104 protein-coding genes and 1 tRNA gene (1 of these 105 running past the window's edge) are annotated in these 115343 nt (G+C 31.3%); 41 read left to right on the top strand and 64 right to left on the bottom strand.

Annotation, left to right across the window (positions count from 1 at the left end; all coding sequences use genetic code 11):
• Both J1D01_RS10515 and J1D01_RS10510 read right to left on the bottom strand, forming a co-directional pair.
• Positions 1-1746, bottom strand: partial view of a hypothetical protein gene (locus tag J1D01_RS10515; protein ID WP_421150770.1) — the 5' portion only. 243 nt of this gene lie to the left of the window's left edge; only the first 1746 of its 1989 coding nucleotides appear in the window; it begins with the start codon at positions 1744-1746; its stop codon lies beyond the left edge, outside the window.
• 1 nt (position 1747) lies between these two features.
• Entirely contained in the window at positions 1748-1873 is a 126-nt protein-coding gene (locus J1D01_RS10510) for a hypothetical protein (protein WP_421150769.1), read from the bottom strand.
• Between the two features lie 290 nt (positions 1874-2163).
• Between J1D01_RS10510 and J1D01_RS10505 the strand changes: the two genes are divergently transcribed.
• The 7 genes from J1D01_RS10505 (at position 2164) to J1D01_RS10475 (ending at position 11019) form a co-directional block, all read left to right on the top strand.
• On the top strand, positions 2164-2871 hold the full coding sequence (locus tag J1D01_RS10505; RefSeq protein ID WP_421150768.1) for a S24 family peptidase: 708 nt from the start codon (positions 2164-2166) through the stop codon (positions 2869-2871).
• Between the two features lie 577 nt (positions 2872-3448).
• Positions 3449-5047 carry a bacillithiol biosynthesis cysteine-adding enzyme BshC gene (bshC, locus tag J1D01_RS10500; protein ID WP_421150767.1) on the top strand — a complete coding sequence of 533 codons (1599 nt, stop codon included), beginning with the start codon at positions 3449-3451 and terminating at the stop codon, positions 5045-5047.
• A 3-nt stretch (positions 5048-5050) separates the two neighbouring features.
• Complete coding sequence (locus J1D01_RS10495) at positions 5051-6421, top strand: pyridoxal phosphate-dependent decarboxylase family protein (RefSeq protein WP_421150766.1); 1371 nt, start codon at positions 5051-5053, stop codon at positions 6419-6421.
• Positions 6422-6483: 62 nt separating this feature from the next.
• Positions 6484-8019 (top strand): glutamine-hydrolyzing GMP synthase, encoded by a 1536-nt coding sequence (gene guaA / locus J1D01_RS10490; RefSeq protein WP_421150765.1) that lies wholly within the window; start codon positions 6484-6486, stop codon positions 8017-8019.
• Positions 8020-8250: 231 nt separating this feature from the next.
• A complete protein-coding gene (locus J1D01_RS10485; protein ID WP_421150764.1) occupies positions 8251-10167 on the top strand; it encodes a PBP1 and LysM peptidoglycan-binding domain-containing protein in 1917 nt (638 codons plus the stop codon).
• A 26-nt stretch (positions 10168-10193) separates the two neighbouring features.
• On the top strand, positions 10194-10727 hold the full coding sequence (locus J1D01_RS10480) for a DUF922 domain-containing protein (RefSeq protein ID WP_421150763.1): 534 nt from the start codon (positions 10194-10196) through the stop codon (positions 10725-10727).
• 64 nt (positions 10728-10791) lie between these two features.
• Complete coding sequence (locus tag J1D01_RS10475; protein ID WP_372938075.1) at positions 10792-11019, top strand: DUF3820 family protein; 228 nt, start codon at positions 10792-10794, stop codon at positions 11017-11019.
• 93 nt (positions 11020-11112) lie between these two features.
• On the opposite strand, the gene J1D01_RS10470 is transcribed toward J1D01_RS10475, so the two are convergent.
• From J1D01_RS10470 to J1D01_RS10440, 7 genes are all read right to left on the bottom strand, one after another.
• Positions 11113-11697, bottom strand: a complete 585-nt coding sequence (locus tag J1D01_RS10470; RefSeq protein ID WP_372938076.1) for a DUF6515 family protein — start codon at positions 11695-11697, stop codon at positions 11113-11115.
• Positions 11698-11929: 232 nt separating this feature from the next.
• Positions 11930-12667, bottom strand: a complete 738-nt coding sequence (locus tag J1D01_RS10465; protein ID WP_372938077.1) for a hypothetical protein — start codon at positions 12665-12667, stop codon at positions 11930-11932.
• A 278-nt stretch (positions 12668-12945) separates the two neighbouring features.
• The gene (locus tag J1D01_RS10460; protein ID WP_421150762.1) at positions 12946-13680 is read right to left on the bottom strand and encodes a LytR/AlgR family response regulator transcription factor; all 735 of its coding nucleotides are present in this window, start codon (positions 13678-13680) and stop codon (positions 12946-12948) included.
• 206 nt (positions 13681-13886) lie between these two features.
• Entirely contained in the window at positions 13887-14366 is a 480-nt protein-coding gene (locus J1D01_RS10455; protein ID WP_421150761.1) for a DUF4625 domain-containing protein, read from the bottom strand.
• A 179-nt stretch (positions 14367-14545) separates the two neighbouring features.
• Entirely contained in the window at positions 14546-15265 is a 720-nt protein-coding gene (locus J1D01_RS10450) for a DUF4625 domain-containing protein (protein WP_421150760.1), read from the bottom strand.
• A gap of 46 nt (positions 15266-15311) precedes the next feature.
• Complete coding sequence (locus J1D01_RS10445; protein ID WP_421150759.1) at positions 15312-17681, bottom strand: TonB-dependent receptor; 2370 nt, start codon at positions 17679-17681, stop codon at positions 15312-15314.
• 219 nt (positions 17682-17900) lie between these two features.
• Positions 17901-18155 carry a hypothetical protein gene (locus J1D01_RS10440; protein ID WP_421150758.1) on the bottom strand — a complete coding sequence of 85 codons (255 nt, stop codon included), beginning with the start codon at positions 18153-18155 and terminating at the stop codon, positions 17901-17903.
• Between the two features lie 175 nt (positions 18156-18330).
• On the opposite strand from J1D01_RS10440, the gene J1D01_RS10435 reads away from it, so the two are divergent.
• Complete coding sequence (locus tag J1D01_RS10435; RefSeq protein WP_421150757.1) at positions 18331-18702, top strand: Fur family transcriptional regulator; 372 nt, start codon at positions 18331-18333, stop codon at positions 18700-18702.
• Between the two features lie 48 nt (positions 18703-18750).
• On the opposite strand, the gene J1D01_RS10430 is transcribed toward J1D01_RS10435, so the two are convergent.
• The 6 genes from J1D01_RS10430 to J1D01_RS10405 all read right to left on the bottom strand — a co-directional run bounded on the left by J1D01_RS10430 (position 18751) and on the right by J1D01_RS10405 (position 27640).
• Entirely contained in the window at positions 18751-19782 is a 1032-nt protein-coding gene (locus J1D01_RS10430) for a sensor histidine kinase (protein ID WP_421150756.1), read from the bottom strand.
• A gap of 15 nt (positions 19783-19797) precedes the next feature.
• Positions 19798-20196, bottom strand: a complete 399-nt coding sequence (locus J1D01_RS10425) for a DoxX family protein (RefSeq protein ID WP_421150755.1) — start codon at positions 20194-20196, stop codon at positions 19798-19800.
• A 138-nt stretch (positions 20197-20334) separates the two neighbouring features.
• Positions 20335-21747 carry an efflux transporter outer membrane subunit gene (locus J1D01_RS10420; RefSeq protein WP_421150754.1) on the bottom strand — a complete coding sequence of 471 codons (1413 nt, stop codon included), beginning with the start codon at positions 21745-21747 and terminating at the stop codon, positions 20335-20337.
• A gap of 5 nt (positions 21748-21752) precedes the next feature.
• Positions 21753-24908, bottom strand: coding sequence for an efflux RND transporter permease subunit (locus J1D01_RS10415; protein WP_421150753.1), 3156 nt, complete (start codon positions 24906-24908; stop codon positions 21753-21755).
• Between the two features lie 13 nt (positions 24909-24921).
• Entirely contained in the window at positions 24922-26097 is a 1176-nt protein-coding gene (locus J1D01_RS10410; protein WP_421150752.1) for an efflux RND transporter periplasmic adaptor subunit, read from the bottom strand.
• A gap of 130 nt (positions 26098-26227) precedes the next feature.
• Positions 26228-27640, bottom strand: a complete 1413-nt coding sequence (locus J1D01_RS10405) for an MATE family efflux transporter (RefSeq protein ID WP_421150751.1) — start codon at positions 27638-27640, stop codon at positions 26228-26230.
• Between the two features lie 136 nt (positions 27641-27776).
• Between J1D01_RS10405 and J1D01_RS10400 the strand changes: the two genes are divergently transcribed.
• Positions 27777-28667, top strand: coding sequence for a helix-turn-helix domain-containing protein (locus J1D01_RS10400; RefSeq protein WP_421150750.1), 891 nt, complete (start codon positions 27777-27779; stop codon positions 28665-28667).
• Positions 28668-28720: 53 nt separating this feature from the next.
• Here J1D01_RS10400 and J1D01_RS10395 read toward each other — a convergent pair whose 3' ends face one another.
• The 9 genes from J1D01_RS10395 to J1D01_RS10355 form a co-directional block, all read right to left on the bottom strand.
• Positions 28721-30013, bottom strand: a complete 1293-nt coding sequence (locus tag J1D01_RS10395; RefSeq protein ID WP_421150749.1) for a DUF1566 domain-containing protein — start codon at positions 30011-30013, stop codon at positions 28721-28723.
• A gap of 10 nt (positions 30014-30023) precedes the next feature.
• The gene (locus J1D01_RS10390) at positions 30024-31220 is read right to left on the bottom strand and encodes a DUF1566 domain-containing protein (RefSeq protein ID WP_421150748.1); all 1197 of its coding nucleotides are present in this window, start codon (positions 31218-31220) and stop codon (positions 30024-30026) included.
• Positions 31221-31245: 25 nt separating this feature from the next.
• Entirely contained in the window at positions 31246-32466 is a 1221-nt protein-coding gene (locus J1D01_RS10385; RefSeq protein ID WP_372936069.1) for an ABC transporter permease, read from the bottom strand.
• 2 nt (positions 32467-32468) lie between these two features.
• The gene (locus tag J1D01_RS10380; RefSeq protein WP_372936067.1) at positions 32469-33212 is read right to left on the bottom strand and encodes an ABC transporter ATP-binding protein; all 744 of its coding nucleotides are present in this window, start codon (positions 33210-33212) and stop codon (positions 32469-32471) included.
• A gap of 5 nt (positions 33213-33217) precedes the next feature.
• Positions 33218-34453: an efflux RND transporter periplasmic adaptor subunit gene (locus J1D01_RS10375; RefSeq protein ID WP_421150747.1), complete on the bottom strand. Its 1236-nt coding sequence runs from the start codon at positions 34451-34453 to the stop codon at positions 33218-33220.
• Between the two features lie 11 nt (positions 34454-34464).
• Entirely contained in the window at positions 34465-35787 is a 1323-nt protein-coding gene (locus J1D01_RS10370; protein WP_421150746.1) for a TolC family protein, read from the bottom strand.
• Positions 35788-35924: 137 nt separating this feature from the next.
• Entirely contained in the window at positions 35925-36176 is a 252-nt protein-coding gene (locus J1D01_RS10365) for a hypothetical protein (protein ID WP_372936062.1), read from the bottom strand.
• The gene (locus J1D01_RS10360) at positions 36169-36567 is read right to left on the bottom strand and encodes a hypothetical protein (RefSeq protein WP_421150745.1); all 399 of its coding nucleotides are present in this window, start codon (positions 36565-36567) and stop codon (positions 36169-36171) included. Before J1D01_RS10360 ends, J1D01_RS10365 begins: the two co-directional genes overlap by 8 nt.
• A gap of 11 nt (positions 36568-36578) precedes the next feature.
• On the bottom strand, positions 36579-37118 hold the full coding sequence (locus J1D01_RS10355; RefSeq protein ID WP_372936058.1) for an RNA polymerase sigma factor: 540 nt from the start codon (positions 37116-37118) through the stop codon (positions 36579-36581).
• 306 nt (positions 37119-37424) lie between these two features.
• Between J1D01_RS10355 and J1D01_RS10350 the strand changes: the two genes are divergently transcribed.
• The 3 genes from J1D01_RS10350 to J1D01_RS10340 all read left to right on the top strand — a co-directional run bounded on the left by J1D01_RS10350 (position 37425) and on the right by J1D01_RS10340 (position 41852).
• The gene (locus J1D01_RS10350) at positions 37425-39062 is read left to right on the top strand and encodes a CTP synthase (RefSeq protein ID WP_372936056.1); all 1638 of its coding nucleotides are present in this window, start codon (positions 37425-37427) and stop codon (positions 39060-39062) included.
• A gap of 72 nt (positions 39063-39134) precedes the next feature.
• Positions 39135-41030, top strand: coding sequence for a membrane protein insertase YidC (gene yidC, locus J1D01_RS10345; RefSeq protein WP_372936054.1), 1896 nt, complete (start codon positions 39135-39137; stop codon positions 41028-41030).
• 114 nt (positions 41031-41144) lie between these two features.
• Positions 41145-41852 carry a toxin-antitoxin system YwqK family antitoxin gene (locus J1D01_RS10340; RefSeq protein ID WP_421150744.1) on the top strand — a complete coding sequence of 236 codons (708 nt, stop codon included), beginning with the start codon at positions 41145-41147 and terminating at the stop codon, positions 41850-41852.
• A gap of 218 nt (positions 41853-42070) precedes the next feature.
• Here J1D01_RS10340 and J1D01_RS10335 read toward each other — a convergent pair whose 3' ends face one another.
• Positions 42071-43468 carry a fasciclin domain-containing protein gene (locus J1D01_RS10335; protein WP_421150743.1) on the bottom strand — a complete coding sequence of 466 codons (1398 nt, stop codon included), beginning with the start codon at positions 43466-43468 and terminating at the stop codon, positions 42071-42073.
• Positions 43469-43640: 172 nt separating this feature from the next.
• Here J1D01_RS10335 and mnmA point away from each other — a divergent pair, with 172 nt between their 5' ends.
• From mnmA to J1D01_RS10305, 6 genes are all read left to right on the top strand, one after another.
• Positions 43641-44828 carry a tRNA 2-thiouridine(34) synthase MnmA gene (gene mnmA, locus J1D01_RS10330; RefSeq protein ID WP_372936049.1) on the top strand — a complete coding sequence of 396 codons (1188 nt, stop codon included), beginning with the start codon at positions 43641-43643 and terminating at the stop codon, positions 44826-44828.
• 25 nt (positions 44829-44853) lie between these two features.
• On the top strand, positions 44854-46461 hold the full coding sequence (locus tag J1D01_RS10325) for a S8 family serine peptidase (RefSeq protein WP_421150742.1): 1608 nt from the start codon (positions 44854-44856) through the stop codon (positions 46459-46461).
• Positions 46461-47405 (top strand): NAD(P)H-dependent flavin oxidoreductase, encoded by a 945-nt coding sequence (locus tag J1D01_RS10320; protein ID WP_421150741.1) that lies wholly within the window; start codon positions 46461-46463, stop codon positions 47403-47405. Before J1D01_RS10325 ends, J1D01_RS10320 begins: the two co-directional genes overlap by 1 nt.
• Positions 47406-47681: 276 nt before the next feature.
• Positions 47682-49058, top strand: coding sequence for an MATE family efflux transporter (locus tag J1D01_RS10315; RefSeq protein WP_421150740.1), 1377 nt, complete (start codon positions 47682-47684; stop codon positions 49056-49058).
• A 5-nt stretch (positions 49059-49063) separates the two neighbouring features.
• Complete coding sequence (locus tag J1D01_RS10310; protein WP_076696994.1) at positions 49064-49291, top strand: hypothetical protein; 228 nt, start codon at positions 49064-49066, stop codon at positions 49289-49291.
• A gap of 18 nt (positions 49292-49309) precedes the next feature.
• Positions 49310-49882 (top strand): phosphatase PAP2 family protein, encoded by a 573-nt coding sequence (locus J1D01_RS10305; RefSeq protein ID WP_421150739.1) that lies wholly within the window; start codon positions 49310-49312, stop codon positions 49880-49882.
• Here J1D01_RS10305 and meaB read toward each other — a convergent pair.
• Positions 49879-50955, bottom strand: coding sequence for a methylmalonyl Co-A mutase-associated GTPase MeaB (gene meaB, locus J1D01_RS10300; protein WP_421150738.1), 1077 nt, complete (start codon positions 50953-50955; stop codon positions 49879-49881). The two genes, J1D01_RS10305 and meaB, sit on opposite strands and share 4 nt — an antisense overlap.
• A 50-nt stretch (positions 50956-51005) precedes the next feature.
• Entirely contained in the window at positions 51006-51584 is a 579-nt protein-coding gene (locus J1D01_RS10295; protein ID WP_372937610.1) for a DUF2911 domain-containing protein, read from the bottom strand.
• A gap of 151 nt (positions 51585-51735) precedes the next feature.
• On the opposite strand from J1D01_RS10295, the gene J1D01_RS10290 reads away from it, so the two are divergent.
• From J1D01_RS10290 to J1D01_RS10275, 4 genes are all read left to right on the top strand, one after another.
• Positions 51736-52287, top strand: coding sequence for an RNA polymerase sigma factor (locus J1D01_RS10290; RefSeq protein WP_421150737.1), 552 nt, complete (start codon positions 51736-51738; stop codon positions 52285-52287).
• The gene (locus J1D01_RS10285; protein WP_372937612.1) at positions 52271-52849 is read left to right on the top strand and encodes a hypothetical protein; all 579 of its coding nucleotides are present in this window, start codon (positions 52271-52273) and stop codon (positions 52847-52849) included. The genes J1D01_RS10290 and J1D01_RS10285 overlap by 17 nt, the downstream gene beginning before the upstream one ends.
• Positions 52850-52861: 12 nt before the next feature.
• Positions 52862-54379, top strand: a complete 1518-nt coding sequence (locus J1D01_RS10280; RefSeq protein WP_421150736.1) for a hypothetical protein — start codon at positions 52862-52864, stop codon at positions 54377-54379.
• A gap of 115 nt (positions 54380-54494) precedes the next feature.
• A complete protein-coding gene (locus J1D01_RS10275; RefSeq protein WP_421150735.1) occupies positions 54495-57011 on the top strand; it encodes a hypothetical protein in 2517 nt (838 codons plus the stop codon).
• A gap of 70 nt (positions 57012-57081) precedes the next feature.
• Here the strand turns inward: J1D01_RS10275 and J1D01_RS10270 are convergent, their stop codons facing one another.
• The 8 genes from J1D01_RS10270 to J1D01_RS10235 all read right to left on the bottom strand — a co-directional run bounded on the left by J1D01_RS10270 (position 57082) and on the right by J1D01_RS10235 (position 65487).
• Positions 57082-57759, bottom strand: coding sequence for a GNAT family N-acetyltransferase (locus tag J1D01_RS10270; RefSeq protein ID WP_421150734.1), 678 nt, complete (start codon positions 57757-57759; stop codon positions 57082-57084).
• The gene (gene miaA / locus J1D01_RS10265) at positions 57759-58664 is read right to left on the bottom strand and encodes a tRNA (adenosine(37)-N6)-dimethylallyltransferase MiaA (RefSeq protein WP_421150733.1); all 906 of its coding nucleotides are present in this window, start codon (positions 58662-58664) and stop codon (positions 57759-57761) included. Before miaA ends, J1D01_RS10270 begins: the two co-directional genes overlap by 1 nt.
• On the bottom strand, positions 58657-59529 hold the full coding sequence (locus J1D01_RS10260; RefSeq protein ID WP_372937616.1) for an ion transporter: 873 nt from the start codon (positions 59527-59529) through the stop codon (positions 58657-58659). Before J1D01_RS10260 ends, miaA begins: the two co-directional genes overlap by 8 nt.
• A gap of 21 nt (positions 59530-59550) precedes the next feature.
• Entirely contained in the window at positions 59551-61515 is a 1965-nt protein-coding gene (locus J1D01_RS10255; protein ID WP_421150732.1) for a DUF3857 domain-containing protein, read from the bottom strand.
• Between the two features lie 6 nt (positions 61516-61521).
• On the bottom strand, positions 61522-62883 hold the full coding sequence (locus tag J1D01_RS10250) for an exonuclease domain-containing protein (RefSeq protein ID WP_421150846.1): 1362 nt from the start codon (positions 62881-62883) through the stop codon (positions 61522-61524).
• Between the two features lie 81 nt (positions 62884-62964).
• Positions 62965-63636: a YggS family pyridoxal phosphate-dependent enzyme gene (locus J1D01_RS10245; RefSeq protein WP_421150731.1), complete on the bottom strand. Its 672-nt coding sequence runs from the start codon at positions 63634-63636 to the stop codon at positions 62965-62967.
• The gene (locus J1D01_RS10240; RefSeq protein ID WP_421150730.1) at positions 63636-64526 is read right to left on the bottom strand and encodes a 3-hydroxyacyl-CoA dehydrogenase family protein; all 891 of its coding nucleotides are present in this window, start codon (positions 64524-64526) and stop codon (positions 63636-63638) included. Before J1D01_RS10240 ends, J1D01_RS10245 begins: the two co-directional genes overlap by 1 nt.
• A gap of 1 nt (position 64527) precedes the next feature.
• Positions 64528-65487: a Gfo/Idh/MocA family protein gene (locus J1D01_RS10235; protein WP_421150729.1), complete on the bottom strand. Its 960-nt coding sequence runs from the start codon at positions 65485-65487 to the stop codon at positions 64528-64530.
• 146 nt (positions 65488-65633) lie between these two features.
• Here J1D01_RS10235 and J1D01_RS10230 point away from each other — a divergent pair, with 146 nt between their 5' ends.
• A complete protein-coding gene (locus J1D01_RS10230) occupies positions 65634-66275 on the top strand; it encodes a protein-L-isoaspartate(D-aspartate) O-methyltransferase (protein WP_372938877.1) in 642 nt (213 codons plus the stop codon).
• Positions 66276-66342: 67 nt separating this feature from the next.
• Here J1D01_RS10230 and J1D01_RS10225 read toward each other — a convergent pair whose 3' ends face one another.
• The 3 genes from J1D01_RS10225 to smpB all read right to left on the bottom strand — a co-directional run bounded on the left by J1D01_RS10225 (position 66343) and on the right by smpB (position 67982).
• Positions 66343-66891 (bottom strand): pyridoxamine 5'-phosphate oxidase family protein, encoded by a 549-nt coding sequence (locus J1D01_RS10225; protein WP_421150728.1) that lies wholly within the window; start codon positions 66889-66891, stop codon positions 66343-66345.
• Positions 66892-66894: 3 nt separating this feature from the next.
• The gene (locus J1D01_RS10220; protein WP_372938894.1) at positions 66895-67458 is read right to left on the bottom strand and encodes a hypothetical protein; all 564 of its coding nucleotides are present in this window, start codon (positions 67456-67458) and stop codon (positions 66895-66897) included.
• A gap of 65 nt (positions 67459-67523) precedes the next feature.
• On the bottom strand, positions 67524-67982 hold the full coding sequence (gene smpB / locus J1D01_RS10215) for an SsrA-binding protein SmpB (RefSeq protein WP_421150727.1): 459 nt from the start codon (positions 67980-67982) through the stop codon (positions 67524-67526).
• Positions 67983-68115: 133 nt separating this feature from the next.
• Here smpB and J1D01_RS10210 point away from each other — a divergent pair, with 133 nt between their 5' ends.
• Both J1D01_RS10210 and lpdA read left to right on the top strand, forming a co-directional pair.
• A complete protein-coding gene (locus J1D01_RS10210) occupies positions 68116-69699 on the top strand; it encodes a S41 family peptidase (RefSeq protein ID WP_421150726.1) in 1584 nt (527 codons plus the stop codon).
• A gap of 169 nt (positions 69700-69868) precedes the next feature.
• The gene (gene lpdA, locus J1D01_RS10205; RefSeq protein ID WP_421150725.1) at positions 69869-71269 is read left to right on the top strand and encodes a dihydrolipoyl dehydrogenase; all 1401 of its coding nucleotides are present in this window, start codon (positions 69869-69871) and stop codon (positions 71267-71269) included.
• Positions 71270-71408: 139 nt separating this feature from the next.
• Here lpdA and J1D01_RS10200 read toward each other — a convergent pair whose 3' ends face one another.
• Positions 71409-72125, bottom strand: a complete 717-nt coding sequence (locus J1D01_RS10200) for a LytR/AlgR family response regulator transcription factor (RefSeq protein WP_421150724.1) — start codon at positions 72123-72125, stop codon at positions 71409-71411.
• Positions 72122-73171, bottom strand: a complete 1050-nt coding sequence (locus J1D01_RS10195) for a sensor histidine kinase (RefSeq protein ID WP_421150723.1) — start codon at positions 73169-73171, stop codon at positions 72122-72124. Before J1D01_RS10195 ends, J1D01_RS10200 begins: the two co-directional genes overlap by 4 nt.
• A gap of 191 nt (positions 73172-73362) precedes the next feature.
• On the opposite strand from J1D01_RS10195, the gene J1D01_RS10190 reads away from it, so the two are divergent.
• Positions 73363-73794 carry a MotA/TolQ/ExbB proton channel family protein gene (locus J1D01_RS10190; RefSeq protein ID WP_372937331.1) on the top strand — a complete coding sequence of 144 codons (432 nt, stop codon included), beginning with the start codon at positions 73363-73365 and terminating at the stop codon, positions 73792-73794.
• Positions 73795-73913: 119 nt separating this feature from the next.
• On the opposite strand, the gene J1D01_RS10185 is transcribed toward J1D01_RS10190, so the two are convergent.
• On the bottom strand, positions 73914-74576 hold the full coding sequence (locus J1D01_RS10185) for an HAD family hydrolase (RefSeq protein WP_372937330.1): 663 nt from the start codon (positions 74574-74576) through the stop codon (positions 73914-73916).
• A 112-nt stretch (positions 74577-74688) separates the two neighbouring features.
• Between J1D01_RS10185 and rlmF the strand changes: the two genes are divergently transcribed.
• Complete coding sequence (rlmF, locus tag J1D01_RS10180) at positions 74689-75564, top strand: 23S rRNA (adenine(1618)-N(6))-methyltransferase RlmF (protein WP_421150722.1); 876 nt, start codon at positions 74689-74691, stop codon at positions 75562-75564.
• On the opposite strand, the gene J1D01_RS10175 is transcribed toward rlmF, so the two are convergent.
• The 3 genes from J1D01_RS10175 to J1D01_RS10165 all read right to left on the bottom strand — a co-directional run bounded on the left by J1D01_RS10175 (position 75565) and on the right by J1D01_RS10165 (position 79822).
• Positions 75565-76251 (bottom strand): DUF2490 domain-containing protein, encoded by a 687-nt coding sequence (locus J1D01_RS10175; protein WP_421150721.1) that lies wholly within the window; start codon positions 76249-76251, stop codon positions 75565-75567. It abuts the gene before it with no gap.
• A gap of 73 nt (positions 76252-76324) precedes the next feature.
• Entirely contained in the window at positions 76325-77956 is a 1632-nt protein-coding gene (gene pckA, locus J1D01_RS10170; protein ID WP_421150720.1) for a phosphoenolpyruvate carboxykinase (ATP), read from the bottom strand.
• 36 nt (positions 77957-77992) lie between these two features.
• A complete protein-coding gene (locus J1D01_RS10165) occupies positions 77993-79822 on the bottom strand; it encodes an SLC13 family permease (protein WP_372937326.1) in 1830 nt (609 codons plus the stop codon).
• A 331-nt stretch (positions 79823-80153) separates the two neighbouring features.
• On the opposite strand from J1D01_RS10165, the gene bshB1 reads away from it, so the two are divergent.
• Positions 80154-80876, top strand: coding sequence for a bacillithiol biosynthesis deacetylase BshB1 (bshB1, locus tag J1D01_RS10160; RefSeq protein WP_372937325.1), 723 nt, complete (start codon positions 80154-80156; stop codon positions 80874-80876).
• 94 nt (positions 80877-80970) lie between these two features.
• Positions 80971-81046 (top strand) — tRNA-His (locus tag J1D01_RS10155).
• 75 nt (positions 81047-81121) lie between these two features.
• Here the strand turns inward: J1D01_RS10155 and J1D01_RS10150 are convergent.
• From J1D01_RS10150 to J1D01_RS10135, 4 genes are all read right to left on the bottom strand, one after another.
• Positions 81122-82129 carry a M28 family metallopeptidase gene (locus J1D01_RS10150; protein WP_372938528.1) on the bottom strand — a complete coding sequence of 336 codons (1008 nt, stop codon included), beginning with the start codon at positions 82127-82129 and terminating at the stop codon, positions 81122-81124.
• A 38-nt stretch (positions 82130-82167) separates the two neighbouring features.
• Complete coding sequence (locus J1D01_RS10145) at positions 82168-83220, bottom strand: M28 family metallopeptidase (RefSeq protein WP_421150719.1); 1053 nt, start codon at positions 83218-83220, stop codon at positions 82168-82170.
• Positions 83221-83321: 101 nt separating this feature from the next.
• Positions 83322-83690 (bottom strand): FUSC family protein, encoded by a 369-nt coding sequence (locus tag J1D01_RS10140; protein ID WP_372938524.1) that lies wholly within the window; start codon positions 83688-83690, stop codon positions 83322-83324.
• 4 nt (positions 83691-83694) lie between these two features.
• Positions 83695-84459: a DUF3108 domain-containing protein gene (locus tag J1D01_RS10135; protein WP_421150718.1), complete on the bottom strand. Its 765-nt coding sequence runs from the start codon at positions 84457-84459 to the stop codon at positions 83695-83697.
• Between the two features lie 179 nt (positions 84460-84638).
• Between J1D01_RS10135 and J1D01_RS10130 the strand changes: the two genes are divergently transcribed.
• On the top strand, positions 84639-85490 hold the full coding sequence (locus J1D01_RS10130) for a universal stress protein (RefSeq protein ID WP_421150717.1): 852 nt from the start codon (positions 84639-84641) through the stop codon (positions 85488-85490).
• 133 nt (positions 85491-85623) lie between these two features.
• On the opposite strand, the gene J1D01_RS10125 is transcribed toward J1D01_RS10130, so the two are convergent.
• From J1D01_RS10125 to J1D01_RS10105, 5 genes are all read right to left on the bottom strand, one after another.
• Positions 85624-87306: a CotH kinase family protein gene (locus tag J1D01_RS10125; protein ID WP_421150716.1), complete on the bottom strand. Its 1683-nt coding sequence runs from the start codon at positions 87304-87306 to the stop codon at positions 85624-85626.
• Between the two features lie 270 nt (positions 87307-87576).
• Positions 87577-88695, bottom strand: coding sequence for a DNA polymerase III subunit beta (gene dnaN / locus J1D01_RS10120; protein WP_421150715.1), 1119 nt, complete (start codon positions 88693-88695; stop codon positions 87577-87579).
• An 89-nt stretch (positions 88696-88784) separates the two neighbouring features.
• Entirely contained in the window at positions 88785-91169 is a 2385-nt protein-coding gene (gene gldG / locus J1D01_RS10115; protein ID WP_421150714.1) for a gliding motility-associated ABC transporter substrate-binding protein GldG, read from the bottom strand.
• Positions 91170-91466: a putative quinol monooxygenase gene (locus J1D01_RS10110; RefSeq protein WP_372937687.1), complete on the bottom strand. Its 297-nt coding sequence runs from the start codon at positions 91464-91466 to the stop codon at positions 91170-91172. It abuts the gene before it with no gap.
• 3 nt (positions 91467-91469) lie between these two features.
• Positions 91470-92306 (bottom strand): SAM hydrolase/SAM-dependent halogenase family protein, encoded by an 837-nt coding sequence (locus J1D01_RS10105; RefSeq protein WP_372937686.1) that lies wholly within the window; start codon positions 92304-92306, stop codon positions 91470-91472.
• Between the two features lie 130 nt (positions 92307-92436).
• Here J1D01_RS10105 and J1D01_RS10100 point away from each other — a divergent pair, with 130 nt between their 5' ends.
• Together J1D01_RS10100 and J1D01_RS10095 are read left to right on the top strand one after the other, a co-directional pair.
• Entirely contained in the window at positions 92437-93390 is a 954-nt protein-coding gene (locus J1D01_RS10100) for a PhoH family protein (protein WP_076697338.1), read from the top strand.
• A gap of 188 nt (positions 93391-93578) precedes the next feature.
• Positions 93579-94532, top strand: a complete 954-nt coding sequence (locus J1D01_RS10095; protein WP_421150713.1) for a phosphoribosylaminoimidazolesuccinocarboxamide synthase — start codon at positions 93579-93581, stop codon at positions 94530-94532.
• Here J1D01_RS10095 and J1D01_RS10090 read toward each other — a convergent pair.
• The 3 genes from J1D01_RS10090 to J1D01_RS10080 form a co-directional block, all read right to left on the bottom strand.
• Positions 94527-95174 (bottom strand): HAD family hydrolase, encoded by a 648-nt coding sequence (locus J1D01_RS10090; RefSeq protein ID WP_421150712.1) that lies wholly within the window; start codon positions 95172-95174, stop codon positions 94527-94529. The two genes, J1D01_RS10095 and J1D01_RS10090, sit on opposite strands and share 6 nt — an antisense overlap.
• 13 nt (positions 95175-95187) lie before the next feature.
• Positions 95188-95970 carry a carbonic anhydrase gene (locus J1D01_RS10085; protein ID WP_421150711.1) on the bottom strand — a complete coding sequence of 261 codons (783 nt, stop codon included), beginning with the start codon at positions 95968-95970 and terminating at the stop codon, positions 95188-95190.
• A gap of 171 nt (positions 95971-96141) precedes the next feature.
• A complete protein-coding gene (locus J1D01_RS10080; protein WP_372937682.1) occupies positions 96142-97242 on the bottom strand; it encodes a heparan-alpha-glucosaminide N-acetyltransferase domain-containing protein in 1101 nt (366 codons plus the stop codon).
• Between the two features lie 99 nt (positions 97243-97341).
• On the opposite strand from J1D01_RS10080, the gene J1D01_RS10075 reads away from it, so the two are divergent.
• The 4 genes from J1D01_RS10075 to acs all read left to right on the top strand — a co-directional run bounded on the left by J1D01_RS10075 (position 97342) and on the right by acs (position 101549).
• Positions 97342-97539: a hypothetical protein gene (locus J1D01_RS10075; protein ID WP_372937681.1), complete on the top strand. Its 198-nt coding sequence runs from the start codon at positions 97342-97344 to the stop codon at positions 97537-97539.
• Between the two features lie 6 nt (positions 97540-97545).
• Positions 97546-97803, top strand: coding sequence for a DUF4212 domain-containing protein (locus J1D01_RS10070; protein ID WP_372937680.1), 258 nt, complete (start codon positions 97546-97548; stop codon positions 97801-97803).
• Between the two features lie 16 nt (positions 97804-97819).
• Positions 97820-99517: a sodium:solute symporter family protein gene (locus tag J1D01_RS10065; protein ID WP_421150845.1), complete on the top strand. Its 1698-nt coding sequence runs from the start codon at positions 97820-97822 to the stop codon at positions 99515-99517.
• 124 nt (positions 99518-99641) lie between these two features.
• The gene (gene acs, locus J1D01_RS10060) at positions 99642-101549 is read left to right on the top strand and encodes an acetate--CoA ligase (RefSeq protein WP_421150710.1); all 1908 of its coding nucleotides are present in this window, start codon (positions 99642-99644) and stop codon (positions 101547-101549) included.
• A 69-nt stretch (positions 101550-101618) separates the two neighbouring features.
• Here acs and J1D01_RS10055 read toward each other — a convergent pair whose 3' ends face one another.
• Positions 101619-102233 (bottom strand): fumarylacetoacetate hydrolase family protein, encoded by a 615-nt coding sequence (locus J1D01_RS10055; protein ID WP_372936750.1) that lies wholly within the window; start codon positions 102231-102233, stop codon positions 101619-101621.
• Between the two features lie 75 nt (positions 102234-102308).
• Complete coding sequence (locus J1D01_RS10050; protein ID WP_421150709.1) at positions 102309-103514, bottom strand: multidrug effflux MFS transporter; 1206 nt, start codon at positions 103512-103514, stop codon at positions 102309-102311.
• Between the two features lie 332 nt (positions 103515-103846).
• Here J1D01_RS10050 and J1D01_RS10045 point away from each other — a divergent pair, with 332 nt between their 5' ends.
• Positions 103847-105349 (top strand): helix-turn-helix transcriptional regulator, encoded by a 1503-nt coding sequence (locus tag J1D01_RS10045; protein ID WP_421150708.1) that lies wholly within the window; start codon positions 103847-103849, stop codon positions 105347-105349.
• A 299-nt stretch (positions 105350-105648) separates the two neighbouring features.
• On the opposite strand, the gene J1D01_RS10040 is transcribed toward J1D01_RS10045, so the two are convergent.
• The 4 genes from J1D01_RS10040 to J1D01_RS10025 all read right to left on the bottom strand — a co-directional run bounded on the left by J1D01_RS10040 (position 105649) and on the right by J1D01_RS10025 (position 109919).
• The gene (locus J1D01_RS10040) at positions 105649-107190 is read right to left on the bottom strand and encodes an acyl-CoA carboxylase subunit beta (protein ID WP_372936743.1); all 1542 of its coding nucleotides are present in this window, start codon (positions 107188-107190) and stop codon (positions 105649-105651) included.
• 6 nt (positions 107191-107196) lie between these two features.
• A complete protein-coding gene (gene accC, locus J1D01_RS10035) occupies positions 107197-108636 on the bottom strand; it encodes an acetyl-CoA carboxylase biotin carboxylase subunit (RefSeq protein ID WP_421150707.1) in 1440 nt (479 codons plus the stop codon).
• Between the two features lie 3 nt (positions 108637-108639).
• Positions 108640-109125, bottom strand: a complete 486-nt coding sequence (locus tag J1D01_RS10030) for an acetyl-CoA carboxylase biotin carboxyl carrier protein subunit (RefSeq protein WP_421150706.1) — start codon at positions 109123-109125, stop codon at positions 108640-108642.
• A gap of 122 nt (positions 109126-109247) precedes the next feature.
• Positions 109248-109919, bottom strand: a complete 672-nt coding sequence (locus J1D01_RS10025) for a PrsW family intramembrane metalloprotease (RefSeq protein ID WP_421150705.1) — start codon at positions 109917-109919, stop codon at positions 109248-109250.
• A gap of 397 nt (positions 109920-110316) precedes the next feature.
• On the opposite strand from J1D01_RS10025, the gene J1D01_RS10020 reads away from it, so the two are divergent.
• Positions 110317-110928, top strand: coding sequence for a YceI family protein (locus J1D01_RS10020; RefSeq protein WP_421150704.1), 612 nt, complete (start codon positions 110317-110319; stop codon positions 110926-110928).
• Between the two features lie 85 nt (positions 110929-111013).
• Here the strand turns inward: J1D01_RS10020 and J1D01_RS10015 are convergent, their stop codons facing one another.
• On the bottom strand, positions 111014-111565 hold the full coding sequence (locus J1D01_RS10015) for an NUDIX hydrolase (RefSeq protein ID WP_372936733.1): 552 nt from the start codon (positions 111563-111565) through the stop codon (positions 111014-111016).
• 65 nt (positions 111566-111630) lie between these two features.
• Positions 111631-112719, bottom strand: coding sequence for a M42 family metallopeptidase (locus tag J1D01_RS10010; RefSeq protein ID WP_372936731.1), 1089 nt, complete (start codon positions 112717-112719; stop codon positions 111631-111633).
• 135 nt (positions 112720-112854) lie between these two features.
• Here J1D01_RS10010 and J1D01_RS10005 point away from each other — a divergent pair, with 135 nt between their 5' ends.
• From J1D01_RS10005 to J1D01_RS09995, 3 genes are read left to right on the top strand one after another with little or no spacing between them, the layout of a single operon-like run.
• Entirely contained in the window at positions 112855-113538 is a 684-nt protein-coding gene (locus tag J1D01_RS10005) for a DUF4294 domain-containing protein (protein ID WP_372936729.1), read from the top strand.
• A 2-nt stretch (positions 113539-113540) separates the two neighbouring features.
• Positions 113541-114167, top strand: coding sequence for a PAQR family membrane homeostasis protein TrhA (gene trhA / locus J1D01_RS10000; protein WP_421150703.1), 627 nt, complete (start codon positions 113541-113543; stop codon positions 114165-114167).
• 4 nt (positions 114168-114171) lie between these two features.
• Positions 114172-114663 (top strand): GNAT family N-acetyltransferase, encoded by a 492-nt coding sequence (locus J1D01_RS09995; RefSeq protein ID WP_421150702.1) that lies wholly within the window; start codon positions 114172-114174, stop codon positions 114661-114663.
• Positions 114664-115343 lie beyond the last annotated feature (680 nt).

Raw genomic sequence — 115343 nt, 5'->3', positions numbered from 1 at the left:
TCTAACCGGTTGCGCATCGGCTACAAATTGCTTATCGCCATCAGGTAGCTTCAAGTACAGACTTACATAATTGTCTAAGTTATCGGGGTCATACTTCACGTAGAATTTCTTATTTACCCAGCGCTCTCTAAATCTTAAATCGATATCTCCATTAAGATTATACACCTCGAAGTGATACTTCTTATTGGCAATCTGAACTCTCAGTCCATCGGCCTTGTAAGTCACTGGTTCTGGAGTGTAAACCCAGAATAGATCTATCATGTCTAGATATGTGATTTCTTCCTTCATTAATTGATCCTCGGCATACACTTCATTTCTTGACTTATTGAATTTTGGGTGCTTAGATTCATTCCATTCAGCAACACAGAGCTCCCAGGCTTTAATCAAATCCTCTTTAGTTGGCAGCTTGTGCTTATTCGCCATTATAAATTCCATATTAGGCTTATTTCTCTCAGTTCTCACGGTGATAGATTGTTTATCACTGAACCACCAGTAGTTGAGAACTTGTTGCTGCAATCTGTTGAAGATGCCTTCTACAGGCGAACTGTGCTCATAAGCAGCATGCTTGTAATGTGCGCCTCCTCTCTTCGCCACCATCTTACCATACAGCTCCTGCATGCGGTTGGAAGTATGCCCTGACTGACCATCATAGGTGAATAGATAAGGCCTTGTTTGCGCGTTATTAAATGCCATTTTAACAGCATTAAAATGATCTACATGATTCTCTGTTGTGCTGAAGGACCAGCCTAGTATCTTCTCTGAATAAACATCAATTACAGGGTCTATCTTGAATTGCGCCGCAGCACCTAGTTGATTGTCGAAGTAGTGCATCCAGTCTATTTTAGAACCGTCGATGGCCCAGTAGGCATTCGGGAACCATTGCTCTTTATCTCTCACGAGTTTGTGACCATATTTATTCTTGTATTCGTTAGGATCGCGAGAAACTAACCAGATTTTCTCTTGTTCTGGCTCGTATAACCACTTGTATATGGCCGATTCTGAAAGCTCTGGCCAATCTCTCTTAGCGGCTTCTTTAATATAAAGCATATGAAGCACTGGAACCACTATCTTATTAGGCATTGAATATTGCGCCAACAACCACTTAGCTACATCGCCTTTAATTTTTTGAGCCGCCTTATTGCCTGCATTCTTATGTACTAAGAAATCGTACCCTTCTTTAGCATAGCCTTTAGCCTTACGATCTAAGGCTCTTACATTAGATGGTAATTTATGAGGATATTTCTTTGTGTCGGTGTTTGGATAAACTTCAGTCTTAAGATCGTTAATAATGGAGGATAACTTTTTCTTTAAATCACCTACTTTAGATTTGCGACGCTGTGCTTTTATTTTAGCCTCATACTTCTTAAGTATTGAATTATACAGATTCAGTATTTCGGCCTCGCATATATATTGCTCCTGACGCTTATTGGGAATACCACGACCATCATCATATACATATGTCTTAAAGAAATCTATAGCATCATAGTCAGTTTCTAACTGATTAGTAAAGGTTTCTCTATCATTCTGAAGATATGGGTTGCCGAACTTATGAATAATAATATTCTTAAGATCTTCTGGTATTGATGCAAATTCAATTAATCCTGTACGACCACGACCTTTAGTTCTCACTCTCTTCAACTTACCGCGTTGCACCCACTTTTGAAAATTGGCGTATGACAGTACTGCTATGTGTTCATAGAACACTTCTTGATTGATGCATAGTGTATTCTGATAGGTCTCGTACATATTATTTCTTTATTTCGTCTACAGGAATGTTGTAGGCTAAATTCTTAGGATTATAGAATGTATTGTGCCATCGAAGCTTGGTCTCGAACTCAGAAATAAATCTCTCTATTGTTGGCTTACTACTCATTGCTGACATATTTTATAGATTGCATTCATAAGATTCTACTATGCGTCTGGCCGCTGCGTGTATTTTCTGAGCCTTCTCATTCTTAGGTAATTCTTTAGATCTCATAACACGACCTACCCAGGCGCTTGTACATTCAAACTCTTTTGCTAGTGCACTAGCATTTACTCTTTTAATTTGTTCGTCTGTGAGAGGAATAAATTTTTTTGTGTACATTTGGTTTAAATATTTATACAAATATATACCAAAAATGTATAAATCAAAATTAAAATATACCTTTTTTGAATTTAATCATGAAATCATTTGAAAAAATAAAGGCTTCCAGAGAGCGATTAGGGCTTAACCAGTCACAATTCGCTAAAGCCGTAGGCGTTACACAAAAAGATGTGTCACTCCTGGAATCAGGCAGGAAGAAGTTTATACCTAATAAGTATATTGACTTTTTAATCGAAAATGATTTCGATCTTAATAGTGTGTTCAACGAAGATTTAGACCTCAAAATGAATTATAACGATAATATAGATCAACTAAAAGAAAACACGACTGTATATAAATTAAGAACGGATAAAGTCACAGATATTCAATCAATACCCTTGTACAATCTAGAAGCTACAGCTGGCTTAGTAGAACTATTCAGGGATCAATCTGTTATGATTCCTGTAGATACCATTAAGATCCCCAACCTACCTAAGTGCGATGGAGCCATATATGTTACCGGAGATAGTATGTATCCGCTACTTAAGAGTGGAGATATAGTAGCTTATAAGCAAATTCAAGACTTTAAGAATGATATATTTTGGGGAGAAATGTACTTAGTGTCAGTAGAAGTTGCAGGTGAAGAATATGTGAGCGTCAAGTATGTTCAGAGGTCAGAGAAAGGAGATGATTATATACGTTTAGTTTCTCAGAACTCACATCATCAACCTAAAGATATTTTGCTTTCAAAAGTCAGAGCTATGGCTCTGGTAAAAGCCAGTATACGCATTAATTCTATGCGATAAAATCATTTTATACACTTCTTTTTATTTCTTTTTTCGAGATACAAACATCTAACTTATTGATAAACAAGTGTTTTGCGGTTAAAAACATGTTGTTTTTATTGCATTATCCCTATGTCTTATTGTTATTATTATACATTTTAAGTATATTTTTTAATGTTATAGATATATTTGTTAGCTCTTTTTATACCTTTTTTGTCCACCCTATTGTCCATCCTATTGTCCATCCTATTTATTTTTTAGTTTTTTAACGAAAAAACATATGAGACTTTTTAAGTCTAATTTATAGCTAATTAAATACGTGTTAGATTAGCCGCAAATAGTAGTTTTTTAGCTGTTTACGGCTTAAAATGGTAGTTATGTATAATATACTTATATTAGCACCTTAATTAATGGTAGAAGAATGATGCGTTAATTGTACTTTTTGTACTTTTTGTTTTTTTCAGAAAAAATAATGAAAAGCGCTTTAACCGTTTGAAAATCAAACTTTTTGCACCTTTTTTATGTTGTATATCTAATGTACTATTTGTTTTATACCCCTTAATAACTGTATATTTACACCAAAATTTAATAGCACAGTATGTCTTTAGACACTATTTCATTTAAACAAACAGGCTATTTTTCATCATTAATATGCGATTATATAGATGGAAACCCATATTTAAAACCGTTTTATAATAGATTTCCAGAAGTAGGTAATTTTAAAGCACAAATAAAGGAAAAACAACAATCTGCTTTAGTTTCAAATTCTAATAGAAATATTTTAGTAAAAGTTTTAAAAGCGCAATATAAAAATCTTAATACTTCAGATTTAACATTACAGAATATAGAAACTTTAAAAAGTGATAAGACTTTTACAATTACCACAGGGCATCAGCTTAATTTATTTACGGGACCACTTTATTTTCTTTACAAAATAGTATCAGCAATTAATCTTACTAAAGAATTAAAAAAGCAATATCCAGAATTTAATTTTGTACCTGTTTATTGGATGGCTACAGAAGACCATGATTTTGATGAAATAAACTATTTTAATTTTAAAGGAAAAAAAATTCAATGGAATAAAGAATCTAATGGGGCTGTAGGCGAATTGTCAACTAACGGATTAGATGATGTTTTAGAAGTTTTAAAAGGCGAATTTGGTCACAGCAATAATGCAGAATATTTAACAGAGTTATTTAAAAACGCATACTTGCAGCATAATAATCTTGCAAGTGCCACTAGATATTTGGCTAATGAACTTTTTAAAGTTTATGGTTTAGTTATTATAGATGCTAATAACAAAGAATTAAAGCGTTTATTCATTCCTTATGTAGAAGACGAATTGCTTAATAATACGTCTTTTAAAGCGGTTTCAGAAACTAGTAAAGAGCTATCAAAAAGCTATAATATTCAAGTAAACCCAAGAGAAATCAATCTGTTTTATATTGCATATAATTTGCGAGAGCGTATTGTTTTTGAAGACAATGTTTATAAAGTTTTAAATACCAATATTTCTTGGAGTGAAAGTGAAATAAAAAAAGAACTTGTAGAGTTTCCAGAACGGTTTTCACCTAATGTTATTATGCGCCCTTTATACCAAGAGGTAATTTTACCTAACCTTTGTTATATTGGTGGTGGTGGCGAGTTGGCTTATTGGTTTCAGCTAAAACAAATGTTTGGCAAATTCAATGTAACTTTCCCTATATTGTTACTGCGTAATTCGGTGTTAATTCAAACTCAAACTCAATTTAAAAAACTTCAAAATTTAGGTGTTTCTAAAGAAGATATCTTTTTAAAAAGAGACAACTTTATTAATAAAAAAGTGAGAGAAATATCTAATATTGAAATAGATTTTTCCGAACAAAAAAATCAGTTAAAAAAACAGTTTGAAGCATTATTTTTTCTAGCAGACCAAACCGATAAATCTTTTTTAGGAGCCGTAAAAGCACAAGAAGTAAAACAACTTAAAGGCTTAGAGAAATTAGAAAAACGATTATTAAAAGCACAAAAGAAAGTTCTGTCAGACCAAGTTTTAAGAATGACAGAACTTCAAAATCAATTATTCCCAAACGGAAGTTTGCAAGAGCGTAACACCAATTTTTCTGAGTTTTATTTAGAATTTGGTGAAAATTTAATCCCTAAACTTATAGAGCATTTAAAACCACTTCAAAGTGAGTTTTTAATATTAAAAATGTAACTAATGCACAAGATAGATATTGATTTAGTTGAAATGACTATGGATGTAATGAAATATACCATAGATAGAGTTTCTGCAACTAAAATTAAAATAGGTAAACCCAAAAAAGAACAAGAGTTAAAAGAGCTAGTAGGAGAAACAATTACTCCAAATGGAGTTGGAGGTGAATATGCATTTAAAATGTGGAAAAAACATCTAGCAAAAGCAACAGTGCCTGTAGATCATCCTAGAAATTTAGCTTTTGTACCAGCAGCACCCACAAGAGCAGCCATTATGTTTGATTTAATTACATCGGCTTCCAGTATTCACGGTGCTTATTGGATGGAAGGTGCAGGCGGAATTTTTTGTGAAAATGAAGCCATGAGTTGGATGGTATCATTAACAGGATTACCAAAAGGCGCCTTTGGAGTTTTTACAAGTGGAGGTACCGCAGCAAACCTTTCAGCTATTGTTACAGCTAGAGAATATTGGAGAGAGAATGAGGCATTTAAAGGAGAAAAAGGACTAATAATTACTTCTATTGGAGCACACTCATCAATAAAAGCAATGGCTAAAGTTGCTGATGTTGAAATTTTATTGGTAGATACTGAAGATGTTATGCATAAAGAAGAATTACAAAACTATATAGATTCTTTAACACTCCACCAACGTAAACGCCTCTTTGCTGTAGTTGCAACAGGAGGAACAACCAATGCAGGAATTATTGATGATTTAGATGGAATAGCTACTGTTTGCGAAAAAGAAAATTTATGGTTTCATATAGATGCAGCCTATGGGGGAGGAGCTTTGGTAGCAGACTCAGTAAGACACTTATTTAAAGGTATTGAAAGAGCAGATAGTATTACTATAGACCCTCATAAATGGATGTTTTCTCCGTATGATTGTGGGGCCGTAATTTATAAAAAACCCGAATTAGCAAAAAAAGCACATGCACAAGAAGGGTCTTATTTAGAAATATTTAAAGACGAAGGCGCTCATGGCTTTAATCCCTCAGATTATCAAATACAATTAACACGCCGGGTAAGAGGTTTGCCATTGTGGTTTTCATTAGCTACTCACGGTACAGAAAGATATAAAGAAGCTGTAGAACGCGGTTTAGAACTAGCACAAAAAGCAGGTGAAATGATAGATAAAAAACCACATGTAGAGTTGGTAAGAGAACCAAGTTTGTCTTGTGTTTTGTATAGAAGAAAGGGCTGGAAGCCTGAAGATTATACACATTGGACTTATGAAAATCATGAAAAAGGATTTGCATTAGTAACACCAACAAAATGGAGAACACCAAATGGTTTTGAAACCGTATCGCGTTTCTGTTTTATTAACCCAGATACTACAGAAGAAGATATTGAAGCCATTTTAGATTCTATGGTTTAAAACTTGTTAAAAAAATACGTACTCGTAATTTCTCATTATAAAATCAATTATTACTTTTGCGCATGCAACATGACAAGGTATTAATTTTAGACTTCGGATCGCAATACACACAACTTATTGCTCGTAGAGTTAGGGAACTCAACATTTACTCCGAAATACATCCATTTAATAAAATTCCAAACAATCTAGAAGAGTATAAAGCGGTTATACTTTCTGGTAGCCCAAATTCTGTTAGAGGAGAAGATGCATTGCATCCAGATCTTTCAGAAATTCGTGGTAAAAAACCAGTATTAGCCGTTTGTTACGGAGCGCAATATTTAGCACATTTTTCTGGTGGAGAAGTGGCACCTTCAAACACCAGAGAGTATGGGCGGGCTAATTTATCGTTCATAAAAAGTAATGAACCATTTTTTGCACATATTCATACAGGTAGTCAAGTTTGGATGAGTCATTCAGATACTATTAAACAATTACCTACTAATGGCGTTTTAATAGCTAGTACGCATGACGTTGAAAATGCAGCTTATAGAATTGAAGGCGAAGAAACGTATGCTATTCAATTTCATCCTGAAGTATACCATTCTACCGATGGAAAACAACTATTAGAAAATTTCTTAGTAAGTATTGCTGGGTTACACCAAGATTGGACACCAGACTCTTTTATAGAAGAAACTGTAGAAGCCATTCAAGAAAAAGTAGGTAATGAAAAAGTAGTTTTAGGCCTTTCAGGTGGTGTAGATTCTACGGTGGCAGCAGTATTATTAAACAAAGCTATAGGCAAAAACTTGTACTGTATTTTTGTTAATAACGGTTTGTTACGTAAAAATGAATTTGAAAATGTACTAAACCAATACGAAGGCATGGGGCTTAATGTAAAAGGTGTTGATGCTTCAGCGCGTTTTTTAAAAGCTCTTAAAGGTATAGAAGACCCAGAGCAAAAACGTAAAGCTATTGGTAATGCGTTTATTGAAGTTTTTGATGACGAAGCCCATAAAATTGAAGATGTTACTTTTTTAGCTCAAGGTACCATTTACCCCGATGTTATTGAAAGTGTATCTGCTACAGGAGGACCTTCGGCAACTATAAAAAGTCATCATAATGTTGGTGGGTTACCAGATTTTATGAAACTTAAAATAGTAGAGCCATTACGTGCCATTTTTAAAGATGAGGTGCGTAGAGTAGGTAAGTCTTTAGGAATTAACCCCGAACTTTTAGGACGTCATCCATTTCCAGGTCCTGGGTTAGGAATTAGAATTTTAGGAGATATTACTGCTGAAAAGGTGCGCATTCTACAAGAGGTAGACCATATTTTTATTAAAGGTTTAAAAGAATGGGGGCTTTATGATAAAGTATGGCAAGCTGGTGCTATGTTGTTGCCTGTAAATAGCGTTGGTGTTATGGGAGACGAGCGAACTTATGAGAAGTGTGTGGCTTTAAGAGCAGTAGAAAGTACCGATGGAATGACCGCCGATTGGGTAAACTTACCTTATGAGTTCCTTCAAAAAACATCAAATGATATAATAAATAAAGTAAAAGGCGTTAATAGAGTAGTTTATGATATAAGCTCTAAACCACCCGCAACCATTGAATGGGAATAATGGCGTGACATAATAAAAAAATAGCGTGTCATATAAAGCAGTAAAGTAAAAGACTTAGGGTATTTAGAACTATTTATAATTTAGTAGTGTCAACTTAATTTCACAAAGTTTCGTATATATTAACATGAGTTTATAAAATTTTTCCTTTTTGGCATACTATATGATTTAGGTAACCTATATGTAATAAAATTTTATAGATTTAACCTTTAACAAAATAAATAACAACGTTAAATGACTAAATTCTTTTCCATTTTTTGTTTTCTATGTTTTTTTAGTTTTGGCATAGTACAGGCACAAAATTACAGCACACATAAAGTTAAAAAAGGCGAAACGGTTGAAGGTATTGCAAAACAATATTACGTTACACCTTTAGATATTTACAAGTTAAATCCAGAGGCTAAAACAGGGTTAAAACCCAATACCATTTTAATAATTCCAAAGTCTAAAGTTGAAATTAAAACAACGATAGTTAAGGAATTACAAGGATTTAAAACCCATAAAACAAAAAGAAAAGAAACTCTATATAGTTTATCTAAAAAGTACAACGTAGAAGAAGCAGATATAAAAAAGCATAATAAGTTTTTATATGCTAATCCGCTAAGAAAGGGAGATAAACTTCAAATACCAATTTTTAAAACTACAGAAGTTACAGAAGCTGTAGAACCTTATAGAACTTACATTGTTAAACCTAAAGAAGGAAAATGGCGAATAGCTTATAAGTTTGGAATTACTATAGCTGAATTAGAAAGTATAAACCCAGATATGGGAGAGGTTTTAAAAGAAGGTCAAGAAATTAAAGTACCTAATATTGAAGATGAAGCAGAAAAAGTAGTAGATGAGCAATTTAGTTATTATAAAGTTTTACCAAAAGAAGGTTTTTACAGGTTAAAATTAAAACTAGGCTTAGAACAAGCTGAAATAGAAGAACTCAATCCAGGTTTAGCCGAAAGTGGCCTAAAAGCAGGTATGATTCTTAAAATTCCTTTTAATGAAGCACTTTCGGGAGAAAAGGAATATAAGATTAATTTAATAGATAGTATTTCTGATTATACTACCAAGCATATAGCTGTAATGCTGCCTTTTAGGTTAAATAGAGTAGATTTTGATTCTGTTTCAGGTATTAAAAAAGGCATTAAAAAAGACCCTTATTTAGATGCATCGTTAGACTTTCATTCAGGTGTATTAATGGCTGTAGATTCATTAAAAGCTTTAGGTATTTCACTTAAAGTTGATGTTTTTGATACAAAAAATCAAATAAGTGAAGTAGCAGATATTATTGATAATAATAATTTAGAAGAAGTAGATGCCGTTATTGGTCCGTTAACATCAAAGAACTTTGAAAAAGCGGCTTCTAAATTAAAGGCAGCACATGTTCCTGTAGTATCACCTATTGGTACAAACTTAAAATTATATGATAATGTTTTTCAATCTAGAGCATCAGATGATTTGCTTAAAAGTAGAGTTGTAAATTTTGTTAAGGCAGATACGTTATCAAGTAATATTGTAATTATTTCAGATTCAAAACACACAGCCATATCAAACAGTTTAAAACAAGAATTTATTGCAGCAAAGCAAGTGTACTCTAAAAAAAATAAAGAAGGTGCAGATAAGTATTATGTGAACAGACAAGATATTGAAAATGCTTTAAAGCCAGGTAATAATATTGTGTTTTTAGAAACTAAAAACGCAGGGTTTGTCTCAAACGTAACAAGTATTTTGGCCTCTTTAATTCAAAAAGAAGATAAAGAAAAAAGAATTGAGCAAAGAGATATTGTTTTAATAACAACCAATTTTAACAAAGCTTTTGAAGGAGATGAGGTATCTAATGAGCATTTATCTAAACTTCAATTTCATTATGCAACCACCTCTAGAAGTTATGATGAAACCAATTCTTTTGTAAAGAACTACAAACGTAAATATAATATAACACCAAATAAAAGAGCCGTAAAAGGTTTTGATTTAACAATGGATGTTGCGTTGCGGTTAGTGTCTTCTGATGATTTATTTATGTCTGTAAAAAAAGCTCCAGTTACAGAATATGTAGAAAACAAATTTGCATATAAAAAGAAAATGTTTGGGGGTTATTACAATGATACTGTATATTTAGTTAAGTATCAGGATTTAACAATTGTAGAAGTGAAACAATAAGCTAATTAGCTTTACGTTTTAAATTTGTGATTAGAATTCTTATTGTTTTTTGTAGTTTTTTGTTAATTCAAGAAGAACCTGTACTATCATGGAGTGAATCTTATAAACTTTCATGGACAGATTTTAAAGGCTCACCTAATTTACAAGACAGTGCAGCAGCGGTCACAGCATCTGGTATTTCTTTTGGATATTCCATTAAGCAAACTAATAATGAAGTAACTAACTTTTCTACTCAAGTACACGCACATTTTTATCCAGAACAATCTTGGTATAAACCAGATAGGGCAGGTATTCATGTATTAAATCATGAGCAATTACATTTTGATATTACCGAGTTACATGCTAGAAAATTAAGGTATGAGATTAATAAACTTAAAATAACAAATCATGTTAAAAGTGAGTTGAAAACCCTTCAAAAAACCATTAATTTAGAATTAAAAAACACACAGAATAAATACGATTTAGAAACCAACTTTTCTAGAAATATAGAAGCCCAGGCACAATGGAAAGCCTACATTGCTCAAGAATTAAAAAAGTTTTCTAAGTATAAATCAAATTAATATTACTAACTTTTAGATAAGTTAGATGCTTTTACCTCAAGTAAAATAGATTTATTAAAAAACTATGATTCCAGATAAAGAATTCCTTTTAAAGCTAGCACATACTAAAATGCCCTATGGCAAGTATAAAGACCGTTATTTAATAGATCTTCCAGAATATTATGTGGTTTGGTATCATAGAAAAGGATTTCCTAAAAATAAATTAGGAGATATGCTTACCACGGTTTATGAATTAAAAGTAAATGGTTTAGAATATTTAGTTAGAAAGATTAAAGAAGAATATCTAAGGTAGACTTAACTACTAAAGAAAAGGTTAAATAAAAACGGATGTTCTATTTTTTAGAACATCCGTTTTTAATACCAAACAAACAATTTAAACCAATTTTTATTCCATTTCTATAAAACCAACTACTTCATAAGCTCTGGTTCCATCTACTTGAACTTTTTCGTAAAGTACATTAGCGTATTCATAATACGTTAAACCATCTATAGTAACTTTTTCAGAATCATCAGGGAGTTCATAAACAATAGTTCCAACTTCTGGTTCTACAACTTCATATACATTGTTAACTTGAATATAAAATATACCATTAGCAAGGAAATATAGGTGATTGTTGAATCTTATACGCTTAAAGTTTTGGGGTAAAACATTTACTCTAAAACCAATTTTTGGAGGAATAGCAATGTAACGTCCTCTAGCATTTGTATAAAACCTATTATTAGAATAATAATAATTTTGTCCCTTGTGTTTTATAATGGTTTTATTAGGTAAATTCCTAACTGCTACTACTTTTCTTGTAGGCTTTTTATAAGTTACCTTAGAGCTAGGTACTCTTCTAAGTATTTTGCTTTTTGTGGTAACAACTTTTGTGTTTGATGAAGTTCTTCTGCCTTGAGCTTCAGCACTCGTAGCTGTAAAAGCAAATATTAAAAAAGCAGGCAAAACGTAAGTTTTTATTAGTGTTTTCATAATATATAAGATTTAGAGTTATACTTTATTTACTAATTATTAGACTCTGTCTAGTAATAATAGTTTAAAGGTATTTTTATTTAATATATTAATGAAAGAAGATATACGTTTGCTTAAATTTTATCTATAGGTGACTTTATTTTAATGATTTGATAAGGTTTAACCTATTTAGTTTAGATGTTTTATTAGCTTAAAAATGATAATATTCTATTTTTATTGAAGGCTCTAATAACTATTTTAAATTTAAAGTTGCTATTAATGTTTTTGTTTTACTTAATAAGGTTTTAGTATTATTTAATTGTTTTTGGGTTTCTAAAAGTCTGTCTATTATACTGTTTTGATATTTTTTGTTGTTTAGTAAGCCAGAGAAATTAGATTTGCTTCCATATTTTTTTATGTGCGTATAATTTTCGTTATCTGGTAAAATTTCAGATAGTGATACATATTCTTCTAAAATTGGTTTTATTTTATTAGAAACAATAGCTTCAACAAGGGTTTCTTGATTTTTGAAATTTTCTATTTTATGATAGTACATAGATAGCATATCTTTTAACTTTATACTACTTATTTGCTCTAGTTTGCTAGTAGTTAAAACAGAGTTTATGGTACTTTCTAATAAATTCACCTCTACATGGGCTATATTAGTAATGGTATCTTTTGCACCTTGACTTAAATCGGTTTCATTAGCACCTACATACTTTAATGTATTTTGCAAATAGGCTACCGTTTCGGTATCTAGGTCTATTTTTCGTTTTAGTAGTCGTAAATTGGCATTTAGTTCTTCCTTTAAGTTTACTTCAATTTTATTTGCTAAAATTCTACTTTTTCTAATGTCGTTTAAATCGTTAATTTTCCAAGCTATGGTTACACCAATTACTATTAAAACAATTTCACCTAAGGCATATGCAGCGTAAGATTTAAACTTACCTAAAACAATTAGGTTTCTTCTAAATTTACGGAGTAGTTTCATAATTAACGCTTTATATTTTTTTAAAGTGAATTATTATTTAAATATTTTTAATTAAGGTTTTGAGTAATATTTTATATTCTAATTCTTAGATAAAAGTATTAGGGTTTCTTATAATTAAAAAAGGGAATAGATGAACATTAAGATTTGTATCTACAAAGGTGTTTTTTTTATAGATTTTAAGAATAGCTATTAACTTAGATATTTAGATTGAATAGAATAGCTAAAGAGAGAGTAAAGCTATAATAGTTTATTTTTTTTAAAGCAAGTATAAAAGAATGTTAAAGCGAATTACTATTTATAAACTTTAAAAACTTGGGTTTATACTGTTCAGAAACGGTAATGCGCTGTTTGTTAATAATGATTTGACTGCGTTCTATTACATCTATATTATTTAACGATACTATAAACGAACGATGTACACGCATAAATTGTGTTATAGGTAATTCTTCTTCCAACGATTTTAAACTCATTAAAGTTAAAATAGGCTTAGGATTATTCTTCAACCATATCTTTATGTAGTCTTTTAAACCTTCAAAATAAAGTACATCGGCCAGTTTAATGCGTAATTGCTTGTATTCAGATTTTACAAAAAGAAATTCTTTTTCTTTTGAGATAATTTCTGGTTGGTTGGTTTTTCCTTTAAGTAATTCAAACCATTTTTGTGCTTTGTTAGCTGCGGTTAAAAACTCGGCATAATCAAAAGGTTTTAATAGATAGTCTATAGCATCAACTTTAAAACCTTCTAAAGCATAATGATCAAAAGCTGTGGTAAAAATAACACGTGTTTGTTCTGGTAATATTTTTGAAAGCTCAATACCTGTAAGATCAGGCATCTGAATGTCTAAAAATAACAGATCTACAGGATGCTCTTTAATATATTGCATAGCTTCTATAGCGCTACTGCATTTGGTTTTAAGTTCTAGAAAAGGTGTTTTTTCAATATAGCTTTCAACTAAATTTAATGCCATAGGCTCATCATCTACAGCAACACAAGATATTTTTAAGCTACTCATAATCTATACTGGTTATAATTCTATAATTTATGTTTATAGACAATAACAAATATAAGCGCTTTTTATATTTCAAATAACACCTAACCGTTTTTATATTGTTATTGGCGTTTTATTTAGAGTTAGATATTTTTATATTAATAAAATGAGTAGTAAAGTAATTTTTATATTTTTTATTCTGTTTATTTTGTAAACATGTTTTTGTTGAATTATTCTACAATTTTTATATCTATTGAAGTAATACTTTGCCAACCTGTTACATCTGTTACCGAGTAAGAACAGTGGTAATCACCTGCTTCAATATCAGTTGGTATAGTAATACTTACATTAAATTCGTATGATGTTTGTCCAGATTCTATGCTAAAGCTTTCTATATAAATAAACGGATTTGTAGGATCTTTAACAGGGTCTAAATCGCAGGTTGCAACTTGGTCATCATGCGTATGGTGATCAAAATTGTTGTGAATATCTATACTATACGAAGCTAATTCTAAATTATCTGTTACTAATGCCTTAAAATTGTATGTTTCTCCTTTTAAAAGCTCTTGGCAGCCTTGTGGAAAACCGCCATCATAATTTACAGTAATAGTTGGTTTTTCTAAATCTTTTGCATTATTATCATCACTAGAACAAGACATAATTAATAAGATTATTAAACTTGGTATTACCCTTAATTTTAAATTTTTCATAATTTTAGAAATTTAGATATTGCTATAGATCTTCTCTATAAAAAGATCTATAGCAAATTATTTAATGTATTATAAATTTATAGTTATTGGATAGTGTGCTGAAACCATTCCATTTCCGTTAGCATCACTTGTTTTTACTAAAATGTAATAGCTTCCAGATTCCCATGCATTATCACCTTCTATGTTTTAGCTGGTGTCATATTATTATCCATAGCAGCACCAACTTCAATAGATGCTGTAAAGTCAAATTCATCTGGGTCTGTAAAATCGTGTGTGTGCATCATTACAATTACTGATGAATTTGAGCCTGTTACATCGGCATCTGCTATATTGTCATCTGTTCTTACTAGAGCCACTAACATGCCTGCTAATGCTACGTTATCTGTCAAAGTTCCTGAGATACTTATTGTTTCTCCATTATTAAACGTTGCATTTTCTGCGGGACTAGAAGTAACGGTTATAACAGGATTTTCATCATCAATTAGTTCTTGAATTTCTAACTCTTCTTCAATTGAAGTTTGATTTCCTTGCATGTCGGTTACCGTAAAGTGGAAATGGTAATCTCCTGTATCTATATCATCAGGAATATCTACATGCTTATGGAATGTGGTATTCAATAATCCTGAAAATTCATCATAAATAAATTCTCCTTCCCATCCATCTGGATCGTCTTCGTTATGAATTTCTACTTCAATAATATCTATGGTTCCTTCAGCAACAACTTCTATTTCTATATGCAAATCGGAACCAAGATATGCAATATGACTATTACCAATGCCTAGTTCTATATCTGATAGTACTGGTGCTGCATAAGACGTGCCATCGTCATCACTATCGCAAGAGTAAAAAATGCTTGCAAATATGGCTACGACTGTTAAAAGTTTAAATTTTGTTGTCATTTTCATTAGTTTTAATTTTAAAGTGTTTGTTTTCATTTGTTTTTTATTATAAAGTTTGTGTTAATGCAATAGATATATTTCTACCAGCTTCAGGTACATCTATTAAGCGGTAAAAACTGGTATGATTGTAATACTCGGTATTAAAGACATTATTAAATTTCAATCTGATTTGTAATGGCTTACTATTTTTAAAGGTTGAAATTGATGTTAAAAAGGACATGTTTAATACATGATAACCTTCTGTTGTTTGCTCTGGTGGAACAATTTCGTTTTGATCTGCTGTAATTCTGTAATCAACAGTAAATTGTGGTGATTTTAATATTCTAAAATCTTTAAATTGATAATTGGCGGATAGCAATGTGGAAAATGGAGGCGAAAAGGGTAATGTGAAATCTTTTTTAGGCCCACTAGTTTGTCTTGAATACACATATTCTGCAGCCGCATTTAATTTTAAGTTTTTTAAAAGTGTTGTACTTGCTCTAAATTCGCCACCAAATCTAAGTACCTTAGCTTGGGTGTATTCATAAATTTGCTGAGTTTCGTAATAGTTTGAAGTAGGATTTAAGTAAATATAGTTTTCAAAAAAGTTGACAAAAGGACTAATACCTACACTGCTATTTTTAAACCTATGACTTACATCTATATCTAATTGATAAGATTCTTCTGGGTCTAAGTCTAAGTTTCCTTTTTCATAACGATACATGTGATAATTAACACCATCTGAAGCTAATTCATTGGCTAATGGCATTCTAAAGCTTTTACCAAAATTGGCTTTATACGTAGTATTATTGTGTATGTAACTTAAGCCTAAAGAAGCACTCAAGCTCCCAAAATTTAGTGTTTTGTTTTGTGCTCTTTGTAAGTATATGTTTGACGTTGATCCGTCGGTGTTATCAACGGTAGATTGAAACCAATCGAAATAAGATTTAGTTTCTAGGATTCCAAAATCATAACGAGCACCAGCTAAAAGATGAAAATCTGAGTTAATTTTAAAGGTGTCAAAAACAAAAGTACCAATGGTAAAACGGTTATATTCCGGAATTAAAAATCCCCAACCACCAATGTTATTATTTTGGTATTCGGTATTAATTCCTGCTACCACAGTATGTTTTTTGTTGGGCTTAAATGTGTCTTTTATGTTTAAAGAATAGGTGTTTTTAATAAACTCGCGTTCTTTGGTATTATCTGGTTTGGGCATATAACCATGCGATGTTGGTTCGGTATGTTCCTCTCTATTATTATTTTGATAGCCTATATCAATTAGTATGGTATGTTTATCAAAATCTATAGACGTGTTATTGATAACTTTAAAATGATTCACTTTATGGTATGGTAAGTCAATATCTCTATTAGAAGCATCGTAATCTATCTCAGAAACTCTAACTTCTAAACCATGTGCATTAGCAAAAAATCCATTTTTAGCATAGACGTTACTAATAAAAGTTTCCGAGGTTATATTATTAGATGTGTAACCAATACTAAAATTAGCATTAGCTTCACGTCCTGCAGTATTTCTTAAGTTATTATCATGAAGTTCAAAAATGTAATTTTCATAATTAATTTTATCTGTAGGCACTTTATAATCACCATAATCTCTATAAGTTAAGCGCGTACGATAAAACCATTTTTTATTTCGTTTTTGTAAACCTACAGAAACACCTAATAAATCATTATTACTTTCTGCTAAAAGGTTTACTTCACCATTAAAAGAGTTTTCAAGAGGAATTTTATTGGGTTCAATATCCACAACACCAGCAATAGCATCTGAGCCATAAACCAAAGAAGCAGCACCTTTTATTATTTTAATATTCTCAATACCATATTGGTCTATTTCTAATCCATGGTCATTTCCCCATTGTTGGGCTTCATGTTTAACACCATTTTGAACCACAACAACTCTATTAAAGCCTAACCCCCTAATAACTGGTTTAGATTGCCCAGAGCCAATTTTAATAGTACTAACACCTGGTATTTTACTCAGGGTTTGCATAAGACTATTTTCTCTATTAGTTTCAAGAAACTCTTTAGAAACCAACTCAGTAACTATAGGTGTTTCTTTTACAATTCTTTTTTTTGTTTTTCCAGTAACTTCTATTTCATCAAGAGAGGAGGTAGATTCATCTAACAGCACTTTAACAAGATTCATATTTGCTGTTACAGTAATGGTTAGATTTTTAGTAGCAAAGCCTAAGTGAGAAATTTTGAATGTATATGTGCCTTCTAATACATTTTTTATTGTAAATGTACCAGTTGAAGATGTTATTGAATACATATTTTCCCCAATAATGTTAACACCTTCTAAAGGCTGTAGGGTTTTAGAATTTAACACCAAACCTTTTATTGAGTAGGTGTTTTGAGCAATTATTATAGTACTAAAGCTAAGGAATAGCCATATACTTACTGCTTTGAGCATCATATTAATTTTAAATAAGATTTAAGAAAATGTTTTAGTAAGAAACCACTAAAAATCCCTATACAGTAAGTGTATGTTTTTGCATATAAAACATTTGTTTATATCAACTAAACACTATTATTAAAATTATTTTAATTGGAAGATTTAAAATTAACAATATCCAATGTATACTTTTAATACTAAAAATCGTTTTAACATACAGGTTATTATGTATAGGGTAATCTACATTAAAGAAGGAGGTGGTCTAGAAAATAATTTACTAGAGGTAATAGTGTTAGAAATTATAAAACTGTAATTTACTAAAACATGGTGGTTATTAACTATCTCAGTATTTTCTATTGAAAATTCTTGAGACTGTATTGAAAGTACTGGTGTTAAATTGTGTGTTATTGCTAATTCACATATTTTACATGATGTATCAAGATCATCATCATCATCATTATCATGACAAAATGTGTGCAACCCTACCAATTTCATAGAAAGAAAAAGGACGAGAAAAAAATAGGAGATACTATGTTTTATAGCACTAACATTCATTTATTTGCTTCTCTAACAAGAAATAATTTAATTACAATTAATTTGACAAAGATATTATAAATTTTTATTATTGCAACAAAGTTGCATTAATTTAATGCAAATAAATCGCATTAAAATGAAAAGAAGAAATACACCAACCAAGAAAGCGGTTTTAAGCGTATTGACTGAAACTGGAAAAGCAATGAGTCAAGATGCGATAGAACAAAGAATTTCTATAGATATAAATAGAGCAACTATTTACCGTGTATTAAATCGATTTTGTGAAGACGGTATTCTACATAAAATTGTAGCAGAAAATGGAAAACAGTATTTTGCATTATATCATGATTGTAATGAACAACATAATCATGATCATTTTCACTTTAGATGTACTAAATGTGAGACTATGGAATGTCTTCCTGTAGAAGTTAATATTGCAATACCAAAAGAATATCAGGTAGAAAGTATGAATTGTGTTATAACAGGTGTATGTAAAGACTGTTCATAGCTTTGTATAAAAAAACCATGGCATTAATTATAGTATATTATTCATGAGCTAAACAGTTTCTATCTCTAAATTCACATTAAAATATTCGTCTTCTACCTTAGTGTTAAATTTATATTTACCTACGTATAAAAGTTGTAAACGTTTTTCTAGATTTTGTAACCCTATACCAGAACCACTTTTATCTTGAGTGTTTTTAGGAAAGTTATTGTTTCTTGTTTTAAACATTACCTTATTATCTTCAAGAGTCATTGTGATATCTATTGTACTATCCTGACTTGCAGATACACCATGTTTAAAAGCATTTTCTATTAATGAAATAAATAGTAAAGGTGCTATTTTAATATTACTTCCGTCTTTTGGAAAACTATAATTTACAATAGTTTTGTCAGAAACACGTAATTTCATTAACTCTATATACTTGGTCATAAATTCTATTTCCTTAGTCAAAGAAACTTCTTCTACATTAGTTTCATACAACATATAGCGCATTAGTTTGCTTAGGCTATGGATAGATGTTTTGGCTTTTTCTGGAGAAATATCTACCATCGCATAAATGTTGTTTAACGAATTAAAAAAGAAATGTGGTTGTAACTGATAATGTAAATGTTGTAACTCTGATTGTAATTTAAAATTAGCGGCTTCTTTACGTTCGGCTTCGGTTTTAACCCATCGCTTTGTTGTTTTTACTGCTATTGAAAATAGTAATGGTGCTAAATAAGAAAACATTTGTACATAAATCATCATTTTTAATGGCGGACCATCTCCATTACTGTTTCTTAGGCGACTTATATTTTCAAAAACATTACTTTCAACTTGCTCTTTTATAGTAATAGCAATAGCTATTATTAAAACATTTATAAGTATAAATAAAAGGTTTTCCTTTTTAAATAAATACTTATCAATTAATACAAAATAATTGGTGTAAAAAATAACAGCATAAAACAAAATAGGAATCCAAAAATGTGCAATTATTCTGTTAATATTTTGCTCTTGTCCATACGATAAAATATATGGAATACTAAACAATACTAACCATACTAGTATATGAGAAAATAGCGTTATTTTTTTGTTTTTATCCATAAATAAAAATGAATTTTAATCCCAAATATTTTTCAAAGATATCGCATATTTTCCACCTCCGGTAAAAAACAATGCTACAGAACCAAATGTATAGAAATAAATTAATTCGTTTTTAAGGGCGCCTTTATCAGAAATTGAAAAAATATCATTGGCATGAGCAAGAAATATAATAAATAACATGCCTAGAAAAAATGCTAAAGACGCTAATCTTGTTCTGTAACCAATAATAATAAAAATTGGTGCGATAATCTCTGTAATATATACACCATAAGCCATAAGTTCTGGTAAACCGTTAGAGGATAACATATTTTTAATACCATCTATATGACCTAATTTTGCAAATCCGTGAAATAGCATTAAACCTGCTACTGTTATTCTAAGGATTAGTAATCCTAAATCTGCGTTTTTTTTCATTTGAATTATTTTTATATTCTAATTTAAGATTTGTTTTAAGTTTATAATACTAAAATATAAGTTTGTATCTTTTTACTATATGAATTGTATTATTTTATAGATAGAAATTGGCCTTCAATTTTATTTTCTTTAAGCTAATTAATTTAACCAACCTCCACCTAAAGCTCGGTATAATTGAATAATTGCCTGTAATTCTTGTTGCTTGTCACTTACGCTATCTAATTGTGCAGATAACAAATCGTTTTTAGTTGTTAAAACATCTGTGTAATTAGTTGACGATGTGTATTCTAAAAGAGCTTCGGTAAACTCAACAGATTTTTCTAAGGCTTCTATTTGGTATTTTCTTGATGTTTGTTTCTCTTTAGCCTTTGTGTAAAGAAATAAGGCGTTAGATATTTCTTTGCCTGCGGTTAACCATGTAGATTTATATTCATAAAATGCCTGTTGTTGTACAGATTGGTTTATTTTTAAACGTGCTTTATTTTCACCATTAGAAAAAATTGGTTGTGTGAGACCACCTACTAAATTAAAGAATATGGAATTATCGAAAAAATCGGAAACATTTAAAGATGATAAACCTCCATTGGCAGTAATATTGAATGATGGATAAAAATAAGTTTTAGCCATATTAACATTTTCAAAAGCACTTCTAAATGCCATTTCTGCTTGTCTAATATCAGGTCTGTTATTTAAAAGTTCTGATGGAATGCCTGTTTTTAAATTGGTAAATGTAGTTTGTTCACCTAATGTAGAGCGTTCAATTTTTCCAGGGGCTCTTCCTAATAAAATAGAAAGCGTATTCTCTTCTTGTAAAATCTCTAATTCAATATCAGGAATTGAAGTTTCTATGGCATAGCGGCTTGCTTCACTTTGTACCACAGCAGCACCATCAACTATTGCAGATTCTTTTAGATATTTCATGGTTTCTTGATCTTCAATACGATTTTGTAAAGTTGCCTGTGTTATTTTTAATTGCTCATCTAAGGCTAATAAATTATAATAACTAACTGCAATATCTGAAATTAACTGTGTTTGTACCGCTTTTGTTGCTGCTTCAGTTTCTAAAAAAGATGCCAAAGCAGAACGTTTATTACTTCGTAATTTACCCCAAACATCAAGCTCCCAACTACTACTTAATTGCCCAACGTAACTTGTGGTATTTAAATTAATACCACTTACACTGCCTAAGTTTAATGAAGCTTCAGAAGTTTGAGATCTAGTTACATTCGCAGAACCTTCTAAACTAGGTAAAAACTGAAGTTTTGCTTCTACTAAATTGGCTTTAGCTTGATTAATATTTTCAATAGCTACTTTTAAATCCAGGTTGTTTTGTAACCCTTCTTCTATTAAATTTTGTAAAATACTATCAGAAATTATTTCTTGCCAAGGTAAGGTAGCCATAGAGGTACTATCTTGCATTAATGAATTTCTGTAATTTTCATCAAGTCCTGCTTCTGGTGTTACATATTTTTTATTCATGATACCACATGAGGTCATCATTAAAATAATTACGGTAACAGGAATTATATATTTTAGAGATTTAAATTTCATAATATTTAGTTTAATTTTAGGTTGTTGTCTTCATCATCTTCTCCCCAATCGTGATTAGGAACTCCCACTAATTTTTCTTGAAGTGTTTGGAAAATAATATAAAGCACTGGTATTACCAATACACCTAATATAGTACCGACTAACATACCTCCAATAGCTCCCGTACCAATGGCACGGTTACCTACAGCACCTGCGCCTGTTGCGATCATCAGGGGAAGTAATCCGAAGATAAAGGCAAATGAGGTCATTAAAATAGGTCGGAACCTGGCAATGGCACCGTCTATGGCCGATTGAACAATGGTTTCTCCCTCGCGCCTACGCTGTATGGCAAACTCCACAATTAAAATGGCATTTTTAGCAAGCAAACCAATAAGCATTACCAAGGTAATTTGTATGTAAATATTGTTACTAATACCAAATAAATTTGCAAATATAAGTACCCCTGATAGTCCTGCCGGAACAGACAGTAATACGGAAATAGGAAGTATAAAACTCTCGTACTGTGCAGACAATAGGAAATAAACGAATATAAAACACAGCATAAAGATATACACCGTTTGGCTTCCTGCAGAAATCTCTTCACGCGTTATCCCAGAGTATTCGTAACCATAGCCTGTGGGTAAGGTTTGTGCCGCAACTTCTTCAACGGTATTAATAGCATCACCAGAACTATAGCCGTCATTGGGAGCACCACTTATTTTTGCCGCTGTAAATAGGTTAAAACGGGTTAAACTTTGGGGTCCGTAAACCCTTTTTAAGGTTATAAACTCGGTAATGGGCGCCATGACGCCATTACTGTTTTTAACTTTTATGGCATTTAAACTTTCAAGGTTGGCCCTAAAGTTAGGTTCCCCTTGATAGATAACACGGTATTGCTTTCCAAATTTATTAAAGTTAGAAGCATACACGCCACTTAAATAGCCTTGCATGACACTTAAAACCCCTTCTACATCTAAACCTGCTAGTTTGGTTTTATCGACATCTACCACCACTTCGTATTGTGGAAACGTTGGATCGAAGGTTGTGTTGGCATACTGTATTTCTGGGCGTTCACTTAAGGCCTGGATGAAATCTTGACTTACCTTATAAAGTGCATCTACAGTACCACCACTTTGGTCTTGTAACTGTACTTCAAATCCGTTACTTAAACCAAATCCTGTAACCGTTGGTGGCGCAAAGAATATCATTCTAGCATCTTTAATGTTAGCTGTTCTTGCAAACAACTGACCAATGATGTCTTGTACACTTTGCCCTTCTCCTTTACGCTCATCCCAAGATTTTAGTTTTAATATAAACATTCCATAATTAGATCCCTCACCACTCATAAATCCACGACCGGTGGCTCGTAAAAAGGCATTTACTTCTGGTATATCTTCGACAATCTTCTGTAATTCATCCAAAACTTCATCTGTTCTTTCAAGAGAGGATGCTGCTGGCAAACTTACATCGGCAAAAACAGTACCTTGGTCTTCATCGGGCACGAAGCCTGTTGGCGTGGTATTCATTAGGTAAACGAACACCCCAATAAAAATAACGATAAGACCAACGGCAATAGCCTTTTTACGAATTAGAAATGATATTGCCTTTTTATATTTTGAAGTTGTTTTTTCAAAGCCTACGTTAAAGGCTATATAAAAACGTTGCAGATAACTTTTTGATTTATGTTCTTCGTGCGGTTTTAATAAAAGGGCGCATAAAGCAGGACTCAAGGTCAATGCGTTAACGGCCGATAAAATGATGGCAATGGCAAGGGTTATACCAAATTGTTGGTAGAACACCCCTGAAGATCCACTAATAAATGTTACCGGTATAAACACTGCCGACATAACCAGGGTAATGGAAATAATGGCCCCTGAAATCTCACCCATGGCGTCCAGACTCGCTTTTCGGGCCGATTGATACCCCGAGTCCAGTTTGGCGTGTACGGCCTCTACCACCACAATGGCATCATCGACCACAATACCAATGGCAAGCATTAAGGCAAATAGGGTCAATAAGTTGATCGTAAAACCGAACAGGCTTAGGAAAAAGAAGGTACCCACCACGGCCACCGGTACAGAGATGGCTGGAATTAAAGTGGAACGCCAATCTTGTAAAAAGATGAAAACAACAAGGAACACCAGTAAAAAAGCCTCAATCAAAGTACTAATCACTTTAGAAATAGACGCATCTAAAAAGTCATTGGCATTTACCATTTCTGTATATTTTAGACCTTCAGGAAAGTTTTTAGAAGCTTCCTCTAAGGTTGCAATAGATTGCGCAACTACCTCTTGCGCATTCGACCCTGCAGATTGCGCTATTGCCACACCTGTCCCAGGTTTACCATTAATAGTAGTACTAGAACTGTACGATTGAGACCCTAACTCTACTCTAGCAACGTCTTTTAAACGTAGGATTCGTCCATCGTCAGTAGTTTTGATAATGATGTCTTCAAAATCGGTAGCATTTTGTAATTTACCTTTATACTTTAGGGTATATTGATAGGCTTGATTTCCTTGTAAACCTAGTTCTCCTGGTGCGGCTTCAAGGTTTTGGTCAGCAAGTGCAACACTAATATCCGATGGTTCTAAACCATAATTTGCCATCACATTGGCTTTTAACCAAATACGCATACTATAATCTCTAGAACTAAATGCCGAGGCACTACCAACACCGTCTATCCTCTTTAATACAGGTATTAAATTAATTTCGGCATAATTCAGAATAAATTCCTCATCATAATTATCATTTTCACTGTACAGCCCAAAAATAAATACATTACTACTTTGTTGTTTTTTTGTAGTAACACCCGCTTGTATAACCTCAGAGGGCAATAAGTTGGAAGCCGTTGATACACTGTTTTGCACGTTGACCGCAGCAATATCTGGGTCGGTACCTAATTCAAAATACACCGTGATACTAGCAGAACCACTAGTAGCTGTAGAGGTCATATACGTCATCCCTTCTACACCATTAATTGCCTCTTCTAAAGGAACAATCACACTATTTAATACAGCTTCTGCATTGGCACCGTCATAAGAAGCAGTCACTTGTACCGTTGGTGGTGCAATATCTGGATATTGAGATATGGGTAATGTGGTGATTCCAATAATCCCTAAAATCAATATGATGATAGAAATTACCGCCGAAAGCACCGGACGCTTTATAAATTTATTAAACATAATGTCTATGATTTTATAGGTTGGTAGATGTTACTTTTTCGGTGATTTGCTGTAATGCGGTTATATCACTCTCTTTTACTTGAACCGGTTTTATTTCTTTACCACTTGATAAGCCTGAAATACCTTCAAGAACTACTTGGTCGCCATCTTTGAGTCCGTCGGTAACTATATAAGCTTGTCCCGAATTTGTACTAGTTACCGTAATTTTAGTTGATTGTACTTGGGATTGTTCGTTTACCAAATACACATAAACACCACCTTGAATTTCATAGGTTGCCGATTGAGGAATTAAATAAGCCCCTTCAATAGTTCTAGGCAATTGTATGGTAGCACTATTCCCTGTTCTCAATAAATTATCGGGGTTGTCAAAAATAGCGCGTACATTAAACGAGCCAGTTTCTTCATCCACCTGACCACTAACCGTTTGAATTTTTCCTTTTTGGTCAAAGGAGGTATAATCGGGAAGTAGCAGGGAGACCTCGTTCATGTTGCTCAACACGCCTTCTTTTGTGAACTCCAAATATGTTTTTTCGTTGATGGAAAAATAGGCGTACACCTGTTTGATATTCGACACCGTGGTCAAAGGTTCGCTAATATTGCTATTTACCAGACTCCCCAATTTATAGGGCAAAGAACCTATATAACCAGAAACCGGGGCCGTAATTTTGGTATAGCCAAAGTTGGTCTGTGCATTGGAGTAATTGGCCTGTGCCTGCTCCAAGGCCGCCTTGGCGGCGGTAAGTGCATTTTCGGCGGAAGTTAACTCGAACTTGCTGATAATTTCCCGCTCAATCAAAGGCTTTGCTTTTTCAACATTGACCTCTGCAGAGCTTACATCGGCCTTTGCACTGCTGATCGCGGCCTTGCTGCTCAAAAGCTCCTGTTCATATTCAGGGGCGTTCAGTAAAAAAAGTGCTTGTCCTTTCTGCACATATTCTCCTTCGTCTACAAGCACTTTTTCTATAAACCCTTCAATTTTAGGATAAATTTCTATGTTTTCGGTACCCTCAATAGTTACTGGAAATTCTCTATATAACCCAATGTTTTTTGGTGATACGGTTAACACCTCGTAATCAGCTACTGCATTTCCGAATTCAGGTCTCTTTTCATTGTTATTACAGGATGTTAAAAACAAAGCCATAATAAACCCGATATAGGTAATCCTTAAATTATTTTTTTGATGTATCATTTGAATTTTAATTAATTTTTATTTGTTAGTGTAAAATTATCTCGTATTATTTATAGTCTCAATACGAATAGACTAATCCGCCAAACACATCTAGATATAGTATGATTTTATAGATGGTTTTTTTTGTTTCTTATGTATTTACTGCATATTTTTTTACGATAAATAAGGACACTATTGCGGCAATACCATCGCTTACTGGAAAGGCTATCCAAACACCTGTTAAACCATAATAATGATTAAGTAGATATGCGATTGGTATAAATAAAATAATGGGTCTTAGCAATGCTAAAAACATAGCTAATTTATTTTTTTGAAGGGCTTGAAAATGTCTTGTAATTATTATTTGAACCGCATAAAACGGAATAGAAATTGCAAAAATTCGCAACGCTATTTTTGTGATATTAATTACATTTTGGTTACCACTACTATCTATAAAAATACTGGTTATTTGTGTTGGGAATAATTCCAAAATCAACAGACCCAAAATAGTAAATACACTTACTATTTTTATAGCTATTTCTAATGTTTCACGAGTCCTATCAAATCGTTTTGCACCAAAATTATAACTTACAATAGGCTGCATGCCATCACCTGTTCCTAAAGCTATCATCATAAAAAAGACGTTTACTCCAAACAGTATTCCCATGGCGGCAACACCATCTGTACCTCCAGAATTTAATAATAAGTTATTAGCAAATACATTTTGAAAACTAATAGCTAAATCCATTAAAAATGGTGCTAGTCCTACGATTAATATAGGGAAAATAATTGATTTTTGTAGTCTTATTTGTTTCCATTTTAATTTTACCAAACTTCTTCCGCTTATATAATATCGCATTAAAAGTATGGCATTGGTAGCTTGTGCTATTATGGTTGCTAAGGCAGCACCACGAATACCGAGGTTAAATATTTTCATAAAAACATAATCCAAACTTATGTTTATGGCACATGAGAGCACAATAAGTTTTGCTGGTAATTTTGGATTTCCTTCAGCTCTGCATGTAAATTCTAAAGCAAGAAAAAAACTAAGTGGAAAACCTAAAATGATAACTAATAAGTACTCCACAGACAAATCTAATAAGGTTCCAGTAGCTCCAAACGCCTCTAATAAAGGTTTGTAATATATAAGACCAAGCAATGTAAATAGTAATGTTATTAGCAAAATACCCGCTATAGCATTTCCTAAAACACGACTGGCTTTATCTGGTTGAGCTTCACCTAAATATTTAGCAATTAAAATACCTGCACCACTACCAAATAATAACACAAATGCAAATTGCAAAAGATTAACAGGAAAGACCATAGTAACTGCAGATAAGCCTTCTACACCAACAAATTGCCCAACAAAAATACGGTCTACAAAATTGTAAAGCGCATTAATTAGCATTCCTAAAACTGCAGGCCCAACAAAAATTAATAACAGTTTTAAAACACTATCTTCTGTGAGTGAATAGGCTTTTTTTTCTGGTTTATCGACATCTGAAACTGTTTTGCCTTTTATGAAATACTTTATTTGTTGAAATTTTAATTTTAATGTACTCATTTCAATCGTTATACGTTCTTTAATGCAAAAATAGCTCAGCCAAAAACCATAATGAGTATTATAATTTGTGTTAAATGCATTATAATTTAAGTTTTAAGAAGGTTTTAGTATTAATTTTGAAGAAATAGATAGTTTCATGAAAGTATATAGCGACATCAATTCTTATTTTTTAAACGGTACACAACCCGCAAATGATTATGCTAACAGTTTTTTTATAAGAAAAATTGCAAAAGAAATGGATCATGTGGAACCCGATGATGAGTTTTGGGAACCCCATAAGCGCGATTTTTTTGAGATTGCTATTCTTCAAACAAGTAATACCAATATTCAAATTGGTAATCAAACCATGAATCAGTTAAAAAATAGCTTAGCTATCGTTTCTCCTTTTCAGGTCATTCATTATAGTAAAGTACCTCCCAATGATGACTATGGTTATATTATTTATTTTAATGCTTCGATTTTTACCAATTTAAATCAGTCTTATGGCCTACAAAACGAATTTCCATTTTTTAAAATTCATACGATGCCACTTTATCAACTTTCAGAAAATGATTTTAATGGTATATTGCCTATAGCTCAAGAACTATATAAAGAATCTAGAAGTACAGCGTTACATAATTTTGAAATAGTTAGGTCTCTACTACTTATTTTACTGTATAAAGTAAAGCGTTCTACACAAAATAATAAAGGTATGGTTACCACCAATAGGTTTGATACTATTATGTCTAAATTTGAGCAGGTCATTTTATCTAATAATCATCATTTTTTATCTGTAAATGATTACGCTTCTAAAATGAATATTAGTCCTATTTATCTCACCGAATGTGTAAAAAAAGCTACTGGAAAAAGCGCACAAAAGGTTATTATAGATTATAAAATACTCTATGCAAAGACCTTGCTACATCAAAACGATAATTCCGTAGCCGATGTAGCCTATGCTTTAGACTTTAATGAAGTAGCTAATTTTAATCAGTTTTTTAAGCGAAATACAGGAATTACGGCAACGCAGTTTAGAAAAAACAAATAAGGTTACCTGCTAAAAATAACAAGTAACCCTAATGTTTTATAACAAAATATATATTAATCTACATTTCTAACCAAACGAACATAATTGTAGTTGCGTTCTCCGCCTTCACCTGCTAGTCCGTTTTCGTGTTTGGTGTCAAATCTTACAGCTCCTGCACCATGAGAGTCTAAACCGCTTTTACTTACAGCTCTACCAAATGCTACGTACCATGCATAGTAATAAGGTTTTCCTTTTTGAAATCTGGCAGAAGTACTTGTCCAAAAATATGGATAATCTTTATCGCCATTTTCATTAGTAATTTCAGAAATATTGAATAACGGATTAATTGCAGCTCTATCTTTAGAAGCATCTTTGGCTTCGGGAGCAAAATTATAATCTACGATTCCTTGTAATTCTTTTACATTTGGTAAACGCCAATCGGAATAACCAGCTAGTTCGGAATTTTCGGCATAATAAAGTGCATTTTTCCAATCTAAACCTTGTTCACTATCATTCTTAGCCCACATTAATCCTGTTGCATTATCAGTAATAGTACCATCTCCATTATCTTTAAAATCATTTTCTCCATAAATGCTTCCTCTTACTGCACGTACATGTTTTAACATTGGGTTACCCATTGGTCTTTCGCCATTGCCAGGTGGTGGTGGTCTATTCTCATTTCTATTGTCACCTTCTTGTCCGCGTGGTTGTTGGTTATTTGGTGGTGGGCCTTTTCTATCTTTTCTATCTTTAGGTGCTTCGCCTGGATATGCTTTTATATGTCCAGTGGCGTGATTAACACCAAAAACAGCAGTGTATTGTCCTTCTTCGGTGTGCCCAAGGTACTTATTAGCTGTCCAATATTGTTCACTTTTATCTACATGCTTATTATTAACTAATGAAAAATAAGTAGTATCTAAATAGGGCCAACCTTCACTAAAATCGCTTATAGAAAATAATTCTTTAGCCGTTGGCAGTCTCCAATCATCATAACCACCCAATTCTAAATTTTCTACATAATCCTTGGCGCCTTGCCATTCGAAACCTTCAATGGTTGGGATTTCTTCCCACATTAAACCTGTATTGTTATCGGTTATTGTGCCATCGTTATTTTTTTTGAAGCTCATTTTTTTACCTTTTAAATAATGAGCATCCTGACCGTAAAGTGAATCACCAGGTTTTAACTCTGAAACCACATTGCCATTTTCATCATAAGCATTAATTTGCCCTGTTGCCACTTGGGTGTAGTTTGCTTTAGTATTTGTAACACTTGTTTGGGTGTTTTTATCTTTACAAGACTGTGTAGACATTAGTACAATTACCATGAAAGTACTAACTAATATATTGTTGTGTTTTATTGTTTTCATTTGGAAATATTTATAAATTTCTAACCAAACGCACGTAATTTTTAATTCTTAAGGAATCTGCTGCATTTACAGATTCCATTAAATAATCTTCAATTTTACCTGCTTTAGGGTCGGAGCGTTGTGCTCCTGCACCATGCCAATCGTAATAATCTTTTACTTTACTGTTGTCCTTGCTATACGCCTTACCAAAGGCTATGTAGCAAGCGGTGTATTTAAAATCGCCTTGTGTGGTACTTGTCCAGAACCAACTATCTGGGTTTGTACATTCAAAATAATTTTCATCAATTGCAGGAAATGTTTTCTTATCGTAATCTACAATACTTTGTAGTTCTTTAGTATTTGGTAAACGCCAATCATTATAATTTGCTAGCGCACTGTTTTTAGCATATTCAAGTGCATCCACCCAATTGTAAGTATTACCATCATCTACTTTTTGCCACATCAATCCTGTAGCCTTATCGGTAATTGTGCCATCGTTATTATCAACAAAATCGTTAACACCGTAAACATTTTCTGTACCACGAACGGCACGCACATAATTACCTGGATTTCTTACACCACTTTCTCCGTTGTAATACAAACCTGTTTCATAAGCTTTTATATGTCCATCGGCAAAATTGAATCCAAAAGCACCTTCCATTTTAATATTCTGTAATGGTCCTTTTACATATTTTGTACTAGACCAATATTGACCAGCATAAGGCATTCTTTTATCATATTGAAAATCGAAATAATCGGTGTCTAAATATGGTTTCGACTTACTTAAATCTTCAGGAAATAGCTCGCCATTAGAATTTAATAATGAATACAGTTCTTTTATGGTTGGTAATCGCCAATCATCATAACCACCAATGGTTAAGTTATCAACATAATCAAAAGCATCATAAAAATTATGACGTTTAAAGTCTGGTGTTTTTTGCCACATTAAACCAGTATTTAAGTCGGTTATTGTACCATCACCATTATCTTTATATGATGAAACTATCCCTGTAAATTGTGCATCTTGACCGTAGTAATCATCATCAATGTTAGGTGTCTCAATTTGGTTACCATCGTTGTCATAAAACTTATCTTGACCTGTGTCTGATAGTACAAACTGAATATTAGCATTTGGTTTAGTGTCTTTTTTTACCTTCGCTTTGTTTTTACAGTTTGAAAACAGTAGTAGAACACTTAATCCTCCTATTATTAATAAATTATGCTTCATTTTTAATTTTTTTAGAAATTAGTAGTTACTCGTAGCGCAATGCAGTAATTGGGTCTAAAGCTGCAGCTTTTCTTGCTGGATACCACCCAAAAAAGATACCAGTTATTGCACAAACCGCAAAGGAAATTATTATTGAATATAGCGCAACACTTGTTGGCCAGTTTAAGAATTTTTCTATGAAAACCGTTGCGCCTAAACCTAATGCCACTCCTAATACACCGCCTGTTATGCTTATTAAAATAGCTTCAATTAAAAATTGCATTAATATGTCAGAACCCTTGCCACCAACAGCCATACGCAAGCCAATTTCTTTGGTACGTTCCTTAACCGAAACATACATAATGTTCATGATGCCAATACCCCCAATTAAGAGGGAAATACCAGCTACGGCTACTAAAAGTATGGTAAGCATTTCACTTGTAGAACTAAATGTTGAAATTAATTCTTCCATAGAACGTACTGTAAAATCATCCTCTTCATTATCTAATAATTTATGTTGCTCCCGTAAAATTTCAGAAATGATTTCAACAGCTTCAGGCGCATCATCTTCACTAACTGCAGATGCCATAATTTGATTTAAATAATCGATAGCCAAAATACGCTTTTGTACTGTGGTAAATGGAGCTATTACTATATCATCTTGGTCTTGCCCAAAGGTATTTTCACCTTTTTCTTCTAAAACACCTATTACTTTAAATGGAATATTGTTAAAACGAATCATTTGTCCGACAGGTTCTTCACCATTAGGAAAAACATTATCTACAACCGTTTGCCCAATAAGTGCTACTTTGGCTGCGGTTTTTACTTCGGCATCCGTAAACATACTTCCGCTTTGTAAACCAACCACTTTAATGTCTAAATATTCTGGATATACCCCAAATATGGTACTCGGCCAGTTATTAGAACCGTTAATTACTTGTCCGCTACTATTAACAACAGGTGTACTGTTTGATAATAAATCAACCTTTTCGTTAATAACGTTGTAATCATCTAAAGTGAGTGTTTGCACATTACCGCCACTTCCTCTAGCAGGACCTCTATCGTCTGCGCCAGGTCTTATAGTAATCATATTAGAGCCCATATTAGAAATGGTAGAGCGAATGCTCTCTTTAGAGCCTTCACCAATAGCTAACATAGCAATTACTGAAGCCACACCAATGATAATACCTAGCATGGTAAGCAAGGTTCTCATTTTATTTAGAATAATAGCTTTATAGGCTATTTTTATTAAGTTTAATAGTCTCATAATTAATGATTTTCTACAGGTAATTGTGCTAATTGCTCTGCAGCCGATTGTACGTTATGATTTTTATAATCTTGCATTATTTCACCATCTTTTAAAACAATGGTTCTGCTACTAAATGTGGCAATATCTGGCTCGTGTGTTACAAAGGTGATGGTAATACCTTTTTTGTTTAATTCTTGAAATAAGGTCATTATTTCATACGATGTTCTAGTGTCTAGGTTTCCGGTAGCTTCATCTGCCAAAATCATGACAGGATTGTTAACCAAAGACCTTGCAATAGCGACACGTTGTTGTTGTCCTCCTGAAAGTTGCGAAGGTGTGTGATACAATCTGTCGCCCAAACCAACCATCTCTAAGGCTTTAATTGCACGTTCCCTTCGCTCTTCAGAAGTTACTTTACTGTTGTAAAGCAAGGGTAATTCTACATTCTCTATGGCGGATGTTCTTGCCAACAAATTGTAGGATTGAAAAATGAAACCTATTTTTTCGTTTCTAATAGTGGCAAGTTCGTTTTTACTTAAGTCTTTCATTTTTACCCCATCAATTTCATAAGTGCCGGAAGTAGGCTTGTCTAGGCAGCCTAAAATATTCAACATGGTACTTTTTCCCGATCCACTTGAGCCCATAATGGTTACAAACTCGCCTTCTGTAATACTATACGAGATGCCTTTTAGCGCATGAACTGTTTCTGAGCCCATGGTAAAATCACGTTTTAAATCTTGTATTTTTATAATTTCTTTTGACATAAGCATTATTTTTTAGCTCCTGGTCGTTTTGGCATAAACGGACTTTCGTTAGAGCCTTGTGGTGCTCCTGATGGTGTAGCACTTCCACCTTTAAGACTGTAAACTAATTGTTCGCCCTTAGAAACACCTTCTAATATCTGTACGTTAACGCCGTCACTAGCCCCTAATTTTACAGGTTTTGGTGTTATGGATTTATCATTATTTAATACCCAAAGCATTGTGGTTTCTTCATCTGGTTGTTCGTTGTTGTTTTCTGGACCACCATTTTGAGGACGCTCTGGCATTGTTAAGTTATTTTGTTCTATATACTGTGCCATTATTGCTGGGTCTGGTTTAAAGTTTACTGCTTTAGCTTCAGTAGTCAACACATCTTTCAACTCTAAGGTGTAGATAGAAATGGTAGCTGTTAATCCTGGTTTTAATTTTAAATCTGGATTGTGTGCTTTTATAACTACGGTATAAGTTACAACATTTGAAGTCTCTGTTGGGTTTAACCTTACTTGCGTAACTTTGCCTTCAAACGTTTCGCCTATGTAAGCATCTACTGTAAAAGTTACGCGCTGTCCTTCTTTAACGTTTCCTATATCAGCTTCATCCACATCAGCTTCAACTTGCATTTCCTTTAAATCTTGTGCAATAGTGAATAACGTTGGTGTGCTATAACTGGCAGCAACGGTTTGTCCTTCGTCTATATCTCTGGATAACACTACACCATCTATTGGCGAATAGATATTGGCATATTCTAAATTGGTTTTTGCAGTTTGAAGTAAAGAATAACGTTGTGTTACAGTATTTTTAGCAGTTTGATAATCATATAGAGCATCATCAAAATCTGCTTTACTTATTACTTGATTATCATAAAGTGTTTTTTGGCGATTATAGATTGTTTCTGTATATATTTTTTGACTTATTGCACTGTCATAATTAGCTTGAGCTTCAACTACTGCTGCTTTAAGATTAGTTTTGTCTAGTTCTGCAATAAGTTGTCCTTCTTTAACTTCGCTGTTATAATCAACATATATTTTTTCTACCACACCAGACACTTGTGTACCAACATCTACTTGTGTTATTGGCTCAATAGTACCTGTAGCAGTAACTAAAGTGGTAACATCTCCCGTAGTAACTTCGATAGTTTTTGCTTCTACAAGAACCGTATCGTTTGTTTTAAAAATATTGTAAAGTACCAGTGCTAATATGGCTACAGAGATACTTGCTATGAGTATTTTTTTATTTTTTTTCATAATATCTATAGTTAAAGTGTTATAGCGTTACCTTGATAGAATTGTAACAATTGGTTATATAAAATGTTTAAGTATTTTGCTTGTAAATAATTTAATTGTGCGTTAGTAAATGTATTTTGGCTAACTACTAAGTCGGTAGTACTTAAAGCTCCTAAATCGTATTTCTTTTGCGCCAGTTTATAAGATTCTTCAGCAGCTTTACTGGCTGATTTTGCTGCTTCTAATTGCTCTTGAGATGACAAAGCATTTTGGTAAGCCGTTGCTACATTTTTATAAATTTCTTTTTGAAGACTTATAATTTCTAACTTAGACTGATCTATAGCTATTTTAGCTTTTTGTACTTCGGCTTTTGTTTGAAAACTATTAAAAATAGGTATTGTTAATGACAGGCCTAAGGTTTGATTTAAATTACCATCAAGCTGGTTTGAAAAACTCATGTTTTGTGTACTTGTGTAACCTGTACCAAAACTACCTGTTAAAGCAAGCGTTGGTAAATAATTACCTTTAGCTATATCTAGATCTTTTTCTGTTACATCTACATTTAATTTTACTGCTTCATATTCTGGTAACATTCCTAAAGCAGCTTCATAAACTGTAATTTTGTTTGGTAAAATTGGTGCTGTGTAAGTTTCGTTATTAGGAGCAACAATATCAAATTCTACTTCAGGTTCTAATTCTAGTAATTGTTTTAAAGCAATAATTTGTTGTTCGTAATTATTTTTAGCTTCAATTAAACTGTATTTATTTGTTGCTTCTTGAGAAATAGCATCGGTGTAATCTTGCATAGCTATACTACCGGCATCTAATCTAGCTTTGGCTTGTTCTACCTCTTTAGTAGATGCTTCCAAAGTTTTTTCTGCTACAGCAATACCTTCTTTGGCATATAGAGCTTGTAAATAGGCTTGAGTTAAACTTAATTTTATACTGTTTTTTGCTTCTTCTAAATACAGACTATTTTGGTCTGCAAGTAATTTGTTTTGTTTAATTTTATTTTTAATTTGATTTCCTTGAAATAGGTTTACTGAAGCATTTATGCCAAAGCTAGTAGTGTTAATTTGCTCATCTACAAAATCGCTTGTAATGGGATCTATAGATTGTCCGTTTTTAAAACCTTGAGAAGCATTTGCGCTTACTGTTGGTAACCTGCTATCTTTAGATTGTTGAAGTGTTACATTAGCTGTTTCTGTAGTGTACGCCGCATTTTTTATAGTAATATTATGTTCTATGGCATATTCTAAGCATTCTTGGAAGGTCCATTGTTTTACTTGGCTTTCTTGAGCTATTAAACTCAAGCTGCCAAGTGTAAAACAAATAGTATATAAAAATTGTTTCATTTTTAAAGTTTTTAATTTGATACTTCAAAATTGAAACAATTAGTCCTTATATAATAAGGTAATGGAAGTTTGTAGTTATTGTATCGACGGAAATTGAAATTCTATCTATGGGATTTTTTCTTTTATTATAATAGTTTTTATACTAATTCCTCACAATAAATACCTTTTGCAGAGACTTGTTCTATAATGTCATTTTTATCTAGTGTTTGGTTGGTTTCAACTCTTAAAACCTTGTCAATATCTTCTAAATCTACAGACCACTTTATAATACCAGGATGCGATTTAAAAAGTAATTTAATGGTATTAATTGCAACTTTAGTGTTAATATCTGTTTTAAGTATATGTATTCTAATATTTTTTTTTCTGTTGTGATAAAACGGACTAATCATTGTTTTCTTCTTTTTTAGTTTTACGTTCTATATAAGCTTCATAAGCTTGGTTACCTTCTTCTTTCCAGAAATCGTCGTAATGTTTCCATTTAGAAAATTCGGTTTCACATTTTTTATCTTTTTTATGTGATTTGGAAGATTTTTTGCCAGAATCTCCAAAACCTCCACAGCCGCCAAGTAATATTTTAAAGAGAATAAAAATACCTACTGCTTCCCAAAAGGTAAGAGTTGTTAAGCCAAATATCATGGGCATTAACCAATTCCATAACCACATAATTATAAAGCCAAAAAGTATGGCTAAACCGGTTATAGCAATAATTCCAAAAAGTATCATTCCAGCAATCTCTCCGGGAGATTTACCGCGCATTTTGTGTTTAAAGTAATTAGACATATCTGTGTTTTTTAATAATTAATTTCTTTTTTTAGAGTTTTGTATAATTGAGAAATGGCTCTGTGGCGTCTAGACATTAATGTGCCAACAGGAATTCCTGTTTCGTTTGTTATTTCTTTATATGTGTAGCCTTCAAAATCTATGGCTAAAATTATATTTCTGTAATCTGGTTTTAGGTTTATTATGGCAGTTTTTAAGGCATCTTTCATTTGTTCAGGGTATGAATTATCGGCAGATTCATAAATAATAGAAGCAAATTCAATTAGTTTATTTTCGTTTTGGGTTTCATAATTAATTCTATTGTTTTTTGATGTTCTCATAACATCAATAACCTTGTTTTTTATGGCTCTATAAACAAAACCAGCAACATTATTTATGGGCGAATACCTATCAGCACTAGCAAATAGTTTTAATGCAACATCTTGTATGATGTCTTCAGCATCTTTATTTATGCTAGCTTTAAGGTTTGAGCTTACATAAGTTTTAAGAGAAGCGTATTCCTCACTAAAAAACTTATTAAGCTTTTTACTGTTTTCTGATTGATGATTCATTTAAAAACACTTTTAAAGGTGCTTCAATTATAAAGACGCAACTTTTTTAATCTATTGCATTTTTAATTTGTATTTTTTATTAGGACGACTGTGAAGAGAAAATGTTTCAAAAAAAAATCAATTAAATTTTTATGAAAACTTTTGATATTCAAGATATTATTTAGATAATAGCTTTTAAAGCAAGCAAACCAAAAAAGAAAGAATTTTTATTAACTTTTTTGTTAATAAGAAACCATAAATAACTAAAAAGTTATTTACTTATAACTATATTAATTTTGTAAATTTGCCTGCGTTTATAAGCGCAATATGACAAGTACAAAATACATATTTGTAACCGGAGGGGTTACATCTTCTTTAGGAAAAGGCATTATAGCAGCATCTCTAGCTAAACTTTTGCAATCTCAAGGCTACCGAGTTACTATTCAAAAATTAGACCCATACATTAACGTAGATCCGGGTACATTAAATCCTTATGAACATGGTGAATGCTACGTTACTGAAGATGGTGCCGAAACAGATTTAGATTTAGGACACTATGAGCGCTTTTTAAATGTTCCTACAAGTCAAGCTAATAATGTTACCACCGGACGCATTTACCAAAGTGTAATTCAAAAAGAAAGACGTGGTGAATTTTTAGGTAAAACGGTACAAGTAGTTCCTCATATAACTGATGAAATAAAACATCGTATTCAGCTTTTAGGAAATTCTGGTGATTATGATATTGTAATTACCGAAATTGGCGGAACTGTAGGTGATATAGAATCTTTACCATATATTGAAGCAGTACGTCAACTACGTTGGGATTTAGGCGAAAACAATGGTATAGTAGTACATTTAACATTAGTGCCATATTTATCAGCAGCAGGTGAGTTAAAAACCAAACCAACGCAACATAGTGTAAAAACCCTAATGGAAAGTGGGGTACAAGCAGATATATTGGTTTGTAGAACCGAGCACGATTTACCTAAAGATTTAAGAAGAAAATTAGCATTATTCTGTAATGTTAAAGAAGAAGCTGTTATACAATCTATAGATGCATCAACCATTTATGATGTACCAAATTTAATGTTAGAAGAAGGCTTAGATAAAGTAGTTTTAAAAAAGCTTAATCTTGAAAGTTCACAACCAAATATAAATAGATGGAATGAATTTGTGAAGCGTCATAAAAACCCTAAAACAGAAGTAAACATTGGTTTAATTGGTAAATATGTTGAGTTACAAGATTCTTATAAATCTATTTTAGAAGCTTTTATTCATGCAGGAGCAGAAAATGAAGTAAAAGTAAATGTAGAGTCTATTCATTCAGAATATTTAAATAGTGATAATATTGAAGTAAAATTATCGCATTTAGATGGTGTATTGGTGGCACCAGGATTTGGAGAACGTGGTATTGAAGGAAAAATTGATGCAGTAAAATTTGTTAGAGAAAACAACATTCCTTTCTTAGGTATTTGTTTAGGTATGCAAATGGCAGTTATAGAATTTGCAAGAAATGTTCTTAAAATTAAAGATGCAGATTCTACCGAAATGAATCCAGAATCTAAAAATGCAGTAATAGATTTAATGGAAGAACAAAAATCTATTACAGACAAAGGAGGGACTATGCGTTTAGGTGCTTGGGCTTGTAATTTAAAAATAGGAAGTAAAGTAAGAGATATTTATAAAGCAGAAACCATTAAAGAGCGTCATAGACACCGCTATGAGTTTAATGGTAATTACAAACAACAAATGGAAGAAGCTGGTATGATTGCTACAGGATTAAACCCAGATACTGGTTTAGTAGAAATTGTAGAAATACCAGAACATCCTTGGTTTGTTGGTGTACAATATCACCCAGAATATAAAAGTACGGTGGCTAATCCGCACCCTTTATTTGTTGCGTTTGTTGCTGCAGCTCTAAAATATAAAAGCAAGCAAAAAGGTGTCAGTATGGCACAAAATTAAAATTGGATAGTTTATTGATAGGCTATAAATCATTCCTGCTTTAGCAGGATTTGTTTTTAATTAAAAGATAACATGGAAGAAAAAAAGTTAGACATAAACTCAATAATTGGTTTTGTACTTATATTTGGGATATTAGCGTATATGCTATGGCAAAATCAGCCAACACCAGAAGAACTTGAAGCACAAGAAAAAGCAAAACAAGAACAAGTTGAAGCAGAACAAAAAGCTAATCAACAAGATCAAACCAATACCGCTACAGTTTCAGATTACGTTATTGGAAACCAAGCAGATTCACTTCAACAAATTGCTTTAAAAAATAAGTTAGGAGCATTTGCTTATTCAGCTTTAAAAGCTTCAGACGAAGAAACTATTGTTGAAAGTGACTTACTAGCTTTAAAATTTAATAATAAAGGCGGATACCTCTCAGAGGTTAGACTAAAAGAATTTGTAGATTTTAGAGAACAACCCATTTACCTTATAAAAGATAACAACGCTTCTTTTAATATTAATTTCGGAACAACCGATAGTAGAATTTTAAACACCCAAGATTTGTATTTTGAACCTACTATTACAAAAAATAGCAATATCACGGTGGTTTCTATGAAACTAAAGGTATCTGAAAGTAAATTTTTAGAATATAGATATGAGTTGAAAGATGGTGATTATATGATGGATTTTACCATCCGTTCTCAAGGGCTAAGTGATGTTATAAATGGTTCTCAAGAAATTAATTTAGATTGGAAACATAAAGGATATCGTCATGCCAAAAGTATTTCATATGAAAATAGATATACCGATATTCATTATGAATATGAAGGCGGTAAAGATGATTACACAGGTATGCGTGATGCCGATGAAACTCTTGAAGATGTTACTTGGATAGGGTATAAGCAACACTTTTTCTCTTCTATTTTATTAACAGATACACCATTTAAAACAACGCATATTACTTCAAAAAATTTAGTTGAAGATGAAGCAGTTGATACCATTTACACAAAACAGTTTACATCAAAAATTCCATTAGAGCTAAAAGGAGGTGAACTTAATTATAATATGGATTGGTACTATGGCCCAAGTGAGTTTAAAACCTTAAATGCTTATGATAGGAATTTAGATGAAATGGTGCCACTAGGTTGGGGTATATTTGGTTGGATAAATCGCTATTTATTTATGCCCTTATTTAGCTTTTTGGGAAGCTTTATGCCATACGGAATTGCTATTGTAGTTATGACTATTTTGGTAAAAATATGTTTGTCTTTTGTACAGTATAAACAATTCTTATCTCAGGCAAAAATGAAAATTTTAAAACCAGAGTTAGATGCTATACGCGAGAAGTACAAAGACAATAAAATGAAAGCGCAACAAGAAACTATGGCCTTACAAACAAAGGCAGGTGCAAGTCCGTTAGCAGGTTGTATCCCAGCTTTAATTCAATTGCCAGTATTCTATGCCTTATTTCAGTTTTTCCCATCGGCATTTCAGTTAAGACAAGAAAGTTTCTTGTGGGCAGACGATTTGTCATCTTATGATACGGTTGCAAACCTTCCTTTTAATATACCATTTTATGGAGACCACGTTAGTTTATTTCCTTTATTAGCATCTATAGCAATTTTCTTCTATATGCGTTTAACTACGGGTCAGAATGTACAAACAGCACCACAACAAGAAGGTATGCCAGATATGGCAAAAATGATGAAATACATGATGTATTTCTCTCCAATAATGATGTTGTTTTTCTTTAATAACTACGCATCAGGATTAAGTTTGTACTATTTTATTTCTAACTTAATTAGTATTGGAATTATATTGGTAATCAAAAACTATATTCTTGATGAAGATAAGATTCATGCTCAAATTCAAGAGAAAAAGAAAAAACCAAAAAAAGAAAGTCGTTTTCAGGCTAAAATGAAAGAAATGATGGAGCAAGCCGAAAAACAAAAACAAGCACAACAAAAAAGAAAAAAATAATTTAAGGCTGCCTTTTGGCAGCTTTTTTGTTATATACAATTTCAAAATATATATTTCGTTTTGTATTTAATAATTAATAATGAACTTAAATTTATAACCATTTAAACTTGTTTTATGAAGCAATTACATTTGATTATAATTTTATTTCTTTCTTTTTCTGTATTAGCACAAAATATTAATCAATTTGATGAAAATGGTAAGCGCCATGGTGTTTGGAAAAAGAATTTTGAAGACACTAAAGTACTTCGTTATGAGGGTGAATTTAATCATGGAAAAGAAATAGGAACCTTTAAATTTTATAAAAATATTAGAGGTAAAGCTGTATTAACAGCCACCAAAGAGTTTAATGAAAATAATAATAAAGCATTAGTTAAGTTTTTTACTTCTAAGGGTAAAATTATTAGTGAAGGAGAAATGGATGGTAAAAAGTATATAGGAACTTGGAAATACTACCATAATACTTCTGACAAAATAATGACCTTAGAGAACTATAATGAAAATGGTAATCTTGATGGTGAACGTTTTGTTTATTATTCTAATGGAAAAATAGCAGAAAAGAAAAATTATGTTAATGGTAAGTTAGAAGGAGAAGCTATCTGGTATTCAATTAATAATGTTGTTTTAAAACGTTTTGTATATGAGAATGATGAATTACATGGAGCGTCTAAAATTTACAATACTAAAGGCGAGTTAATTATAGAAGGAACTTATAAGCATGATAAAAAACACGGCATTTGGAAATATTACGAAAACGGCAAATTAGTTGAAGAAAAAGATTTTACTCCAAAATCGAAATATGAAAAGAAAAAGCTTCCTAAGTAGGAAGCTTTTATTTATATAGACAATTTAATAGAGAGATAAAATATAGTCTATAACAACTAACCAAATGTATTTTCTTTTTTTATGATGGTGGCAACTTTAAATATTGTTTTTGGTTATACAATTTTATTACATTAACAGCGAGATAATGTTTGTAAATTGTACGTGTCATTTAAAGTTGCTTGTACCATCATATTATTTATGTCGCTGTTTTAATTTTATTAATTATTACTAGGTAACAATACTTTATCTATAACATGTATAACACCATTTGTTGCTAAAACATTTAATAGACTTGGTACTAAACCAGCCGCTGGATTAGAGCCTGCAGCATCTTGTACAGATAAATTACTAAGGCTAATAGTAACATCTTGATCGTTTAACATGGTTACATTACCATCTACTAAATCTGTTGAGAAAACATTTAAATTTGCCTTAACAACATGATGGGTTAGTATGCCAGCTACTACCGAAGGCTCTGAAGCATTTATTGTTGCTAAATCTAATCCAGCAGCTTCAAAAGCAGCATCTACAGGGGCAAATACTGTGAATGGACCATCACCTGCAAAAAAGTCTGCTAAACCAGCTCTTGCAAGAGCCGCAGCTAAAAGAGTAAATTCAGCAGGATTACCACCTGCAAAATCACCTACTATTTCGTTTATAGTTTGGGTTGGAGGTATTAAAGTTCTATCAATAACATGTACTACACCATTAGAACCAACTATATCGGTCAATACAACAGTAGATATTCCGTTTATAGATACATCTCCACCAGCATTTGTTATATGAATGTTTTCGCTTCCTAATGTAGGTACGCTAGCAGCAGCACCTGTTGTAGATGGTAGCATTGAAGCCATAATTGTACCATCAATAACATGATATGCTAAAACAGCATCGGCACCATTAACATCTGTTATTCCAGCAGCTTCAAAAGCAGCATTAGTTGGAGCAAATAAAGTTAAGCCTTCATCACTAGAACCATTACCTAAGAGTAATCCTAAAATGTCTGTGTTTGCATTTTGTACGGCAGCAATTAATGTTGTAAAATCTTTATTAAAATAAGCAGGAGCTACAATAGTGCCCACTATAGGTAATATAGAAGGCGGAACTATAACATTATCTATAATATGTACTATACCATTTGTTCCTTCAACGTCTGCAGTGGTAACTGTTGCACCATTGATGGAAACACCATTGTTTTCGGCTAATAAATCTGCTTCTTCACCATTAGCCATAGAGATAGAACCAGTTGTAACAGCACTTGCTTCTACTGCAGCTGCTGTAAATACGTGATATTGTAAAACGTTTTTTAATACATCTTCAGGAATGTCATCAATGGAAGTTTGTCCAATGGCAGTTAACAATGCATCAAAGGCATTATTATCTGGTGCAAAAACTGTGTAAGTTCCACTCTCACTTAAAAGGGTTACCAGGTCAGGATATTTAATTAAAGCAGATACTAAGCTTGATAGTTGTGGTGTTGCCTGTGCAAGTTCTACAATGGTATTTGTTGGTTCTGGATCAACAATTACTGTGTCATCATCATTATCACAAGAAAATGATAGTAATGTTATCATAACTGATAACATGATGTTTGTTAATGCTGTTAATGTTTTCATAATATTCATAGTTTTATTTGTTTTGTTTATCAAATATATAAAAAAGTTAAACAAAAATAAAAATTTTGTTTCATTAAATGTAAAAATAATTAAACAAAATAGTTTTGCTTTACTTGTTTTAAAGCACATATTCTATGTAATATATGTATCTTTGTGCCTTAATTTAATTATCATGAAACGTGTTATAGTAGGACTTTCAGGAGGAGTAGATTCTAGTGTTGCTGCTTATTTATTAAAGGAACAAGGGTATGATGTTATTGGTTTGTTTATGAAAAACTGGCATGATGATTCTGTGACCATATCAAACGAATGCCCTTGGTTAGATGATAGTAATGATGCTATGTTAGTTGCGGAAAAATTAGGTATTCCATTTCAAACGGTAGATTTAAGCGTGCAATATAAAGAGCGTATAGTAGACTATATGTTTAAAGAGTATGAAAATGGAAGAACCCCAAATCCAGATGTGCTTTGTAACAGAGAAATAAAGTTTGATGTTTTTATGGATATTGCTTTAGAATTGGGAGCAGACTATGTGGCAACAGGACATTATTGCAGAAAAGGAACTATAACAAAAGAAGGGAAAGAGATATATCAACTTCTTGCAGGCGCAGATAATAATAAAGACCAATCTTATTTTTTGTGTCAGTTATCACAAGAACAATTATCTAAGGCTTTATTTCCGATAGGAGAATTAACAAAACCAGAAGTAAGAGAAATTGCAAAAAAACTAGATTTGGTTACTGCCGAAAAAAAAGACTCTCAGGGGTTGTGTTTTATTGGTAAGGTAAAATTACCAGACTTTTTACAACAACAATTAAAACCAAAAGAAGGAGTAATTGTTGAAGTAGCTGCAGATGAGCCTTTATATGAAGAGGAAATACATGAATTTAATTCTAAAGAAGAAGAACTGAGTTTTTTATCAAGAAAATTGAATTATTCTTTAAATAATGGTAAAGTGGTAGGTAAACACCAAGGAGCACATTATTTTACTAAAGGACAACGAAAGGGACTAGCGGTTGGTGGTACACCAGAACCATTATTTGTTATAGAAACCAATGTTGAAGACAATATAATATATACAGGGCAAGGTAAAAATCATCCTGGGTTGCTAAAAAAAGCACTCTTTATAACTAATGAAGAATTGCATTGGATTAGAGAAGATTTAACCTTATCTACAGATGAAACAATGGATGTTGAAGCACGTATCAGGTACAGACAACCATTACAAAAAGCAAAGCTGTATAAAGTAGATGATGGACTTTATATTGAGTTTGAAAACTTACAATCTGCCATTACCGAAGGGCAATTTGCTGCATGGTATATTAATAATGAATTAATAGGTTCTGGAGTAATTTCGTAAATTGCACTTAATCAAAAACGTTAAAATGGAAAAGAAATTACTTTTTTTAATACTACTGTGTGCTCAAAATATACTTATATCTCAAGAAGATGCCTGGGTTTATTTAATAGATAAAGAGAATGTTCAATCATCTATTTCTAATCCAATTTTAATCTTAACACAAGAAGCAATAGATAGAAAAAATGCCCATGGTGTAGCTATTGATGAACGCGATGTCCCTGTAAACGAATCTTATATCACCCAACTAAAGAATGCTACAGGAATAACCGTGATGGCAAAATCAAAATGGTTTAATGCAGTACATGTTAGAGGTACAGAACAAGATATAAATAACCTAAAAACTACATTTTCTTTTGTAGATTATATAGATTTTGCAGACAAAAGTTTAAATAATAAGAAAGAAACAAAACAAAATAAGTCTGATAAACTTAAAACCGTTTTAACAGAATTTAATTATGGCAGTGCCTTAAATCAAATTCAAATGATTAATGGAGACAAACTACATGAATTAAATTATACGGGAACTGGTGTGAAGATTGCGGTTTTAGATGCAGGATTCCCTAATGTTGATAATATGTCTAGTTTTGACCGTTTAAATAATGCAGGAAACGTTAAAGAGGTGTATGACTTTGTAGATAGAGATACTGATGTTTACAATAGTTTAGAAGATAACCATGGAACTTTAGTTTTAAGTGCTATGGCTGGTTATGTTGAAAATCAATACGTAGGAACAGCACCAGATGCAGAGTATTATTTATTTATTACCGAAGATGCTGGAAGTGAAAACCCCATAGAAGAAAGTTATTGGGTAGAAGCAGCAGAACGCGCCGATAGTTTAGGCGTAGATATTATAAATACGTCTTTGGGATATACAACATATGATAATTCAAATTATAATTACACGACATCTCAAATGGATGGTAATACAGCCTTTATAACCAAAGGAGCTAACATTGCATTTGAAAAAGGTATGCTGTTAGTAACTTCTGCAGGTAATTCAGGAGGTGACAGTTGGGGTATAGTAGGGGCACCTGCTGATGCTTCAGGAGTACTTTCTATTGGAGCTGTTAATTCTTCAGGAACTTATGCATATTTTAGTTCACTTGGTAATAGCACGCAACCCTCACAAAAACCAGATGTTGTGGCTCAAGGGGAAGCAAGTGCTGTAATTAATGAGAATGATGTTATTTCAACAGTTAATGGTACATCTTTTAGTTCACCCATTATGGCGGGGGCAATTGCTTGTTTATGGCAAGCTTTACCAAATAAAACTAACGCTGAAATTATGCAGTTAGTCCGTGAATCGGCATCACAATATACTACACCAGATTATTATCTAGGGTATGGAATACCAGATTTATTATCAGCATATAACTCTCAGGTGTTATCTGCAGATAATGAAAACACATATCATTACAGTTTACATCCAAATCCTGTAAAAAATAAAGTCTTTATTAATAGTAATTTTGATATAAAATCACCACTAACTGTTTCTCTGTTTAACATCTTGGGTAAACATATTTCAACTTCGCATATTACAAGTCAAAATAATTTTATAGATATGTCTTCATTGTTAGCAGGTATATATTTAGTAAAAGTTGAATCTAAAGTCTTTAAAATAGTTAAACAATAATGTCCAATAGAATTACAGATTTGTTCCAAATTGAATACCCCATAATTCAAGCAGGAATGGTTTGGAATAGTGGTTGGCGCTTAGCTTCGGCAGCTAGTAATTCAGGGGTTTTAGGGTTAATTGGTGCGGGGTCTATGTACCCAGAGGTATTGCGAGAACATATTCAAAAATGTAAAAAAGCTACCAATAAACCTTTTGGTGTTAATGTGCCAATGTTATATCCAAACATTCAGGAGATTATGGATATAATTATTGAAGAAGGAGTAGAGATTGTGTTTACTTCTGCAGGAAATCCTAAAACGTGGACGCATTGGTTACAAGAAAGAGGAGTCACGGTTGTACATGTAGTAAGTAGTGTTAAGTTTGCACTAAAAGCACAAGAAGCAGGAGTAAATGCTATTGTAGCCGAAGGTTTTGAAGCAGGAGGACATAATGGTAGAGATGAAACTACAACGCTAACATTAATACCTATGGTGAAAGAGCAAATACAAATCCCGTTAATAGCGGCAGGAGGTATTGCAACAGGTAAAGCAATGTTAGCATGTATGGTTTTGGGAGCTGATGGTGTGCAAATTGGTAGTAGGTTTGTAGCTAGCAAAGAAAGTTCTGCACATATTAACTTTAAAAATGCAGTTGTTAATGCTAAAGAAGGAGACACTCAACTAACTCTAAAAGAACTGGCACCTGTAAGATTAATAAAGAATAAGTTTTATAATGAGGTTCAAGAGTTGTACAAAAAAGGAGCTACGGTTGATGAACTTAAAACACTTTTAGGAAGAGCGCGAGCAAAAAAAGGTATGTTTGAAGGCGATTTAGATGAAGGTGAACTTGAAATAGGACAAATTTCTGGACTAATACATGATATTAAACCCGTTAATAAAATAGTAAAAGAAATTATTACAGAGTTTGAAGAAGCTAAAAACCAATTGCATAATTTAAAATAAATTTAACGTCTATATAAAAATAAAAAAGGAGGAAATTATTTCCTCCTTTTTTATATCGAAACTTCATAAGTAATATTTAATCCCTAATAAAATAAAAACCTTCAGTTCCTCTAATATAATAGCTGTTATAGCTGATTTGGGACGGGCAAATGTAAGAAAAATAAATACCTGCAAACTATAAAGTTTCCTTAACTTATTAACATATGTTAATAACATATATTTTCAATCTAAATCTTAAAGTTGGCTAATGCAAAAGCTAAAGAGTACTTTTGCAAAATGCAATTAAAAAACTACACAAAAGAATTTAGGTACAATTGGCAATTAGCAGCACCAGTTATGTTAGGTATGTTGGGGCATACCTTTGTTAGTTTTGTAGATAATATTATGGTAGGGCAGTTAGGAACTGCAGAATTAGCAGCTGTATCATTAGGGAATAGTTTTATGTTTATAGCCATGTCTTTAGGAATTGGTTTTTCAACAGCAATAACACCTTTAATTGCCGAAGCCGATGCAGAGCAAAACTTTTCTAAAGGAAAATCTTCATTCAAAAATGGGCTTTTTTTGTGCACAGTATTAGGAGTGTTTTTATTTCTAGTACTATTTTTTTCAAAACCACTAATGTATTTAATGAAACAACCACTTGAGGTTGTAGAGTTAGCAATTCCGTATTTAGATTTGGTAGCATTTTCATTAATCCCATTAATTGTTTTTCAAGCATTTAAGCAGTTTAGTGATGGACTTTCTATGACCAAATACCCCATGTATGCTACAATTTTAGCTAACATTATAAACGTTATATTAAACTATATTTTAATTTTTGGAAAGTTTGGTTTTCCTGTAATGGGTATTGTAGGTGCTGCTTATGGAACGCTAATTTCAAGGTTTATAATGGTTGGTTATTTATGGCTTCTTTTAAGAGGCAAAGAAAAATCTAAAGCTTATGTAACAAATATTAAGTTTTTAGTTCTTAATAAATTGATGATTAGAAAGATTATTAATTTAGGTACACCCAGTGCTATGCAAATGTTTTTTGAGGTAGCTATTTTTACTGCTGCTATTTGGTTAAGTGGTCTATTAGGTAAAAATCCACAAGCAGCAAATCAAATAGCATTAAATTTATCGTCTATGACGTTTATGGTGGCTACAGGATTAAGTGTAGCCTCAATGATAAGAGTAGGAAATCAAAAAGGGCTTAAGAATTATGTTGAGCTTAGAAGAATTGCCTTTTCAATATTTTTATTAGGTGTAGTATTTGCCTTTTGTTTTGCCCTTTTGTTTTTAGTTTTACACAATTATTTACCCAAGTTGTATGTAGATTTTAATGATGTTAAAAACTTAGCAGATAATACCGAAGTAGTTGGTATAGCTTCTAAATTATTGGTTGCAGCCGCTATTTTTCAGGTAAGTGATAGTATTCAGGTTATTGTTTTAGGAGCCTTACGTGGTTTGCAAGATGTTAAAATACCAACCATTATTACATTTGTATCCTATTGGTTAGTAGGATTTCCCGTTAGTTGGTTTTTAGGAAAATCTGCAGCTTATGGTAGTTTTGGTATATGGTTAGGCTTATTATCAGGTTTATCAACAGCAGCTATTTTGTTGTATATTAGATTTAATTATTTAACTAAAAGATTAATTTTGACTAAAGAATAGAAATTATGTCCTTACCCAAATTTATACTTGGTGATAATACAGATTATCCAAATGCTATTTATGTAATTCATACAGAATTTCCTAGATTTATAATCAATCTTGAAAATGATGAGGTTGAGTGGTTTGAAGATTTTGATGCCGAAGACCAAAAAGAACTTGAAACAGAAACTCAAAATGCTATCAAGTTAGCTACCGAGTTTTATGATAAAGAAATTGAAAAATATGATGAATAGTATTTTAATGTTATTTTTATGTTAGAGAAAATTTTAAAGTATGATACAGAGTTATTTCTATACTTAAATAATTTAGGAACAGAAAGTTGGGATTGGCTTTGGTTGCTTATTACAGATAAGCTTACATTCATTCCGCTATACGGATTATTGCTATTTTTACTGTATAAAAAATATGGATTAAAATCATTATTAGTTTTTGTAATTGTTGTAGCCCTAATGATAACATTTACAGATCAAATAACAAATGTATTTAAGCGAGGTTTTGAAAGACCTAGACCATGTAGAGATGAAGCAGGGTTAATAGACCAAATGCGTTTTATAGCAGTACGTTGTGGTAAATATGGGTTCTTTTCAGGGCATTCATCAAACTCTATGGCTGCTGCGGTTTTTGCAGGTTTATTACTTAGACCATATTATAAAAATGCTATTTTCATTCTATTGTTTTGGAGTGCTGTAGTTGCTTATAGTAGAATTTATGTAGGAGTACATTACCCAACAGATATTATTTGTGGCTTAACCTTCGGAGCTATTTCTGGGTTTATCTTTTATAAATTATCTAAATATTTATTAAAACGTTACGTAACTACTTAGGTATTTAAGTTTAGCAAATAATCAGCTGCGGCAAAAGGCGTTGTTTTATTATTTCCAATAAGTTTTAATTGTTTTTGTAATTCCTCCTTAATTTTAGGATTATTAAAAAAATCGGCTTTTAGTTGTTGTTCAATAGTTTGAATAAGCCAGTATTTATTTTGCTCATTTCGCTTTGCATTAAAATAATTGTTTTTTGTAGTTGTTTTAACATAATCTGAAATAATATTCCAAATACTACTTATACCTCTATTTTCAATAGCACTACAAACGGTAACTTTTGGTTGCCAGTTTGATGCTTTTTCAGGGTAGAGGTGGAGTGCTCTGGTAAATTCAGTTTTTGCTAGTTTTGCCGCTTTTAAATTATCACCATCTGCTTTATTAATAACAATAGCATCGGCCATTTCAATAATACCACGTTTAATACCTTGTAATTCATCGCCAGCACCCGCAAGTTTTAGTAATAAAAAGAAATCTACCATGCTATGTACGGTGGTTTCACTTTGACCTACACCAACAGTTTCAATAATAATAACATCAAAACCTGCCGCTTCACACAGGGTAATGGTTTCTCTAGTTTTTCTGGCAACACCTCCTAAAGAATCTCCAGAAGCAGACGGACGGATATAAGCGTTTTTGTCTCTTACTAAAGCTTCCATACGTGTTTTATCTCCTAAAATACTTCCCTTTGTAAGAGAACTACTTGGGTCTATAGCTAATACAGCTACACGTTTTCCTAAGTTGGTTAAGTGTTTTCCAAAGGTTTCTATAAACGTACTTTTTCCAACACCTGGCACTCCTGTAATACCAATTCTAACAGATTTATTAGCATAAGGTAAACAGGCTTTTATAATAGCATTAGCTTTGTTTAAATGTTTAGGGTTTTTACTTTCAACTAAGGTTATAGCTCTACTTAAAGCAGCTATATCTTTATTTAAAATAGAAGTAATTAAGGCTTCAGTATCAATATTGGTGTGCCTTTTTTTATTGAGTTTTTTTATAGAATCTTTATTGGTAATTTCTGAAATAGAAACACCATCTGTTTCTTGTAGTGCTGTTTTTTTTGATTTTGCCACTAGTTTGCAAATGTTTCTACTAAGATAAGCAATTCAAAAAGCTAATGTATTTAACTTTTTAGGGGAATAGCAATTTTAACATCATCCCAAGCCATGGTTAAATATAAATTATCGGTAGAGTTGTCAAAAGCTATGGTAAATTGCTCTACTACAGTTTCTAGTTTTTGAACAGGAACTTCAACATTTATAACGTCATAATTAGGATCCCACATTGGGTTCATTTCAGAATCTACACCCCATTCGTACTGTTTAGAGTTAAACATTACTGTCCATGTAGAATCTTTAGGTACCGTCCATAACGTGTATTTACCAACAGGTAAAACCATGTCATTAATTTTAAGCGCTTTATTGGTTTCAAATGTTGTAGCTTCATTTGCTCCTGTTCGCCATACCTTATCATAAGGAACAAGAGCCCCAAAAATTTCTCTGTCTTTTTTATAAGGTCTGTTATAGAAAACTTTAAGTCTTAAATCATTCAGTTCAAATTTTACAGTATCTTTAGGACTTAGGCGTTTTTCAAAAATATTTTCAACAAAAACAGAATATAAAAATAGACCTAAAGCTATTATAGAAAGTAAAATTAATACACGTTTTAAGAAGGCGTTCATAGAGAGCTTTTTTTTCGACATAAATATACTTTAAAAACTTATAATTACTATAACCCTAACGTTTAATTAACCAGTTTTAATATTTATTTAAGAAAAATTTAATTTTTTGCAACACTTCAATTTTTTAATCGTCTTTTAAAACGAACTAACTTAGACCAAAAGAAACATTAGTATGTTTAAAGTTAACATTATTGAGCAATGTAAACAAAACAACCGAAAAGCTCAATTGCAGTTATACAACCAGTACTGTGATGGTATGTATATTGTAGCTAAAAGGTTTTTAAAAGATGCTAATGATGCTGAAGACGTAGTACAAGAAGCCTTTATTAAAGCTTTTTCTAAACTACATCAATACAAAGCAGAAGTTACTTTTGGGGCTTGGTTAAAACGTATTGTAGTTAACAAGAGTATAGACTTTTTAAAATCTAAAAAACAACAACTTGTTGAATTAGAAGAGGTGCACCTAAAAGTAATTGATACTCCCGTTAACAACAAATGGTTAGTAGATGATGTCATTACAATTAATGATGTAAAACAAGCTATAGATAAGCTACCAGATAAATATAAATATGTAGTTATGTTGTATTTAATTGAAGGCTATGATCATCAAGAAATATCAGAAATTTTAAACATTTCTGAAGTGGCATCTAGAACGCAATTATCTAGAGGAAAAGTAAAATTACAAGAACTATTAACACTTAAAAATCATGGCACAAGATATTAGAGAGTTATTTAAAAATGATAAAATAACAAAAGAAGAGATGCCTAAAAACCATCAGGAACGTTTTATTAAAAAATTAGATAAAGCATTTCCAGAAACCAGAAAATCAAGTTTTAGATGGTTGCAGATAGCGGCAAGTATAGTAGTGGTTATTGGTTTAACTTTTGGAGGTTATAAGTATTTTACCAAAAAGAATATTGAAGAACCAACAAAAGTTGTAGCAAACAAAAGTATTGAAACCAAAACTCTAGGAGATATATCACCAGGTTTAAAAAAGGTTGAAGACTATTATTTAGCAAGTATTAATTTAGAACTTTCTAAAATTAAATACACACCAGAAACTAAAGACCTTTTTGACGGTTATATAGAACAATTAGCAGAACTAGATAAAGAGTATAAAAGATTGTCTTTAGAATTAACAGAATCTGGCCCCAGTGAGTTAACTGTTAATGCCTTAATAGATAATTTAAAATTGCGTTTAAACTTATTATATCGTTTAAAATCTCAATTAAAAGAATTAACATCTTCTAAGATAGCAACAGAAGGCGTTAAACAATCAATCTAAAAAAATCAAAAAATGAACAGATCACTTATAAAATTTAAATTGTTAATAGTAACCTTTTTTACCGTTGGTAGTTTATATGCACAGAAACAAACCAAAGTATCACAATCTATAAAAGTAGATAAAGATGTAACAATACATTTAAATACAAGTTATTGCAATATTGTTTTTGATACTTGGAATAAAAATACTGTTGAAATTGAAGCCTATGTTGAAGGTGAAAATTTAAGTAGTGAAGAATTAAAAAACGCTATAAAAAACTGGAATGTAGATGTAGATGCATCAAGCAATGAAATAGTAATTAATGCCATAGGTTCTGGCAATGCTAAATGGGTATATAGAACAGCACCTCATGATTATGATGCCATTAATGCCGTATTAAGAGAATTAAAATATGAATTGGCAGAAATACCAGAGATAAATTTTAGTTTTGAAATGCCTGAAGTACCTCAGGTTCCAGAGTTGCCAGAAATACCAGAAATGCCAGAGTTACCTCCTTTGCCTGAAAATGTAAAAAGTTTTCAGTTTGATTATGAAGCCTATAAAAAAAATGGTGAAAAATATTTAGAAGAATATACTAAACAGTTTGAATCTGCTTATGGTGAAGACTATGCAAAACAAATGGAAGCATGGGGAGAAAAGTTTGGAAAAGAATGGGGAGAGAAATACGGAAAAAAAATGGAAGAATGGGCTAAAAGCTTTGAAAACAATTGGGACAGTAAAGCGTTTGAAGAACGTATGGAAGCTTGGGGAGAACGTTTTGCAGAACAAATGGAAAAGCAAGCAGAACAGATTGAAAAACACCAAGAAACAAGAGAAAAGGCACTTGAAAAACGTGAAGCTATGAGAGAAAAACTCTTAGAAAAGCGTGAAATAGAAAAAGAAAAGCGCGAAAAATTAGCAAAAGAAAGAAAGGTTTTAATTGAAAAATTAGTTAATAAAGATACCAATTCTAAAGTTAAAAAAACTATTAAGATTAAAATGCCAAAAGGCGCTAAGTTAAAGGTAAATGTAAGACATGGTGAAATTGAATTTGCATCGAATATTGATAATTTAAGGGCAGACTTAGCCTATACCAAACTAACAGCTAATAGCATTAATGGAGGGACAACTTCCATTAGTGCTTCATATTCACCAGTGTATGTAACTAACTGGAATTTAGGAGAGTTAAATTTACATTATGCAAAAACAGTAGAGTTGAATAATGTAAAACATCTTGTTTTAAATTCTAACTCATCTAATGTTACTATAGATAATTTGTTAGGAAATGCTATTATTGACGGCAATATAGGAGATTTAAATATTTTACGAATAGATGATGATTTCACTAATTTAAATGTTATTATTCAAAATTGTGATGCTATTATAGCACTACCAAAAGTGAATTATAATTTGCAGTATAAAGGAAATAGATCGCGTATTAGCCATCCGCAAAAAGAGAGTTACAATACATCAACTTTTTCAACAGGAAATTTAAGTAGCGGAAAAAGTATTGTGGTTAATGCTAAATACAGCAATGTGATTATGAAATAGAATTATCCTTTTTCTTTTTTACCATTAACGGTGTTTTATTTAAATCAAAAATTTTAAAATATTTGATGACATTTTAATAGAATACCGATACTAGATTAAATAATAAAAATAAATTATGAAAAATCTAGTAACAATTAACAAACTCCTTTTAACATTTTCTGTCTTTTTACTCATTATTATATGCTCTTGTAAAAAAGATGATGGTGTAGATAACGATGAAACCCAAGATTTAAATGAAGATTTAACTTATACAGAAATCAATGTTATTCTTCCAGATGGCTCTAATATAACTACCCAAGACTTAACTGTTATTTCAAATTTAGAAGATTCAAGTATTTCTAGTGGAGGTAAGGTGTCTATACCGCATACCAGTGAAAATAGATCCTTAGCTATTTTAGTAAACCAAGAAAAAAAACCTGTTTTAATTGGGTTTATACATGAGGGTAATTCTGAAATATCGGTAGCGTCAACATTAGAAGCTTTATATTATTATGGTTTAGGCACATATTTTTTAAATGAACCAGTAAAGGATGAATATTTTAAACAATCATCATCATTAAAAGACTTTGAAAATACTGTAAATGAGTTTGAAGAAGCTTTTAAAAACAATTCAAACTTTTTAAATTCAAATGAATTCTTTGTTTGGTTTGAAGAAAAACTAGAGCTAATTAGAAACGATGACATTGAAAACATGGCAATGCGAAGTGTTTTAGTTGATGCTAACGATGTTAGAAGTGGCATTCAAGTATTTGAAGATACCGGTTTGAATATAAAAATTGCTAACGATTTTAGAAGAAGAGCCCACGCTTTTTTATATAAAACCAAGGTAAAACCATATGAGGATACTGAACAAGTTATAATTTCTGATATTGTTTCAACTAATGCTGCTGCAGTAAAGGATATAGAAATAAAACCTATTAAGGCAAAAAGAGAGTTTCTAGGTATTATAGGAGATTGGGCAAGTGGTGTTGGTGTAGAGTTTTTCAGAACAGAGACAGAACCGTTAGAATTAAACTTAGAAGATCATGAAGAATACGCTAATTATAAAGTAAGAGTTGTAGGGCCTGCCTATGCTATTGTAAATGAAAAAGAATTTACCTTAACTGAAAGAGAAAAACTAGATGAAGTTATTTATGAAACTTTAGCTTTAGATTATATTTTACCTGCTTTTATGGATCTTGTTGGTGAAGCAAAATTACTTGATGAGGTAAATGAAAAACATTTTGAACATTTTACAAAAACATTAAATACTATTGTTAATTCAGTACCAGCAACGTTTGAAGCTCTTAAAAAAGGAGATTATAAAACCGCAGTTTCAAGTTTCTTTGAATCATTTTATGGTAATGCAATTGGAGAGTTAAAAGACGATTTAATTGAAGCGTTTAGAGATGGTTTATTAAACTATAAAATAAGTATTTCAAATGGTAATAATCTTGCTATTTTAAAAGACTCACAAGAAATAGTAAATAAATTTAATGGACTCAATAAATATTTAGAGTGGACAGATAAAATTTTAAAATTATCAGATTATTTAACTATAATAGCTGGTACAGCAAAAAGTAACTATTTAGAAGAATGGGATGTAAAAGCAAAGCAAGACCCAGTTACTCTAGAACCACAAGAACCTATAGCCTTTCCGTATATTAAAACATATATTGAGGCAATTGTAAAGAACAAATCATTAGCTAGTGGAGAGGTTTATGTTTATGATTGGGAGGTAACAGGAACTTATGGTAAAATATTTGATACTAAAGGACATGAAGGATCTAGTTTTCAAAGTAGTGATAAAGAAGTATATTATTTATCTGAAATAGATGATGATGATTTACCAGAAAATGCAGAAGAAACTTTAATTACCAAAGTATATGTTAAGCAGGGAGCTAATTTAGATTTAGTAGGAAGTGATACTATAGCAATGAAAGTACTTCCGTATAAATACCAAATACTTCCAGATGGAGCTACAATTAATGGAAATTCTAGTTTAAATTTAAAGATTTTAAGACCAGATTATACAGAAGATGTTACTAACAACCCACAGTTAGATTATAAAATTGTATGGAGAACCTCTGGTATTTACGGAACATTTTCAGGAGGCGATAAAACAATAACAACCTATAATAGTAATGTGATAAACTACAAAGCTTTAGATGAAGATGTTGAACATGGTGTTGAAAGTGTAAGTGCTCATATTTATGGTAAATTAAAATCAGAACCCAATAGTGGTTATGAACTATATGATGAAATATCTGCAGAAGTAAATATTAAAAACGATGAAGAGAAACTATATTTTGTTGTTCCCGCTGAGTATATATCTTGGGGGCCAGAAGTTGGAGATCTTTATACAAGTTGTGGCTCTTATGTGGTATTTAAAGTAAATGCTATAGAAAATGCTATTAATTATCAAGCAACAATTCTAGAATATAGTCATCGTACAACACCTTCAGTAATTGGACGAAGTGAATCTTGGACTCCTGAAAGTAGAGAATTAACATCAGAAGGGGTGTATCATGCCTTTGAAAACATTAGGTTTCAATCTATAGGAACACCAAATCATTTATTTACTGGTTGTCCAGAAAGTCCGTTTGCTTCCTTAAAGGGAGCAGCACAAATTGTAGTTACTGTTAAGAAGTAATTTTCAAAATAAAGAGAAAAACACATTTTTAGGTGTTTTTCTCTTTATTTTAAAATTTTTTGAAAGTTCTTCAAGATCTACTTATTTGCCAAAAAAACATTTTTCTCCTTAATTTAAACCCTAATTTTTTATACAAATTTATCGGCCCCAAGTTGGTTTCGTCTACATGTAAAAAAGGGATTTTATCTTTTTCTAATATTTTTTTTACAGTATGTCCAATTAATTGTGTTGCATAGCCATTTCCTGTATAATTTGGGTGGGTAATTACTGCGCTAATTTCGGTAAAATGTTTTGTTTTAAATCGTTCTCCTGTAACAGCAACTAGTTTGTTTTGTTTATAAATTCCGTAATATCGACCTAATAAATTTGTTTTCTTTTTAAAAAAATGTGGGTATACTAAACCTACCAAATCTATCAAATCTTTATAATGAGTTTCACTTAGCTCAACAATATTTTCTATGATAGGTATATTAATTTCATTATAAATAATCATTTGTAAACCTACATATTTCTTAAGGTTAAATGTATTTGGTAGTTTAGGTTTATTACCAACTATAAAAAAATTATCTAATAAATGTGCATGTTTTTCTATAGCATCACTAGTATCTTCATTGTTTATAAAAGCCCCAAAGGGAGTAAAGTCTGGGTGGTAAAATTTTACATTTCCGTAGTTAATACATTCATTATAGTGTGTGTCTGATAATGCAAACCAAACGGGATTATCTAAAGGCGCTTCAGAATATGACATTATTTAAGCAAAATATTTAATTCTTCAATAATATTTTCAATTGGAGATTGGTAATCAAACCACAAGGTATCTTCATTTTTTTTAAACCAAGTGAGTTGACGTTTGGCAAACCTACGGGTGTTTTTTTTGATTTCAGAAACTGCAAAATCTAAAGTCCATTCGCCATCAAAATATTTAAAAAGTTCTTTGTAGCCAACGGTATTTAGAGCGTTTAAGTTTTTATAAGGAATAAGGGTTTCCACTTCTTTTAATAAGCCCATTTTCAGCATAATATCTACACGTTGGTTAATTCTGTTATAAATAATTTCTCTATCGGCTGTAAGCCCAATAGTAATAGTTTTAAAATGCCGTTTTGCTTTGGCTTTATTTAAAAATGATGAATAGGGTTTGCCAGTACCAATGCAAATTTCTAAAGCACGAATTACTCTGTGCGGATTATCAATTGCAATGGTGTTGTAAGAAGCTTTATCTAAATTCTTTAATTGATTTTGAAGTGTTTCTAAGCCTTCATTTTTTAGTTTTTCATTTAAATGCTCTCTTATAGAGCCATTAACATCAGGAAAATTATCTAAGCCTTTTGTAACAGCATCAACATACAAGCCAGAGCCACCTACCATAATTACAATTTGGTGTTTTTTAAAAAGGGTGTCTAATTTTTGTATAGCTTCTTTTTCAAACGTACCTACACTATAATTTTCTTGTATAGATTTATTATGAATAAAATGATGTTTAGCGGCTGCCAATTCCTTATTAGTAGGCGCTGCTGTACCAATTTGCATTTCTTTAAAAAACTGTCTTGAATCTGCAGATATTATTTCAGTATTAAAATATTGCGCTAGCTTAATACTTAAAGCAGTTTTGCCAATAGCTGTAGGGCCTATTACAGAAATTAAGTAATTAGTCATGATGTAATTTATAACCACATTTATAACAGAATTGTGCGTCGTCTCTATGAGATTGATTTAAGCAATTAGGGCAACATTGGGAGTTGGTAGAAACACTAGTTTTGTTATTTTCAGTACTTTTTTTCTCATCAGGTTTGTTTGTGTTGCTTTGATTGGTATATTCTGCCGATACTATACCTGTAGGAACAGCTATAATGCCATATCCTAAAATCATAACTAAAGAAGCTAAAAGTTGTCCCAAAGCTGTTTGGGGAGCAATATCACCAAAGCCAACTGTAGTAAGGGTTACAATACACCAATAAACGCTTTTAGGAATATTAGTAAACCCATTTTCTTCACCTTCTACTAAATACATAATGGTACCCAATATAATAGCTACAATTAAAACGGCAAAAAGGAATACAGATATTTTAGCTCTACTAGCTTTTATGGCGTTAACTAATTTGTTAGAAGCCCCTAAATATCTGGCTAGTTTTAATATTCTAAAAACCCTTAACAAACGTAATGCTCTTAAAGCAGCTAAGGCATGAACACCTCCTATTAAAAGCGAAATGTATTTTGGTATGGTTGATAGCAAATCTATAATACCATAAAAGCTAAAAATGTACTTAAAAGGTTTTTTAACTGTAATAATTCTAATAATATATTCTATGGTAAATAGTATGGTTATAATCCATTCAGAAATATTTAAAAACGTATGGTATTTAGCGTCCAAGCTTTCAACACTTTCTATCATTACCAGTATTATACTAGCTATAATTACAAATAGTAGTATAACGTCAAATAGCTTACCTTCTTTAGTGTCTGCTTCATAAATAATTTCATGAAGTTTAGATTTCCAAGGTGTTTTTGTGGAGTTTGCCATATTCAAAAATAAGAAACTAAATTACTTTTTCTTTAAAAGTATTAGTGAATTGTTTTGAATGTTGACAATTTTATTCATGAAATTTTTAAGGTATGGATAATATTCTGCAGGATAAATAGCTTTGTTAAAGTTTATTTTTATGGTTAAAGACAGTTCATTTTCAAAAACTGATGATGATAAAAATAGTTTACCTGAGTTGTTTGGTAAATTTGCTATTAGGGGGTTAGGTTTTTCTGCAACTTCATATTTATTTCCTAAGTTAAGTTTTAAAGTGTAATAATAAGAATCTTCATAACCAAAATCAATTGGGTAGCTTCTTTCTTGAAGTTTAAAAGGGTTTTCTGTAAAAAATTTAATGAAAAAAGGATTAAGGTAAATGTTTTCGCCTGTTTCTTCTGAGGTATATTCTATTTTATAGTTTTCATTAAAAATAGGAGAGGTAGGTGAAGTATCAGTAGTTTCATAGTCTAATACTATTAGGTTTGTAGATTTGTTTTCTAGGTTTTCTACATAAGCACTGTTATTTGTAAAATAGGCTTTTCTTTTTTTATAGGCATGATAACCTGTTGTTTTAGATTTAATAGTGCCAACAATTTTTTGGTTTTCTTTAATCTGCATTTTGGCTTCATACATAATACGTGATTTTTTAGGAATAATATCAAACCACTCACTTGCCAAATCAAAATCTAAAAGCCTACCATAAGAGTTTAAACATTTAAAAGGAAGTTCTCCAAAACTTAAATATTTATCGGTTGCATCTAATAGGTATGTTTTATTGTTAATAGTTGCATGAACTACTAAATAGTTAAATTCTGAAATTACCGGATAAATTTTTGTGGCAAATCCATTTTGTCTTGTTGATAATAATAATGGTTTTACTTTAAAGCCACTCTCTTCTAATATGTTATGCAGTAAAATATTAATAGAACCTACATTTCCTGATTTGTTTTTTAAAAGGTTTTTAATAGAAACATTTTTAAAAATTCTATTTTTCTCATTCCAAGTATAATTTTTTTGAACATACTCATAAATAGCTTTAGCTTTTTCTAAATCATTTGATGTTAAAATAATTTCTGTAGGAAGTAAGTCTTCTAACTTAACTGACTTTGAAAGCTGTTTACCAATGTTTGGATCTGTTTTTAATTCTTTATCAACATCTTTCCACGTTTTTGTATAATTTTTTACAGTACCATCAAAACCATTAAATGTTTGTAATTCGTATTCAATTCTAGATAAATAATTTGCTCTAGTGGTCATATAATTTTCTTCAATAAAAGCAGGAATGTCTTTCATGGCGTAAACTGTTTCTAAGCAATGAGCACTTGCGCCTCTTGGACCTTCTAAACAATTTTTTTTAACATTGGCAGTGTTGGTTACAAGTTTTTTACCTCCAACTAGCTTTATATTATAAATCCAATTACCAGGAATACTAGTTTGATATTCACTGTAAAGGGTTGGTATATTGTGCTGAAATTGCCAATCATAATATTTCCACATTAAATATTGCGGAGAGATTATGGTGTAGCTATACGTTATTACAGAGCCCTCTTTTACATTTGGTAATGTAAATTTTACAACATCATAATTTTCGTTATGGTTTTCTTTAAATATATCTTTTTTTCTTAGCTGCGTTTTCTCTACATTGCCATTTGTTAAATTATATGTGGTTGCAAAAATGTCTTCTATTTTTTGATAATTATTGCCATCTTTTTTATGTAAATAAATGGTAACAGTAGCTTTATCAAAACCTTCTTTATTTAAAATTTTTACTTTGTGCTGTTCTTCAGTATGAAGTTTATAGTCTGCAGCACTTAACCAACTTTTACCTTTTTGATAGATTATTAAAGCATTAGCAGTAGAGTCCTTTTCATATGTATTAGTTTTAATATCGGCTAAAGAAACCCGATAAGATTCAGAGTTGAATGATGTTTGAGAGAATAAACAGAGTGATGGAAGTAATAGCAAGATTAAGGTAATTCTCTTCATGAATTTTTATAATATTATTTTTTTTATTCTTTTATTCTTTCTTAAATAACTTTGAATAATATGTTGCGTATCTCTATTGTTATTCATTGGTGTTATAATAGATTTTAAAATATCTATATTGTTTATTTGATAATTTAGATTGAAATAACCAACCCCTTTAAAAATGCCGTTTTCAATTAAAATAGCGCTACGCTCATCTACATCACGCCCTTTATCTATAATTACCATGTTTTTATTAGAATAACTGTTTTTAGATATGAGTAATTCTACACGTTTGTTATAAACTTCAAAAGGTTCTTCATTAACACAAGCACCGTTACAAGCTTTTATATCATAATTAAAACAGCTTGTTTTTGTTTTATAAATACCTGTAAGTTTTTGGCATAATTGATATTTTTCAATTGCATTTAAAATAAAACTTTTACCACTTTGCCGGTTACTAAAAGTTGTAATGGGTTTTTTTCTACCATCTGCAACATCAATTTTTAAATTGATGTAATTGTTTTCATCAACAAAACTATACAAAGCATGGGTAAAGATAGTTCTGCGTAAAGCTCTGTTAAATATTGGTCTAATGCGCTTTATTTCTTCACTTTCTTTTAAAAGAGCCACTAATTCGCTACCTGTAGCTTCATAGGTTACAGACCTAACTAGGGCTTGAATTTTTTTTGATTTTGGGTTGGTATTGGTAAAGTGTTGGTTTATGCGTTTTTTTATGTTTTTGCTTTTACCAATATAGATAATTTCACCATCGGCTTTATGAATGTAATATACACCCGTTACAGCTGGTAAATCTGCAATAATATCATTATGTCTGGGCTCTAATTGATGTTTTGGGTTAGCTCTTACAGAATTTTTAATGATGTTTTTAGAAGTATCTTTATCTAAAAGCATTTTAAATAGTTTTACCGTAGCTAAAGCATCTCCCGAAGCACGGTGTCTATCTGAAACGGGAATACCTAAAGAGCGTACTAATTTACCTAAACTATATGATGGTTGTCCTGGAATTAAATTTTTGGATAGCTCTACCGTACAAAGCGATTTACGTTCATATTCAAAACCTAAACGTCTAAATTCTGTACATAAAATTCGGTAGTCAAACTGTGCATTATGAGCTACAATAATGCAGTCTTCAGTAATTTCAACAATGCGTTTTGCTACTTCGTAAAATTTAGGAGCATTACGCAGCATATTGTTATTTATTCCGGTAAGATTAACAACAAAGGGTTGAATGTCTTTTTCTGGGTTTACTAAACTTATAAACTGATCTACAACTTTATGGCCATCATATTTATAAATAGCAATTTCTGTAATGCCTTCTTCATTATACTTACCACCTGTGGTTTCTATGTCTAGTATTGCGTAAATTTGTTAAAAGTTAAAAGTTAAAAGTTAAAAGTTTTTTGTTCACCACTCACTATTCACTATTCACTATTCACTACTCACTACTCACACTCCATAATTACGTGTTCCAAATATACTGCTACCAATTCTTACCATATTACTGCCACATGCAATGGCAAGTTTGTAATCACCACTCATACCCATAGATATAGTTTTTAATTCACAGTTTTTAGTTTTCAGTTTTTTCAAACTTTCAAAAGTTGTCTTTACAAGATTAAATTCTTTTTTAACTTGCTCTTCTTTATCAGTAAAAGTTGCCATTCCCATGAGGCCGGTAACTTTAATGTTTTTTAAATCTGAAAAAGTTTCAGATTGAATTATATCTGAAACTTCAGAAGGATGCATTCCAAATTTTGAATCTTCAGAAGCTATTTTTATTTGAAGCAAACAGTTAATAATTCTGTTGTATTTTTTTGCTTGTTTATCAATTTCGGTAAGTAGTTTAAAATTGTCTACCCCATGAATTAAACTTACAAAACTTGCCATATACTTCACCTTATTTCTTTGAACATGACCAATCATATGCCATTCAATATCTTTGGGTAAAGCATTGTGTTTTTCTGCCATTTCTTGTATTTTATTTTCACCAAAAATGCGTTGTCCGGCATTGTAGGCTTCTAAAATATCAGAAATGGGTTTGGTTTTTGAAACGGCAACTAAAGTAACGTGTTTTGGTAGGGTAGATTTTATATTTTGAAGGTTGTCTTTTATTTGCATTATTTTAAAAATTGTGCAGCTACTTTTTCGGCTTTTTTAGTTTCTGTGTAATCATAAAAACCCTGACCAGATTTTATACCTAATTTCCCAGCACGTACCATATTTACTAACAGCGGACAAGGGGCATATTTAGGGTTTTTAAAACCATCATACATAACGTTTAAAATGGAAAGGCAAACATCTAACCCTATAAAATCTGCTAGTTGTAATGGACCCATAGGGTGTGCCATTCCTAATTTCATTACGGTATCAATTTCTTTAACACCAGCAACATTGTTGTATAACGTTTCAATAGATTCGTTTAGCATAGGCATTAAAATACGGTTGGCTACAAACCCAGGGTAATCATTTACCTCTACAGGAACTTTGTTTAAAGTTTTAGAAAGTTCCATGATGGTTTTGGTAACGTCATCACTGGTGTTATAACCTCGAATTACTTCAACCAATTTCATTATGGGTACAGGATTCATAAAATGCATACCAATAACTTTATTTGGGTTGTTTGTAACGCCAGCTATTTTTGTAATAGATATTGAAGAGGTGTTAGTAGCTAAAATGGTTTCTTTAGAACAAATCTCATCAAGTTGCTTAAAAATATTAAGTTTTAAATCAATGTTTTCAGTGGCAGCTTCAACCACTAAATCTGTATTTTTAACACCTTCTTTTAAACTAGTGAAACAAGAAATATTTGCTAATGTTTTAGCTTTATCTTCTTCAGTAATTTTCTCTTTAGCATGCATTCGGTCTAAATTCTTGCTAATAGTATTTAGTCCTTTTTTTAAAGAAGCTTCATTAATATCAATTAAATTAACTGTAAAACCACATTGAGCAAAGGTGTGAGCAATACCGTTACCCATGGTTCCTGCACCAATAACTGCAATATTTTTCATATTAAAAACTATTAATTATTTGGTTTGCAACACGTAGGGCTTCTGTACCATCATGAAGAGTTACTACAGGTGTAGTGTTTGTGTTTATAGCATTTGCAAAGGTTTCTAATTCATCTAAAATAGCGTTGTTATCTGCTATTTTTGGATTATCAAAATAGATTTGCTTTTTTACACCTTCGGCATTTTGAAGCACCATATCAAAATCTCCTGGGTTTTCTGGTGCATCTTTCATTTTAACTACTTCGCATTTTTTCTCTAAAAAGTCAACAGAGATATAAGCATCTTTTTGAAAGAAACGTGCTTTACGCATTTTTTTAAGAGAAATTCTACTAGCAGTTAAGTTGGCAACACAACCATTTTCAAACTCTAAGCGGGCATTTGCAATATCTGGAGTATCACTTATAACAGCTACTCCGCTTGCCGAAACATGTTTTACTTTAGATTTTACAATGCTTAAAATGATATCAATATCATGAATCATTAAATCTAAAACAACAGGTACATCGGTACCTCTAGGGTTAAATTCTGCTAACCTATGCGTTTCAATAAACATGGGTGCATTTATATCATTTTTCACCGCTAAAAAAGCAGGGTTAAAACGCTCAACATGTCCTACTTGACCTCTTAAACCATGTTTTGCAAGTAGTTCTCTTATATGTTCTGCCTCTTCAACTGTATTGGTAATAGGTTTTTCAATAAAAATATGTTTGCCTTTATCAATAGCTTTTTTGGCACAATCATAATGAGAGAGCGTAGGGGTAACAATGTCAACCATATCAACAGCATCAATAAGAGCATCAATAGAGTTGAAAAACTTATACCCGAATTCAGCTTCTACCTTTTTACCATTTTCTTCATCGGCATCATAAAAGCCTACTAGGTTGTATTTATTAGATTGATTTAATAGTCTTAAGTGAATTTTTCCGAGGTGGCCAGCACCAAGTACACCAGCGTTTAGCATAATATTTAGGTTTTTAACAAAAATAAGATATTTAGTAGATGAATATAATGATTTAAAGGTAAATTTTCCCTCAAAATAAATTCTTAATAAATTATTTTAAGCTTTAAAATGTTTGACTAATTTTAGCAAGCCAAACTTCTTGAAATTTGAAAGATACATTTAAGCATAAAGGATTAAGACAACAATTAGTTAACACTATTAAAGCCAAAGGGATAGCGGATGAAAAGGTTTTAAAAGCCATTGGTAATGTGCCAAGACATTTGTTTATGGATTCTGGATTTATAGACCATGCGTATCAAGATAAAGCATTTCCAATAGCAGCTAACCAAACCATATCGCAACCATACACGGTAGCTTTTCAATCAGAATTGCTAAACGTTAAAAATGGTGATAAAATTTTAGAAATTGGTACGGGTTGTGGCTATCAAACAGCTGTTTTGTGCGAATTGGGAGCAAAAGTTTATAGTATTGAAAGGCAAAATGAGTTGTTTAAAATTACAAGTAAGTTTTTGCCAAAACTTGGTTACAGAGCTAAAAAATTAATTTTTGGTGATGGTTATAAAGGCTTGCCAGAAGAAGCTCCTTTTGATGGTATTATTGTTACCGCTGGTGCGCCATTTGTACCAAAACCGTTATTAAGTCAGTTAAAAATAGGTGGTAGGTTAGTAATTCCTGTGGGTGATGATGTTCAAATAATGACTTTGTTTGTTAGGAAAGGACCTAAAGAGTTTGAGCAACATGAATATGGTGAGTTTAGGTTTGTGCCCTTGTTAGAGGATAAGAATTAGGTTTGCTGGGTTTTAGTTGTTAGTTGCTAGGAGTTTTATATTTTCACCATTCACCATTCACCATTCACTACTCACTATCCAAAAGTCCTGTATCAAACCCGTCAATACTTTTAGAGTTTTTTTCTTTGCGGTAGTTATTTAGGCGTTCTTCTCCTTGTTTTTCTGCCCATGCATTTAATTGATTGCGTTCTTCTTTAAAATCCATAAAAGGAACAGCATAACCGCATGATGTTTGAACAGTTTCAACTTGCATTTCAACTATTTGTCTAGTACCAGCTATTCTAGGAAATAAATTTATATATTCATTAAATTTAGACTCTCTCTTATGATATGTTTTTGCACTACCATAAAGTCTGAGGATAAGTGGTTTTCCTTCAAAAGCGCAGAACATAATGGTCATTCGGTCATTTTTTAATAAATGTGCAGCAGTTTCATTACCGCTTCCTGTTAAGTTTAACCAAACAACTTTGTTTTTATTTATAACTCTAAAACTATCTTGTCCTTTTGGCGATAAGTTTATTCTGCCTTTTTTAGCAGCAGTAGCTACAAAGAATATTTTTTGATTTTCTATAAATAATTTTAATTCTGGAGTAACTTCTGAGAAAAAGGTAGACATAAATTATTTTTTGGGTAAATATTTTTCTGGTATAGGGTTGTCCTCAGTTTCTTGTGTCCAGAAAACGTTTAGTATCCACCAGCGCTCACCATCATTCATTAGTTGAATACTATTTATACCACGCATAAATGGTTGTTCATCAGAATTGCTGTAAAATGCTTCGTAGGTACTAAATACTTGGGCTATATTTCCAAATTTTTGAACTTCACGGTGTATTTCTTTTTCAAAAAAACCATTTTCAGTTAACCATGTGCCAGAGGCTTTTACGTAATCACTAGGCGACATATATTTTGCTATATAATCTTTATTTTTGTTTTTACCAGACGGGATAAGTTTAGCATCTTTATGAAAAAGAAATTTGAATTGTTCCCAATTACGTTTTTCGCCTTTTTCACCAGAAATTGTATTGTATAGTGTTTTTATAGTTTTATCTAAAGTAGTTACTTTGGTACTATCTATAACAAATACTTCTTGGGGTGCTTCCTTATTGCCTTTTTTTTCTTTTTTTTGAGCTTGAACGGTTAGTGTTGTAAGAACTAAAAATAATGCTATAAAAATATTTTTCATGTTTAAATTAATTACTATTACAAAGTAAGAATTTTAATAAACTTTAACCGTTAAGTGTTTCTTAATTATTTAAAGTTCTTTTTAATCCTATCAAGGTTACGTTTATTATCACGGTCTTTAATGGTTTCTCTTTTATCGTATAATTTTTTACCTCTTGCTAGTGCAATGTTAAGTTTAGCGTAGCCTTTTTCATTTATAAACAGCTTAAGCGGAATAATGGTAAGCCCCGTGTTTTGAACCTCTTTTTGTAATTTTTTAAGTTCTCTTTTGTTTAAAAGTAATTTACGTGTAGCTTTTGGTTTGTGGTTGTAGTAGGTGCCATGGCTGTATTCTTCAATAGTCATATTAACCACAAAAAGTTCATTGCGGTCATTAAATTCACAAAAACTTTCGGCAATAGATGCTTTACCACTTCTAATAGATTTTATTTCGGTTCCGGTTAATACAATACCAGCCGTATATTTATCTAATATTTCGTATTGAAAGCGTGCTTTTTTATTTAATATGTTAATGTTTTTTTGCATGGAGCACAAAACTACATAAATTTATTATTTATTAGTGTTTAGTTTCATTATCCTTTAATGCCAAATAAACTCAAAATAATAGTTTAAATAAATAGAAATACAATTATTTTAGCAAAGCTTCAAATAAATTAGTATGAAAAACTTACTTCTGTGTATTTCTTTTTTAATACTTACAACTTCATGTGTAAGTGTAAAGAGATATAATGAACAAATTACAAATTTACATTCTATTGAAGATTTACAAAAAGATGTTGATAAGCTATATAAACAACTTAAAAAAAATCATCCTAGATTATACCAATATACACCCAAAGAGACTCTAGATTTTAAATTTGATAGTTTAAAAAAATCTATAAAAACTCCTATGAATTCTAGAGCATTTTATAAAAAATTAGCACCTGTAGTTGCTAATGTTAGGCAAGGGCATATAGCTGTTAGTTCTGCGTCTAAACAATTTAACAAACAAGAACGAAAAGAATTAAAGAAAAAGAAATTTGAGTTTTACGATTTAGATTTTGAATATTTAGAAGGTAAACTTTGGGTGAAAGCTAACAGGGGAAAAGATTCTACTTTGGTAGGTAGCGAAGTAATTAGTATTAATGATGAGCCTGCAAAAAAACTTGTAGAAACTTATAAAACACGTTTTTCATCAGATGGTTATAACACCACATTATATAACCGATATGTTAGCAAGGGGTTTGTTTATTATTACTATAAAGACAAAGGTTATTTAGATAGTTTAGAGATTACTTTTAAAAACAAAGATTCTTTATTTACTAAGATTTTAAAACGAATTCCGAAAAAAGAAAAGACCACCGAAAAACTAGCCGATTCTTTAAAAAATATTAAACCTCCAAAACCATCAAAAGAAGAAAAAAAAGAAAAAAAGCGTCTTGCTAAAAAACGTAAAAAAGATAATAGAAAATATGGTTACATAAGTAAAAGGAAACAATATACCAGAAATTTCAATTTTATAGGAAAAGATAGTTCTGTGGCTTACATGAAAATTAGAAGTTTTACCAATGGTAACTATAAAAAATTTTATAAAGAAAGCTTTAAAAAAATAGATTCATTAAAAACAAAATATTTCATTTTAGATTTACGTGATAATGGTGGTGGACGCATTGCAGAAATAGAAAAACTATATTCATATTTAACCGATAGAGAATATCAATTTATTTTAGAAAGTGAAGTAACTAACAGAACTCCGTTTTTTAAGTATTTAATGAGTAACACTACACCAAACGGTTTAAAAGTTGCTGCTGGTATTTTATCTCCTATAGTGTTAGTGCATAATTTATTACATGTAAAAAAGAAAGATGGTAAATTGTATTATAAATTTGGCGAGTCTAAAATTAAAAAACCAAATCCGTTAAATTACAAAGGTAAAATGTACGTACTAATAAATGGGAATTCTTTTTCGGCATCATCATTACTTTCAACTCATTTAAAAGCAACAAGAAGAGCCATTTTTGTTGGAGAAGAAACAGGTGGTGCCTATAACGGAACGGTTGCAGGAATATATAAGCTATACAGGTTGCCAACATCTAAATTAAAAATAAGAATGGGGTTAATGCAAATTGAAGCACCCCAAAAACAAACACCCGATGGTTATGGGGTTAAACCAGATGTAGAAATTCTGCCAACGGTTAAAGACTTTCAGTCACACTCAGATCCTCAATTAAATTGGATTTTAAAAGATATTGGGAAATTATAATTATTTTAGAATAATTCTATTAAAACAATAAATGTGCTTAAATTTTAATAATTTTTATAAATAGAATTAAAGGAAACACAATATTCTTCTATAATATGAAATTTTCATTGCCTTACCATAAAACATTTGTACTTTTGATATACCAATTTTTAAATAGAAAAATTAGTTTATGAATTCATATGATGTAGCCGTTATAGGTTCTGGTCCTGGTGGATATGTTGCTGCTATTAGATGCGCGCAATTAGGAATGAAAACCGCCATAATAGAAAAATACGCAACTTTAGGAGGTACTTGTTTAAATGTAGGTTGTATACCAAGTAAAGCACTTTTAGATTCTTCTCACCATTATGAAGATGCTGTAAAACATTTTGAAGAACACGGAATTGAAATTCCTGGAGATGTAAAAGTAAATCTTGAAAAAATGATTGCCCGAAAACAAGCTGTTGTAGATCAAACAACTGGTGGTATTGATTTTTTAATGAAGAAGAATAAGATTGATGTATATCAAGGTTTAGGAAGCTTTAAAGATGCAACACACATTATCATTACAGGAGAACAAACTACCGAAATTGAAGCAAAAAATACCATTATTGCAACCGGAAGTAAACCATCTAGCTTACCGTTTATAAATATTGATAAAGAACGTATCATTACATCAACCGAAGCTTTAAAGCTTAAAGAAATACCAAAACATTTAATTGTTATTGGTGGTGGTGTAATAGGTTTAGAGCTTGGGCAAGTTTACAAACGTTTGGGTGCCGAAGTTTCTGTTGTTGAGTATGCCGATAGAATTGTACCAACTATGGATGCCGGTGTTTCAAAAGAATTAAATAAAGTTTTAAAGAAACAAAAATTCAAAATTAATGCATCACACAAAGTAAAATCTGTTGAGCGTGTTGGTGATGAAGTTATAGTAAAAGCCGATAATAAAAAAGGCGAAGAAGTAGAATTTAAAGGCGATTACTGTTTAGTATCTGTTGGTCGTCGTCCTTACACTGATGGTTTAAATGCCGAAGCAGCTGGTGTTAAGCTAGACGAAAGAGGTAGAGTAGAAGTTAATGATCATTTGCAAACTAACGTTTCAAATATTTATGCTATAGGTGATGTTGTAAAAGGTGCCATGTTAGCCCATAAAGCTGAAGAAGAAGGTGTTTTTGTTGCAGAAATTTTAGCAGGACAAAAACCACATATTGATTATAATTTAATTCCAGGTGTGGTTTACACATGGCCAGAAGTTGCTGCTGTTGGTAAAACCGAAGAACAATTAAAAGAAGCTGGTGTAGATTATAAAGTTGGTCAATTTCCTATGCGTGCTTTAGGTAGAGCTAGAGCAAGTATGGATATAGATGGTTTTGTAAAAGTATTAGCCGATAAAAATACCGATGAAATTTTAGGTGTTCATATGGTTGGTGCTCGTGCTGCCGATATGATTGCTGAAGCTGTTGTTGCTATGGAATATAGAGCTAGTGCCGAAGATGTTTCTAGAATGTCTCATGCGCACCCAACATTTACAGAGGCTATAAAAGAAGCGGCTTTAGCAGCTACTGATGATAGAGCATTACATGTGTAATAATTGCTATATAACTCTAACTCAAATAAAAAAAGCAAATCTTATCGGTTTGCTTTTTTTATTTGATGTTTTGAACTTTACTATAAAACTTCACTTTTAATGTTAAGTTTTTAATATAAATAATAGTAACAATGTCATTTTAATATTGTTCTAGAAGTTTTAACACCTCTTTTTTATAACCTCTACTTATTGGTAAAGCCTTTTTTAATATAGTAATGTGTTCATTGGTAAATGATGTAATTTGCTCTAATGCAATGATGTAAGAACGGTGTATTCTTAAAAATTTGTGTTTAGGTAATTTTGCTTCAATAGCACTAATGGTTTCTCGTGTTATTATGGTTTTGTTATTTAAATGAATTTTTAAATAATCACTATAACTTTCAATATAAACAATGTCATCAAAATTAATTTTAATCATTTTTCTATCTGCACGAACAAAAATAAACCCATTAAAGTCTTTACTATTTTCTATTTGCTTTTCGTTGCGCTGTAGAGTTTCAAAGTAATTGTTAACCGCTTTTAATAAACGTTCAAAAGCAATAGGTTTTAATAAATAATCAACAGCTTTAAGCTCAAAACCTTCTACAGCATAATCTCTATAAGCTGTTGTAAAAATAATTTTAATGTTTTTATTTATAGATTTTGCAAACGAAATACCCGATATTTCTGGCATATTAATATCTAAAAAAACAAGATCTATTTTAGTTGTGTTTATCCAATTAAAAGCTTCAAGAGCATTACTACAACTAGCAACAACACTTATATTATTAATTTTAGAAAGATGTGTTGCTATAACTTCTCTAGCTATAATTTCGTCATCAATAATTAAACACGATATGGAGGTATTGTTTATCAAAAGTTTAAAATTAATTCTACTTTAAAGTTTGGTGTATTATCATCAATTTTTATTGAATATTTGTTGGCGTAAAGTAAATCTAAACGTTTTTTTATATTTTCTAATCCAATGCCATTAGTAGGTGTTTTAGATTTTTTACTAGTATTAATTATTGAAAAATAAATTTTATTGGGTTTGCAAGTTAAATTAATATTAACACTTAAAACACCATGTTTTATAAAACCATGTTTAAAGCTGTTTTCAACAAAAGGTAGTAAAAGCATTGGGGCTATTTTTTGAGTAACATCAATATTTGTTGTTTTAAAAGAAATCTTTAATGTATCATTAAATCGCATTTCTTCTAAAGCAATATAATCTTTTATATGAGCAATTTCTTCAGTTAAGAGTACAAATGGTTTATCTGCTTGATATAATAAATAGTCTAGTAAATTAGAAAGTTTTAGTATCATTTCTGGGGTTTCGTCTGCTTTTTTTAATGCAAATCCATATATGGTATTTAGAGTGTTGAACAAAAAATGCGGATGAATTTGCATTTTTAAATAATTCAATTCTTGTTCTTTCAATTTTAGTTGAGTGTCTAAAATTTTTGTTTTTAGCGCACTGTTTTGTTCAGAATTTTTAAAATTAAGTTTTAATAGTTTAAAAGCGCTTACTATAAAAGCTACTAAATAAACAGCTGTAATAACAAACAGCATGTTTTTTGTGGCAGGGGCCATTTGTTCATATTTAAAGTTTGATATGTAAATCAAACTAAAAAATATAGAAACCATAACTAAATATACCGAAACTATAAAGGTGTAACTACTATATAGAACAAAAAGGGCATACCGTTTTTTTACCAAATAATCTGGAATTAATTTATATACAGATACATAAGAAACCGCTATGGTTATTGGCATTAAAAAACCAGCAAACCACAGAGTGTCATTAAAATTTTTACTATCTGCACCAAAAAGATAAGTGAAAAATAAAAGTACTCCCAACCAAAAAAGCAAGTGTAAAAACGCGTGCCCAATTTTATTTATAATAAACTGTGTTGAAAGCATTATTGCATGTATTAATACAATAATAACATATTTTTACATGGTAAATCTTATTTTGTAGACGAATAACCAATTTAAGGATGGATTTTGCAACACTGTTATTTCCTGTGCTAATTTGGTTATTGGTCTCATTTTAATTTTCAAACCTATAAAAGGTATTAAGTTTGGGTATGTTCAATTAAAAACCGTTAATTATGAGTTTATTTTTAATTTCTTTATTTGCTGAAAAATTGGTTATTTCTTTACAATTTGTTGATCGTTTTAATGAGGGCGGACCATTATTTATGTCTTTAATATTAATATGTCTGTTATTGTCTGTATTTTTTATTATTATGAGTTTCATCAATCTAAAAAAAAACGAACTACTTTCAAAAAAATACATAAGGTTAACTACAGACTCCAGCTTGCTAGGTTTAGTTTTGGGTTTTCTAGGTTCAGTAATAGGATTAATTACAGCTTTCGATTCAATTGAAGCAATGGGAAGTCCAAGCCCTGAGATTTTTGCGGGTGGTCTTAAAGTATCACTTCTAACAGCTACATTTGGGTTGTTTTCTTTTATAATTGCTAGATTAGGTATTCTTATTTTAAGATGGTTTAGTAGCGCAGATAAAGAAGTTGCAGAATAAATTTTACTAACACAAATTAAAAAAGTGAACCTAAGGTTCACTTTTTTTATAGCAATATTGCATTTATTTTTAAAAACTAAAATTTATGCTTTTAAGTTTAAAAAATTTAATGAAAGCAATTAATAAATTAAAACTTCATTTAGTTTATCAAAGGTAATTTCCTTAAAATCTTTAATAACCATATTGGCTTTAGAATAGTCTTGGTTTTTTGAATGAAAACTGTCATAACCAACACAGTAAATACCAGCTGAATGAGCTGCAAGAATACCATTGGTAGAATCTTCAATAACCATACATTCTTCTCTTTTAAAACCAGAGGCTTCTGCTGCTTTTATAAATATTTCGGGGTGTGGTTTAGATTGTTTTAAATCTGCACCACTTAATTTTGCTTTAAAATATTTATCTAAATCAAAACGTTCAAAAATTTGATTAATACTTGTCATTGCAGCCGATGAACCTAGAACTAAAGTTAACCCATTACTATGGTAATCTTTAATTAAATCTAAAACGCCATCAATAAGGGTTAAATTAGAGTTGGTTTCAAAAAAGTGTTTGTAATACTTTCTTTTTAAAGCCACTAAGGTTTCTGGAGATTGTTTAAGATTAAAATGACTGCACAAACGTTTGCAAATATTTATGGTAGATTGTCCTGTAAAAGACTCATACAGTTCTGTTGAAACTTCAATACCAACATGGTTAAACATATCATTGTAGGCTTTATTATGAAGTGGTTCACTGTCTATAATAACCCCATCCATATCAAAAATAACTGCTTTAAGCATATTAACTTTTTTTTTGACTAAGATAAGCAATTGATAAAAGTTGCTTGTAAAATATTTTGGTGTTTTAAAATTATATAAGCACTTTAGCCAAATTAATATTAAACTATTAGAGGTGACTTCACAATTACATCATAAAAACAGGCATAAATTTGGTTATGATTTTGATGTTTTATGTAGTGTATTTCCTAGTTTAAAACCTTTTGTGTTTTTTAATAAACACAAAACATTAACTATAGATTTTGCTAACCCTAAAGCAGTTAAAGCGCTTAATACAAGTTTGTTATTAGCATATTATAATGTTAAGTTTTGGGAGTTTCCAGATGAAAACCTATGTCCGCCAATTCCGGGTAGAGTAGATTATATTCATAACATAAACGATTTGTTAGTTGAAACTAAAATATTTGAAAAAATTAAAGTTTTAGATATAGGAACAGGAGCTAGTTGTATTTATCCTATTCTAGGAAATGCAGAGTACCAATGGGATTTTGTTGGAACTGATATTGATAAAACTTCTTTAAAACATGCACAACATATTATTGATAAAAATGATTTATTTAATAGCATTTCGTTGAGGTTTCAAGAAAACAGTCAGCATATTTTAAAAGGCATTTTAACTTCTGCTGACAGATTTTCAATAACTATGTGTAATCCTCCTTTCTATAAATCAGAACAAGAAGCTATTGCTGCTACTACTAGAAAATTAAAAGGATTAAATAAATCTCAGGTCAAATTAATTAGAAACTTTTCTGGTAAACATAATGAACTTTGGTATAAAGGTGGCGAAAAAGCATTTCTTCATAATTATATATATGAAAGTTCTTTATATAAAGATCAGTGTATTTGGTTTACATCGTTAGTTTCTAAAAAAGAATTGATTAGAAGTTTGAAAGTATCTCTTAAAAAACTAAATGCTAAAACTGTTAAAGTTATTAATATGGGGCAAGGCAATAAATTATCAAGAATTATTGCTTGGACATTTCAAGAATAACTATTCTGTTTTTTTTCTAAAATCTACTTTGTAAAAGAATCCTAGCTGTAATCTATGTAAATCTAACCCACTTATTTTTCTGTTTAAATAACCTACTTGAAGATTGGCTGCTTTAAAAATATTTATGCCTAAAGCACCATAGGCTCTATTTTCTGTAAAACCATCATTTTTTTGGGTTTGAATGGTCCAAATAAATTCATTATTAAGTCTAATAAAAAGAGTTTTATTCAATGTTATTTTGGTGCCTACTCTATAGCGTATTCTATTGTGCATTACATTTTTAGTAGGGGCAGGTTTATTTAAAAATCGTTGCTCCAGCCTTAATCTATGGTCAATAGGTAGGTTAGCCAATTTGTGCTTGTAACCTAGTTGCTCATATGTTCTATTTTCATAAGTGTGTGGTCCACTTTTTTCAAAACCACTATCTATATCCATCCATCCATAAGCTACAGATGTGGTAAGTTTAGGAGAAATATGATAGTTAAAAGCCAAATTAGTAAACAAAAAATTAAAATTATCGGCAATTTCATAATGCCATGATTGTACAACATTACTAACACTAACCTTGTCTGAAATTCTATAGGTTGCACCATAGGTAAACCAAGATCCCATTTTGTCTTCAACAGGAGATTGTGCAAAAATATTTAGACTTAAAAACAGTAATAAAAGGGCAAAATATCGTTTCATTTTAAATAAAATAATGGTTAATTATAAAGGGAGTTCTTAAGAACTCCCTTTTTGATATTAAATAACAACCTAATTAAAAGTGTTCGTGTAAATGATGGTGTTCATCAATTAGTGGACCACCTTCAATTATTTGTGTTGAAGCTTGACTAGCAAATTTTTCGAAGTTTAAGTGGAATGAGTGCGCTAATTGTATAGCTTTTCCAACATAAGCTCCTTTTTTCAACCAGGTATTCATTGGGTCTAAAATTTCAGTAGGTACACCAGGACAGTATTTAGGCATGTATAAGCCGAAAATAAAGTTTTGGTCGTAATCTACACCTTCTAATTCACCGTTTAAAATAGCAGTAATCATTGCTCTAGTGTATTTTAGCTTAATACGAGAGCCAACACCGTAAGGTCCAGCACTCCATCCTGTGTTTATTAACCAAACGTTAACTCCAGCTTCAGTCATTTTTTTACTTAACATTTCGCCGTAAACTGTTGGGTGTAATGGCATAAATGGTTCGCCAAAACAAGCAGAGAATGATGGAACTGGTTCAGTTATACCTGCTTCTGTTCCAGCAACTTTAGCTGTGTAACCAGAGATAAAGTGGTAAGCCGCTTGGCCAGGAGTTAATTTTGATACAGGAGGTAATACTCCAAAAGCATCACAAGTTAAAAAGAAAATGTTTTTTGGGTTGTTTGCGTAAAGTGTTTCTTGAATATTATCAATATGATAAATAGGATAGCTTACACGTGTGTTTTGTGTTATACTGCTATCTAAATAATCTGGTTCTCCGTTTTCTTTTATTATAATGTTTTCAAGTAAAGCACCTGGTTTAACAGCTCTAAAGATGTCTGGTTCTTTTTCTTCAGATAAATCTATTACTTTTGCATAACATCCTCCTTCAAAGTTAAAAATGGTGTTATCTGCTGTCCAACCATGTTCATCATCACCAATTAATTTTCTTTCTGGATCTGCTGAAAGTGTTGTTTTTCCTGTTCCTGATAATCCGAAGAAAATAGCAGTATCGCCTTTTTTGCCTACGTTTGCAGAGCAGTGCATTGGTAATACGTTTTTTTCTACAGGTAAAACCATGTTCATAGCAGAGAAGATACCTTTTTTAATTTCGCCAGTATATGCAGAACCACCAACTAATGCTATCTTTTTAGTAAAGTTTAGAATTGAAAAGTTTCCTTGGCGGATGCCGTAAGCTTTTGGGTCTGGGCATTCATAACCAGGAGCACAAAGTACTAACCAATCTTCTTTAAAGTTTTCTAATTCTTTTTCGCTAGGTCTTAAAAACATGTTATAAACAAACATATTAGACCAAGGAAGCTCAGTTATCGTTCTAACATTTGTTCTATATTCAGGCTCTGCACAAACATAGCCATCTCTTGCATAAATTTCTTTTCCAGAAAGGTATTTTGTAATTTCTTTTTCAAGTTTATCAAAATTTTCTGGAGATACTGCTTTATTTGTTTTTCCCCACCAAACTCTTTCTGCTGTGTAGTCATCTTTTACAATAAAGCGGTCTTGTGGTGAACGTCCTGTAAATTTTCCAGTATTAACAGCTAAAGTACCATTAGCGGTTTCTTTACCCATTCCTTTTTCAACTGTGATTTTTTGAAGTTCCTTTGGAGATAAATTCCAATGGGCTGTCACGTCTTTTAACCCGTATTTAGATAAGTCGGGGGTTTTTTTAGAAGTCATAGATGTATTCATTTTGTTCAATTTTAAGGTTCTTACTAAATAATTTTATTAAAATGGCCATATAATTGGCACGAGTATTAATGAGATAATTAGGAATGTTAATAATAATGGAGCACCTACTTTTAAGTAATTCATAAACTTGTATCCTCCTGCCGTCATTACCATGGCATTTGTTGTAGTACCTATTGGGGTTAAAAATGCTGTAGATGCACTAATGGCAACAACTATCATGAACGGTTCTGGAGATAGGTTTAATGATTTAGCAGCAAGTATGGCTATAGGAGCCATTAGTACTGCAGTTGCAGAGTTGTTTATTACCTGACTAAAAGTAGTTGTTAATAAGAATACTCCACCAAGTAATAAAATGGGGTGAATAGACCCCAAGTAACTTACCAGTCCATTTGCTATTACTTGCGCAGTTCCTGTTTTTTGTAATGCTATACCCATAGGTATCATAGCGGCAATCATAATTACACTAGTCCAGCTAATACCTTTATAAGCTTTAGCCATAGGGATGCAGCCTGTTAGTAGTATGATACCAGCAGAAATTAAAGCAGCAATAGAGCCTGGTACTATTTTAAAGACCATAAACACAATCATTAGTAATAAAGATCCTAAAGCAATCCATGATTTATAGTTTAAATTTTCTACATTTTTAGCCATTCCTTCAGGACTACCACAAACTACTAAGTTACCATGTTGGGCTTTAAGGTCTTCAATACTTTTCCATGTGCCTCTTAGTAAAAAAGCATCACCAACTTTTACTTTAATTTCTTTGTCTAATAAAGGTTTGTTGTTTCTAGAAGCTGCTAGTAATTGAATACCAAATCTTTTAAAATAATCACCTAGTTTATATGTTCTTCCAACAAAAATAGAATTTGGGTTAACAATTACCTCTGCCATTCCAACCTCTTGATTAATAAGGTTGTGTTTTAATTCATCTGTTACCGGTTCTAGAGGTAATAAACCAAGTCTAAAACGAATCATAATTCGGTTAATAGCTTCCGTATCACCTTTAACAGTTATAATGTCATGATATTTTAAAACAGTATTAGGATCTGGAAACTCAACAAACTGAGGTATTTTTTTCAATACGTTTGGATGTCTTCTTTTAAGTCTAATAACTGTGACGTTAAAATTTTTCTCAAAATCCCATTTGCTAAGTTTAGTGTTTATAAGAGGAGATATAGATCTTACACGTAATCTGTAATAATCTCCATCAATTTTATAAGCCTCAATCCAATTATGTAATGTAGATTCTATATTTACAGGTTTATTATTTGTGTGGTTTTTGGGTAATAATTTAAATCCTATGTATCTAAAATATAGTAATGCAACTATTAAAAGAGGTACTCCAATAAGGCCAAATTCAAAGAAAGAAAAGCCTTCAAAACCAGATTCTACTAACGCATTACTTGCTATAATATTAGGAGGTGTACCCGTTAATGTAAGTAAGCCACCAGTATTAGAACCAAAAGCAACAGGCATTAACATTTTAGAAGGCAAAGTACCAATACTCCAAGCAGATGAAATAGTTAATGGCATTAAAGTAGCTACGGTACCAGTATTGCTAACAAAACCAGATAACACACCAGCACCTAAACTTACAATTACTAGTAGTTTAGGAACACTTTTACCAGCCCATTCAACAAACTTCTTACCAGCCATAGCCGTCCAGCCTGTTTGCGCTATACCTTCACCTATAATAAAAAGAGCGGCAATCATAACAACCGTAGGGTTACTAAATCCGCTCAAGGTTTCTGGTGCTGTTAATATGCCCGTTAAGTATAACGTTATCATAGATATTAGGGCTACAATATCTGGTGTAAATTTTCCCCAGACAAAGAGACCTATTGTGACGACTAAAATGAAGAGCATTAAATACATAATTTTTGTGTTTTCTGGTTAATTTTTATTGATTTGTTTTATCTGCTATTAATTATATGATAAAATTACCATTGCTTATTGCTATTTATTATGACGAAAGTCATACTTTACATAGAGTCATTATTTTTCAATAATTATTATATTTATCATATAAAAATTAAAGAAACCACTAACGAAGACGTTTTCGTAATTATGACTTTTGTGAGTTTACTACTTTCTTTTGAATAATTAAACATAATAACATTCAATAAACTAATAAAAAAATAAAAATTCACATAATATTTAATTTAAAGTTAAGTATTTATGTAAATAAATTGAAAATATGAAAATAGATATATTAGCTATAGGAGCACATCCTGATGATGTTGAATTAGGTTGTGGAGCTACCCTAGCAAAAGAAATTTCTAATGGTAAAAAAGTAGGTATTATAGATTTAACTAGAGGTGAACTTGGTACCAGAGGAACAGCCGAAACCAGAGATATTGAATCTGAGGAGGCTAGAAAAATTTTGGGAGCTTCAGTAAGAATAAATATGGAATTTGCTGATGGATTTTTTACTAATGATAAATACCATCAAATAGAACTTATTAAAATGATACGAAAGTATAAACCCGAAATAGTGTTATGCAATGCCATTGATGATAGGCATATTGACCACGGCAAAGGAAGTAAATTGGTTAGCGACGCTTGCTTTTTAAGTGGGTTGCTTAAAATAGATACTAAAATTGAAGACGATGATGAGTGGCAAGAACCTTGGAGACCAAAACATGTATATCATTACATACAATGGAAAAATTTAGAACCAGATTTTGTAGTTGATGTTTCAGGATTTATAAATAAAAAAACAGAAGCAGTTTTAGCATATAAGACACAATTTTTTGATACTAAAAGTAAAGAACCCGAAACTCCTATATCTAGTAAGAATTTTAAAGATAGTATTGAGTATAGGGCAAGAGATTTAGGGCGGTTAATAGGAGTAGAGTATGCTGAAGGGTTTAATGTTGAAAGATATGTTGCAGTAAATAGTTTGTATGATTTAAAATAATTTGATGATTTATTGCTTAAAATATTAAAAAAGTCTTTGCAGAAAAATTGAAATCCGTTACATTTGCACTCGCATTGTAAAAATGTGTTTAAATGGTGGTTGTAGCTCAGTTGGTTAGAGCGCCTGATTGTGGTTCAGGAGGTCGTCGGTTCGAGACCGATCTTCCACCCAAAAATACAAAGCCTTTCAAGAAATTGAAAGGCTTTTTTTGTTTGCTAATTTTATGATTAGTTTTAAATATTTTTCTAATCTAATTTAATTCGTTCTTCTCTATTAGCTAATTCCCATGCTGTGTAAAAAATTAATTGTGTTCTGGTAGCTAAAAGTTCATATTCAATTTTATCTGGTGTGTCAGTAGGTTGATGATAATCTGCATGTGTACCATTAAAATAGAAGATAACTGGAATATTATTTTTTGCAAAATTATAGTGGTCAGACCTGTAATAAAAGCGGTTTGGATCATTAATAGCATTATAAGTATAATCAAACGTCATATTGATATATTGTTTATTAACGGCCTCAGATAAATCATGTAGTTCTTTACTTAATTTATCAGACCCAATTAGGTATAAATAATTAGGGTTATTTTCATGTTTGGGGTCTATGCGTCCAATCATGTCAATATTTAAATTAGCAACTGTATTCTCTAAAGGAAAAACAGGGTCAACATCGGTGTAATACTTAGAACCGTAAAGACCTATTTCTTCACCTGTTACGTGTAAAAATAAAATAGAGCGTTTTGGTCCGTGACCATTATTGGCAGCTGTTTTAAAAGCTTCTGCTATTTCTAAAACAGCTACTGTGCCAGAACCATCATCATCTGCTCCATTATTAATTTCACCATTTTGAGTTACTCCAATATGATCTAAATGTGCAGAAATAACTATAATTTCATCTGGTTTTTCAGAGCCTTTAATATATGCTAAAACATTTTCAGAAGCAGCATTTACATGACCATTAAAAAATGATTCAGGTATTTCTTGAAAATAATCACCTTCAGCAATTGGTGAAGGTATTTTATTAGCTATATAGTGGTTTTTTATAAATTCAATAGCCTTTTTTTGTCCGGGTTCACCTGTTTTTCTGCCTTCATATTCATCAGAAGCATAGGTGTAAAGCATATCTTTTAACTCATCAGCAGTTATGGTTTTTGCATAATCTATAGGGTTTGCTTCCTTGTTTTCTTTGTTTTTTGAAGAGCTACATGCTGCTATTAAATATGATGCAATTAGTAGTAACGTTATTTTCCGCATATTGTTTATTTATTAATGTAATTATACTAAAAAGTTATTTAATTTAATAGTTTATTATCTTCATCTAATACTATTCTAGTTTTCTGGTTTGCTATTTGCCACGCTGTAGCAAAAACGAGTTGAGTTCTTCTTTTTAAAAGTGGGTAGTTTATCTTGTCTGCAGTATCAGTAGGTTTATGATAATCGGCGTGTTCACCATTAAAATAAAAAATTACGGGAACACCATTAGCTGCAAAGTTATAGTGATCTGACCTAAAGTAGTAATTATTTCTATCTCTTAGAGAATTGTATTTATAATCTAAATATAAGTTGGAGTATGCATTGTTTACCTTTTCTGAAAGATAGTGTAATTCTGTACTCATTCTATCAGAGCCAATTAAATAAATATAATCTTTATTTTCTTGGTGTAAGTCATCAACTCTTCCAATCATGTCAATATTTAGGTTTGCCACGGTGTTTTCTAACGGAAAAACAGGATGTTCAGTATAGTATTTAGAGCCTTTTTTCCCTATCTCTTCAGCAGTAAAATGAAGAAAAAGTAAGCTTCTTTTGGGGCCTAAGCCTTTGTTTTTTGCTAAATTAAAGGCTTGAGCCATTTCCATAAGAGCTACCGTTCCAGATCCATCATCATCTGCACCATTGTTTATTTGTCCGTTTTCTTCAATTCCTAAATGATCTAAATGTGCAGAAATAACCACTATTTCATCTGGTTTTTCAGAGCCCTCAATAAAAGCTAAAACATTATTGGAGCTTTTAATATTATTTGAGAAAAATTCGGTTGGAATGGTTTGAAAATAATTATTGTTACCAAAGGCAGATTTTATATTTTCGTTTTGGTAGTACTCTTTTAAAAAATGTGTAGCTTTAGCATAACCTGGTTCACCGGCTTTTCTACCTTCAAACTCATCTGATGAAAGTGTACATAGGTGGGTTTTTAATTCTTTAGCTGTAATTGTATTAGCGTATTTTATAACAAAAGTACTATCTACCAGTTGAATACTATCTTTTAAGTTTTTAATTTTAGTTGAGTATTTAGGCGTAGCACAAGTACCAACTAATGTAAGCGCAGAAAGCAAGCAAAGGGTTTTCATCTGGTATAATTGCTGTTTTTGGTGTCAGATGTACTAGCATAAAAATAGCTAAGCTAATTTTATTTCTGCCAAATATACGAATAACCCTGAAAATGCTTAAGTTAAAGCTCTATATCTTCTAGTTCAGATTCGTCAATCTCTATATCATCAATTTCTAACTCTTCCAGTTCTTCTATAGCATCTTCTTCAGATTTTGTTTCTGTAGCTTCTAATTCATCGGTATTGGCTACTTCGGTTTTTGTAAATACAGCTTTGTAAGTGGTAATGGCTAGCGCCATAATAGTTAAAAAGAAGGTAAACTGAATTATTTTTTTTACTTGTCCAGTTTTTTTTGAGAAATAAAATGCTAAAAGTCCAAAAATGAGGGCTAATACAGCAGGTATTATAGCTAAATTAGAAACGGGTAAAACAGCTAAAATAATTGCTAAAAAAGATGTTATTAGAGCTAATATGGTAAATATTTTTTTCATGCGTTTAGTTTTTTAGTCCAGAGGCAGATTTTATTTTTAACTCACCATTTCCAACAGGTATTTTAAATTTACCGTATACTATTATTTTGTTGGTATCTGCAGTGAGCCACAATACATTATTGCTGCTGCCTTCTAAAATTTTAGATTGACTTCCTATAGATATTTTATAACAAGCTTTTGTACCAATAGCAGTGTTAATAGTTTCTTTTCCTAAGTAGGTAATATAAGCTTTGGTTTCTTTTCGGTCAAAAATAATGCTGAGAGTTTTTTGGCTGCCCTTATTCATAGATTCAAAATTAATCAACCTAATGTTATATAGTGTAGATACTATATCTTTTGCGCCTAAACTAAATTTAAAATCTTTATTTTCAACTTGATTTTTCTTTTTAGTTTGTACAGATTTAATGGTGTTAGTTTTGTGGCTATAAGTGTATTTCATAGCCTTAAAATAACTCCCTTCATTAATATTTCTTTTATATAAATAGGGTTTTAAAGTTTTAGGACTAACGTAACTTTCGTATAAATCTCTAATTCTAAAAAAATCATCCCATTTGCTATATGTGGCGGCAGTACATTTTAACCTTAAAAGCGTAGCTTTAGATGTTTGTACGTTACTGGTTTCCATGGTTACTTGTGCAATATCTGTAAGTATTCCAGACATATTATATGAAGCTGTATAAACAAGTTTTTCATTTGATGAAACAGCCGTGTTTTGCGCATTAAAAGTAAAAGACCATAAAATGATAAGTAGGAATAAAAAACGAGTCATTTAGTAATGTTTGTGGTTATAACGTTTTAATAATCATTTATTGTGCCGAAAATACAATGCTTTACCTTATTTTACTAATTTTTAGTTTATAGTTTGTAACCTATTGTGTAACTGATATTTGTCATAGTTTTATGAGGTTGTTAATGTTAAATTTACTTAACATCAAAATATATGAAGTTATGAAAACTATATTATTACCTACAGATTTTTCTAAAAATTCTATTAACGCTATTAAATATGCAACAGAATTGTTTAAGAATGAAGTTTGTGATTTTTATGTTTTAAACGTTCAAAAGGCCTCATCATTTATTTCAGATGATATGATGTCTGTATCAACTTCTACAACTATATATTCAACTTTAATTGATGCCGCAAAAAAATCAATTTCTAATATAATTTCTGGTATAGAAATAAAAAAGAAAAACAGCAATCATAAATTTCATTCTATTGTAGATTATGATAATTTTATAGATTCCATAAATCAAACTTCAAAAAAATATCAAGTAGATTTAATAGTTATGGGCACTAAAGGAGCATCTGGTTTGCAACGAGTTCTTTTTGGAAGCAATACGGCAAGAGTTATGCAACGTTGTAATGTACCCGTTTTAGCTATTCCAGATGGTTGCAAGTTTACTAGTTTAAAGAAAATAGCTTTTACCACCAATCATATTAATATATTTACAGTTGAAGAATTAGCAACTTTAAAATGGCTGGTAGAATTCTGCAAGTCTGAACTTTATATTTTACATGTGGCAGATGAGCATCATTTGGCTCAAAAACAAATGCAAAACATGGAATTTTTTGATGTGCATTTCCCTAATGCTTCTCATGATTTTATTGATGTTAATTACAAAGATATGTTTGATACCGTACATAAATACCTAACAGATAACAACATTAATTTACTTGCCATGATTAGTGAAAAACACTCTTTTTTAGAACGCTTATTTACAAAACATGCCATAGAAACGTTTGCATTTAGTATAGATGTGCCGTTTTTGGTAATGGAGCGTGCTAATGAAAAAAATTAGGTTTGAAGTGGTTTTGTAGTAAGACTTATTGGTTTCAGGCTGTATGTACTTGAGAATTTATACTCCTAAACCTTTCGGTTTTGTACAGACCTTTGTGTTTTTGTTTTATTACTTGTTTACTTTGTGAGAAGCATTAATTTTTTATCAATTTAAAAGATATGTTATCAATAAGGATGTGGTAAATACCTTTATCTAGTCTTTCTGTTTTTAATTGATTATTTTCAATAGTACCATTACTAACAAGTTGTCCTATACTATTAAATATTTTATAGTTTTTATTATTAAGCTTTCCATCTGAATTTATATGTACTCTATTTGTTGCAGGATTAGGGTAGATGTTTAATTTATTTGAAGTTGTAATAGAGTTAACAGAAAGTATATTTCCAAAATATATATCTAGAAATTCTAACCTATTTTCTAGCCAATTTAGTGTATATGTTAAGCTTTGATTATCAAAAGAATAATTTGAGTAAACTAATGATTCTCTTTCATAAATTTTATTGTTAAGCAAAAAAGTATAAGACTCTGTAATAGAATTGGATAAAGAATTAAGGCTAAAAATATTATTTCTGTATTCAAACCATTTATTAGCAGTGTTAACAAATGCATTGTTTGGATTTTCTTTTATAACTCTGGCAAAAAATCTATTACCTAAAATATCATTGGTAATGTTTTCATTTGTGCCATTCCAAATAGTACCAAAACAACCATCTAAATCCCATGGAATATAGAAGTAAGGTTTGTCAACTTTATATTTCCCTAAGTAAATATTTTTTCCTGTATTGTCGGTTGCCCGAATTAGGTTAAGGAATAAGAAATAGTCTATAAAATTATTTTCATCAAATTTAGACCAAATACCATTTGCAAAGTCTAGTTCAGAGGAATTAATCACAAAATCAGTAAATTGATAAAGATTATTCCAATCGGTTATTTCATCTTCATCAGGGTATTCAAATTCATAACCACTCCATGCTCTACTGTTATTATTATAAGAGGGTAAATTTGTAAAAGTTGAAGCTCCCCAAGAAGTTCCTTTGTATAATTCACCCCTCATATTGTCATTAAATTTTTTAAGCTTTAATTGTTTTCTGTCAACTTGTTCAGAAAGATTATATATCCCGTTATAATGTCCTTTTATAAAAATTTCAACATACATAACATCTGCTCCAGATTTAGCTTCTGGCTCATCATCAATGAAGTATGGTGTGTGTAATTGTTTCCAAAGTTTATTAGCAGTATAACTTCTTAGTCTTAAAGGTTCATTATAAAGTGCATCTAAAATCCAATCGTCATCTTCACGTAATTCTCCAAATTGCATATCTATGGTGTCATCGTCTGTTTCGTCTTCCCAAAACTCTATATCGTAAGTTTTTTTAGGATAACTTTGAGAACTTCCTCCTCTTAATTCAATTCCAATATTAGCGGTTACTGTCTGTTCATCATCAGTGTAAACTAAAGTAGCTGATACTTTTGGCTCATCAACAATAGTGTTATCAGACTCAATTAAGATAATAGGTAACTGTGTAAAGTATAATGTGTAGTTATTGGTAGTATTTATGTTTTTAATTGTATACGAATTTGAATATTCAAGACTGTTAGGGACAGAAATAAAGCTATAATCATTTTCGCCTAAAGTGATTGTAATTTCATTGTAACTTTCAATATCTTGATAATTTTCAATGTTTTGAATTTGAGTTACTATTAGAGAAAGGGATTCATCTATTCCAAATTTATTATCAGATATATTGATGTTTAATGTTTGTGAGTTACAGGTTGTTGAATAGATGAGACTTAATAGTAGTAAATATACTTTCATTTTTAATGTTTTTACAAAGATTTGGAATATAAATCTGTTTTATACTGAAACAAGTTTAGCACAATTAATTTATATTCACTAATAAGCGAAGTTAGAATTTTCTTACTATAAAATCAATACGTATTAGATCTAATTATAAACAAGTTATTATATGCAGCAATAAAAATTCTAGTTAATTTTTGTTGCTATTTAGATATAAAAAATCCTGATAGAAAATATCAGGATTTAAAAATTTGGTTTTTGTTATTTATTAAACTTTCAGAATATGTATTAAGAATTTAACATTACGGGCATTACAAGCATGGTAACTTGTTCGCCATCATCTAAACCATCAATTGGTGTTAAAATACCAGCTCTATTAGGCATGCTCATTTCTAGTTGTACTTCATCAGAGCTAAGGTTGTTTAGCATTTCGGTTAAAAAACGCGAGTTAAACCCAATTTGCATATCGTCACCTTGGTAATCACAAGTTAAACGTTCTTCTGCTTTGTTGCTGTAATCTACATCTTCAGCAGAAATATTTAACTCGGCTCCCGCAATTTTTAAACGTATTTGGTGGGTTGTTTTGTTAGAGAAAATACTAACACGTTTTACAGAGTTTAAAAATTGCGTTCTGTCTATCACTAATTTATTAGGATTTTCTTTAGGTATTACCGCCTCATAGTTAGGGTATTTACCATCAATAAGTCTACAGATTAAAACAGAATTTTCAAACGTAAATTTAGCATTAGATTCGTTATATTCAATAACAACTTCATCTTCACTAGCCGCTAAAATACCTTTTAAAAGATTTAAAGGTTTTTTAGGCATAATAAATTCTGCAACTTGATTTGCTTGTATATCTTCTCTAGTGTATTTTACTAATTTATGAGCATCTGTTGCAACAAATGTTAATCCTTGTTGTGAAAACTGAAAAAACACACCACTCATTACAGGACGTAAATCGTCATTTCCGGCAGCAAAAATGGTTTTGCTTATAGCAGTTGCTAAAACATCGCCAGTAACAACAGTTTTGCTAGGATTTTCTAGAGCTACGGCTTTAGGAAATTCGTTTCCATCGGCGTAAGCTAAAGCATATTTACCGTGGTTAGAGCTAATTTCAACGGTGTTGTTATCTTCAATAACAAATGTTAAAGGTTGTTCTGGGAAGGTTTTTAAAGTATCAAGTAACAAACGCGCAGGAATAGCAACGCTTCCGGTACTATCACTTTCTACATCAAGCGTAGAAGACATGGTGGTTTCTAAATCACTTGCCGAAACAGTAAGTGTACTGTTATCTAATTCAAATAAAAAATTATCTAAAATAGGTAAGGTATTAGAATTATTTATAACGCCACCTAAAACCTGCAGCTGTTTCAATAAATACGTGCTAGATACTATAAATTTCATGTATGTTAATGAATTTAATTTTTTTGAATAAAATGCTATCTACAAATATATTCGATACAGATAAATAACCGAAACAAACTTATTAACATTTAAGAAGTGTATTTTTTCTTTCTAATAAAATTAAATATAAATCCAAAAACACCTAGTAAAACCAGTGGTAATAAGATGTTTATAAGTTGCCACTTAGTTTTTTCTGCGGCTATTTTTTGCTGATTTAAGAAAGCTACTGCTATTTCTTTAGAGCGAATGTTTATAAGTCCGTTATCATCAAGTAAATAATTTACGGCATTAAGTAAAAATTCTTTGTTACCGTAAGTTTGTCCTGTCCACCTATCAAAACCTAATTCTTGTGATTGGTTTTTAAGTACATCATTTTTAATAACATCACCATCGGCAATGACTATCATTTTGGTTAGCGTACTTTGGTCTTTTATTTCAGATAATTTTATGGGTTTAATTAGATTGTGATATACTGATGTAAACTCTCCTTCTAAAAGAACAGCCAATGTTTGGTTGCCTTTACTAAACAATTTAGGGTCTTGTGGTTTAGTAACTAAATCTAAACTAATTTCACGGGGGGTTCCTTCTAGTTTAGTAAGTGGTGCAGATTCTAAAAGAATGGTCTTTTTTAGCGTATTTTTTAAAGTATCTATTTGGTTAGCAAAGTCAAATTTTACAAGATTTAAGTTATTTACAATAGGGTGCTTGCTACTAGAACCTGCTAATGGTGAATAAGGCCATTGTAAATGCTGAAATTGCGAATTGCTACCTTCGCCAATAGCTAGAGTTATTGGAGCAGAGTAGAGGGAACTAACAATATTAGGGTTTACGCGCACACCGTATTTAAAAAAGAAATCGGTTAAATTTAAATCTCTAGAAATAGCATAATTTTTACCAGCTTCATTATACAAACTATCTTTTTCAATGGCTACCGCGTCTATTAACCAAAGACTTTTACCTCCGTTCATTGTAAATTGGTCTAAAACTAATTTTTCTGCTTCGGAAAAAGGTTGGGTAGGTTTTGCTGAAATAATTAAATCAAAATCCTTTAAATCATCTAAGGTTTTTTGTGCATTATTAGACACGCTATCTAGAGTAAAAGGCGCAATTAAATAGTATTCCCCTAATTTTTTAAGAAAATCTGCAATGTATATATCATCTAATTGTTGATTGCCTTTTAAAACTGCTATTTTTCGGCGTTTGGGTTTGGTAAGTTTGCTAAAACCATCTGCAAAGGCATATTCTAAATGCTGAACAGAATTGCTTACTAACTCTTGTTGAGTAGCTCCAATTTTATTTTTTATAAGCGGAATAGCAACCGTTTGTTCATTAAAGCTTGCTAATGCCCAAGGAAATATTACAGCTTGTGATGATTTACCACTTTCTGTAATGCTTAATTGCATGGGCGTTAAACCACGATTATTGAGCTGTTTAATGTTTCTGTCTCTAGTAGCTTCGTCTTCTAACGGATTAATAAAACTGAAAACAATATTATCATTTACATTAGAAAACTCTTCTAGTAGTTGTTTGGTTTCAGCTTGTAGACGTCTAAATTCTGAAGGAAAATCTTCACCTTCTAAAAACACATCAATAGTAATGGGAGATTTTATGTCTTTTATGATGTTTATGGCAGATTCGCTTAAAGTGTAGCGTTTATCTTTAGTTAAATCAAAACGCTTGTGTATTGAATTAGAAATAATATTTAGCCCTATTAATAAAACAAAAGCAGTAGCTATTTGTAACAGGTGATTTTTCTTGAAAGCTTCATTTTTAATAGCAACAATAGTGAGTGCTAAAAAAAAGATAGTTACACTTAAAAAGTAAATAATATTGGTAGTATCTAACACGCCTCGTCCCATACTTTTAAAGTGGTAACTCATGCCTATTTGTTCAATAAAATTACTAGAGGTAAAATCGGCAATTCCTTCAAAACCAATGTAGAACATAAAACACAAAAATACTGCAATAATAAACGCTACAATTTGATTGTCTGATAGGGTAGAGCTAAACACTCCAATAGCGGTATAAGCAGCGACCAAAAACAACAAACCAAAATAAGACCCTAGGGTGCTACCAATATCTAAATTTCCAACAGGGTTTCCTAATTGATAAACGGTGTAAACATAGAGTAGTGTAGGTATTAATGCTATAATAATGAGTATAAATGCACCAAAATATTTACCTAAAGCTATTTTTAAATGAGATATTGGTTTGGTTAAAAGTAACTCTAAAGTACCTTGTTTTTTTTCATCAGAAAAACTGCGCATAGTTACAGCAGGAATTAGAAAAATAAAAATCCAAGGTGCTAATAAAAAGAACGAAGATAAATCTGCAAACCCATAATCTAAAATGTTAAATTCACCTTTAAAAAGCCATAAAAACAAACCATTTAGCAAAAGAAAAATAGCTATAACTAAATACCCTATGGGAGATGCAAAAAATGAGTTTATTTCTTTTCTTAAAATTGCTAGCATTTATTTTAAAGTTTCTAATTTATCAACACTCCAAGCTTCTGGTTTTGTATTAAAAAGTACTTTAGTTTTGTTCCAAACATTTTTAAATAATTCAGACTGTCTGTATTGTTCTAAATCATTTTCAGTTTCCCAATAACTGTAAGTAAAAAATATATTTGGATTGTTTTTATCTCTGTAAAGTTCTAAAAATTTACAACCCTTAAAGTTTCTAATTTGTTTTTTATTAGTATTAAAATTTGATAGAAATGTATCAATATGCATTTCATGAAATCCCATTTTTACAATTCTAACAAACATAAATTATTCATTAATAAATTTAACGCTTACAGTATCCATAAGGCCTAATCCCATTAAAGTACTGGCACTTCCTACGGTGGCAGAGTTACTTTTATAAACTGCAATTTCTAAAAAGTTTCCAGAATTAAAAACCACCAACCCTTTGCCTTCATCATTTCTTTTACTTTCGGGTATTTCAAAATTTACAATATCGCTATATTTTTTATAAATGGTATTAAACTTATAATGTCTTACCAAAATATCAAAAGCACGTCCTTTTTGTATGGTTTCAAAAAAACTCTTTTTAATATTAGTTACCACATTACCATAGTTATCAATATAAATAATACTACCCTTTATTTGGCTTTTATCATCACTAACATAGGGAGTAATATTTCTTATAGGCTTAATTTCATTAATAGTTTTACCAATAACTTCTAGAGTGCCACCTCTTGCAATATGGCACGCTACTTTAACAAAAACATCTAAAACAGGAAAACTAGTTTGAATTTTATCGTGTATGTTTATTTCTACAATTTTTTCTGGAGCTATTTCAGAACAAATCATGCTCATAATACCGTTGTTGGCACAAATAAAATAATGGTCGTCTAGCTTCATAGCAATATGCTTGTTTTCCTGATTTAATTCAGAATCAATACCAATAATATGTATGGTACCTTTAGGAAAACTACTATACGCATTCTGAATAATATAGGCTGCTTCAAGAATATTAAAAGGCGATACAGTATGTGAGATATCAACAATTTCAATATTAGGTAGCTCACTATAAATAGCGCCTTTTATCGCGCCAGCAAAGTAATCTTTTTCCCCAAAATCGGTTGTTAAAGTAATAATTGCCATAGACAAAATTGTTGATATGTTTTTAGCGTTAGGTCACTCAAATTTGCTTATTTTTGAGTTTTACAAAACTAAACAAATCATTTTATCTGATTAAATATAATTTCATAAGTAATTAAAATAATCTACGCCTTTGAATGAATTAATTTTTGAACTTGAAGAAATCACTCCAAAAGAGTTTTTTGGGGCACACAATGTTAATATAGAGCTTTTAAAAAAGTACTTTCCCAAACTTAAAATTGTAGCTAGAGGTAATAAAATAAAAGCCTTTGGAGATGAAGAACTCTTAGAAGAATTTGATAGGAGACTCACCATGCTTTTAAAGCATTATGCAAAGTATAATAAACTAGATGAAAATGCTATAGAACGTGTTTTAACAAGTGTAAATAGCGAAGAATATAGCACTTCAAAACAAAGTGGCGAAGTTATTGTTCATGGTGTTGGAGGCAAAATAATAAAAGCCCAAACAGTAAATCAGCGTAGGTTAGTAGAGAGCATGCGTAAAAACGATATGGTTTTTGCTATAGGTCCGGCAGGAACTGGTAAAACCTATACAGGTGTTGCATTAGCGGTACAAGCACTAAAAAACAAAGAAGTAAAACGCATTATTTTAACGCGTCCTGCTGTAGAAGCAGGAGAAAATCTTGGGTTTTTACCAGGCGATTTAAAAGAAAAGTTAGACCCTTACATGCAGCCCTTATATGATGCTTTAAGAGATATGATTGCTCCAGAAAAATTAGCACATTATATAGAAAATGGTACCATACAAATTGCACCATTAGCCTTTATGCGTGGTAGAACCTTAGATAATGCATTTGTTATTTTAGATGAAGGACAAAACACAACCCATGCACAAATGAAAATGTTTTTAACACGCATGGGTAAAAACGCCAAATTTTTATTAACAGGAGATCCTGGGCAAATAGATTTGCCAAGGCGCACCATATCAGGTTTAAAAGAAGCCCTTTTAATCCTTAAAAACGTAGAAGGTGTAGGTATTATATTTTTAGATGATAAAGATGTAATTCGTCATAAACTTGTTAAAAAAGTAATAGAAGCCTACAAAAGTATAGAAAACAGAGAGTAGTAGTTTTTTAAGAAGCTATTTCCCGCTTTCGGCAGTCGCTTTTTTGTGTTGCATAGGTGCAACAACACAAAAAGAGCTTCAACAAATGCCTCAATCGGGGCTAAGGGTTTCGTGAAAAATTACAATTCAAATAAAAAGAAGAAAATACAGGCTAGAAGCTAAAAGCCCGTAGCAAAAAGCAATAAACAATGAGTAACACAATAATAAATACCAACTTTAATTTTCCAAAACAAAAAAGTGTTTATAAAGGAAAAGTACGAGAAGTTTATAACATAAATGATGAACAATTAGTAATGATTGCTACCGATAGGTTATCGGCTTTTGATGTAGTAATGCCTAAAGGAATTCCTTATAAAGGACAAATACTAAACCAAATAGCAACCAAAATGATGGCAGCTACTGAAGATTTAGTTCCTAATTGGTTAACAGCCACACCAGACCCTAATGTAGCTGTAGGGCATTTATGCGAACCTTTTAAAGTAGAAATGGTAATTCGTGGTTATATGTCTGGTCATGCAGCTAGAGAATATAAAGCTGGTAAACGCGTGCTTTGTGGTGTGCCAATGCCAGAAGGCATGAAAGAAAATGATGCTTTTCCAGAACCTATAATTACGCCAGCAACCAAAGCAGAAATGGGTGATCATGACGAAGATATTTCAAGAGAAGATATTTTAAAACGCGGTATTGTTTCAGAAGATGATTATGTTGTTCTAGAAGATTATACACGCAAACTATTTAAGCGTGGGTCTGAAATTGCAGCTTCCAGAGGTTTAATTTTAGTAGATACCAAGTATGAATTTGGTAAAACTAAAGCAGGTAAAATTGTATTGATAGATGAAATTCATACCCCAGATTCTTCACGTTATTTTTATGCTGAAGGTTATGAAGAACGACAAGAACAAGGCGAGCCCCAAAAACAGTTAAGTAAAGAGTTTGTGCGCCAGTGGTTAATTTCTAATAACTTTCAAGGTTTAGAAGGACAAACCGTGCCTTTTATGAGTGATGAATACATAGAAACGGTTTCAGAGCGTTACATAGAGCTTTATGAAAATATTACTGGTGAAACTTTTGTAAAAGCCAATGTTTCTAATATTCAAGAACGTATAGAAGCTAATGTTTTAGGCTATTTAAAAGGCTTATAATATATCAAGCAATTCTATAGGTTTATCTAAAATATAGTCAGCACCTTCATTAATTAACTCTTGTTTGTCTCTAAAACCCCAGCTAACACCAACAGCTAGCATATTGGCGTTTTTGGCTGTTTGAATATCTATATTTGAATCGCCTATAAATATAACCTCTTCTGGTTTTAAACCTAATTTATCAATCAAGTTTAAAGCCTTATCAGGATTTGGTTTTTTTAACGCTTCGGATGTTAATCCTAAAACATGATGAAAATATTTTGGTAAAATAGCATCTGCTACTTTTTTAGTTAAAGTTTCATCTTTATTAGAAAAGATATTCAATTTTAGGTTTTTTGAGTTTAAAATGTCTAATAACTCTAAAATTCCGCTATAAGCATGTGTTTTAATGGTACAATGATTGTTATAAACTTCCATCATTTCAGAGAGACATTCATCTACTTCTGCATCATTTGGGTTTTTAAAGGGTAAAGCTCTAATTACTAAACTTCTAATACCACTACCAACAAATAATTTGTAGGTCTCATAATTATGAATAGGGTAATGATGCTTTTTAAGTACTGTGTTCATGGCATCTGCTAAATCTTGTATAGAATTTACCAAGGTGCCATCTAAATCAAAAATTATGGCTTTATAATTCATATATCTCAATTATCTAATAATGATAATTAACAACTCTACCGTTTAAAGCTTGTTCATTGCGGTAGTTATTTACAGGCATATTATTTTTAAGTTTTAACACTTCATCAACCGATAAAATAATAGGTTCTTTAAACATAATCCAATTCACATTTTCAGAACACGGAGGAGTAGTTAAAGAGCCATTGTATGAGTAATAGTGTTTATCTTCTAAAAACAAGCTAGATAAATCAATGTTTTGATGTATTTCTTTAACAGCACCATTTTCAAGCGGTAAAAAACTTTCAAAAAATTCAAACAACTGGCTTTCTTCTCCTTCTTCACCTAAAACGCCTAAAACAGTAATGTCACCTTTTTTACTTACATGAACTAAATGCATTTCAATTGGGTAAATCATACCATTAATTCTATGTTCTGATGGTTCGTGAAAATGAATTTGTTTTAAGTAAAAGGTTTTTCCTTTGTAATTTATTGAATCTCCAGCTTCAAAATCAAATTGAATGGAATGTCCGTTGTTTTCAACTTCACTTATTAAAGTAGAAGGTGTGTAAAGTATTTTTAAATCATCGTTATTTTTTATTGAATCTACATCCTTGTGTATAATATTTATAGGCGATTGATAATTTCCATCACAATCAGAATTTTTTTCAATTTCAGCCCAATGAATAGGTGCGGTTTCACCTTGGTAACTCCAGTGATGTGCTTCCGTATGATTTTGAGTTGTTGTTTTGTGAGTTTTGTTGCAAGCTACTGTAAATATTAAAAGAATACCTGTTAAAAGTTTAATTGTAGTGTTCATTTTAGTTTTTAATAATTAAGTCACCAAAATTAATGCTGATATAAATGATAAAAGCTAACTAATGTCAGGTTTTTTAAGTTTTTACATAAAGTTTTAAACTATTACGTTTTATAATATGATTTAAAATGGTGTTTATTTTATGCATATAATTCTTTCTGTATAAAACTCTTTTTAAGGCTTAGTTATTTTTTTAATTCGGCATGTGATTTTTTTTGTCAATAAGTATATAAAATGATTGGTTTTAGCGTAGTGAAATGCTATAAAACAAACTACGGTTATAAACAATATAACACCCAAAAGTAGTTGAGTTGGCTCTAATGATTTATTAAAATACCGTTTTAAACCATATCCCGTAAAGCTACCATAAAGAAATATAAAATGAATGACATAAATAGATAAAGTTTTTTTTCCAATATTTAAAATCAGAGGTTGTTTTAAAAATTGTTCAAAAGCGTAAAACAAGCCAAATAAAATAAGCACATTGCCTAAACGAGTAAACAAGTAGTTGTATAGGGCACTCATTTTAAATAATTGAATATGTGATATTTTATATAGCAATAATAAAATAGGCGTAGATGAATAAATTAAAAGAAATCCTATAACAAAAAATGTTAAGATGGTAACCCATTTAAATTGGTTTTTGTGAGCGTGTCTAAAAAAGATTGTTGATATAAATGCACCAAAAGCAGAATAGCCAAACCAAGGGAGAATGGTGAAAATAGACCCATGAGCCTTGGTGAAATAATTGGCATAAAATAGAGGAATATTTTCAAGGCTTATGTTTCTGTATAGAGGTTCTGTTATAAAACACAAACAACTAATAGCCAAAAGGACTACCGTATGGAAATAACTATACTTTTTTAATAATTCATGTAATAAAATTAGCAAAAATATAGCTATACCAATGCATTGTAATACATCAATTACCAAAATCTGATACGTAAAATATCCAGTTATCCAATTAAAGACATTTATCCGCAAACTATATCCCACAACAATTAGTAATAAACCCCGAAAAATGCCTTTTTTAATGCGTTCTCTGTCATTGCCTTTTTCGTAAGCCCGTAAAAGTAGATAAGCAAATACTAAACCAGAAACAGTAAAAAATACAGGAGCTGTAATGCCTCTTAAGTAGGACCATAGGTTGTAATAAACATTGGATTCATCTCTATAAATGGGGTGTAAAAGCGTATCTATAAAATGCCCTTGGAGCATCATTAAAATAGCAAAAGCTCTTACGGCATCAATAAAATAAAGTCGTTTAGCTTCCAATAGAGGTTAGTTAATTAAGTATAAATATACTTTTTTAATATTTAAATTTTATATTGGTACAGTAATAAGTTACAAAATAAAACAATTCTGTTGTTTCTAATGAAAGAGATTATTGAAGCCTTTTCAAATTATACACTAAGTGTCATTTTAGTAACTACTACACCTTTTGCCATCATGTTAAATTTAATTGATGGTGTATTTGTACTCAAGACCATACCAACTATAATAGCTACCATTTTTGTTCTTATAGTATTACAAGAATTTAAAAGCTATATATTAAAAATTAACCAACAATAATTAAATATGACTAAAAAAAGTAAGGCAAAAGCCTATTGGAAAGAAAACATTCGTTATGTTTTAATGTTACTCGCTATTTGGTTTTTAGTATCCTACGGCGCGGGTATTCTTTTTAAAGATGAATTAAATACACTAAAAATAGGAGGTTTCAAACTGGGGTTTTGGTTTGCGCAACAAGGTTCTATGTATGTGTTTGTCGTCATCATTTTCGTTTACGTTCGCTTAATGAATAAACTTGATAAAAAGTACGGTTATGATAAATAGTTTATTCATTTCAGCTATTGCTGTTCAGGATTGGACCTATATTTTAGTCGGTATTACTTTTTCAATTTACATTGGAATAGCTATTTGGTCTAGAGCAAGTTCAACTAAAGATTTTTATGTTGCAGGTGGAGGTGTTTCACCATGGGCAAACGGAATGGCTACTGCTGCCGATTGGATGAGTGCTGCTTCCTTTATTTCTATGGCAGGAATCATATCTTTTGCAGGGTATGATGGCGCGGTATATTTAATGGGATGGACTGGTGGTTACGTACTACTCGCATTACTTTTAGCACCTTATTTGCGTAAGTTTGGAAAATTCACCGTTCCTGATTTTATAGGAGACCGGTATTACTCTAAAACTGCAAGAATTGTGGCAGTTTTTTGTGCACTCATTGTATCATTTACCTATGTAGCTGGTCAAATGCGGGGTGTAGGTATTGTATTTTCTCGTTTTTTAGAAGTAGACATTAATACAGGAGTAATTATTGGAATGCTCATCGTGTTATTTTATGCTGTTTTAGGAGGTATGAAAGGTATTACATACACCCAAGTAGCACAGTATTGTGTACTTATTTTTGCCTTTATGGTGCCTGCTATTTTTATTTCATTTCAAATGACGGGGAATCCTATTCCTCAACTTGGATTTGGAGGCGAATTAACCGATGGCTCTGGATATTTATTAGATAAATTAGATGGATTAAGTACAGAACTTGGATTCTCAGAATACACCGAAGGTTCCAAATCAACCATCGATGTATTTGCTATTACCTTAGCGTTAATGGTTGGTACTGCAGGATTGCCCCATGTTATTGTTCGTTTCTTCACAGTAAAACGAGTTAGAGATGCACGTAAATCTGCAGGAATTGCATTATTGCTTATCGTGTTGCTTTATACTACAGCACCAGCAGTAGCGGTTTTTGCCAGAACAAATATGATTGAAACTGTTTCGAACAAACCTTATGGAAATATGCCAGAGTGGTTTAAAAAATGGGAAACCACAGGTTTAATAGTTTTTAATGATAAAAATAACGACGGAAATATTCAATATGTAGCAGATGCATCTAAAAACGAATTAATTGTTGACAGAGATATTATGGTATTAGCCAACCCAGAAATTGCTAAATTACCAAATTGGGTAATTGCCTTAGTGGCAGCAGGTGGGTTAGCCGCGGCTTTGTCTACGGCAGCAGGTTTGTTATTAGTAATTTCTGCTTCGGTTTCTCATGACTTAATTAAAAAAGTTATTAAGCCTTCTATTTCAGAAAAAGGTGAGTTAGTAGCTGCTCGTTTATCGGCAGTTGGTGCTGTTGTTGTTGCTGGCTATTACGGTATTCACCCACCAGGGTTTGTTGCTGCTGTGGTGGCTTTAGCTTTTGGTTTAGCTGCTGCTTCGTTTTTTCCAGCCATTATTTTAGGGATTTTCTATAAGCGTATGAATAAGGAAGGAGCCATTGCGGGAATGGTAGTTGGTATTGTAGCTATGTTATTATATATGATTAAGTATAAATTAGGATGGTTTGATGATGCTGTTCCAGATAAAAGCGAATGGTGGTTTGGAATTTCTCCTGAAGGATTTGGAACTGTTGCTATGGTTTTAAATTTTGTAGTCTCAATTACCATTATGAAATTTACCAAAGCGCCCCCTGCAGACGTTCAGGAAATTGTTGAAAACATTAGAATTCCAAGTGGAGCAGGAGAAGCTGTTAATCATTAATATGTAAAACTTAATTCTATGTAGATAGTCTTGTGCTGTTTGTAGAAAAACTTGGCAAGGTTTCATCAAATTAGTTATTTTAGAGGACAACTAAATTTTTGATATTAAATTTAATTATAAAACAATGAGTAATTACCACATAAAACATTTAGAAGAATATTATCAAGTTTACAGAAAATCTGTAAGAGAACCCGAAAATTTTTGGGAAGAAATAGCCGAAGAACATTTTATGTGGCAAAAAAAATGGGATAAGGTATTAAGTTGGGACTTTTCTAAACCAGAAATAAAATGGTTTGAAGGCGCTCAATTAAACATTACAGAAAATTGTATAGACCGCCATTTAGCCACTAGAGGAGATAAAACAGCTATTTTATTTGAGCCTAATGACCCTAATGAACCTGCAATTCATATAAGTTATAAAGAGTTAGCAGAACGGGTAAATAAATTTGCTAATGTTTTAAAAAGTCAAGGTATTAAAAGGGGAGACCGTGTTTGTGTTTATTTACCCATGATTCCAGAATTGGCAGTAGCTGTTTTGGCTTGTGCTAGAATAGGTGCTATTCATTCGGTGGTATTTGCAGGGTTTTCTTCTACAGCTTTAGCTACAAGAATTAATGATTCTGAATGTAAAATGGTATTAACCAGTGATGGCTCGTATCGTGGTAAAAAAACAATCGATTTAAAAGGTATTGTTGATGACGCTTTAAAAGACTGTCCGTGTGTAGAAACTGTACTAGTTGCAAAACGTATTCATTCTGATATTCATATGGAAGCCAGAAGAGATAAATGGCTACAGCCTTTGCTAGATGAAGCTTCTACAGAATGTAAAGCTGAAGTAATGAATGCTGAAGACCCTTTATTTATTTTATATACTTCAGGCTCTACAGGTATGCCAAAAGGCATGGTACATAGCATTGCAGGATATATGGTTTATACAGCTTACACTTTTAAAAATGTATTTCAGTATAGAGAAAATGATATTTATTGGTGTACTGCCGATATAGGATGGATAACAGGTCATAGTTATATTGTTTATGGGCCTTTAGCAAATGGAGCAACTACAGTTATGTTTGAAGGGGTACCTAGTTATCCAAATTTTGGACGCTTTTGGGAAATTGTAGAAAAACATAAAATTAATCAGTTTTATACAGCACCAACGGCTATTAGAGCTTTATCTAAGCAAGGTTCAGAATTGGTTGATAAATATGATTTATCATCATTAAAAACTTTAGGTTCTGTAGGAGAACCTATAAATGAAGAAGCGTGGCACTGGTATAATGATAATGTAGGCAAAAAGAAGAGTCCTATTGTAGATACTTGGTGGCAAACCGAAACAGGTGGTATTATGATATCTCCAATACCATTTGTAACTCCAACAAAACCAACCTATGCTACTTTACCGTTTATTGGAATTCAACCTGCATTAATGGATGAAGAAGGGGAAGAGATTAAAGGCAATCAAGTAGATGGACGATTATGTATAAAATTCCCATGGCCTAGTATGGCTAGAACTATTTGGGGTAACCATCAACGTTATAAAGACACGTATTTTTCGGCATTTGAAAACAAATATTTTACGGGCGATGGAGCTTTACGCGATGAGGTAGGATACTATAGAATAACAGGAAGAGTAGATGATGTTATTATTGTTTCTGGTCATAACTTAGGTACAGCACCTATAGAAGATGCTGTTAATGAGCACCCAGCAGTAGTGGAATCGGCCATTGTTGGTTTTCCTCACGATGTAAAAGGAAATGCACTTTACGGCTATGTTATTTTAAAAGATACAGGAGAAAGTAGAGATCAAAACAATTTACGAAACGAAATAAACCAAATTATAACAGAACATATTGGGCCTATAGCCAAATTAGATAAAATTCAATTTACAAGTGGCTTACCAAAAACACGTTCTGGTAAGATAATGAGACGAATTTTACGTAAAATAGCACACAAAGACATTAGTAATTTAGGAGATACCAGTACACTGTTAAATCCAGAAGTAGTACAGGATATTATAGATAATGCTTTGTAGTAATAATTTTAAATGACAAATAAAAAGCTACCAATTGGTAGCTTTTTTAGTTTATGAGATAAAATGGTGTTAAATCATTTTAAAATCTAAGAGCAACTCTCCTTCAATAGAAGCTTGAAAGTGATCGTTATGTGCCGTTTCTCCAACGCCAGAAGCTGGAGTTCCAGTAAAAATCAAATCGCCTGCTTCTAAGGTCATGTAAGAGGAAACAAAAGCAATAATTTCAGCAAAATTATAAATCATCATATCAGTATTACCAACTTGTCTAGATTCTCCATTAATTTTTAAATCAAAATTAATATTGTTTAAATCTGGAAAATTAGAAATTGGTTTAAATGCAGAAATAGGAGAAGCCCCATCAAACCCTTTAGCAAGAGCCCAAGGACCTTTTTTCTCTCTACTTTTGGTAAGTACATCTTTAGCTGTAAAGTCTATACCTATAGCCATTTCAGAAATGTATGAAGGTGCGTCTTTAACAGAAATATCTTTGCCCTGTTTTCCTATTTTAGCAACCAGTTCAACTTCATAAACAAGCTGATTGGTGATTTTAGGAAAAGGGATGTTTTTGTTATTGGTAACTAAGGTTGAATTAGCCTTAACAAAAATGGTTTGAAACCCTGTTTTTAGGGATTCAATTTCAGATTTATTGTTTACATAATTTTTTCCAATACCTATTATTTTCATATCAGTTTAATTGATTTAATTAAAATGTAAAAATACTAAATATCCTACCAAAACTGTATTAACTTCCTGAAAGAATTAAGCCTTCACAGTACTAGCATTTTTTCTTAATAACACAAATACAAGCACAGATAAAACACCAAAAATTGAAAAGCCTATAAATAAGGGTAATACAGAAGTAGAAACATAATTACCAATAAAATTAGCAATAGGTACAGCTAATACTGTACTTACAAAACCATTTATGGCAGCACCAATACCAGCAATATGACCTAAAGGTTCCATAGCAATGGCTCGGAGATTTCCAAAAAGGAATCCAACTGCTAAAAATTGCAAGGCGAAAAAAATAAGTAAAACATAAATACTAGGATTTTTACCCGAGAAAAATAAGATAACATACAACAGAGATACAACAGAATACGCTATTGCAGCTGTATATGCCATTCGCCACATACCAAATTTTTCAACTAGTCTACTATTTAAATATGTAGCTACCCCTAAAGAAACGGCTAAACTTGCAAAAATAAAAGGGAACATTTCTGCTAGTTTATATTGTTCTTGAAAAATTTGTTGTGAGGTGCTTAAATATACCATAAAAGATCCTGTTATAAAACCAGATACAAAGGTAAAGGCTACGGCTTCTTTATGCTTTATAAATTCTTTTACACCATCTATAAAAAGATGAGAAGAGAACTTAATTCTGTGTTGTTTTGTAAGCGTTTCGGGTTGCCTTATAGCAAACCAAATCATTATTAAAACACCAAAAATTAAATTAAAATAGAAAATAGATTGCCAATTAAATAATTGTATAAGCCAATGTCCTAATGTTGGTGCTACTACGGGTACTAGAATAAAAAACATAACAACAATAGACATTACTTTGGCCATATAGTTGCCATCATACAAATCTCTTATCATTGATAATGAAATACTACGAGGCGATGATAGCCCCATACCTTGTAAAATACGGCCAACAAGCATTATTTCAAAACTTTTGGTGTTTACGCATATAAGGCTGGCAACAATAAATAAAGCAAACCCCGTATACACAATGGGTTTTCTTCCAAAACTATCAGAAAGTGGACCAAAAATAAGCTGTCCAATTCCTATACCTAAAAATATCATGGTAATTAACAGTTGGTTATCTTTACTGTTAACTACAGAAATATGATTCCCTATTTGTGGTAATGCAGGAAGTAGTGCATCAATAGAGAGTGCTACAATAGACATTAAAGAAGCCATTAATGCAACAAATTCAAATTTTAAGGGGCTGTTATTTTGCATGACGTAAAATTAGCCCATTATTATTTATTTTAGATGTATTATGAATGAAGGAAACGTTAAAGAATTCACAAATTTTGAATATATTTTATTTCGTTTTGTACAAAAGTTATGTTGCTGAAGGAAGCACTAATTAAATTAATTTAAGGTTTAGTTATATTTCTTTCTAGCTAAAAAGAAATAGTTTCTTTATATTTAAAACAGTATATTTATGTGTATTTTTACTTACATTTGAGGATTGTTTTATTTAAAACCGTATTCTTTTGTTTAGTTCTCCCAACAACAAGATTAAAAGAAAAGGGCTGCTTGTTATTTTTAACCTTGTAATTTTTTTATTGCAGGCTCAAAATAATTATGAGCGTCTTATAGATTCTGCTAATAATCATGTAGGAGGAAACGCTTTAAAAGCATTACAGTTTTTAGATTCTATACCAAATCCTTTAGAAAAAAGTATTGAAGGAAATGTAGCAGATTATTATTCTATAAAAGCTTTAATTCATGATGAACTTAACCAAAGAGCAGAAGTTTACAAGAACAATCTTTTAGCACTTAAATATGCTAAAATTGAAAAGAATTATCAAGTAGCAGGAGATACAAGTTTAGAACTTTTTGCAAATATTTATATAGTATATGAAGATACTACAGCATATTCTTATTTAGAGCAAGCAAAAAAATATTATGAATTAAGTGGTTATAAAAATGGAAACTTAGAAGTTGAGTTAATAGAAGCTTACGCCCATTTTTTAGATGGAAAAATAGATGAATGTAATGGTTTACTATTAAGAAAATTAGATGTTTATAAAAACACCAAGGATGATGCCTATTTTTACATGTTTGCATTATACATGTTAACTTCTAACTATGTATATCTTGATAACCTTGAAGAAGCCAATAAATACTACGAAAATTTTAAATCTTTAGAAAACAATTCTACTATAGATTCTTATAACTATTCTTCTTTTGATGCCAATATCAATTTGTCTTATGCAGAATTATTTTATAAAAAAAAGCAAATAGACTCTACATTATTTTACTTGTCGCAAGCTGAAATAAACCGAAAAAGTATGGCAGATGACGCATTAGAAACATATTTTATAATAAGCTCTAAAGTTTATAGCCTTTCTGGAAAAATTGATAAGTCTAAAACTTATTTAGATTCTTTGAGGATTTTTCAAGAGGATATGTTTAAAAATGTAATAGATGTTAGTTACCACATTAATAGTCCTCTTTTAAAAGAAGAATCGTTACAAAAAAATGAAGATTTCTTAGATATATTTGGTATTTTGTTAATATGCCTTATCTCTATTATTAGTTTTGCATATTTTATGTATTATAAAGAACAAAGGCAAAAATTAAGTCATCTAAGTAATCAAACCGAAAATTTAACTTACTTAAAATCTAATAACGAAAAACTAGCAGTTAAGGTACAAGGGTTAGAAGATTATATCTCACAACTTAAACAAAAAGTTAAAGCAATAGCAACTATTGATGATGTTGTTTTACAAAGAGAAAAAATAAAAGACTTTTACAAAGAGTTGCATTTAAGTTCTACAACCTTATTAGAAGAAAGTAAAAATCATTTAGAATTAGTTAATAATTTTGATATGGATTTTTTTAAAAAAATAAAAAAGCTTCATCCAAAATTAAATGATTCTGAAATTATTATCTGCTATTATGTTTCTGTAGGTTTTAAAAATAAAGAAATAGCAGTTTTCTTAAATACTTCAATTAGAGCTATTGAGAGCAAACGCTATAGAATTACAAAGAAAATGGGCTTAAATAAACAAGAAATCACTCTTGTGGACTACTTAACACAAACTTTTAAAGACCCAAATTAATAAATTAAAAAATTAGATAAAATGATAAAATATCATAAGTGCGTAATAAGTGCGTAGTGACATTTGTATGTTTTTTGTTTTATTTATTGATATTTGTTGAAGCTATTAATCGACAATTATATATGTCTCGCAAGAGAGCCTACATTATTGTTTTATTTTGGTTGTGACTAAATAAAAAGAGTTTATTTAGTTGAGAGATAAATTAAAATAAGTAGGAAGTTAATTGTAATAAACTTTATAGTTTATTCGATTACAGGTTAAATTAAAAGGAGGCTAGTTAGGGAGCCTCCTTTTTTATTTTATAAGGGAATATTACCGTGTTTTCGGTTTGGTCTATCAACCTTTTTATTTTCTAACATAGAAAATGCTTTTATCAATTTTCTTCTAGTATTTTTTGGTAAGATAACTTCATCTATAAAACCTCGTCTAGCTGCTTTGTATGGGTTTGCAAACTTTTCGGCATATTCTGCTTCTTTTTCAGCAAGTTTTTCTTCAGGGTTATCAGCGGCAGCTATTTCGCGCTTAAATATAATCTCACTGGCACCTTTAGCTCCCATTACAGCTATTTCTGCTCCAGGCCATGCATAGTTAAAGTCTGCGCCTATGTGTTTAGAATTCATTACATCATAAGCGCCTCCATAAGCTTTTCTGGTAATAACGGTTACTCTTGGTACAGTAGCTTCGCTTAATGCGTATAATAATTTGGCACCATGTACTATAATACCATTCCACTCTTGGTCTGTGCCTGGTAAAAAACCAGGAACATCAACCAAAACAAGTAAAGGAATATTAAAACAATCGCAAAAGCGAGTAAATCTAGCTGCTTTTTTAGAGCTTTTTACACCTAGAACACCTGCTAAAAACATGGGTTGATTTGCAATAATACCAATACTTCTACCTCCTAAACGAGCAAAACCCACAATAATATTTTCGGCATAATCTTTATGAATTTCATAAAATGAATTTTCATCAATAATTCCAGAAATTACCTCGTGCATATCATATGGCTTATTAGGATTATCAGGAACTATGTTTGATAAAACATCTCTTATTTCCTCAGAAGGTATAAAATCTAGCTTTTTAGTAGTTTCAGTATTGTTTTGAGGTAAATAACTAAGGAGTTTTTTAATATCTTCTAAACATTCAATATCATTAGCAGATGTTTTATGTGCAACACCCGATTTTGAAGCGTGTGTATAAGCACCACCTAATTCTTCGCTACTAACTTCTTCATTGGTAACGGTTTTTACTACGTTTGGTCCAGTTACAAACATATAACTAGTGTTTTCTACCATAATGGTAAAATCTGTTATTGCAGGCGAATATACTGCACCACCGGCACAAGGCCCCATGATGGCAGAAATTTGAGGTATAACACCAGATGCTTTAACATTTCTGTAAAATATATCGGCATAACCACCAAGAGATCTTACTCCTTCCTGAATACGGGCACCCCCAGAATCATTTAATCCAATAATTGGAGCACCAACCTTTACAGCCATATCCATAATTTTACATATTTTTTCGGCATGTGTTTCAGATAGTGCCCCGCCAAAAACGGTAAAATCTTGGGCAAAAACATACACTAATCTGCCATTAATAGTACCATAACCTGTAACAACACCATCTCCAAAATACACTTCTTTATCCATCCCAAAATCGGTGGTTCTATGGGTAACTAAAATACCTATTTCTTCAAAAGAACCTTCATCAAGTAAATAGTCAATACGCTCTCTGGCGGTTAACTTTTTCTTGGCATGTTGTTTATCAATTCGATTTTGTCCACCACCTAATTTGGCTTGTTCAATATGTTTTTTTAGTTTATCTATTTTAGAATCCATAAGTTGCTAATTTGGTAGTTTTAGTATTTTTTGGTCTGCTAAATATTGTTTTAAGGCAAGTAGAGCAGCAATTTTAGCCTCGTTTTCAGTTTCTTTTTGTAAGTATTTAGGTGAATAATATTTTTTAACAAAATGGGTGTCAAAATTTCCAGAACGGAAGGCCTCATGGTTACAAACAAATTTCCCGAAAGGTAAAGTAGTTTGTACGCCTTCTATATGAAAATTTTCAATTGCTTTTATCATGAGTTGGATAGCCTCTTCTCTTGTTTTTCCGTAAGTAATTAATTTTGAAAGCATGGGGTCATAATAAATTGGGACATCCATTCCTTCTTCAAAACCATTATCAACACGAATACCTTTTCCGGCGGGTAGTTTGTAAGTGCTTAAATTACCAACACTAGGTAGAAAATTATTCAAAGGGTCTTCTGCATAAACACGTAACTCTATGGCATGACCACATATTTTTAGTTGGTCTTGTTCTATTTCAAGCTTTTCTCCCCTTGCTATTTTTATTTGTAGTTCTACTAAATCTATACCGGTAATTAGTTCTGTTACAGGGTGTTCTACTTGTAAACGCGTATTCATTTCTAAAAAGTAGAAATTATGGTTTGTATCTAATAAAAACTCAACGGTACCTGCACCAACATAATCACAAGATTTAGCCACTTTAATGGCTGCTTTTCCCATTTTTGTTCTTAATTCTGAAGATAAAACAGATGAAGGCGCTTCTTCAATTACTTTTTGATGTCTGCGTTGTATGCTACATTCGCGTTCAAAAAAGTGTAATATATTGCCATGATTATCAGCTATTACTTGAATTTCAATATGCCTAGGTGAGGGAACATATTTTTCAATAAATACAGAGCCATCACCAAATGCTGAGGTAGCTTCGCTTATAGCACGTGTCATTTGAGATTCTAAATCACTTTCTTTTTCAACAATACGCATGCCTTTACCGCCACCACCCGCAGATGCTTTTATTAAAATAGGGAAGCCAATTTCTTTTGCAATACTTTTAGCTTTTTCAACATCTGTGATAGCCTTATCTATTCCTGGAACCATTGGAATATTGTATTGTTTAACAGCTTCTTTTGCTGCCAATTTACTTCCCATAATTTTTATGGCTTTAGAGTGTGGACCAATAAAAATGATGTTATTCTTTTCTGTAAGTTCTGCAAAATTGGCATTTTCACTTAGAAAACCATATCCAGGATGAATAGCATCAACATTTAACTGTTTTGCCACTTCAATAATTTTATTACCTCTTAAATAGGATTGGTTTGAAGGAGCTTCACCAATACAAACGGCTTCATCTGCAAATTTTACATGTGGAGCATTTCTATCTGCAGTAGAGTAAACGGCAACGGTTTTTATGCCCATTTTTTGAGCAGTTTTCATAATCCTAATGGCTATTTCACCTCTGTTTGCAATAAGAATTTTTCTCATAATCTACTGAAATTCAATTAGTAATTGGCCTTTTAGTACGGTCTCTCCTTTGTTAACGGTTAATGTTTTAATAATACCTTCTCTTGGAGAGCTAATTACATTTTCCATTTTCATAGCTTCTAAAACTAATAACGAATCTCCTTCTTTTACTTCTTGTCCAACTTCAATATTAATGTCTAAAATAAGCCCTGGCATTGGTGCTTTTATAGAATTAATGTGTTTGGTGGTGCCTATTGTAAATCCTAATTCTTTTATTAATACATCTAATTTATTAATTATATTAACGTTATAGATGCTATTGTTTACTTTTACTTTATATATTTTATTATTAAAATGAGACTCAATAATTTCTGTTTTATAAGGTTTGTTGTTGTGAAGAATATGGTATTTTGATTTTGAAATTTGCAACGCATCTAAATTAGACACTTCTTTTTTTTTAAATTCAAATTCAAAATTATTATTAACCTTAGTTTTAAAAGTTTTAGCCATAGTTGGGAAATTGATTTAGGTAAATATAATTATAATGTATTAGAACTTTTAGAAAATACATCATCACAATTAGAAATTTAGTTTATTCTAAAAGTATGATTTACAATAATATTAGAGAGAAATTAAACTTTAAAACGTGAATTTTTTTGATGTTTTTTTATGGCTTTTCTGGATAGTAGAATACCAATTATTAAGGAGACTAAAGCTCCTAACCATATACCTGGGATGAAGTCTATAAACAAAAAGAAATCGTAGGTACCGTGAAAAATTGTGGCTAAAAGTAACCCAAATAAGTTTAATTTGAATTTATTATTAGAAAATTTGGCTTTTCCCATGTAGTAACCCATTAAAATTCCAAAAGTAGCATGTGCTGGAACAGCTGTAAAAGCTCTTAACAAAGCTGTTTGGTATCCTCCTTCTAAAACATAAAATATATTTTCTGTAGCTGCAAAACCCATAGATACCATAACGGCATATATTATGCCGTCAAAAGGTTCGTTAAATTCAGAATGGCGCTGTGCTACATATCTAACTATTATGTATTTACTGAATTCTTCGGTTAATGCTACAACAAAGAAAGCCTTGAGAAACTGTTGAAAAATACTTGTATGATTAAGTACAAGTACCATATCAATTGCAAAATAAATAACTGTGGTAAGTAAAATGCTAACAACCGCACCTAAGATAAAGTTATATAAAAGTAAGCGCTTAGGTTCTTTTTCATATTTATCTTTAAAATATACATATAAAATAATGATACAAACGGGCGCAATGGCCATGAGTAATAAATTCATTTACTTAAGTATTCTGTGTTTTCCTCAATATTATTTTTTATTGACTTTAATCTTAAAAGAGAATGCTTATAAGATAGAGTTATAGAATAAATATACATAATATATTTAGGTGTTAAAATATTGAATATGTTAATAGTTAGTTTTGGTAAATGCTATTTCTAGTTGAAAAAATATAGAATTCTCTTATTTTTTTTAAGACTCATAAAATCAATTATTTATCTCATTAATTAATATTTAGTTTTACAGTACAGGAAATCATGCCAAAAATGAGGATATGATAAAATAAGGCTTAAAAAATGTTGAATTTTGTCAAAAATAAAATTAAAACATGATTTTTATCATTTTTCATCAATACTAAAACGTTGTAATTTGCATTATAATTAAATTACATAATGTCATGAATACACAAATAAATATTTTACAAAAATTATTCATCTGCATCGTTTTAATGGGGTTAGTTTTTAATAGCGCTCAAGCCCAAATGTTGCATTTAGAGAATGAAAATTCCTTTTTAACAGTTTTTGGTTCTTCTAATCTTCATGGTTGGAAAGTAGATGCTAATACAAAAAATGGATTAATTAGTTTTAATAACCTTCAATCTTGTGAAGTTGAATCTTTAACCTTTGCTGTATTAACTGAAAGCTTAAAAGGTGCTAAACCTGGAATAACTTCTACAGCAGTTAAAGCATTAAAAGCAGATAAATATAAAAGCATATTATACTCTCTTGTTGAAGTTAAAAATGTAATTGATAAAGGCAATGGCGTTTTTGAATTAGAAACTCTAGGAGATTTGGTTATTGCGGGTACTAAAAAAACAATTCCTTTAAATTTTGATGTTACAATTAATGGCCAAAAAGTAACTCTTAACGGTAAAGTACAATTAAAGTTAACAGAGTTTAATATTACACCTCCAACAGGTATGTTAGGCGCGGTTCAAGCAAAAGATGATGTCTTTGTGAAATTTGAAACAAGCTTTATAAATAACAACTTAGTAAATAATATTTTATAATTGAATTTAGTCAAAAAAAGCCTCCTTGTTAAGGTTTCGTGAGAGATTCTTATAGCAAGGAGGCTTTTGAATTTATAAGTGAAAATTAAACTTGTTTTTTTAAGTGATTATATACCAATTCATAATAAGTTTTATTTGATGGTACAAAATGATTGTTATCCTCATTGATGTTTTTGATAAGTGTTTTAAAAACATCTAGAGATACAAGTTTTAGTGCTTCAACTTCATCTTCTTGTGGTTTTAATTCTGATAATGAAGTGTTTAACTCACAAATAAAAGTGTTGTGAAATTCATTATCTTTAATGCCATTATCATAACTTTGAAAGCACTCAAAAACTCCAATTTTATTTAAATCAGATTTTAAAATAGTTAAACCAATTTCTTCTTTGGTTTCTCTTATAGCTGCTTGTTCTGGAGTTTCGCCAGCATCAATATGACCCGCAACCGAGACATCCCACATGAGCGGACAAATAAGTTTTTTTGCCGACCGTTGAGATAACAGCACCTCACCATTTTTAGTATAAAACCATATATGCGCTGTGTTATGATAATACCCTTTTTGATGAATTACAGATTTTAATGCTGTTTGTCCGGTAGGGTTACCATTAGCATCTACTATGTCTATGAGTTCATTCATGTAAAAAACTACAGTCTAATAATTTGAATATCATCAATTTTTGTAAAATATAGACTTTTAGTTAATTAATCAAAATAACTAAATGTATCTCCGTCTTTAATATTTAGAAGCGATTCATAAATTAGTCTAATTACGTTTTCTACATCTTCTTTATGAACCATTTCAACTGTGGTATGCATATAACGAAGCGGTAATGAAATTAAAGCAGATGCTACGCCACCATTGCTATAGGCAAAAGCATCGGTATCTGTACCTGTTGCTCTTGATAATGCAGAACGTTGGAAAGGAATTTTTTTGGCTTCGGCTGTATCAATTATTAAATCGCGTAATTTTTGTTGAACAGCAGGAGCGTAAGCTACCACAGGGCCTTTGCCAATTTCCAAATGTCCTTCTTTTTTCTGTTCAATCATTGGGGTAGTGGTATCGTGTGTGACATCAGTAACAATAGCCACATTAGGTTTAATGGTTTGAGTAATCATTTCAGCACCGCGCAATCCAATTTCTTCTTGTACAGCATTGGTAATGTATAAACCAAAAGGTAATTCTTTTTTGTTTTCTTTAAGTAAACGAGCCACTTCTGCAATCATAAATCCGCCCATGCGGTTATCAATAGCTCTACAAACAAATTTGTCGCCATTTAAAATATGAAATTCATCAGGATAAGTAATAACACAACCCACATGAACACCTAATTTTTCAACTTCTTCTTTGTTTTTACAACCACAATCAATAAAAATATTGTCGGGTTTAGGAGGTTCTTCTTTTACTCTACTTCTGGTATGAATAGCTGGCCACCCAAAAACACCTTTAACAATACCATTTTTGGTATGAATATTTACTACTTTACTTGGTGCAATTTGATGATCACTACCACCGTTTCTAATTACGTAAATAAGTCCGTTATCACTAATGTAATTTACATACCATGATATTTCATCGGCATGCCCTTCAATAACAACTTTATATTTTGCTTTAGGATTAATTACACCAACTGCGGTTCCGTATGTATCTGTAATAAATTCATCAACATAAGGTTTTAGGTAATCCATCCACAGTTTTTGTCCGTCCCATTCATATCCTGTTGGGGCAGCATTATTTAAATATTTTTCTAAAAAGTCTATTGATTTTTTGTTTAGTATTTGCTTTTTCGCCATTTGTAAAAGTTTTGCACTAAAATAAGAATATTAATGAAAGTAGTATTTAATCAAACTAAAAATATCCGGCATTAAAAACCGTTTTAAAAGCAGTAAATTGTTAATTTTGGAACACAAAGCCTCAGAAACAGATTAATGAACTCATTAAAGTACATATTCTTTTTATTACCAACAGTTTTATTGGCTCAAATTAATGAGGTTGAAAATGATTCTATTTCTACCATAGAATATATAATTATTGAAGGCGATTCTGTACCTAGAACTTCAATAGATTTAGAAGAAGTTAAGCTTTTACATAAACTAAGGTTTGAGAGTAGGGAAGATAGAATAAGGTATTTAATACTACGCCGAAAAACTATTAAGGTTTACCCATATGCCAAATTAGCTGCAGAACGGTTAGACTCTATGAACAAAAGACTGGCAAGCATTAAAAAGAAGCGAGACAAAAAACGTTATACCAAACGTGTACAAAAGTATATTGAGGGTGAGTTTTCTGATGAGTTAAAAAAATTATCGCGTACAGAGGGACAAATTTTGGTTAAACTCATTCATAGGCAAACGGGAGTAACTGCTTTTGATTTGGTTAAAGAACTGCGCAATGGTTGGCGGGCATTTTGGTATAATACAACTGCTAGTATGTTTGATATTTCGTTAAAAAAGGAGTTTGATCCAGAACATGAAAAAGAAGATTATTTAATAGAAGATATTTTATTACGAAACTTTCAAAGCGGAAGATTAGAAGCCCAAAAATCGGCTTTAGATTTCGATTTTTATGAATTAACAGCGAAGTGGGTTTATAACAAAAATCCTGAAAACTAGTAATGAGACAACAATCTCTTTTTGAAGAAAAACTTAATGCTATCACCCATGCTTTTGGAGCTTTATTTGGAGTTATAGCTCTAGTTTTACTCATACTTTTTGATACCCATAAAACCAATTTTAGTTTAGGTAGTGTTATTGTTTATGGCACATCTATAATAATTTTATTTACTGCTTCTACCTTATATCATACTGTGAAAAAGAGAAAGCTAAAACACTATTTTAGAATAATAGACCATATTAGTATTTACCTTTTAATAGCAGGCACTTACACCCCTGTTTTACTCATAACCTTAAATGATAGTTTGGGGTGGATGCTTTTTTATATTGTTTGGGGAATTGCTGCTTTTGGTGTTATATTAAAATTATTTTTTACGGGGCGTTTTGAAATATTTTCAACCTTGTTGTATCTAGTTATGGGCTGGTTAATTGTATTTGATTTTTCTAATTTTTCAGAATTAGTTTCTAGTAATGCTGTTTTATTACTATTTGCCGGTGGTTTAGCCTATACTGGTGGTATTATTTTTTATGCTATTGAAAAAATTAAGTTTAATCATGTTATATGGCATTTGTTTGTGCTTGCAGGGGCTGTTTGCCATTTTTTTATGATATTCTTCTATATAATTTAGATAGATGGTACAGATTTTAATAGCAAATACACAAAAGCATTATAAAGAAATAGCAACCTTAGCCGATATTATTTGGCGAGAGCATTACATTCCAATTATAGGATTACCACAAGTAAATTACATGCTTAATAAGTTTCAATCTGCTGAAGCTATTAAAGAACAAGTAGAAGGCGGTTTTGAATATTATCTTCTTTCTTTTGATAAAACTCCCGTTGGTTATATTTCTATAAAAAAGGAAACCGACACCTTATTTTTAAGCAAATTGTATGTTGTTAATTTGCATAGAGGAAAAAATATAGGAAAAACAGCTTTAAATTTTGTAACAGATAAAGCTAAAGAGTATCAATTAAACCGTATTAGACTTACCGTAAATATAAATAATATTAATGCAATAAAAGCCTATGAAAAAATGGGCTTTAAGAAAGAGAAACCAATTGTGACAGATATAGGAGATGGATTTATAATGGATGATTTTGAGATGGTTAAGGAGGTTTAAATGAATTGATTAGTAGGGGTTATTGGTTTTGTGTGTAAAAAGTAGGGGATCTCGAAAGCCTAAACTTTCAATTAAGTCCGAAATCCTATTCAAGCCCCAAGCCTTGATCTAATTACAGTTTCGTGTATTTTTTCTATAGGTTGTACCTATTTCACAAGTTAATAAAAAAGTCTTCGACGATCCGTACCAATCAGGGAATTATTGTTCCCTTGAGGGCGTTGTCTGAGTTAGCAACGGGCGAGATGGCGCGCTGACAAAGTAGCCCTAGCCTACTTTTCAGGGGTGTTTTTACGGTTCGGCACATTGGCAAGGTTACTTTTCGGTGGGTTAGGGAAGCTTGGAATCAAGACTAATTGTTGTGTTTAGGGAAAATTCTAATCAGTCTAAAAAGGAAGAATTCTCTATAAAAACGAACATGTATTTGTCTAAAAGTTAAGACATCTCAAAAAGAAGCGCATATAATCTCATCCATAGGTCTTCCATAGGATATCCATAGGGTATCTATAGGGTATCCATAGGATTGACCCGTCCTTGACCCGTCCTAAAATAGCTATTGACCCGTCCTAAAATAGCTATACAGGTTAATAAATAAATCCTGATATAATTATACAACTCTTTTTCTTAATCCTAAAATGCCTGTACAGGCATTTTAGGATTATTATATGTCTGATAGTTTTTCC

Source organism: Seonamhaeicola sp. NFXS20 (assembly GCF_049132085.1).
GTDB lineage: Bacteria > Bacteroidota > Bacteroidia > Flavobacteriales > Flavobacteriaceae > Seonamhaeicola.
The sequence above is the reverse complement of the archived record's forward strand: the minus strand, read 5'-3'. Positions and strand labels throughout refer to the sequence as shown.

Excerpts from the sequence above, each read along its gene's own strand:
- J1D01_RS10295 (WP_372937610.1), bottom strand. The coding sequence starts at position 51,584 with ATGTCGAAAAAAAAGCTCTCTATGAACGCCTTCTTAAAACGTGTATTA.
- J1D01_RS10150 (WP_372938528.1), bottom strand. The coding sequence starts at position 82,129 with ATGCGGAAAATAACGTTACTACTAATTGCATCATATTTAATAGCAGCA.
- J1D01_RS10375 (WP_421150747.1), bottom strand. The coding sequence starts at position 34,453 with ATGAAAAAAAATAAAAAAATACTCATAGCAAGTATCTCTGTAGCCATA.
- J1D01_RS10450 (WP_421150760.1), bottom strand. The coding sequence starts at position 15,265 with ATGACAACAAAATTTAAACTTTTAACAGTCGTAGCCATATTTGCAAGC.
- J1D01_RS10455 (WP_421150761.1), bottom strand. The coding sequence starts at position 14,366 with ATGAAAAATTTAAAATTAAGGGTAATACCAAGTTTAATAATCTTATTA.
- gldG (WP_421150714.1), bottom strand. The coding sequence starts at position 91,169 with ATGCTAGCAATTTTAAGAAAAGAAATAAACTCATTTTTTGCATCTCCC.
- accC (WP_421150707.1), bottom strand. The coding sequence starts at position 108,636 with ATGAGAAAAATTCTTATTGCAAACAGAGGTGAAATAGCCATTAGGATT.
- J1D01_RS10090 (WP_421150712.1), bottom strand. The coding sequence starts at position 95,174 with ATGAATTATAAAGCCATAATTTTTGATTTAGATGGCACCTTGGTAAAT.
- J1D01_RS10365 (WP_372936062.1), bottom strand. The coding sequence starts at position 36,176 with ATGATTAGTCCGTTTTATCACAACAGAAAAAAAAATATTAGAATACAT.
- J1D01_RS10395 (WP_421150749.1), bottom strand. The coding sequence starts at position 30,013 with ATGAAAACAATAAAACACAACAATATATTAGTTAGTACTTTCATGGTA.
- J1D01_RS09995 (WP_421150702.1), top strand. The coding sequence starts at position 114,172 with ATGGTACAGATTTTAATAGCAAATACACAAAAGCATTATAAAGAAATA.
- J1D01_RS10400 (WP_421150750.1), top strand. The coding sequence starts at position 27,777 with ATGAAAGTATATAGCGACATCAATTCTTATTTTTTAAACGGTACACAA.
- J1D01_RS10325 (WP_421150742.1), top strand. The coding sequence starts at position 44,854 with ATGGAAAAGAAATTACTTTTTTTAATACTACTGTGTGCTCAAAATATA.
- miaA (WP_421150733.1), bottom strand. The coding sequence starts at position 58,664 with ATGACTAATTACTTAATTTCTGTAATAGGCCCTACAGCTATTGGCAAA.
- J1D01_RS10110 (WP_372937687.1), bottom strand. The coding sequence starts at position 91,466 with ATGTTTGTTAGAATTGTAAAAATGGGATTTCATGAAATGCATATTGAT.
- J1D01_RS10475 (WP_372938075.1), top strand. The coding sequence starts at position 10,792 with ATGATTCCAGATAAAGAATTCCTTTTAAAGCTAGCACATACTAAAATG.
- trhA (WP_421150703.1), top strand. The coding sequence starts at position 113,541 with ATGAGACAACAATCTCTTTTTGAAGAAAAACTTAATGCTATCACCCAT.
- J1D01_RS10285 (WP_372937612.1), top strand. The coding sequence starts at position 52,271 with ATGGCACAAGATATTAGAGAGTTATTTAAAAATGATAAAATAACAAAA.
- J1D01_RS10260 (WP_372937616.1), bottom strand. The coding sequence starts at position 59,529 with ATGGCAAACTCCACAAAAACACCTTGGAAATCTAAACTTCATGAAATT.
- J1D01_RS10235 (WP_421150729.1), bottom strand. The coding sequence starts at position 65,487 with ATGCTAAACGCTGGTGTACTTGGTGCTGGCCACCTCGGAAAAATTCAC.
- guaA (WP_421150765.1), top strand. The coding sequence starts at position 6,484 with ATGCAACATGACAAGGTATTAATTTTAGACTTCGGATCGCAATACACA.
- J1D01_RS10245 (WP_421150731.1), bottom strand. The coding sequence starts at position 63,636 with ATGCAAATAAAAGACAACCTTCAAAATATAAAATCTACCCTACCAAAA.
- J1D01_RS10470 (WP_372938076.1), bottom strand. The coding sequence starts at position 11,697 with ATGAAAACACTAATAAAAACTTACGTTTTGCCTGCTTTTTTAATATTT.
- J1D01_RS10465 (WP_372938077.1), bottom strand. The coding sequence starts at position 12,667 with ATGAAACTACTCCGTAAATTTAGAAGAAACCTAATTGTTTTAGGTAAG.
- J1D01_RS10410 (WP_421150752.1), bottom strand. The coding sequence starts at position 26,097 with ATGATACATCAAAAAAATAATTTAAGGATTACCTATATCGGGTTTATT.
- J1D01_RS10165 (WP_372937326.1), bottom strand. The coding sequence starts at position 79,822 with ATGCTCTTCATTTTAGTCGTCACAATAGGTCTCTTTGTCTGGGGAAAA.
- mnmA (WP_372936049.1), top strand. The coding sequence starts at position 43,641 with ATGAAACGTGTTATAGTAGGACTTTCAGGAGGAGTAGATTCTAGTGTT.
- J1D01_RS10075 (WP_372937681.1), top strand. The coding sequence starts at position 97,342 with ATGAAAGAGATTATTGAAGCCTTTTCAAATTATACACTAAGTGTCATT.
- J1D01_RS10010 (WP_372936731.1), bottom strand. The coding sequence starts at position 112,719 with ATGGCGAAAAAGCAAATACTAAACAAAAAATCAATAGACTTTTTAGAA.
- J1D01_RS10505 (WP_421150768.1), top strand. The coding sequence starts at position 2,164 with ATGAAATCATTTGAAAAAATAAAGGCTTCCAGAGAGCGATTAGGGCTT.
- J1D01_RS10460 (WP_421150762.1), bottom strand. The coding sequence starts at position 13,680 with ATGAGTAGCTTAAAAATATCTTGTGTTGCTGTAGATGATGAGCCTATG.
- J1D01_RS10070 (WP_372937680.1), top strand. The coding sequence starts at position 97,546 with ATGACTAAAAAAAGTAAGGCAAAAGCCTATTGGAAAGAAAACATTCGT.
- J1D01_RS10050 (WP_421150709.1), bottom strand. The coding sequence starts at position 103,514 with ATGCAAAATAACAGCCCCTTAAAATTTGAATTTGTTGCATTAATGGCT.
- J1D01_RS10310 (WP_076696994.1), top strand. The coding sequence starts at position 49,064 with ATGTCCTTACCCAAATTTATACTTGGTGATAATACAGATTATCCAAAT.
- J1D01_RS10190 (WP_372937331.1), top strand. The coding sequence starts at position 73,363 with ATGAGTTTATTTTTAATTTCTTTATTTGCTGAAAAATTGGTTATTTCT.
- J1D01_RS10420 (WP_421150754.1), bottom strand. The coding sequence starts at position 21,747 with ATGAAATTTAAATCTCTAAAATATATAATTCCTGTTACCGTAATTATT.
- J1D01_RS10495 (WP_421150766.1), top strand. The coding sequence starts at position 5,051 with ATGCACAAGATAGATATTGATTTAGTTGAAATGACTATGGATGTAATG.
- smpB (WP_421150727.1), bottom strand. The coding sequence starts at position 67,982 with ATGCAAAAAAACATTAACATATTAAATAAAAAAGCACGCTTTCAATAC.
- yidC (WP_372936054.1), top strand. The coding sequence starts at position 39,135 with ATGGAAGAAAAAAAGTTAGACATAAACTCAATAATTGGTTTTGTACTT.
- J1D01_RS10275 (WP_421150735.1), top strand. The coding sequence starts at position 54,495 with ATGAAAAATCTAGTAACAATTAACAAACTCCTTTTAACATTTTCTGTC.
- J1D01_RS10125 (WP_421150716.1), bottom strand. The coding sequence starts at position 87,306 with ATGAAAGTATATTTACTACTATTAAGTCTCATCTATTCAACAACCTGT.
- J1D01_RS10055 (WP_372936750.1), bottom strand. The coding sequence starts at position 102,233 with ATGAAAATAATAGGTATTGGAAAAAATTATGTAAACAATAAATCTGAA.
- J1D01_RS10030 (WP_421150706.1), bottom strand. The coding sequence starts at position 109,125 with ATGGCTAAAACTTTTAAAACTAAGGTTAATAATAATTTTGAATTTGAA.
- J1D01_RS10225 (WP_421150728.1), bottom strand. The coding sequence starts at position 66,891 with ATGTCTACCTTTTTCTCAGAAGTTACTCCAGAATTAAAATTATTTATA.
- J1D01_RS10355 (WP_372936058.1), bottom strand. The coding sequence starts at position 37,118 with ATGAATCATCAATCAGAAAACAGTAAAAAGCTTAATAAGTTTTTTAGT.
- J1D01_RS10385 (WP_372936069.1), bottom strand. The coding sequence starts at position 32,466 with ATGAGACTATTAAACTTAATAAAAATAGCCTATAAAGCTATTATTCTA.
- J1D01_RS10335 (WP_421150743.1), bottom strand. The coding sequence starts at position 43,468 with ATGAAAACATTAACAGCATTAACAAACATCATGTTATCAGTTATGATA.
- lpdA (WP_421150725.1), top strand. The coding sequence starts at position 69,869 with ATGAATTCATATGATGTAGCCGTTATAGGTTCTGGTCCTGGTGGATAT.
- J1D01_RS10380 (WP_372936067.1), bottom strand. The coding sequence starts at position 33,212 with ATGTCAAAAGAAATTATAAAAATACAAGATTTAAAACGTGATTTTACC.
- J1D01_RS10425 (WP_421150755.1), bottom strand. The coding sequence starts at position 20,196 with ATGAAAAAAAACGCAGATTTAGGATTACTAATCCTTAGAATAACAGTA.
- J1D01_RS10315 (WP_421150740.1), top strand. The coding sequence starts at position 47,682 with ATGCAATTAAAAAACTACACAAAAGAATTTAGGTACAATTGGCAATTA.
- J1D01_RS10140 (WP_372938524.1), bottom strand. The coding sequence starts at position 83,690 with ATGAAAAAAATATTTACCATATTAGCTCTAATAACATCTTTTTTAGCA.
- J1D01_RS10255 (WP_421150732.1), bottom strand. The coding sequence starts at position 61,515 with ATGAAGAGAATTACCTTAATCTTGCTATTACTTCCATCACTCTGTTTA.
- J1D01_RS10270 (WP_421150734.1), bottom strand. The coding sequence starts at position 57,759 with ATGTCATATTCTGAAGCGCCTTTAGATAATCCCGTTTGGTTTGCATTA.
- J1D01_RS10415 (WP_421150753.1), bottom strand. The coding sequence starts at position 24,908 with ATGTTTAATAAATTTATAAAGCGTCCGGTGCTTTCGGCGGTAATTTCT.
- J1D01_RS10440 (WP_421150758.1), bottom strand. The coding sequence starts at position 18,155 with ATGAAATTGGTAGGGTTGCACACATTTTGTCATGATAATGATGATGAT.
- J1D01_RS10485 (WP_421150764.1), top strand. The coding sequence starts at position 8,251 with ATGACTAAATTCTTTTCCATTTTTTGTTTTCTATGTTTTTTTAGTTTT.
- J1D01_RS10085 (WP_421150711.1), bottom strand. The coding sequence starts at position 95,970 with ATGAACACTACAATTAAACTTTTAACAGGTATTCTTTTAATATTTACA.
- bshB1 (WP_372937325.1), top strand. The coding sequence starts at position 80,154 with ATGAAAATAGATATATTAGCTATAGGAGCACATCCTGATGATGTTGAA.
- J1D01_RS10095 (WP_421150713.1), top strand. The coding sequence starts at position 93,579 with ATGAGTAACACAATAATAAATACCAACTTTAATTTTCCAAAACAAAAA.
- J1D01_RS10340 (WP_421150744.1), top strand. The coding sequence starts at position 41,145 with ATGAAGCAATTACATTTGATTATAATTTTATTTCTTTCTTTTTCTGTA.
- J1D01_RS10445 (WP_421150759.1), bottom strand. The coding sequence starts at position 17,681 with ATGATGCTCAAAGCAGTAAGTATATGGCTATTCCTTAGCTTTAGTACT.
- J1D01_RS10360 (WP_421150745.1), bottom strand. The coding sequence starts at position 36,567 with ATGTCTAATTACTTTAAACACAAAATGCGCGGTAAATCTCCCGGAGAG.
- J1D01_RS10350 (WP_372936056.1), top strand. The coding sequence starts at position 37,425 with ATGACAAGTACAAAATACATATTTGTAACCGGAGGGGTTACATCTTCT.
- J1D01_RS10195 (WP_421150723.1), bottom strand. The coding sequence starts at position 73,171 with ATGCTTTCAACACAGTTTATTATAAATAAAATTGGGCACGCGTTTTTA.
- J1D01_RS10145 (WP_421150719.1), bottom strand. The coding sequence starts at position 83,220 with ATGAAAACCCTTTGCTTGCTTTCTGCGCTTACATTAGTTGGTACTTGT.
- J1D01_RS10370 (WP_421150746.1), bottom strand. The coding sequence starts at position 35,787 with ATGAAACAATTTTTATATACTATTTGTTTTACACTTGGCAGCTTGAGT.
- acs (WP_421150710.1), top strand. The coding sequence starts at position 99,642 with ATGAGTAATTACCACATAAAACATTTAGAAGAATATTATCAAGTTTAC.
- J1D01_RS10040 (WP_372936743.1), bottom strand. The coding sequence starts at position 107,190 with ATGGATTCTAAAATAGATAAACTAAAAAAACATATTGAACAAGCCAAA.
- J1D01_RS10390 (WP_421150748.1), bottom strand. The coding sequence starts at position 31,220 with ATGAAGCATAATTTATTAATAATAGGAGGATTAAGTGTTCTACTACTG.
- bshC (WP_421150767.1), top strand. The coding sequence starts at position 3,449 with ATGTCTTTAGACACTATTTCATTTAAACAAACAGGCTATTTTTCATCA.
- J1D01_RS10320 (WP_421150741.1), top strand. The coding sequence starts at position 46,461 with ATGTCCAATAGAATTACAGATTTGTTCCAAATTGAATACCCCATAATT.
- pckA (WP_421150720.1), bottom strand. The coding sequence starts at position 77,956 with ATGAATACATCTATGACTTCTAAAAAAACCCCCGACTTATCTAAATAC.
- J1D01_RS10210 (WP_421150726.1), top strand. The coding sequence starts at position 68,116 with ATGAAAAACTTACTTCTGTGTATTTCTTTTTTAATACTTACAACTTCA.
- J1D01_RS10240 (WP_421150730.1), bottom strand. The coding sequence starts at position 64,526 with ATGAAAAATATTGCAGTTATTGGTGCAGGAACCATGGGTAACGGTATT.
- J1D01_RS10020 (WP_421150704.1), top strand. The coding sequence starts at position 110,317 with ATGAATACACAAATAAATATTTTACAAAAATTATTCATCTGCATCGTT.
- J1D01_RS10435 (WP_421150757.1), top strand. The coding sequence starts at position 18,331 with ATGAAAAGAAGAAATACACCAACCAAGAAAGCGGTTTTAAGCGTATTG.
- J1D01_RS10185 (WP_372937330.1), bottom strand. The coding sequence starts at position 74,576 with ATGCTTAAAGCAGTTATTTTTGATATGGATGGGGTTATTATAGACAGT.
- J1D01_RS10015 (WP_372936733.1), bottom strand. The coding sequence starts at position 111,565 with ATGAATGAACTCATAGACATAGTAGATGCTAATGGTAACCCTACCGGA.
- dnaN (WP_421150715.1), bottom strand. The coding sequence starts at position 88,695 with ATGAAATTTATAGTATCTAGCACGTATTTATTGAAACAGCTGCAGGTT.
- J1D01_RS10405 (WP_421150751.1), bottom strand. The coding sequence starts at position 27,640 with ATGAGTACATTAAAATTAAAATTTCAACAAATAAAGTATTTCATAAAA.
- J1D01_RS10510 (WP_421150769.1), bottom strand. The coding sequence starts at position 1,873 with ATGAGTAGTAAGCCAACAATAGAGAGATTTATTTCTGAGTTCGAGACC.
- J1D01_RS10430 (WP_421150756.1), bottom strand. The coding sequence starts at position 19,782 with ATGGATAAAAACAAAAAAATAACGCTATTTTCTCATATACTAGTATGG.
- J1D01_RS10105 (WP_372937686.1), bottom strand. The coding sequence starts at position 92,306 with ATGGCAATTATTACTTTAACAACCGATTTTGGGGAAAAAGATTACTTT.
- J1D01_RS10220 (WP_372938894.1), bottom strand. The coding sequence starts at position 67,458 with ATGAAAAATATTTTTATAGCATTATTTTTAGTTCTTACAACACTAACC.
- J1D01_RS10290 (WP_421150737.1), top strand. The coding sequence starts at position 51,736 with ATGTTTAAAGTTAACATTATTGAGCAATGTAAACAAAACAACCGAAAA.
- J1D01_RS10025 (WP_421150705.1), bottom strand. The coding sequence starts at position 109,919 with ATGAATTTATTACTCATGGCCATTGCGCCCGTTTGTATCATTATTTTA.
- J1D01_RS10305 (WP_421150739.1), top strand. The coding sequence starts at position 49,310 with ATGTTAGAGAAAATTTTAAAGTATGATACAGAGTTATTTCTATACTTA.
- J1D01_RS10135 (WP_421150718.1), bottom strand. The coding sequence starts at position 84,459 with ATGACTCGTTTTTTATTCCTACTTATCATTTTATGGTCTTTTACTTTT.
- J1D01_RS10130 (WP_421150717.1), top strand. The coding sequence starts at position 84,639 with ATGAAAACTATATTATTACCTACAGATTTTTCTAAAAATTCTATTAAC.
- J1D01_RS10175 (WP_421150721.1), bottom strand. The coding sequence starts at position 76,251 with ATGAAACGATATTTTGCCCTTTTATTACTGTTTTTAAGTCTAAATATT.
- J1D01_RS10005 (WP_372936729.1), top strand. The coding sequence starts at position 112,855 with ATGAACTCATTAAAGTACATATTCTTTTTATTACCAACAGTTTTATTG.
- J1D01_RS10280 (WP_421150736.1), top strand. The coding sequence starts at position 52,862 with ATGAACAGATCACTTATAAAATTTAAATTGTTAATAGTAACCTTTTTT.